This window comes from Lysinibacillus composti, assembly GCF_016908465.1.
Taxonomy (GTDB): Bacteria; Bacillota; Bacilli; order Bacillales_A; family Planococcaceae; genus Ureibacillus; species Ureibacillus composti_A.
Genome location: NZ_JAFBDY010000001.1, coordinates 288,358 through 403,700, shown reverse-complemented (window position 1 = coordinate 403,700; position 115,343 = coordinate 288,358). Strand labels below are relative to the sequence as shown.

The 115,343-nt window shown below is 34.4% G+C and carries 126 protein-coding genes, 1 pseudogene, 2 riboswitches and 1 other annotated feature (2 of these 130 only partly in view); of the genes and pseudogenes, 23 read left to right on the top strand and 104 right to left on the bottom strand.

The features are described from left to right. From xseB to JOD29_RS01920, 11 genes are all read right to left on the bottom strand, one after another. Positions 1-80 carry the 5' end (the start) of an exodeoxyribonuclease VII small subunit gene (xseB, locus tag JOD29_RS01970; protein ID WP_124761910.1) on the bottom strand. It extends 154 nt beyond the left edge of the window, so the window shows 80 of its 234 coding nt (coding positions 1-80); its start codon is at positions 78-80; the stop codon falls past the left edge of the window. A gap of 8 nt (positions 81-88) precedes the next feature. Then, positions 89-1,441 (bottom strand): exodeoxyribonuclease VII large subunit, encoded by a 1,353-nt coding sequence (xseA, locus tag JOD29_RS01965; protein ID WP_124761912.1) that lies wholly within the window; start codon positions 1,439-1,441, stop codon positions 89-91. 264 nt (positions 1,442-1,705) lie between these two features. Then, entirely contained in the window at positions 1,706-2,572 is an 867-nt protein-coding gene (gene folD / locus JOD29_RS01960) for a bifunctional methylenetetrahydrofolate dehydrogenase/methenyltetrahydrofolate cyclohydrolase FolD (RefSeq protein WP_124761914.1), read from the bottom strand. Between the two features lie 96 nt (positions 2,573-2,668). Further along, entirely contained in the window at positions 2,669-3,049 is a 381-nt protein-coding gene (gene nusB, locus JOD29_RS01955) for a transcription antitermination factor NusB (protein WP_124761916.1), read from the bottom strand. A 168-nt stretch (positions 3,050-3,217) separates the two neighbouring features. Then, positions 3,218-4,708, bottom strand: coding sequence for a glycerol kinase GlpK (glpK, locus tag JOD29_RS01950; RefSeq protein WP_124761918.1), 1,491 nt, complete (start codon positions 4,706-4,708; stop codon positions 3,218-3,220). A 160-nt stretch (positions 4,709-4,868) separates the two neighbouring features. Continuing rightward, positions 4,869-5,093 (bottom strand): small acid-soluble spore protein Tlp, encoded by a 225-nt coding sequence (gene tlp, locus JOD29_RS01945; protein WP_124761920.1) that lies wholly within the window; start codon positions 5,091-5,093, stop codon positions 4,869-4,871. Between the two features lie 152 nt (positions 5,094-5,245). Beyond that, positions 5,246-5,644, bottom strand: coding sequence for an Asp23/Gls24 family envelope stress response protein (locus tag JOD29_RS01940; protein WP_124761922.1), 399 nt, complete (start codon positions 5,642-5,644; stop codon positions 5,246-5,248). 142 nt (positions 5,645-5,786) lie between these two features. Continuing rightward, on the bottom strand, positions 5,787-6,764 hold the full coding sequence (locus tag JOD29_RS01935) for an LLM class flavin-dependent oxidoreductase (protein WP_124761924.1): 978 nt from the start codon (positions 6,762-6,764) through the stop codon (positions 5,787-5,789). Between the two features lie 183 nt (positions 6,765-6,947). After that, the gene (locus JOD29_RS01930) at positions 6,948-8,420 is read right to left on the bottom strand and encodes an efflux RND transporter periplasmic adaptor subunit (RefSeq protein WP_158610507.1); all 1,473 of its coding nucleotides are present in this window, start codon (positions 8,418-8,420) and stop codon (positions 6,948-6,950) included. Continuing rightward, positions 8,410-9,963 carry a DHA2 family efflux MFS transporter permease subunit gene (locus JOD29_RS01925; RefSeq protein WP_124761928.1) on the bottom strand — a complete coding sequence of 518 codons (1,554 nt, stop codon included), beginning with the start codon at positions 9,961-9,963 and terminating at the stop codon, positions 8,410-8,412. The genes JOD29_RS01930 and JOD29_RS01925 overlap by 11 nt, the downstream gene beginning before the upstream one ends. A 14-nt stretch (positions 9,964-9,977) precedes the next feature. Further along, positions 9,978-10,631, bottom strand: coding sequence for an HlyD family secretion protein (locus tag JOD29_RS01920; RefSeq protein ID WP_124761930.1), 654 nt, complete (start codon positions 10,629-10,631; stop codon positions 9,978-9,980). Positions 10,632-10,956: 325 nt separating this feature from the next. Here JOD29_RS01920 and JOD29_RS01915 point away from each other — a divergent pair, with 325 nt between their 5' ends. Beyond that, a complete protein-coding gene (locus JOD29_RS01915; protein ID WP_124761932.1) occupies positions 10,957-11,538 on the top strand; it encodes a TetR/AcrR family transcriptional regulator in 582 nt (193 codons plus the stop codon). 125 nt (positions 11,539-11,663) lie between these two features. Here the strand turns inward: JOD29_RS01915 and accC are convergent, their stop codons facing one another. From accC to JOD29_RS01855, 12 genes are all read right to left on the bottom strand, one after another. Continuing rightward, positions 11,664-13,037 carry an acetyl-CoA carboxylase biotin carboxylase subunit gene (gene accC, locus JOD29_RS01910; protein WP_124761934.1) on the bottom strand — a complete coding sequence of 458 codons (1,374 nt, stop codon included), beginning with the start codon at positions 13,035-13,037 and terminating at the stop codon, positions 11,664-11,666. A gap of 13 nt (positions 13,038-13,050) precedes the next feature. Continuing rightward, positions 13,051-13,563, bottom strand: a complete 513-nt coding sequence (accB, locus tag JOD29_RS01905; protein ID WP_124761936.1) for an acetyl-CoA carboxylase biotin carboxyl carrier protein — start codon at positions 13,561-13,563, stop codon at positions 13,051-13,053. A 174-nt stretch (positions 13,564-13,737) separates the two neighbouring features. Continuing rightward, entirely contained in the window at positions 13,738-14,283 is a 546-nt protein-coding gene (locus JOD29_RS01900; protein WP_124761938.1) for a SpoIIIAH-like family protein, read from the bottom strand. Then, positions 14,280-14,687: a hypothetical protein gene (locus JOD29_RS01895; RefSeq protein ID WP_124761940.1), complete on the bottom strand. Its 408-nt coding sequence runs from the start codon at positions 14,685-14,687 to the stop codon at positions 14,280-14,282. Before JOD29_RS01895 ends, JOD29_RS01900 begins: the two co-directional genes overlap by 4 nt. A gap of 205 nt (positions 14,688-14,892) precedes the next feature. Beyond that, complete coding sequence (locus tag JOD29_RS01890) at positions 14,893-15,813, bottom strand: stage III sporulation protein AE (protein ID WP_124761942.1); 921 nt, start codon at positions 15,811-15,813, stop codon at positions 14,893-14,895. Positions 15,814-15,825: 12 nt separating this feature from the next. Further along, positions 15,826-16,161: a hypothetical protein gene (locus tag JOD29_RS01885; protein ID WP_205101603.1), complete on the bottom strand. Its 336-nt coding sequence runs from the start codon at positions 16,159-16,161 to the stop codon at positions 15,826-15,828. Positions 16,162-16,210: 49 nt separating this feature from the next. After that, the gene (locus JOD29_RS01880) at positions 16,211-16,417 is read right to left on the bottom strand and encodes a SpoIIIAC/SpoIIIAD family protein (protein WP_124761946.1); all 207 of its coding nucleotides are present in this window, start codon (positions 16,415-16,417) and stop codon (positions 16,211-16,213) included. A 303-nt stretch (positions 16,418-16,720) separates the two neighbouring features. Next, positions 16,721-17,233: a DoxX family protein gene (locus JOD29_RS01875; RefSeq protein ID WP_124761948.1), complete on the bottom strand. Its 513-nt coding sequence runs from the start codon at positions 17,231-17,233 to the stop codon at positions 16,721-16,723. 331 nt (positions 17,234-17,564) lie between these two features. Next, on the bottom strand, positions 17,565-18,122 hold the full coding sequence (efp, locus tag JOD29_RS01870; RefSeq protein ID WP_124761950.1) for an elongation factor P: 558 nt from the start codon (positions 18,120-18,122) through the stop codon (positions 17,565-17,567). A gap of 13 nt (positions 18,123-18,135) precedes the next feature. Beyond that, positions 18,136-19,197 (bottom strand): M24 family metallopeptidase, encoded by a 1,062-nt coding sequence (locus JOD29_RS01865; RefSeq protein ID WP_124761952.1) that lies wholly within the window; start codon positions 19,195-19,197, stop codon positions 18,136-18,138. A gap of 14 nt (positions 19,198-19,211) precedes the next feature. Next, positions 19,212-19,640: a type II 3-dehydroquinate dehydratase gene (aroQ, locus tag JOD29_RS01860; protein WP_124761954.1), complete on the bottom strand. Its 429-nt coding sequence runs from the start codon at positions 19,638-19,640 to the stop codon at positions 19,212-19,214. Between the two features lie 35 nt (positions 19,641-19,675). Then, positions 19,676-20,134 carry a hypothetical protein gene (locus JOD29_RS01855; protein WP_124761956.1) on the bottom strand — a complete coding sequence of 153 codons (459 nt, stop codon included), beginning with the start codon at positions 20,132-20,134 and terminating at the stop codon, positions 19,676-19,678. Positions 20,135-20,266: 132 nt separating this feature from the next. Here JOD29_RS01855 and JOD29_RS01850 point away from each other — a divergent pair, with 132 nt between their 5' ends. Together JOD29_RS01850 and JOD29_RS01845 are read left to right on the top strand one after the other, a co-directional pair. After that, a complete protein-coding gene (locus tag JOD29_RS01850) occupies positions 20,267-21,202 on the top strand; it encodes a DUF1385 domain-containing protein (protein ID WP_124761958.1) in 936 nt (311 codons plus the stop codon). 150 nt (positions 21,203-21,352) lie between these two features. Next, positions 21,353-22,117 (top strand): sulfite exporter TauE/SafE family protein, encoded by a 765-nt coding sequence (locus JOD29_RS01845; protein ID WP_124761960.1) that lies wholly within the window; start codon positions 21,353-21,355, stop codon positions 22,115-22,117. 54 nt (positions 22,118-22,171) lie between these two features. Here the strand turns inward: JOD29_RS01845 and JOD29_RS01840 are convergent, their stop codons facing one another. Both JOD29_RS01840 and JOD29_RS01835 read right to left on the bottom strand, forming a co-directional pair. After that, complete coding sequence (locus JOD29_RS01840; protein WP_124761962.1) at positions 22,172-24,745, bottom strand: vitamin B12-dependent ribonucleotide reductase; 2,574 nt, start codon at positions 24,743-24,745, stop codon at positions 22,172-22,174. A gap of 273 nt (positions 24,746-25,018) precedes the next feature. Next, on the bottom strand, positions 25,019-25,852 hold the full coding sequence (locus tag JOD29_RS01835; RefSeq protein WP_124761964.1) for a lipoate--protein ligase family protein: 834 nt from the start codon (positions 25,850-25,852) through the stop codon (positions 25,019-25,021). A 106-nt stretch (positions 25,853-25,958) separates the two neighbouring features. Between JOD29_RS01835 and JOD29_RS01830 the strand changes: the two genes are divergently transcribed. Further along, a complete protein-coding gene (locus JOD29_RS01830; protein ID WP_124762669.1) occupies positions 25,959-26,342 on the top strand; it encodes a rhodanese-like domain-containing protein in 384 nt (127 codons plus the stop codon). A 462-nt stretch (positions 26,343-26,804) separates the two neighbouring features. On the opposite strand, the gene gcvPB is transcribed toward JOD29_RS01830, so the two are convergent. From gcvPB to comGA, 10 genes are all read right to left on the bottom strand, one after another. Further along, positions 26,805-28,280: an aminomethyl-transferring glycine dehydrogenase subunit GcvPB gene (gene gcvPB, locus JOD29_RS01825; protein ID WP_124761966.1), complete on the bottom strand. Its 1,476-nt coding sequence runs from the start codon at positions 28,278-28,280 to the stop codon at positions 26,805-26,807. Continuing rightward, entirely contained in the window at positions 28,273-29,619 is a 1,347-nt protein-coding gene (gene gcvPA / locus JOD29_RS01820) for an aminomethyl-transferring glycine dehydrogenase subunit GcvPA (protein WP_124761968.1), read from the bottom strand. Before gcvPA ends, gcvPB begins: the two co-directional genes overlap by 8 nt. Positions 29,620-29,640: 21 nt before the next feature. Then, positions 29,641-30,744 (bottom strand): glycine cleavage system aminomethyltransferase GcvT, encoded by a 1,104-nt coding sequence (gene gcvT / locus JOD29_RS01815; RefSeq protein WP_124761970.1) that lies wholly within the window; start codon positions 30,742-30,744, stop codon positions 29,641-29,643. A 275-nt stretch (positions 30,745-31,019) separates the two neighbouring features. Further along, positions 31,020-31,111, bottom strand: a riboswitch (glycine riboswitch). 135 nt (positions 31,112-31,246) lie between these two features. Next, on the bottom strand, positions 31,247-31,759 hold the full coding sequence (locus JOD29_RS01810; protein WP_124761972.1) for a shikimate kinase: 513 nt from the start codon (positions 31,757-31,759) through the stop codon (positions 31,247-31,249). Positions 31,760-31,956: 197 nt separating this feature from the next. Then, a complete protein-coding gene (comGF, locus tag JOD29_RS01805) occupies positions 31,957-32,391 on the bottom strand; it encodes a competence type IV pilus minor pilin ComGF (protein ID WP_124761974.1) in 435 nt (144 codons plus the stop codon). Positions 32,392-32,396: 5 nt separating this feature from the next. After that, on the bottom strand, positions 32,397-32,702 hold the full coding sequence (locus tag JOD29_RS01800; RefSeq protein WP_124761976.1) for a hypothetical protein: 306 nt from the start codon (positions 32,700-32,702) through the stop codon (positions 32,397-32,399). Beyond that, positions 32,695-33,132 carry a competence type IV pilus minor pilin ComGD gene (comGD, locus tag JOD29_RS01795; RefSeq protein ID WP_124761978.1) on the bottom strand — a complete coding sequence of 146 codons (438 nt, stop codon included), beginning with the start codon at positions 33,130-33,132 and terminating at the stop codon, positions 32,695-32,697. Before comGD ends, JOD29_RS01800 begins: the two co-directional genes overlap by 8 nt. Further along, the gene (gene comGC, locus JOD29_RS01790; RefSeq protein ID WP_124761980.1) at positions 33,125-33,478 is read right to left on the bottom strand and encodes a competence type IV pilus major pilin ComGC; all 354 of its coding nucleotides are present in this window, start codon (positions 33,476-33,478) and stop codon (positions 33,125-33,127) included. Before comGC ends, comGD begins: the two co-directional genes overlap by 8 nt. Before the next feature lie 15 nt (positions 33,479-33,493). Beyond that, complete coding sequence (gene comGB, locus JOD29_RS01785) at positions 33,494-34,564, bottom strand: competence type IV pilus assembly protein ComGB (RefSeq protein WP_124761982.1); 1,071 nt, start codon at positions 34,562-34,564, stop codon at positions 33,494-33,496. After that, positions 34,545-35,561 carry a competence type IV pilus ATPase ComGA gene (gene comGA, locus JOD29_RS01780; protein WP_124761984.1) on the bottom strand — a complete coding sequence of 339 codons (1,017 nt, stop codon included), beginning with the start codon at positions 35,559-35,561 and terminating at the stop codon, positions 34,545-34,547. The genes comGB and comGA overlap by 20 nt, the downstream gene beginning before the upstream one ends. Before the next feature lie 241 nt (positions 35,562-35,802). On the opposite strand from comGA, the gene JOD29_RS01775 reads away from it, so the two are divergent. Together JOD29_RS01775 and JOD29_RS01770 are read left to right on the top strand one after the other, a co-directional pair. After that, a complete protein-coding gene (locus JOD29_RS01775; RefSeq protein WP_124762671.1) occupies positions 35,803-36,516 on the top strand; it encodes a helix-turn-helix transcriptional regulator in 714 nt (237 codons plus the stop codon). A 112-nt stretch (positions 36,517-36,628) separates the two neighbouring features. Then, positions 36,629-36,871: a DUF2626 family protein gene (locus JOD29_RS01770; protein WP_124761986.1), complete on the top strand. Its 243-nt coding sequence runs from the start codon at positions 36,629-36,631 to the stop codon at positions 36,869-36,871. Between the two features lie 66 nt (positions 36,872-36,937). On the opposite strand, the gene JOD29_RS01765 is transcribed toward JOD29_RS01770, so the two are convergent. Beyond that, a complete protein-coding gene (locus tag JOD29_RS01765; RefSeq protein WP_124761988.1) occupies positions 36,938-37,582 on the bottom strand; it encodes an MBL fold metallo-hydrolase in 645 nt (214 codons plus the stop codon). 174 nt (positions 37,583-37,756) lie between these two features. Between JOD29_RS01765 and JOD29_RS01760 the strand changes: the two genes are divergently transcribed. Continuing rightward, entirely contained in the window at positions 37,757-37,936 is a 180-nt protein-coding gene (locus tag JOD29_RS01760) for a DUF2759 domain-containing protein (RefSeq protein WP_124761990.1), read from the top strand. 89 nt (positions 37,937-38,025) lie between these two features. Here JOD29_RS01760 and JOD29_RS01755 read toward each other — a convergent pair whose 3' ends face one another. The 4 genes from JOD29_RS01755 to rpmG form a co-directional block, all read right to left on the bottom strand. Continuing rightward, positions 38,026-39,921, bottom strand: coding sequence for an LTA synthase family protein (locus JOD29_RS01755; protein ID WP_124761992.1), 1,896 nt, complete (start codon positions 39,919-39,921; stop codon positions 38,026-38,028). A 321-nt stretch (positions 39,922-40,242) separates the two neighbouring features. Further along, a complete protein-coding gene (locus tag JOD29_RS01750) occupies positions 40,243-40,446 on the bottom strand; it encodes a YqgQ family protein (RefSeq protein ID WP_124761994.1) in 204 nt (67 codons plus the stop codon). A 13-nt stretch (positions 40,447-40,459) separates the two neighbouring features. Further along, the gene (locus JOD29_RS01745; protein ID WP_124761996.1) at positions 40,460-41,029 is read right to left on the bottom strand and encodes a 5-formyltetrahydrofolate cyclo-ligase; all 570 of its coding nucleotides are present in this window, start codon (positions 41,027-41,029) and stop codon (positions 40,460-40,462) included. A gap of 118 nt (positions 41,030-41,147) precedes the next feature. Next, on the bottom strand, positions 41,148-41,297 hold the full coding sequence (rpmG, locus tag JOD29_RS01740; RefSeq protein ID WP_124761998.1) for a 50S ribosomal protein L33: 150 nt from the start codon (positions 41,295-41,297) through the stop codon (positions 41,148-41,150). Positions 41,298-41,451: 154 nt separating this feature from the next. Between rpmG and JOD29_RS01735 the strand changes: the two genes are divergently transcribed. Both JOD29_RS01735 and JOD29_RS01730 read left to right on the top strand, forming a co-directional pair. After that, positions 41,452-41,892, top strand: coding sequence for a hypothetical protein (locus JOD29_RS01735; protein ID WP_124762000.1), 441 nt, complete (start codon positions 41,452-41,454; stop codon positions 41,890-41,892). Next, complete coding sequence (locus JOD29_RS01730) at positions 41,889-42,392, top strand: hypothetical protein (RefSeq protein WP_124762002.1); 504 nt, start codon at positions 41,889-41,891, stop codon at positions 42,390-42,392. Before JOD29_RS01735 ends, JOD29_RS01730 begins: the two co-directional genes overlap by 4 nt. A 25-nt stretch (positions 42,393-42,417) precedes the next feature. Here JOD29_RS01730 and JOD29_RS01725 read toward each other — a convergent pair whose 3' ends face one another. Beyond that, the gene (locus JOD29_RS01725) at positions 42,418-43,302 is read right to left on the bottom strand and encodes a LysR substrate-binding domain-containing protein (RefSeq protein WP_124762004.1); all 885 of its coding nucleotides are present in this window, start codon (positions 43,300-43,302) and stop codon (positions 42,418-42,420) included. A 138-nt stretch (positions 43,303-43,440) separates the two neighbouring features. Between JOD29_RS01725 and JOD29_RS01720 the strand changes: the two genes are divergently transcribed. Together JOD29_RS01720 and JOD29_RS01715 are read left to right on the top strand one after the other, a co-directional pair. Further along, the gene (locus tag JOD29_RS01720) at positions 43,441-44,658 is read left to right on the top strand and encodes an MFS transporter (protein WP_124762006.1); all 1,218 of its coding nucleotides are present in this window, start codon (positions 43,441-43,443) and stop codon (positions 44,656-44,658) included. Between the two features lie 35 nt (positions 44,659-44,693). Beyond that, positions 44,694-45,164: a glutathione peroxidase gene (locus JOD29_RS01715; RefSeq protein ID WP_124762008.1), complete on the top strand. Its 471-nt coding sequence runs from the start codon at positions 44,694-44,696 to the stop codon at positions 45,162-45,164. Between the two features lie 46 nt (positions 45,165-45,210). Here the strand turns inward: JOD29_RS01715 and JOD29_RS01710 are convergent, their stop codons facing one another. The 18 genes from JOD29_RS01710 to JOD29_RS01625 form a co-directional block, all read right to left on the bottom strand. Continuing rightward, the gene (locus tag JOD29_RS01710) at positions 45,211-45,780 is read right to left on the bottom strand and encodes an anthranilate synthase component II (RefSeq protein ID WP_124762010.1); all 570 of its coding nucleotides are present in this window, start codon (positions 45,778-45,780) and stop codon (positions 45,211-45,213) included. Next, on the bottom strand, positions 45,777-47,165 hold the full coding sequence (gene trpE / locus JOD29_RS01705; RefSeq protein ID WP_124762012.1) for an anthranilate synthase component I: 1,389 nt from the start codon (positions 47,163-47,165) through the stop codon (positions 45,777-45,779). Before trpE ends, JOD29_RS01710 begins: the two co-directional genes overlap by 4 nt. A gap of 159 nt (positions 47,166-47,324) precedes the next feature. After that, positions 47,325-47,558: a binding site (T-box leader), on the bottom strand. A gap of 140 nt (positions 47,559-47,698) precedes the next feature. Beyond that, the gene (gene phoU, locus JOD29_RS01700) at positions 47,699-48,358 is read right to left on the bottom strand and encodes a phosphate signaling complex protein PhoU (RefSeq protein WP_124762014.1); all 660 of its coding nucleotides are present in this window, start codon (positions 48,356-48,358) and stop codon (positions 47,699-47,701) included. A gap of 15 nt (positions 48,359-48,373) precedes the next feature. Further along, positions 48,374-49,225 (bottom strand): phosphate ABC transporter ATP-binding protein PstB, encoded by an 852-nt coding sequence (pstB, locus tag JOD29_RS01695; protein ID WP_420844535.1) that lies wholly within the window; start codon positions 49,223-49,225, stop codon positions 48,374-48,376. Positions 49,226-49,239: 14 nt separating this feature from the next. Next, a complete protein-coding gene (pstA, locus tag JOD29_RS01690; RefSeq protein ID WP_124762016.1) occupies positions 49,240-50,118 on the bottom strand; it encodes a phosphate ABC transporter permease PstA in 879 nt (292 codons plus the stop codon). Positions 50,119-50,120: 2 nt separating this feature from the next. Further along, the gene (gene pstC / locus JOD29_RS01685; protein WP_124762018.1) at positions 50,121-51,068 is read right to left on the bottom strand and encodes a phosphate ABC transporter permease subunit PstC; all 948 of its coding nucleotides are present in this window, start codon (positions 51,066-51,068) and stop codon (positions 50,121-50,123) included. 78 nt (positions 51,069-51,146) lie between these two features. Beyond that, entirely contained in the window at positions 51,147-52,118 is a 972-nt protein-coding gene (locus JOD29_RS01680; RefSeq protein ID WP_124762020.1) for a PstS family phosphate ABC transporter substrate-binding protein, read from the bottom strand. A 320-nt stretch (positions 52,119-52,438) separates the two neighbouring features. Continuing rightward, positions 52,439-54,649: a penicillin-binding transpeptidase domain-containing protein gene (locus tag JOD29_RS01675; RefSeq protein ID WP_420844534.1), complete on the bottom strand. Its 2,211-nt coding sequence runs from the start codon at positions 54,647-54,649 to the stop codon at positions 52,439-52,441. A 468-nt stretch (positions 54,650-55,117) separates the two neighbouring features. After that, the gene (locus tag JOD29_RS01670) at positions 55,118-56,380 is read right to left on the bottom strand and encodes a M48 family metallopeptidase (protein ID WP_124762022.1); all 1,263 of its coding nucleotides are present in this window, start codon (positions 56,378-56,380) and stop codon (positions 55,118-55,120) included. A 136-nt stretch (positions 56,381-56,516) separates the two neighbouring features. Further along, entirely contained in the window at positions 56,517-56,768 is a 252-nt protein-coding gene (locus tag JOD29_RS01665; protein ID WP_124762024.1) for a hypothetical protein, read from the bottom strand. Between the two features lie 53 nt (positions 56,769-56,821). Beyond that, positions 56,822-57,922: a 5-methyltetrahydropteroyltriglutamate--homocysteine S-methyltransferase gene (locus JOD29_RS01660; protein ID WP_124762026.1), complete on the bottom strand. Its 1,101-nt coding sequence runs from the start codon at positions 57,920-57,922 to the stop codon at positions 56,822-56,824. 126 nt (positions 57,923-58,048) lie between these two features. Further along, positions 58,049-58,216, bottom strand: a complete 168-nt coding sequence (locus JOD29_RS01655) for a hypothetical protein (protein WP_205101602.1) — start codon at positions 58,214-58,216, stop codon at positions 58,049-58,051. Positions 58,217-58,370: 154 nt separating this feature from the next. Continuing rightward, a complete protein-coding gene (locus JOD29_RS01650) occupies positions 58,371-58,994 on the bottom strand; it encodes a hypothetical protein (protein ID WP_124762028.1) in 624 nt (207 codons plus the stop codon). 94 nt (positions 58,995-59,088) lie between these two features. Next, positions 59,089-59,508 (bottom strand): pyridoxamine 5'-phosphate oxidase family protein, encoded by a 420-nt coding sequence (locus tag JOD29_RS01645; protein ID WP_124762030.1) that lies wholly within the window; start codon positions 59,506-59,508, stop codon positions 59,089-59,091. 68 nt (positions 59,509-59,576) lie between these two features. Further along, positions 59,577-60,461: a patatin-like phospholipase family protein gene (locus tag JOD29_RS01640; protein WP_124762032.1), complete on the bottom strand. Its 885-nt coding sequence runs from the start codon at positions 60,459-60,461 to the stop codon at positions 59,577-59,579. Positions 60,462-60,606: 145 nt separating this feature from the next. After that, positions 60,607-60,804: a hypothetical protein gene (locus tag JOD29_RS01635; protein WP_124762034.1), complete on the bottom strand. Its 198-nt coding sequence runs from the start codon at positions 60,802-60,804 to the stop codon at positions 60,607-60,609. 205 nt (positions 60,805-61,009) lie between these two features. Beyond that, a complete protein-coding gene (locus JOD29_RS01630; RefSeq protein ID WP_124762036.1) occupies positions 61,010-61,615 on the bottom strand; it encodes a superoxide dismutase in 606 nt (201 codons plus the stop codon). Positions 61,616-61,803: 188 nt separating this feature from the next. After that, the gene (locus JOD29_RS01625) at positions 61,804-62,283 is read right to left on the bottom strand and encodes a DUF456 domain-containing protein (RefSeq protein WP_124762038.1); all 480 of its coding nucleotides are present in this window, start codon (positions 62,281-62,283) and stop codon (positions 61,804-61,806) included. Positions 62,284-62,438: 155 nt separating this feature from the next. Between JOD29_RS01625 and JOD29_RS01620 the strand changes: the two genes are divergently transcribed. The 4 genes from JOD29_RS01620 to JOD29_RS01605 all read left to right on the top strand — a co-directional run bounded on the left by JOD29_RS01620 (position 62,439) and on the right by JOD29_RS01605 (position 65,160). Then, positions 62,439-62,948, top strand: a complete 510-nt coding sequence (locus JOD29_RS01620) for a DUF1189 family protein (protein WP_124762040.1) — start codon at positions 62,439-62,441, stop codon at positions 62,946-62,948. Positions 62,949-63,001: 53 nt separating this feature from the next. Next, positions 63,002-63,337 (top strand): hypothetical protein, encoded by a 336-nt coding sequence (locus JOD29_RS01615; RefSeq protein WP_124762042.1) that lies wholly within the window; start codon positions 63,002-63,004, stop codon positions 63,335-63,337. A gap of 114 nt (positions 63,338-63,451) precedes the next feature. Then, positions 63,452-64,558 carry a flavodoxin-dependent (E)-4-hydroxy-3-methylbut-2-enyl-diphosphate synthase gene (gene ispG, locus JOD29_RS01610; RefSeq protein WP_124762044.1) on the top strand — a complete coding sequence of 369 codons (1,107 nt, stop codon included), beginning with the start codon at positions 63,452-63,454 and terminating at the stop codon, positions 64,556-64,558. A gap of 17 nt (positions 64,559-64,575) precedes the next feature. Next, a complete protein-coding gene (locus JOD29_RS01605) occupies positions 64,576-65,160 on the top strand; it encodes a hypothetical protein (protein WP_124762046.1) in 585 nt (194 codons plus the stop codon). A gap of 43 nt (positions 65,161-65,203) precedes the next feature. On the opposite strand, the gene JOD29_RS20530 is transcribed toward JOD29_RS01605, so the two are convergent. Beyond that, the gene (locus tag JOD29_RS20530; RefSeq protein WP_275579622.1) at positions 65,204-65,332 is read right to left on the bottom strand and encodes a hypothetical protein; all 129 of its coding nucleotides are present in this window, start codon (positions 65,330-65,332) and stop codon (positions 65,204-65,206) included. A 250-nt stretch (positions 65,333-65,582) separates the two neighbouring features. Between JOD29_RS20530 and JOD29_RS01600 the strand changes: the two genes are divergently transcribed. Next, the gene (locus tag JOD29_RS01600; protein ID WP_124762048.1) at positions 65,583-65,912 is read left to right on the top strand and encodes a hypothetical protein; all 330 of its coding nucleotides are present in this window, start codon (positions 65,583-65,585) and stop codon (positions 65,910-65,912) included. A gap of 136 nt (positions 65,913-66,048) precedes the next feature. Here the strand turns inward: JOD29_RS01600 and JOD29_RS01595 are convergent, their stop codons facing one another. The 11 genes and pseudogenes from JOD29_RS01595 to JOD29_RS01545 all read right to left on the bottom strand — a co-directional run. Then, positions 66,049-66,699 (bottom strand): alpha/beta hydrolase, encoded by a 651-nt coding sequence (locus JOD29_RS01595; RefSeq protein ID WP_124762050.1) that lies wholly within the window; start codon positions 66,697-66,699, stop codon positions 66,049-66,051. Between the two features lie 86 nt (positions 66,700-66,785). Next, on the bottom strand, positions 66,786-67,325 hold the full coding sequence (locus JOD29_RS01590) for a hypothetical protein (RefSeq protein ID WP_124762052.1): 540 nt from the start codon (positions 67,323-67,325) through the stop codon (positions 66,786-66,788). A gap of 361 nt (positions 67,326-67,686) precedes the next feature. Continuing rightward, complete coding sequence (locus tag JOD29_RS01585) at positions 67,687-68,364, bottom strand: hypothetical protein (RefSeq protein WP_124762054.1); 678 nt, start codon at positions 68,362-68,364, stop codon at positions 67,687-67,689. Beyond that, positions 68,364-68,855 (bottom strand): ECF transporter S component family protein, encoded by a 492-nt coding sequence (locus JOD29_RS01580; protein WP_124762056.1) that lies wholly within the window; start codon positions 68,853-68,855, stop codon positions 68,364-68,366. The genes JOD29_RS01585 and JOD29_RS01580 overlap by 1 nt, the downstream gene beginning before the upstream one ends. Continuing rightward, positions 68,848-69,273, bottom strand: a complete 426-nt coding sequence (locus JOD29_RS01575; RefSeq protein WP_158610508.1) for a bifunctional adenosylcobinamide kinase/adenosylcobinamide-phosphate guanylyltransferase — start codon at positions 69,271-69,273, stop codon at positions 68,848-68,850. Before JOD29_RS01575 ends, JOD29_RS01580 begins: the two co-directional genes overlap by 8 nt. Then, positions 69,225-69,824 carry a histidine phosphatase family protein gene (locus tag JOD29_RS01570; RefSeq protein ID WP_124762060.1) on the bottom strand — a complete coding sequence of 200 codons (600 nt, stop codon included), beginning with the start codon at positions 69,822-69,824 and terminating at the stop codon, positions 69,225-69,227. Before JOD29_RS01570 ends, JOD29_RS01575 begins: the two co-directional genes overlap by 49 nt. Beyond that, a complete protein-coding gene (gene cobS, locus JOD29_RS01565; protein WP_124762062.1) occupies positions 69,797-70,570 on the bottom strand; it encodes an adenosylcobinamide-GDP ribazoletransferase in 774 nt (257 codons plus the stop codon). The genes JOD29_RS01570 and cobS overlap by 28 nt, the downstream gene beginning before the upstream one ends. A 41-nt stretch (positions 70,571-70,611) precedes the next feature. Further along, positions 70,612-71,178 (bottom strand): bifunctional adenosylcobinamide kinase/adenosylcobinamide-phosphate guanylyltransferase, encoded by a 567-nt coding sequence (locus tag JOD29_RS01560; RefSeq protein ID WP_240033575.1) that lies wholly within the window; start codon positions 71,176-71,178, stop codon positions 70,612-70,614. A gap of 132 nt (positions 71,179-71,310) precedes the next feature. Next, positions 71,311-71,491, bottom strand: a riboswitch (cobalamin riboswitch). 208 nt (positions 71,492-71,699) lie between these two features. Beyond that, on the bottom strand, positions 71,700-72,110 hold the full coding sequence (locus JOD29_RS01555) for a Fur family transcriptional regulator (RefSeq protein WP_124762064.1): 411 nt from the start codon (positions 72,108-72,110) through the stop codon (positions 71,700-71,702). Positions 72,111-72,115: 5 nt separating this feature from the next. Next, positions 72,116-72,967, bottom strand: coding sequence for a metal ABC transporter permease (locus JOD29_RS01550; RefSeq protein ID WP_124762066.1), 852 nt, complete (start codon positions 72,965-72,967; stop codon positions 72,116-72,118). A 15-nt stretch (positions 72,968-72,982) separates the two neighbouring features. Beyond that, a pseudogene (locus tag JOD29_RS01545) lies at positions 72,983-73,657 on the bottom strand (metal ABC transporter ATP-binding protein); the annotation flags it as partial. Between the two features lie 227 nt (positions 73,658-73,884). On the opposite strand from JOD29_RS01545, the gene JOD29_RS01540 reads away from it, so the two are divergent. Further along, on the top strand, positions 73,885-74,130 hold the full coding sequence (locus JOD29_RS01540) for a DUF2624 family protein (RefSeq protein WP_124762070.1): 246 nt from the start codon (positions 73,885-73,887) through the stop codon (positions 74,128-74,130). A gap of 52 nt (positions 74,131-74,182) precedes the next feature. On the opposite strand, the gene dacB is transcribed toward JOD29_RS01540, so the two are convergent. The 3 genes from dacB to JOD29_RS01525 form a co-directional block, all read right to left on the bottom strand. Then, entirely contained in the window at positions 74,183-75,619 is a 1,437-nt protein-coding gene (gene dacB, locus JOD29_RS01535) for a D-alanyl-D-alanine carboxypeptidase/D-alanyl-D-alanine endopeptidase (protein WP_124762072.1), read from the bottom strand. A gap of 143 nt (positions 75,620-75,762) precedes the next feature. Beyond that, complete coding sequence (locus JOD29_RS01530; RefSeq protein ID WP_124762074.1) at positions 75,763-76,647, bottom strand: deoxyribonuclease IV; 885 nt, start codon at positions 76,645-76,647, stop codon at positions 75,763-75,765. A 90-nt stretch (positions 76,648-76,737) separates the two neighbouring features. Beyond that, on the bottom strand, positions 76,738-78,036 hold the full coding sequence (locus tag JOD29_RS01525; protein WP_124762076.1) for a DEAD/DEAH box helicase: 1,299 nt from the start codon (positions 78,034-78,036) through the stop codon (positions 76,738-76,740). A 150-nt stretch (positions 78,037-78,186) separates the two neighbouring features. Here JOD29_RS01525 and vrrA point away from each other — a divergent pair, with 150 nt between their 5' ends. Next, positions 78,187-78,726 carry a VrrA/YqfQ family protein gene (vrrA, locus tag JOD29_RS01520; RefSeq protein ID WP_124762078.1) on the top strand — a complete coding sequence of 180 codons (540 nt, stop codon included), beginning with the start codon at positions 78,187-78,189 and terminating at the stop codon, positions 78,724-78,726. Between the two features lie 88 nt (positions 78,727-78,814). Continuing rightward, positions 78,815-79,783, top strand: a complete 969-nt coding sequence (locus JOD29_RS01515) for a 4-hydroxy-3-methylbut-2-enyl diphosphate reductase (RefSeq protein WP_124762080.1) — start codon at positions 78,815-78,817, stop codon at positions 79,781-79,783. Between the two features lie 37 nt (positions 79,784-79,820). Here the strand turns inward: JOD29_RS01515 and JOD29_RS01510 are convergent, their stop codons facing one another. Together JOD29_RS01510 and JOD29_RS01505 are read right to left on the bottom strand one after the other, a co-directional pair. Further along, positions 79,821-80,525, bottom strand: a complete 705-nt coding sequence (locus tag JOD29_RS01510) for a response regulator (RefSeq protein ID WP_124762082.1) — start codon at positions 80,523-80,525, stop codon at positions 79,821-79,823. 11 nt (positions 80,526-80,536) lie between these two features. Then, entirely contained in the window at positions 80,537-82,117 is a 1,581-nt protein-coding gene (locus JOD29_RS01505; RefSeq protein ID WP_124762675.1) for an ATP-binding protein, read from the bottom strand. Between the two features lie 105 nt (positions 82,118-82,222). Here JOD29_RS01505 and JOD29_RS01500 point away from each other — a divergent pair, with 105 nt between their 5' ends. Further along, the gene (locus JOD29_RS01500; protein ID WP_124762084.1) at positions 82,223-83,269 is read left to right on the top strand and encodes a DctP family TRAP transporter solute-binding subunit; all 1,047 of its coding nucleotides are present in this window, start codon (positions 82,223-82,225) and stop codon (positions 83,267-83,269) included. A 282-nt stretch (positions 83,270-83,551) separates the two neighbouring features. After that, positions 83,552-84,808 (top strand): dicarboxylate/amino acid:cation symporter, encoded by a 1,257-nt coding sequence (locus tag JOD29_RS01495; RefSeq protein WP_124762086.1) that lies wholly within the window; start codon positions 83,552-83,554, stop codon positions 84,806-84,808. A gap of 131 nt (positions 84,809-84,939) precedes the next feature. Here JOD29_RS01495 and JOD29_RS01490 read toward each other — a convergent pair whose 3' ends face one another. The 9 genes from JOD29_RS01490 to ccpN all read right to left on the bottom strand — a co-directional run bounded on the left by JOD29_RS01490 (position 84,940) and on the right by ccpN (position 94,100). Continuing rightward, the gene (locus JOD29_RS01490) at positions 84,940-86,061 is read right to left on the bottom strand and encodes a Nif3-like dinuclear metal center hexameric protein (RefSeq protein ID WP_124762088.1); all 1,122 of its coding nucleotides are present in this window, start codon (positions 86,059-86,061) and stop codon (positions 84,940-84,942) included. Further along, positions 86,058-86,756, bottom strand: a complete 699-nt coding sequence (locus JOD29_RS01485) for a tRNA (adenine(22)-N(1))-methyltransferase (RefSeq protein WP_124762090.1) — start codon at positions 86,754-86,756, stop codon at positions 86,058-86,060. Before JOD29_RS01485 ends, JOD29_RS01490 begins: the two co-directional genes overlap by 4 nt. A gap of 177 nt (positions 86,757-86,933) precedes the next feature. Then, the gene (locus tag JOD29_RS01480; protein WP_124762092.1) at positions 86,934-87,299 is read right to left on the bottom strand and encodes a c-type cytochrome; all 366 of its coding nucleotides are present in this window, start codon (positions 87,297-87,299) and stop codon (positions 86,934-86,936) included. Between the two features lie 139 nt (positions 87,300-87,438). Next, positions 87,439-88,584 (bottom strand): acyl-CoA dehydrogenase family protein, encoded by a 1,146-nt coding sequence (locus JOD29_RS01475; protein ID WP_124762094.1) that lies wholly within the window; start codon positions 88,582-88,584, stop codon positions 87,439-87,441. Positions 88,585-88,678: 94 nt separating this feature from the next. Further along, a complete protein-coding gene (locus JOD29_RS01470) occupies positions 88,679-89,236 on the bottom strand; it encodes a hypothetical protein (protein WP_124762096.1) in 558 nt (185 codons plus the stop codon). A 146-nt stretch (positions 89,237-89,382) separates the two neighbouring features. Further along, a complete protein-coding gene (rpoD, locus tag JOD29_RS01465) occupies positions 89,383-90,510 on the bottom strand; it encodes an RNA polymerase sigma factor RpoD (protein WP_124762098.1) in 1,128 nt (375 codons plus the stop codon). Positions 90,511-90,541: 31 nt separating this feature from the next. Further along, positions 90,542-92,368 carry a DNA primase gene (dnaG, locus tag JOD29_RS01460; protein WP_124762100.1) on the bottom strand — a complete coding sequence of 609 codons (1,827 nt, stop codon included), beginning with the start codon at positions 92,366-92,368 and terminating at the stop codon, positions 90,542-90,544. Between the two features lie 275 nt (positions 92,369-92,643). Further along, a complete protein-coding gene (locus JOD29_RS01455) occupies positions 92,644-93,450 on the bottom strand; it encodes a pyruvate, water dikinase regulatory protein (RefSeq protein WP_124762102.1) in 807 nt (268 codons plus the stop codon). An 11-nt stretch (positions 93,451-93,461) separates the two neighbouring features. After that, complete coding sequence (gene ccpN / locus JOD29_RS01450) at positions 93,462-94,100, bottom strand: transcriptional regulator CcpN (protein ID WP_124762104.1); 639 nt, start codon at positions 94,098-94,100, stop codon at positions 93,462-93,464. Positions 94,101-94,637: 537 nt separating this feature from the next. Here ccpN and JOD29_RS01445 point away from each other — a divergent pair. Both JOD29_RS01445 and JOD29_RS01440 read left to right on the top strand, forming a co-directional pair. Further along, the gene (locus tag JOD29_RS01445) at positions 94,638-96,026 is read left to right on the top strand and encodes a glycine--tRNA ligase (protein WP_124762106.1); all 1,389 of its coding nucleotides are present in this window, start codon (positions 94,638-94,640) and stop codon (positions 96,024-96,026) included. Between the two features lie 142 nt (positions 96,027-96,168). After that, entirely contained in the window at positions 96,169-96,663 is a 495-nt protein-coding gene (locus JOD29_RS01440; protein ID WP_124762108.1) for a hypothetical protein, read from the top strand. 119 nt (positions 96,664-96,782) lie between these two features. Here JOD29_RS01440 and recO read toward each other — a convergent pair whose 3' ends face one another. From recO to dnaK, 19 genes are all read right to left on the bottom strand, one after another. Further along, positions 96,783-97,562, bottom strand: coding sequence for a DNA repair protein RecO (gene recO / locus JOD29_RS01435; protein WP_124762110.1), 780 nt, complete (start codon positions 97,560-97,562; stop codon positions 96,783-96,785). Positions 97,563-97,664: 102 nt separating this feature from the next. Next, positions 97,665-98,579, bottom strand: coding sequence for a GTPase Era (gene era, locus JOD29_RS01430; protein WP_124762112.1), 915 nt, complete (start codon positions 98,577-98,579; stop codon positions 97,665-97,667). Further along, complete coding sequence (locus JOD29_RS01425; RefSeq protein WP_192894175.1) at positions 98,579-98,980, bottom strand: cytidine deaminase; 402 nt, start codon at positions 98,978-98,980, stop codon at positions 98,579-98,581. Before JOD29_RS01425 ends, era begins: the two co-directional genes overlap by 1 nt. 13 nt (positions 98,981-98,993) lie before the next feature. Then, complete coding sequence (locus tag JOD29_RS01420) at positions 98,994-99,347, bottom strand: diacylglycerol kinase family protein (protein ID WP_124762114.1); 354 nt, start codon at positions 99,345-99,347, stop codon at positions 98,994-98,996. Continuing rightward, a complete protein-coding gene (gene ybeY, locus JOD29_RS01415; RefSeq protein ID WP_124762116.1) occupies positions 99,334-99,822 on the bottom strand; it encodes an rRNA maturation RNase YbeY in 489 nt (162 codons plus the stop codon). Before ybeY ends, JOD29_RS01420 begins: the two co-directional genes overlap by 14 nt. Positions 99,823-99,932: 110 nt before the next feature. After that, a complete protein-coding gene (locus tag JOD29_RS01410; protein WP_124762118.1) occupies positions 99,933-102,056 on the bottom strand; it encodes an HD family phosphohydrolase in 2,124 nt (707 codons plus the stop codon). A 222-nt stretch (positions 102,057-102,278) separates the two neighbouring features. Continuing rightward, a complete protein-coding gene (locus JOD29_RS01405) occupies positions 102,279-103,235 on the bottom strand; it encodes a PhoH family protein (RefSeq protein ID WP_124762120.1) in 957 nt (318 codons plus the stop codon). Positions 103,236-103,238: 3 nt separating this feature from the next. Continuing rightward, on the bottom strand, positions 103,239-104,363 hold the full coding sequence (locus JOD29_RS01400) for a sporulation protein YqfD (RefSeq protein ID WP_124762122.1): 1,125 nt from the start codon (positions 104,361-104,363) through the stop codon (positions 103,239-103,241). Then, entirely contained in the window at positions 104,347-104,601 is a 255-nt protein-coding gene (locus JOD29_RS01395) for a hypothetical protein (RefSeq protein ID WP_124762124.1), read from the bottom strand. The genes JOD29_RS01400 and JOD29_RS01395 overlap by 17 nt, the downstream gene beginning before the upstream one ends. 104 nt (positions 104,602-104,705) lie before the next feature. Beyond that, on the bottom strand, positions 104,706-105,194 hold the full coding sequence (locus JOD29_RS01390; RefSeq protein ID WP_124762126.1) for a hypothetical protein: 489 nt from the start codon (positions 105,192-105,194) through the stop codon (positions 104,706-104,708). Between the two features lie 45 nt (positions 105,195-105,239). Then, positions 105,240-106,241 carry a flotillin-like protein FloA gene (gene floA / locus JOD29_RS01385; protein WP_124762128.1) on the bottom strand — a complete coding sequence of 334 codons (1,002 nt, stop codon included), beginning with the start codon at positions 106,239-106,241 and terminating at the stop codon, positions 105,240-105,242. Further along, a complete protein-coding gene (locus JOD29_RS01380; protein ID WP_124762130.1) occupies positions 106,238-107,572 on the bottom strand; it encodes an NfeD family protein in 1,335 nt (444 codons plus the stop codon). Before JOD29_RS01380 ends, floA begins: the two co-directional genes overlap by 4 nt. 251 nt (positions 107,573-107,823) lie before the next feature. Then, positions 107,824-107,997, bottom strand: coding sequence for a 30S ribosomal protein S21 (rpsU, locus tag JOD29_RS01375; protein ID WP_097148319.1), 174 nt, complete (start codon positions 107,995-107,997; stop codon positions 107,824-107,826). 145 nt (positions 107,998-108,142) lie between these two features. Next, on the bottom strand, positions 108,143-108,811 hold the full coding sequence (deoC, locus tag JOD29_RS01370; RefSeq protein WP_124762132.1) for a deoxyribose-phosphate aldolase: 669 nt from the start codon (positions 108,809-108,811) through the stop codon (positions 108,143-108,145). Between the two features lie 261 nt (positions 108,812-109,072). Continuing rightward, positions 109,073-110,410 carry a tRNA (N(6)-L-threonylcarbamoyladenosine(37)-C(2))-methylthiotransferase MtaB gene (mtaB, locus tag JOD29_RS01365; protein ID WP_124762134.1) on the bottom strand — a complete coding sequence of 446 codons (1,338 nt, stop codon included), beginning with the start codon at positions 110,408-110,410 and terminating at the stop codon, positions 109,073-109,075. A gap of 16 nt (positions 110,411-110,426) precedes the next feature. Then, positions 110,427-111,170, bottom strand: a complete 744-nt coding sequence (locus tag JOD29_RS01360; RefSeq protein ID WP_124762136.1) for a 16S rRNA (uracil(1498)-N(3))-methyltransferase — start codon at positions 111,168-111,170, stop codon at positions 110,427-110,429. Positions 111,171-111,303: 133 nt separating this feature from the next. Then, positions 111,304-112,248, bottom strand: a complete 945-nt coding sequence (prmA, locus tag JOD29_RS01355; protein WP_124762138.1) for a 50S ribosomal protein L11 methyltransferase — start codon at positions 112,246-112,248, stop codon at positions 111,304-111,306. A gap of 92 nt (positions 112,249-112,340) precedes the next feature. Continuing rightward, the gene (gene dnaJ, locus JOD29_RS01350; RefSeq protein ID WP_124762140.1) at positions 112,341-113,456 is read right to left on the bottom strand and encodes a molecular chaperone DnaJ; all 1,116 of its coding nucleotides are present in this window, start codon (positions 113,454-113,456) and stop codon (positions 112,341-112,343) included. Between the two features lie 445 nt (positions 113,457-113,901). Further along, positions 113,902-115,343: the 3' portion of a molecular chaperone DnaK gene (gene dnaK, locus JOD29_RS01345; protein ID WP_124762142.1), read on the bottom strand. 397 nt of this gene lie beyond the right edge of the window; the window shows 1,442 of its 1,839 coding nt (coding positions 398-1,839); its start codon lies off the right edge, out of view; its stop codon occupies positions 113,902-113,904.

Genomic DNA, 115,343 nt, shown 5'->3' with positions numbered 1-115,343 from the left:
AAAGGAACATCTCCTTGCTCAAGTTTACGTACGATTTCTTCTAATTCGGACATTGCAACTGCAAAAGTTTGTTGTGACATCTGCTACTCTACTCCCCTTTCTTTTCTACTTTCGTTTTATTAATTGTCGCACTTGCTTCACCATCATTAAAATGAATTGAAACTTCATCACCGACCGACATTTGTGAAATAGATTTAACTACTTTTTCCTCTTTATATGTTACAGTATATCCTCTGTTCATTATTGTCAGGGGATTAAGTGCCTCAAGCGTTCGGATTCTTGAAGAAAATGTGTCTTTATTACGCTGAAGTGCTGTTAAAACGGCTCTTGTTAAATTATTTGTTGTTTGATTTAACTGTTTTCCGTAATAAGTTAGAGCATTTTTAGGTGAATAAAGTTTAATTGATGCATCAAGCTTATGTAAATCGTTTGATTTTTTCATTAAATAAAGCTTGGATGCTCGCTCTATTTGCAAATCAAGTTGCACTAATTTTTCCGTAAAAGGTCGGTAAAGCCTTTCCGGTGTTGCTAATGGATATGCACTTTGAAGTTTTTTTAACCGACTACGCTCAAAGTTAATTTTGGCCGTGATCATTTGATGTAACTGCGATTTACTCATCATTATTCTTTGATATAATTCTTGCTGATTTGGAACTGCTAATTCGGCTGCAGCAGTTGGAGTTGGTGCCCTTAAATCCGCTACAAAATCTGCAATCGTTGTATCTGTTTCATGTCCCACTGCACTGATAATCGGAATACGACTTTCAAAAATTGCCCGGGCAACAATCTCTTCATTAAATGCCCACAAATCTTCAATAGATCCCCCACCGCGACCAACTATTAAAACGTCACAATCTGCTTGATGGTTTGCAATTTGAATGTTTTTAGCAATATTGGAAGCAGCTCCTTGACCTTGTACTAAAGTTGGATAGATGACAATTTCTGCAAGCGGGAATCGTCTAGAAACTGTCGTGCAAATATCTCGAATTGCTGCACCAGTAGTTGCTGTTAAAACACCCACTGTTTTCGGAAACAATGGAATCTGTTGTTTAAAATTAGGATTAAAAAGACCCTCTTGTTGCAATTTTTCTTTTAATTGATTAAAGGCTACAAAAAGTCCACCAACTCCATCAGGTTCCATTGTTTGTGCATATAGTTGATAAGCTCCTGCAGATTCATAAACATTGACGTAGCCCCGAATATAAACCATCATTCCTTCTTCAGGTTTAAATTTAAGTTTTTGGGCGTCTGCTCTAAACATTGCTGCAGTAATACGGGCACCTTCATCTTTTAAGGTAAAGTAAATATGCCCAGAACTATGTATTTTTACATTCGACAGTTCACCCTTTACAAAAACATCACGTAAATGTGGATCAGCATCGAACTTTCTTCTAATATATTTTGTTAACGCTTTTACCGTTAAATAAGAAGACGTTGTCATTTTTACATATGACTCCTTCTATTATATTTTCATGAAGTTTACAACAAACTTATTTTAACATTTCTCTCCAATACCAAGAAGAAAAAACCTTTAATGTAGGTTATTATTCAAATTTCGCACAGAAATAGTTTGAAGCTGAACATAACTTAACTAAAAAAAGGAGATATCCTATTTTCTTTGGATACCTCCACTGGATAATCAATAAACAACTAGAGGAGCAGAGCCTTATAAGAAATATGGCAATGCTCCTAAATTACTTAATTATTATTTAGCTTGAGCTTTAGTTAATGCTTTCTCTGCAGATTGTACTGTGTTAAATAGTAGCATCGTAATTGTCATAGGACCTACTCCGCCAGGGACTGGTGTTATATATGATGCAGTACCATCAACATCTGAATAGTTTACATCACCAATTAACTTATTGTTTTCATCACGATTAATACCAACATCAATAACTACTGCGCCTTCTTTTATATGTTCTTTTGTAATAAAATTAGGACGGCCAACTGCAGCAATTAGAATATCAGCCTGTTTAGTAATACTTGGTAAATCTTTTGTTTTTGAATGCGTATATGTAACAGTTGCATCTTTTTGAAGTAGTAGTTGTCCCATTGGCTTTCCAACAATATGACTGCGCCCTACAACTACCGCATGTTTGCCGGCAACTTCGATTCCTGTATATTCTAGCAGTTTCATTACACCAAAAGGAGTACAAGGTAAGAATGTCTCTTGACCCAACATCATTTTCCCTACACTTACTGGAGAGAAGCCATCCACATCTTTTTCTGGTGAAATTGTTGCTATAACTTCGTCTTCATTGATATGTTTTGGTAGAGGAAGTTGAACTAAGATACCATGGATATCTTCACGACTATTTAATGAACGGATTTGTTCTAATAATTCATTTTCAGTTACTTCAGCAGGTAACTTTATTAACTCAGAAAAAATGCCAATTGCTTCACATGATTTTTGTTTATTTCGAACATAAGTTTGTGAAGCTGGATTTTCACCAACAAGAATTACTGCTAATCCCGGAGTAATTCCTTGTTCTTTTAAATGGGTTACTCTGTGTTCAACTGATTTTCTAATTTCTTGACCAATTTCTTTTCCGTTAATAATTCCACTTGCCATGTCTTTCCTGACCCCTTCCAATAATCAGACTGCCACAAGATCGAAAAACATATGACAGTCAAAGTACATATTCTTACTCAAGTGTTTTGGATTATATTACTCTGTAAATTTTGATAGCACACCGTTTACAAACTTACTTGACTTTTCATCACCGAATGTTTTGCAAAGCTCAATTGCTTCATTTAGAACAACTCGATTTGGAGTCTCCTCCATGTAAAGTAATTCATAAAGTGCTAGTCGTAATACTGTTCTTTCAATTTTTGGTAATCGACTGAGTGACCAATTTTCAAGTTTTTCAGCAAGTACTGCATCGATTTCCTCTTTCTTTTCAATAGTACCGTTAACTAACCCCTCAAAGAATGAATCGGATTCTTCTTCGTCCAATACGTGTTCGATTGCTTCTTTGACAGTTAATTCAATGTTGTCTAATTGAAACAGTACTTGCAACGCTTTTTGGCGCGCTTCATGTCGTTTCATGTAAAAATCTCCTTCTTCAGTAGCATTGACTCCTATAATAACACATTTTAGCTATTCTCACATAACTTCAAACCAACTTTTGAAAAATAGAAATAAAATTAGCAGTTTACCCTCATGATGTAACATGAAAGCAAAATAAAACACTGGCTGTATCCAGTGTTTTATTGTTTATTTAAATGCTTGTGCTGCGTTTACAGCTTTTTTCCAACCAGCGTACAAATGATCACGTTGTTCGTTTGGCATATTAGGTTCAAATTGGCGATCCAAGTTCCAATGGGATGCAATTGAATTTTTATTTGCCCAAAAACCTACTGCAAGACCAGCTAAATAGGCAGCACCAAGCGCAGTTGTTTCATTAATTGCTGGTCTTTCTACTGGAACATTTAATAAATCTGATTGGAATTGCATTAATAGATTATTTTTTACTGCACCTCCATCAACTCGTAAAGATTTAAGTGAAATGCCAGAATCTACTTTCATAACATCTAAAACATCCTTAGTTTGATAAGCTAACGATTCGAGTGTTGCACGTATGAAATGTTCTTTAGATGTCCCTCTCGTCAGTCCAAATACAGCACCGCGCACTTCACTGTCCCAATACGGAGTTCCTAAACCAACAAAGGCAGGTACAACATAGACTCCCTCTGTACTTTTCACCTTCTCTGCATATCTTTCACTTTCATCAGAGTTTCGGAACATACGCAACCCATCTCGTAACCATTGAATGGCTGACCCTGCAACAAATATACTTCCTTCAAGAGCATATTCTACTTTGCCATCAACTCCCCAGGCAATTGTCGTTAATAGACCATTTTGTGATGGAACTGCTTTTTCGCCAGTATTCATTAACATAAAGCATCCAGTGCCATATGTATTCTTCACCATTCCCTTTTCAAAACATGCTTGGCCAAAGAGCGCTGCTTGTTGATCTCCTGCAATACCTGCAATTGGTACTTCTACACCAAAGAAGTGCTTTTTGGAAACCGTTCCATATATTTCAGAAGAAGGTCGTACTTCAGGGAGCATGGAGCTAGGAATGTCGAATATTTCGAGTAATTCTTTATCCCACTTAAGTTCATAAATATTGTATAGTAACGTTCTGGAGGCATTAGAATAGTCAGTTACATGTACCTTTCCTTCTGTTAATTTCCAAATAACCCAAGTATCTATTGTTCCAAATAATAATTCGCCATTTAATGCTTTTTCTTTTGCACCTTCAACATGATCTAAAATCCATTTCACTTTCGTGGCTGAAAAGTATGCATCGATTAAAAGACCTGTTTTTTCACGAACCAAGTCATTATATCCGTCCTTAATTAATTGTTCACACAAATCAGATGTTTGCCGTGATTGCCACACAATTGCGTTATAAATAGGTTCACCAGTATTCTTATCCCAAACAACTGTAGTTTCTCGTTGATTTGTTATTCCAATTCCTGCAATCTGTTCTGCATGAATATTCTTTTCTGATAGAACTGTAGCGATGACAGATAAAATCGAACTCCAAATTTCATTCGCATTATGCTCTACCCAACCAGCATGAGGAAAATACTGCTTAAACTCCCGTTGTGAGATATGCTCTACATGGCCATCTTTATTAAATACAATAGCACGAGAACTCGTTGTTCCTTGGTCTAATGATAATATATATTTTTTCATTAATATTCTCCCCCATCCTTCTAATCTAGGAATAAATCTGACGATATACTTGTTTAAAATTCAATATGTTCTTTCATAATTCCTACAATGCAAAGAAATTCTATTACAACAAAAAAGAGTATGCCCCAGTGGACATACTCCATTATTGCTCATGTTAATTTTAATTTTGACGTTTACTTGCTTCGTCTTTTATTTCCTCACGAAATCCGTTTAATGATTGTTTACGTTTTTCATTTTTCGCTTTAATTTTTTGACGTTCTTCTGGACCCGCTAATGCTGCTGTTTCTTCTGCAGCTTCAATGTTTTCTAAAGTGTTGTGAACCATTGCCTGTAATTTCTCGACGTTATCAGAACGATTATCTGGATTTGGACGATTTTTTGCCATAAAAAAAGCCTCCCTCACTTGAATTAAATTACGACTTTAGTTTGTTTAGCTTTGCTTTTTTTATACGTAATTATTTGAGGAAGTTCAAGATATAAACTTATAGATTAAAAAACCTCTTCCGTAACGGGAGAGGTCTAATGTTATATATTCGATTAGTCTTCGTTTGTCATTTCAAATTGAATTGCCGTAATGTGAACATTTACTTCACTCGTATCAATCGAAGTCATATTGTAGATTGCTTGGCGTATCACAGTTTGAATTTCTTTTGCGACTTTAGGAATTGAATATCCATATTTTACTGAACAATAAACTTCAATTATGATGCCGTCCTCCGTAATTGTCGCTTTAACACCTTTAGAATGAACTTTTTTACCGAACTTTTCAGCTACTCCAGAGGCAAAATTCCCTCTAGTTGCTGCTACCCCTTCAATTTCTGTCGTTGCAATACCCGCAATGACTTCAATTACTTCTGGTGCTACTTCAATTTTTCCTAACTCTTCTTTCCCGGAAGGTGTTGGTTGTACAAAAGACTTAGCTACTTTTTCAGCCATTTTATTCATCCTTTCTTTCTTCTCAAATCTGTCACTTAATAGTTGCCTTCCAAAATTAACAGATTTTACAAGGACCTTCATTTACTGATTATTATACACGATTTTACGTATACTGCCGAATAGAAGGAATAATAAATTCTACTTAACCCTTCCAAACATTAGCAAGTAATTCATAAGACTTTCTTCTTTTTTCTTGGTCATAAATCGCACTATTTACAATGATTTCGTCGACTTTTCTGTCACGGATTACTTCAACTAACTTTTGATATACCGTTTCGGGTGAACCGTAAAACGTATATTTTAATTGCTGTAATACCGTTGCCTTTTCCTGCTCATTCCATAGATTAGTCATATCTCTAGGGGGTTGTGTTTTCCCTCTTTTACCTTGAATCATTCCTAAAAACTGCTGGAAAAGTGTACTAGCTAAAAATTCTGCTTCATCATCCGTTTCTGCAACAAATGCATTAATAGCCATCATTGCATGAGGTTGATCTAACACTTTAGAAGGTTTAAAGTTCCTTCTATAGGTATTTAATGCATCATCTAATAAATCTGGTGAGAAATGGCTTGCGAATGAGTATGGCAGCCCAAGTTGTCCCGCCAATTGGGCACTATACAAACTAGAGCCTAATAGCCATAGTGGTATATTAATTCCTTTTCCTGGCACAGCTATTACAGGTCTTTCAACATCTTCAAAATATTCCCGAAGTTCATGAACTAATCGGTCGAACTCATAAGCACCTCTATCATCACGACGTAAGGCACGCGCTGTTAACATATCCGATCCAGGAGCTCGTCCTAATCCTAAATCAATTCTACCCGGGTACATTGATTCTAAGGTACCAAATTGTTCAGCAACGACTAGAGGGGCATGATTTGGTAACATAATGCCTCCAGACCCAACACGAATCTTACTAGTTGCACTAGCTAAATAACCAATTAATATAGCTGTTGCAGAACTAGCAATCCCTTGCATATTATGATGTTCCGCTACCCAATATCGGTGATAGCCAAACTTTTCAACATGTTGTATTAACGCACGACTATTTTGAAAGGAATCTGTAATATCTTTCCCTTCCAAAACTGGTGCTAAATCTAGTACAGATAATTTTGGTAACACAACGCTCTCCCCTTCCAATTTATAATACAAGTATATTACGCGATCAAAATTATCTCACGCTTTTCCCCTCCATACAAACAAACCTTCCACGGCTGATCCGTGGAAGGTTTCTTTTTGGCTCTGCTTAACTTAGCAAATGCGAAGCTTTGGTAATAACAAAACTCATTTAATAAAATAAAAGTCTTAATAAGTAATTAATGTGTCTGAAGAAAGAATTGAATTATTTTTCGTAATAATGAGATCTTCCTCACTAATACCACCTTTTACTACAACCTTTGATCCAATTTTTTCAATTGTCTCTACTTCTTTTCTTTCTGGGTGCTCCCCTATAGCAACGAATACAAACGATTTTCCTTTTTCATCCAATACAGCTGTAGCAGGAACAAGTATTTCCTCTTTTGCATCTTCATCTATAAACTGTAAATCTACAAGCATTCCTGATTTCAAAAGTAAATCTGGATTAGGAATCTCAATTTCAACCGGATACCCTTTTCCCTCCTCATCCATTGGACTAATTGTTTTTACTTTTCCTACTGTTGTTGAGTCGAAAGATAATGTTTGGGACTGAACTTGCTGACCTACATGGATATTATTAATTTCACTTGCAGGTATATAAGTTAAAACTTTGACTGTTTCTAAATCAACGATTGTTAAAACTGTACTTTGGGCTGACACTCTTTCACCAACATTTATATTTTTAGAAGCAATAATACCATTAATAGGCGAAGTTAAAACTGCATCACCTAAATTACTCTGTGCAATTTCAACTGCTACTTTTGCCTGTTCTAAAGCTTGTTGGCTTGCTTCAACCGCTGCCGAACTTTGTGAAATACTTACTAATTTTTCTGCGTTTGCATAACCCTCTTTGACTGTGTTGTAGCCCTCAGTTGTTTTTGTATAAGTTTGTTTTGCTGCTTGTAGAGATTTTTGTGCATTATCTAATGTTGCCTGAGCATTTTTACCAGCTATTTTTAAACTCTCATAACTAGATTGGGCGGATTTTAATGCTAATTCACTTTGTTCATATTCAACTTTAGAAACAAGTGATTGGTCGAATAATTTCTTCATTCGCTCAAAATTTGTTTTCGTATCATTTAGAATACTTTCAGCTTTCTCTAGTGCTACATTATTATCTTCTATAGCATTTTTTGCTTTTGTAACTGCATTTTGTGCTTGTGTAACACCATTTTCAGCCTGAATCATACTTGTTTCTGCTTGAACCATATTTCCTTTTGCTTGAACTACACCACTTTCCGATTGAACTACACCTGATTCAACACTAGCAGCTGTTGATTTCACATTTGCAGTAGCAGCAGATTCAGCAGCAACTGCTTGTTTTAAAGCGTTTTGTAAATCTTTATCATCAAGCTTTAATAAAACATCGCCTTTTTTTACTGCATCTCCTACTTCAAGTTCCATTTCTGCAACTTTCCCAGCAAATTTAGGTACGATTGTTACCTCTTCTTTAGGTTGAATTACACCTGAATAAACATTCCCTGTTGCAATAAGTTCTTTTTTTGCATGTTCTACTTCAACTGAAATAACCGCTTCGTCGTTAAAAGCTGACTGTGTGCGTGTGCTACCGCTACATCCAGTTAGTAGTAATAAGGTGCTGACAAAAAGAACTCCTATCTTAAATTCTACTTTACGATTCATTAGAATCCCCCTTCTCATTAAGCGTATCTGTAATTTGTTTCTCGGGTTTCTTTCTTCTTTTAAAAATCAAGACCAATGGAATGCATATAAATAAGGTCATAGAAGCTATATAGAACACATCCGTCATTCCTCTTGATGCTGCTTGTACTTGCATAATACTTGAGAGACTACTGTTCCAACTAGAACCATATAATAATTGGGCTTCTTGTGCTTTTTCAATTGGAATAGACCCCGAGATTTCCTGTAAATGCAGGGCTGTCCGTTGCTGCATAATTAATGTAAAAACAGCAATGCACATAGAAGATGAGATTGAACGCATTAAATTTGATAAACCTGACGCTTTCCCGACTAAATGGGGAGCAACGGCATTCATTCCCGCTGTAGAAATCGGCATCATACAAAGTCCTGTCCCTATACCACGAAGCATCAATACTGGAATCATCCAACTATGCATCGTCTCAGGCGTGATAAAAGCTAGTTTATATGTAGTTGTGGCCATCAATGTTAAACCAATAATACCTAATGGAATCGGACCTGTTTTATTGAATAACTTCCCTGCAATCGGCATTGTAACAGCCATACAAATCGCCTGTGGCATCATTAAAAGTCCAGTGTTAATAGGGCCTAATTTTTGGATATTTTGTAAGAATAGAGGTAAAATAAACATAGCTCCCATCAAACCGACCATTACGAGTGATGAAATAATATTACTGACCATAAAAGTAAAATTTTTAAAAAGCGAAAGATCAATAACAGGATTTTCTGTATTTGCCTCTACAAAGATTAAAAAGACAAGTGACCAAAAAGAAATAAAAAATAAGAATACAATTTCAAATGATCCCCAACCTTCTTTTTGCCCACTACTAAGCGCATATAAAAGTGTCCCAGCAAAAGTAGCAGCGAGGAAAAAGCCTAGCGCATCAAATGGTTTTGCCTGTTGTTTTTTTGGCTCTTTCAGTAAAACCCAAACAGCGATAAAGGCAATTGCACCGATAGGTACACAAATGATAAATAAAAATCGCCAGTTAAACCATTCAATCAAATATCCACTTAAGGTAGGGCCAATCGCAGGAGCTACCATGGCAGAAACTCCCCATAAACTTAAAGCTACAGAAATTTGATCCCGTGGCATTATTTTATAAATCACTGTCATACTTAGTGGTCCTATTACTCCCCCACCTAATCCTGTAATAATACGAGCAGCAATTAATGAGGTATCATTCCAAGCAACAGCACAAAGCACTGTTCCAATTGTAAAAACGCCTAGAGCTACAAGTAAAAACTTTTTATAACCAATTCGTTCTTCCATAAAACCTACAATAGGAACAATGACACCTGAAGCTAGCATATAACCTGTCAGAACCCATTGAATTGTAGACTGCGTTGATCCTAATTCAGTTGTCAAACTTGGTATTGCCACATTAATCAAACTGTTATTTAGTACGGCTACAAACGCACCTACAATAATGGCAACTAATGCAAGCCAACGTTCTTTAGAAGAAGAATCATGTGATGGAGCGGGAACAGCAGTAGTTGTAGACATGTGAACCCCTCCCCTTACTTAATGTGAATCTTTATAACAACATTTGTTCCTGGAATAAGCTTCATATCCGCTGGTTTTGCAATAGCAATTTCAATCGGAATTAATTGCGTTACTTTACTAAAGTTCCCACTTGTATTAATTGCAGGAACTAATGAAAAGACAGAGTTTGACCCTTCTCCAATTTTCCTTACCTTCCCAACAAGAGGAGCACCATCTAAGGCATCGACTGTAATGTCAACCTCTTGGCCAACCTTAATTTTTTGAATATCGGTTTCTTCAATATTGGCTGTCACATAAAGCTCATCCATATTCATCATGAGTGCCACTGGTGTTCCTGCAGCAACAAAATCATTTTCATTATTTAACAACTTAATAACTGTTCCATCAATAGGTGCACGAATAACAGATTTACTAATCATACTTGCATCAATATTAGCAACATCTTGTTCGGCAATTGCTTCATTCTTTGCCAAGATTTCACCTTCTTCTACAGTAAAACTAGTTACTTTACTAGAGATTTGTGCCATCACCTTATATTGCTCACCAGCAAGTCTAGCATCCTCTGTTTTAACATAATGAGTTCCTTGATAATAATAGTAATATCCGATGGTACCTCCACTAACTACGAATAGAACCAGAAGTACAACTAAGATAATCTTTTTTTTCATCTTTCCACCTCTAATTGTATAATCTTAATTACTACTTATTCATTTAATGCAGTGTCTATCTTTTGACAAATATTTCTGAATAATAAAAAGAAATCGCATGAATTGATATCATACGAAAAATTAAACACTTTAGATTGTCTAAGAAAACAATATTTAAATATAATTGTTTTAATCTACATTAAATGAATAAATTTACATTTAGTAATTATAAATTGCATAGTAGGTAGGAACAACCATTAAAATCTTGTCATCCGTTGTTTAATCAACATTTAAGTAAAATTTGTTGTATAATATCATCACAATCTTAAAATGGAGGTTCATTTTTATGAGTTCAGCGCAGCCACTTGACCGTAGAACTAAAAAGACTAAGCAACATTTGAGAAATGCACTCGCATCATTAATCCAGGAAACAGATTTCCAATCTATCACAGTTCAAGATATTACAGAACGCGCTGATATAAACCGCGCAACATTTTATTCACATTATCGTGACAAGTATGATTTTGTTGAAAAAATAGCTGAAGAGATTTTAGGAGAATTCAAAGATATTTTAAATACTGAAGGTTCAACTTCTTCCCATTTATCTTCTACATACCAATTAAATCTATCTATTTTCATGCATATAAAAAAATATAATATTTTCTATAAAACTATTTTTAGTCGAAAAGGGTCTTCAAAGTTTCTTATGCAATTATTAGATATTCTGAACGCGTCCATCGATCGAAGACGCACCCTTAAGCACACTTATGGGAATGAACGAGTAGTTCCTACAGATATTGTGAATAGCTTTATTGCTTCTGCGTATATTGGGGTTATTAAAAATTGGATAGATCATGAGATGCCTTATCCCCCTGAATATATAGCCGAAAAATTAACCTATCTTTTAGAAAGAAAAATGCAAGAGTAGTTTTTAGAAGTGCGTTATAGAGGAATTCCTTTAGAAGTAGTCATTTTACTTTGAAAAACTTAATAATTATTGGAAAAAGAAAAAGTGTAGACAAAGTCATATTCAGACTTTATCTACACTTTTAATTATTTTGCTACGATTGTTTCGTTCCCTTTAACATTTAAAATATCATTTTCTTCCAAGAATTTTGTATTAAAATCACCTGAAATAAATACTTCGTTATTCATTAATGCTTCGTGGAATGGAATTGTTGTATGAACACCTTCAATAAAGAATTCACTTAACGCACGATTCATTTTAGCAATCGCTTCTTCACGAGTATCCGCATGAACAATTAATTTAGCTACCATTGAATCATAGTAAGGCGGGATCGTATATCCAGGATATACAGCTGAATCAATACGTACACCATTTCCACCTGGAGCAATGTAGTTTGTTACTTTACCTGCTGAAGGCATAAAGTTTTTATATGCATTTTCAGCATTAATACGACATTCAATTGCCCAACCATTAATTTTAATATCAGCTTGAGTGAATGGCAATTTTTCACCTGCAGCGATTTTTAATTGTTGTTGAACAAGGTCAACACCTGTAATCAGTTCAGTTACAGGGTGCTCTACTTGAATACGTGTGTTCATTTCCATGAAATAGAACTTATCTGCTTGATAGTCATAGATAAATTCAATTGTTCCAGCACCTTCATAATTACAAGCTTGTGCTGCCTTAACAGCTGCTGCACCCATTTCTGCACGTCTCTCAGCAGAAAGCGCAGGTGATGGAGCTTCTTCAACTAGTTTTTGCATACGTCGTTGTACCGTACAATCGCGTTCACCTAAATGAACAACATTACCAAATGAATCAGCTAGTACTTGAATTTCACAGTGACGGAAGTATTCAATGAATTTTTCTAAATATACGCCAGGGTTGCCGAATGCTGCAGCTGCCTCTTTTTGCGTAATTTCAATCCCTTTGACAAGATCTTCTTCTGTACGAGCTACACGAATTCCTTTACCGCCACCGCCTGCAGTAGCTTTGATAATAACAGGGTAGCCAATTGTTGCAGCCCATTGTTTACCTGTTTCAATATCAGGAACGATACCTGTTCCCGGAACAAGAGGCACTCCAGCTTCTTCCATCGTAGAACGTGCGACGTCCTTAATACCCATAATTTTAATGGCATCAGATGATGGACCGATAAATTTAATACCTGCATTTTCACATGCTTCTGCAAATGCAGCATTTTCTGCTAGGAAGCCGTATCCTGGATGAATTCCATCGACACCTGTTTTTTGTGCTACTCCTAATACTGCCGGAAAACTTAAATATGAGTCTTTCGATAATTTAGGTCCAATACAATATGCTTCATCGGCTAATTTTACGTGAAGTGCTTCAGCATCAGCTTCCGAATAAACAGCAACAGTTTCAATACCTAGTTCTTTGCAGGCACGAATAATACGTACAGCAATTTCACCACGGTTTGCAATCAATACTTTTTTCATAGTGAGACACCCCTTACTCAGGTTTTACTAGGAATAATGGTTGACCGTATTCAACTAATTGGCCATCTTTTACTAGCACTTCAACAATTTGACCTTTAACTTCTGCTTCAATTTCATTGAATAACTTCATTGCTTCTACGATACAAACAATTGATTCATCCCCTACTGAATCTCCCACTTTTACGTAAGGAGCTGCGTCAGGTGATGGAGATTGGTAGAATGTACCCACCATTGGAGACGTAATTTTATGTAAAGACTCGTCTACATTTGTTTGAGCTGCTTTATTCTCTTCTGCTTTTGGTGCTGCTGTTACTTCAACAACTGGAGCTGGTGTTGGCGCTGCAACTGGTGCTGGTTGTTGTACAACAGGAGCTACTTGAGCCTTCGGAGCTGCTACGACTTCTGTAACAACTTCAATATTTTTCTTTAACTTAATTTTAGCACCGTCATGTTCATAAACAAACTCATCAATTGATGATGCATCTACTAATTTAATAATTTCACGTAATTCTTGTACTTTAAACAATATGGACACCCCTTTAGTTTTTTTGTTACATCTACCATTTTATAGTTTTTTATTTCATTTTAAAATACATTATTGCAAAATTAATTAAATTACGTAAAAAACAGTGCTTTCGTATGTAAAAACGAAGCACTGCGCACTTTTCTGTTATGCAACAACTTTAGATTGTAATTACAATTAATAATGGTTGGATTCAGGTTTAACCGTTACTTCACTCACATCTTCAATCTCTGATTTTACGATGTAAATGATTTCATTTGCTTGTTGCTTTGAAATTTCATCTGTTAATACTGATACTAACGCTTTATCATCCTCTACTCTCACTAAAGCATCTGAGTAACCTAGTGATTCAATTAACATTTCAAGCATTGCTTCAGAAGATTCAAGTTGAATTAATTGATTCATTTCATTAAATGCTTCATTTTTCTCTTCAGCTGTATAGTCTTCAGATGCAATTTTTTGTGTTAATTGTTCACGTAATTGGCTACGCTCATTGCTAACTTCCATTCTCATTTCTTCGAATAAATGGCTTTCAGAATATGTTGGTGTTGTACTTGCTACCTCTTCTTCTACCCCTGATAATGATGTTTCCTCTAATGTGCCATCTGTGAACACCGTTAACAGATCCACATCACGATTTGGTTCAAATACATAATACACTGAAATCACGGCAGCTAAGCTTAATAGCGTTAATAGCCATACTGTTCTTCTTTTTACTTTCATTGTTCATCTCCTTTACTCTCCATCGGTACAATCATGATTCTGTGAGTAGGCATTTGCATTACTCGACTAATTGTTTCTAAAAGCTCCTTTTTAATTGCTGGCTCAGACGCCCCTTCCGATACAACGAGCAAACCAGATACAGTAGTTCCATTACTACTTGAACGAAAGTAATCACTTAGCATGCTATCAGCGTTTGAGGTAGTAGTATTATCATAATGGAAATATACTTCAACTTGTCCAACGCCTTTTATCTGACTTAGAGTATGTTCAAGTCTACTTTCAGGATCTGTATCATTTTGCTCTAGCTTCGATTCATTTGACGTTAAAGAAATGTACGCAATGAACGCAAACACTATTACCGGAATGATTAATATTTTTTGAAATGACCATTTTTTCTTTTCCACCTCACGTTCTTTTGCGCCCCCTTTCTACAACGTTTCACAACATTGTATGATGGTATGTCCAACTCTATGCTTTAGAGATTAATAAAATCTAACAAAGTTGTAATAAAAATTAGTAATGTAGCAAGTTTGACATAAACCATTATGTCTTTTTCATCAGCAAGTAATAATAAACATTTTCCTATTATGATAATCGCTACTAGTTTGATCAAAAGGTTTTCCCCACCCCAAGCTGCATAATGACCATTAACAATAGCCAAATAAAAACAAAGGCAATTCCAAGCAATAACGCAACAGCACATAGAACTAATAGAGATTTCCCAACATCATCAATTAGCCCACTTACCGATCCGCTTGTAAATGGTTCTATAATTGCAGCTAGAAATTTAAAAGTCATTGCGTGAATTAGTAATTTACCTGCCGGATAAAACGCTGCAAGCCAAAAGGCAGTCATTGCACTAAATCCAGCGACAGTTGTTGCAGTAGATTGATATTTTTGAAAAATAGAGAATCCTTCCACAATAAGTGATCCAACAATTGGAATCGTTTGCTCAATCACTTTTTTAGCGGGAGTTGCTATCGTTCGATCAATTGTAAAAAAAGCAACTCCTGTAAATGATAAAACAGTCATCATTGCAAGTAGTGTAGCTGTAATGAGTGTCATTACTGAACCGCGAATTAAATCAGATGCCTTCGAAAAGGACATTTCTTGAATAAACCTAGTACAAAAATCAAGAATTAAAGAAACCGTTATGGCAGGTATCAAGATGTTTTTACATAAAAAAATGAGAGCTTGAAAAATAAAAAAAATGATTGGACTCCATGCTACAAAGGAAAAAACAGCATTTAAAATAACTAACAAGGATGCTAATACTGGGTAAAGAGCCATAAAGAAGTCTGAAAAGATACCTGCCAATTGCCCCATAAGTGAAAATGAATCCATGACGGTTTGTCCAAGCGTTAGCAAGAGGACAACAATAAACAGTACATCAGCCCAATTTTTAAATTTTGGTGCAAACGCTTCTATGATCAAGAAGACGATTGTATAGGTGACAATCAAGATGATAGATTGTCCAGCAATTTTTAATGGGTCTGTAAAAATAGATAATACATCGTTAATCACATTCATTGTCAAAGCCCCTTATTGAAGCTTTTGTAAAATAGAAGAAAAATTTGATAATACCTTTGCAACTTCTGCAGTCCAGTACGCTAACAGCACAATACGTATTGCAATCATAACCATCTCACCAATCGCTTCATATTCCTCTTCTTCAAAAATCTTATGAAATAAAGACCCAAGCTGATAAAAAAGAGCAGAATACACAAGTTGAGGAACGTACGGTACTGAGTGTACATACGAAAGAAGTTGCTCAATAAAAGGAATAATCATCATCGACAAAAGGAAATGGAGTAGTATGAAAAAAAAGATTACTGCTATTAGTCCATGTAGTTTGTTAATCGATTCTTTAATTAGCATTAAAACTAGAAGTAGAATTACGGCATAAAATACATATGTCATAGGTTACCTAATTCAATGTTAGCCATTGAAAGAATGTTAAGATTTCATCGAAGAATAGCCGCAAGAATCGTATAAGTTCAGCTGTCATATAGAGATATGCAATGAAAAATATAAAGAATGAAAATTCCTTTTTGCCGGTTTGTTCAAAGAAAACATGAAGTAATGCGATAATTAGCCCTACCCCTGCTACTCGCAAAACGTCTTGTAACTCCATTGCGACGCCTCCTTGTGTAACGCATTATATGAGCTTGGACAATAAAATAGACCCCTTCACTACTAAAAAAATACTAAGCTAGAAATAAATAGAGACAGGTTTCAACATTTCCGGTGCGAACCCATTTCCCCAACTACTATGTTTTGACTCTCAATAGATAAGAGATGAAAAAAATATAGAAAATAGACCTATAAATTATGAGAAATAAAAATTTCATTATCTTTAGCAGATATAAGCAAAGCCGATTCATCCTTAAAGTAGGATGAATCGGCTCTTATTAATAGTTCATTTTTAATGTTATAGTTAATGACTTACTTCCAATTTTTCTTTTCGATTTTGTTTGTACTTTTTAATAAATGGAATAACATATCGATCTAAACCAACTTTACCAGCATTCATACCTGCAGCAATGATTAGTACTGACATAATAATATCAGTTGGATTGTGAGAAATTGCTCCGGCTAGTAAAAATGAAAAATTCATTACCATCGCAAAAAATGCAGCTGCTGTTGTTAAACAGCCTAACATTAATCCTACCCCAACTAAAAACTCACCCCACGGAACCAAAACATTAAATAACTCTATATTTGGTAAGGCAACATTTTCTAAGAACTTTGTATACACATTAAATACCGGTGCACCATCTGTACCTACAACAGGATTTTTTATTGCATTACCGATAAAACCACTTGCATCAAATTGACCGCTCGTAATTTTTCCCCATCCAGCTGTAAGGAAGCTATATCCTAAATATACTCTAACTAATGTAATAATCGTTGCAGCAATTGAATTATTTTTCCACCATTTATTTAACATAATGCTCTTCCCTTCTTTGTTGTTTTGTTGTTTATTAAATATGTATATAAAATACCACATTAAAAAAGGAATGATATATTTTTGTCATTCAGTTCATATATTCGCAAAAAAGTTATGTATCTTTCTTGAAATGTTTTTTATATAGGTCTTTTTACTATAAATTTAATTATAATTTACTAATTACATACTACTCGTCAACATACAAAAATTATTATTTCTATATTTACTGAAGCGCAAAACCATGTACTATTTCAATTCAGGAACTCTAGCCTACATCTGTTTAACATAAAAAAACTTGAAGAAAATTTTCATTTCTTCAAGTTTTTTTATATTATCCACGTGATACGTATGAACCATCACTTGTATTAATAATTAATTTATCGCCTTCGTTTACGAAGAATGGAACCTGAACAACTAATCCAGTTTCAAGCGTTGCTGGTTTAGATCCACCAGAAGCAGTATCTCCTTTAATTCCTGGTTCTGTTTCTGTTACTACAAGAGTTACAGTGTTTGGTAATTCGATACCTAACATTTCACCTTGATATGACTGAATGTAAACTTCCATGTTTTCAAGAAGATATTTTAATTCATCTTCAATTTGTGCAGATGCAAGTTCTGTTTGCTCATAAGATTCCATGTCCATAAATACATGCGAATCACCTTGAGCATATAAGTATTGCATTTTACGGTTATCAATCTGGGCTTTTTCTACCTTTTCTCCTGCACGGAAAGTTTTTTCTTGAACGTTTCCATTACGTAAATTACGTAATTTCGAGCGTACAAATGCAGCTCCTTTACCTGGTTTTACGTGTTGGAAATCCATTACACGGTATAATTGGCCATCAATTAACACTGTAAGTCCTGTACGGAAGTCGTTTACTGAAATCATGGGTATTCCTCCATTATAAAATAATTAGTTCTTTTTTCGAATGAGTTAATTTTTCATTTCCTGTTTCTGTAATTACAATATCGTCTTCAATACGTACGCCACCAATTCCAGGTAAATAAATACCAGGCTCAACTGTGACAACCATGTTAGGCTGTAACAATGTATCAGAACGGAAAGATAAAGCTGGACCCTCATGCACTTCAAGGCCAATGCCATGACCAGTTGAGTGCCCAAATGCTTCTCCGTAACCTTTTGAAGTTAAATAATCACGAGCGATTGAATCTGCCTGAATCCCAGTCATACCAGGACCAACTTGTTCCACCGCTAATAATTGTGATTGCAAAACAATATCATACATTTCTTTTAATTGATCTGAAGGTTCCCCTACTGCAACTGTGCGTGTAATATCTGAAACGTATCCATTATAGAGTGCACCAAAATCAAGAGTTACTAAATCACCTTTTTCTATCACCTTATCTGTTGCCACTCCATGCGGTAATGCAGATCGCACACCACTAGCAACGATTGTGTCAAAAGAAGACGCTGTAGCCCCTTGTTTACGCATGAAAAATTCTAGTTCATTCGATACTTCAAGTTCAGTTAAACCTGGCTTAATAAAGCCAAGAATGTGAGTAAATGCATGATCGGCAATTTCACATGCAACCTTAATAATATTAATCTCTTGTTCAGTCTTAATCAAGCGAATTTTTTCAATTACCCCAGAAACCGGTATTAAATCTGCTTTTAATAAACTTTTATAAGTTTCAAACATACCGTATGTCATTGTATCTTTTTCAAAACCAATTGTTTTTATACCCATTTGTTCAGTTTGCTTTGCAACTTCTTTCGCTAAAACACCTTCTTGTTGTACAATACGGAAGTCTTTTACTTGTTTTTTTGCTTGTTCTGTATAGCGAAAGTCTGTTATGAACACTGCATCGTCCTTTGATACAATTGCAACACCAGCAGTCCCAGTAAAGTCTGTCATATATCGACGGTTAAACTCATTTGTAATTAGTAATCCGTCAATATTAAGATCGATCATCTCTTTACGCAATTTTTCTAATTTTATCATCTAATATTCCCTTCCTATTGTTCTAGAAATTTTCTTAATGCAAGTTCGTACCCAAAAGTTCCAAGGCCACTAATTTGTCCAATACATTCAGCCGCCAATAATGATTTATGACGGAAGCTCTCTCGTTTATGTATGTTAGAAATGTGCACTTCAATAACCGGCACATTTACTGCTGCAATGGCGTCTCGAAGTGCAACACTTGTATGCGTATAAGCTCCAGGATTAAAGATAATTCCGTTTATCCCTGTATCTTCTGCCTCATGGATCCAATCTATTAGTTCCCCTTCATGATTGGATTGTCGAAAATCAATAGTAGAGCTAAATTTTTCTGCTAGCACCACTAGCCTTGTTTTAATATCCTCTAATGTTTCCTTTCCATATATTTCAGGTTCACGTTTACCTAATCGATTTAAATTTGGTCCATTTAGCACAAGTAATTTCATGTAAAAAGCTCCTTATTTGCATATTTTTCCTTTCTTTATTTTATCACAGTGTCTTTATAGGGCAACTTATTTCGTTTCTCGAAGTGAGCTGCTTTGAAATGATAAGTTGCTGTTTCAAATACAAATCGAGAAGTCATAATAACGGTAACAATAAATGGAATTGATAACTTTTTAAAGGAAGATAGTTCAGCTGGTAAATCTTTTATTATCCATTCAGCTAATAGTGCAATTACACCTCCGATGACAAGTGATGTTACAAATGGTGGAACTAATGCTACATACTGCATGATTAAGTACAAAATAAAAAGAATAATAAAGAGGACAATCAGTAAAAAGAACCATCGAACTAAACCATGACTTTGCTCTAGTACCCCCCATTTCTCTGCATATCCTACTGGATTCCATTTGATAAAATGAAATAAGTTTAAAAGTTTAAGCCCAACGGCAAGAAAAATTGATGCTGCCAAACTAGTCACAAATGCTAAGTAAAACATAAAATACACCGCCTTTTTTCAAACAGTTTCACCAATAAATAATTTTCATATGCGTACCCGTAGTGCTTTTTATAAAAATTTAGTACAATAAGAACATTCCTATATTCATATTTTAAGAGAGTGGTGTAAATATTGAGCAGTCAAACACCTGTGTATGGAGGACAAGCACTTTTAGAAGGTGTCATGTTTGGGGGAAAAGACCATACCGTAGCGGCTATTCGTCGAAATGACAATTCGATAGATTATTTTTATGCAAAAAAAGAAAAAAAACCAATTTATCAAAAGCTAAAAAAGATTCCTTTTGTCCGTGGGAATATTGCTTTACTTGAATCAGCAGGTCTTGGATCGCGTCATTTACAGTTTGCAAGTGACCGTTATGAGGTAAACCCAGGAGAAGAAGAAGAGAACGAACAAGAACTTTCAAAACTACAAATGATTCTTGGTGTCGCTGTCGTTGGTATCCTATCCTTTCTATTTGGTAAATTTGTCTTTACATTAGTACCTGTATTTTTGGCAGAATTATTTTCTCCATGGGTTTCTGGAAAAACCGGACAAATCTTATTAGAAACTGGTTTTAAGTTAATATTATTGTTAATTTACCTATATTTTATATCTTTAACGCCAATTATTAAACGCGTTTTCCAATACCATGGTGCTGAACATAAAGTTATTAACTGTTATGAGGCTGGTTTGGAATTAACAGTAGAGAATGTTCAAAAACAATCCCGTTTACATTATCGTTGTGGATCTAGTTTTATTTTGTTTACGGTTATTATTGGGATGTTTGTTTATTTCTTCTTCCCAACTGATCCACTTTGGTTACGTGTTGTTATTCGAATCTTACTAATCCCTGTAGTATTAGGAATTTCATTTGAAGTATTACAAGCAACAAATGCTGTACGTGACATTCCTGTATTAAAATACTTAGGTTATCCAGGACTATGGTTACAACTGTTAACAACAAAAGAGCCACAGGATGATATGGTAGAAGTATCAATTGCATCGTTTAAAAAGTTACATGAAATTGAAAAAGACCCTATGGTAATTAGTGACATTAACCACGACTAAGTGAACTCGAGTTTAGCCTTATGCTAAACTCGAGTTTTTGTTTGTAATTTTTTCGTAAGTATATTTATATCAAAAAATCTTTTTCCTCTTATTTACATAATGCTATAAATTAGATAAGATTACCGTATTATTCGCATAGGGGATTATCAGATGGAAATTGATATTATTAAAATTATTGTATTAATCTTTTTTGGATTTGTAGGCGCTTTTATCAATGCGATTGTTGGAGGTGGGGGTCTTATTACGCTTCCAGCCCTTCTTTCGGTGGGTCTTCCCCCCTCAGCTGCCATTGCAACGAATAAACTTGCTGCGTCAATGGGAAATTTCACAAGCTCTTTAACTTTTTTAAAAGCAGGAAAAATAGATTTAAAATTAATCGGACCAATCTTGCCGCTTGTCTTTATCTTTTCAATGATTGGGGCTTGGACTGTACATCTTATGCCGCCTCAAATGTTAAAGCCTCTAGTTATTATCATGTTAATTGTCGTGTTAATTTACACTTCGTTAAAGAAAGATTGGGGTCAACTTGAAAATCGAAAAGAATTCACTTGGAAAAGAGGTATTCTATTTTTCTCTAGTCTTGTTTTACTTGGTTTTTATGATGGGTTTTTCGGGCCCGGTACTGGTTCTTTTATTATCTTTATCTTTTTAATTATGGGCTTCGATTTTTTAAAAGCAGCTGGAAATGCCAAATTATTGAACTTTATAAGTAATTTAGCTGCCTTAATTATGTTTTTAATATTAGGGGAAGTTAATTATACATACGGTTTCATTATGGGGTTATCTATGATTGCAGGTGCATTTATTGGAACAAGATTCGCCCTAAAGAAAGGCGCTACCTTTGTGCGTGTTCTATTTATAGTAATGACGATTATTTTAATTATCAAAAATATTAATGATTACTTTTCTGAATAAGTTAAAAAAAGCGGCATAATCCCTTTGATAAGGATCAGCCGCTTTTTAATTATCTTATAAGCCACATTTTAATTGTGCACCGCAACTTGTACAAGTATTACAGCCACCAAGCTCTTCTACTGTACCTTGACGACATACAGGGCATGTATTTCCTACTTCAGACCCTATTGTTACATTTGTAGATGTTAATGGCGCGATTGTTTCAACTAAAACTACAGGATGTTTTTCTTTCACTTTATCTTCTTGAAGTTCTTCAAAAGTTAATTGTTCATCATGAGAAGATTCAGCTTTTAATGTTAGGACTTGTGAATCACGGCTTCCGTCTACGTAAACCGTACCACCTTTAGCTCCACCTTTATATAAACGCTCGTACACTTTTTGAACTTGTTCAACAGTATAACCTTTCGGTGCATTTACCGTTTTTGAGATGGAAGAGTCAACCCAACGTTGAATAATACATTGAACATCAGCATGCGCTTCTGGTGTTAATTCCATTGAAGAAATAAACCAATGCGGTAAATTGTTTTCTTCTGCCGCTGGATTAGCATCTAAATACTCTTTTACGATTTCTGCTTTTACTTCAATAAATTTACCTAAGCGTCCAGAACGATAGTATACAAATGAGAAATATGGTTCAAGACCAGTTGCAACTCCAACCATCGTACCAGTAGAACCAGTTGGTGCCACAGTTAATAAATGTGAGTTACGAATACCATTTTCAAGTACTCCTTGGCGAACATGTTCAGGCATTTTTTGCATGTAACCAGTATTTATAAACGCTTCTCGTAAACGATTAGTTTCTTCTTCTGTTTCACCTTGTAAGAATGGGAAGCTTCCACGTTCCTTACCAAGTTCAATTGAAGTTTCATATGCTGTTACAGCAATTGCCTCAAACACTCGATCTACAAGCTCGTTTCCTTCTTCTGAGCCATATTCTTTTTCACAGTAAATAAGCAAGTCTGCTAATCCCATAACTCCAAGACCAACTCGACGCTCACCTAAAGCTTGTTTTTGATTTTCATCAAGGAAGTATGGTGTTGCGTTAATTACATTGTCTTGCATTCTTACACCAATACGCACTGTTTCTTTTAGTGCTTCATAATCAACTGTTTTTGTTTCTTTCATCGCAAATTGTGCTAAGTTTACAGCTGCTAAATTACAAACTGAGTATGGTGCAAGTGGTTGTTCACCGCATGGATTAGTCGCCACAACTTTTTGTCCATATGCACGAGCATTAGTCATGTCATTAGCATTATCGATGAAGAATATACCTGGCTCAGCAGCATATGTTGCACAAATATTAATTAGGTTCCAAAGCTCTTTTGCACGTATTTTACGATAAGTACGTACGCGGTAGCCCATTTTTTCCCACTCACGAACATCTCCAACTTCATGCCACTTCTCATTGTAAATGGCCATTTCTTCTGGCGTATAATTCGCTACATCTGGGAAACGAAGTTCGTATTCGTCATCATTTTCTACTGCAGCCATAAAATCTTTTGTTAACGTAACTGAAATATTGGCACCAGTTAAAAACTCGGAATTATGAACACTATACGTTCCACCATCACGTAATTTTGCTTCAGCATCTTTAATGATTGCTTCATTAAATCCGCCTAGACCTGGTATGCTTTTATAATTTACGATGCCTTGGTACATTGCTTCTTCTGATTGCGTTAAAGGCTTGAATTTAAGTTTTTCTTTAGCTAGTCTAGAAATTAGCTCGTCTTCTGTATTTTCAATTAAATAGCGTAAAATACGTGGATTTTGCATTTTAGAGATAATGAATTCCACAATATCTGGATGCCATTCTGCTAGCATAATCATTTGAGCGCCTCTTCTTGAACCACCTTGTTCAACGAGATGCGTTAATTTAGCAATATCATCTAGCCATGATACAGATCCTGATGATTTACCATTTACTCCGCGCGCTAATGTATTACGTGGTCTAAGTGTTGAACCATTTGTACCAACACCACCACCACGACTCATAATTTCCATAACTTGTTTGCGGTGATCACTGATACCTTCACGGCTATCTGGAACAAATGGCATTACATAACAGTTAAAGAATGTTACGTCAGTTTCTGAACCAGCTCCATATAAAACTCGACCAGCTGGAATAAATTTTAAGCTAACAAGCTGTTCATAAAACTTATTAAACCACTTTTGTCTATTCTCTTCTGTTGTTTCTACTGAAGCTAATCCTGTTGCATTACGTTTTGCAATTTGTTCATAAAATACTTCAAGAGGCTTTTCGATAACGTCTAAGGACCTTTCAATAACACCTGTTTCTTGTTCTTTTGGATTCTCCAATACATGTCGGTACTCTTCTTCAATTAAGATTTCTGCTTTCTTTGCAGCAAGGTTAATTGATTGAATAAACCCTAAACCACGTGCTGGAAATTTTGGGTCTTCTTTAATTGTTAATACAACAAAGTCACCTGGTTTTAGTGTTTTCTTTTCCGTATCCTTAAACGAATACCGATCGATCATTACTAGTCTAGATACACCTTGATGTGTGATGTGCATGTCTTCCGTAATCGGATGAACTTGAGGAAATTTCTCGATGTCTTTGTTTAGTTGATCTACGAGGATGGTTGCTTGTTTTTCATTTGCTAATACCATCTTCCAGCCTCCCTTTGCGAATCTATTCTATTTTTTATATTGACTCTTTCCCTAAAACGTTACAATTCAAACACAATATATAGTGTATAAGTAAAATTCGAGGTACTAGATGTTGTAAATATTATTGTCTTAGAAAAGATTACCTCATAATAAAATAGTATGCAAGGGTTGATTTTTTTTAGAGAATGTTTATAGAGTTAAAACCTAGCAAATATATGCATTTCTCATGAAGAAAAAATTTTTTCTGACAAATGAAGACGTATGTTCGCATAGTTATTTTCTAAAATTCCACTCATCAGTTAAATATTTTTTCTCTTCTAGTGACTCTACATATTGTTTTTGTTTTTCTGTTAATTCATACGGTACTAATTCTATTTCTAAGGCCTTTTCAAATCCTGCTTTAAATGCTTTAACACAATCTTCTATAGTAATATGACGGTCTGTTAAATCATTAATTGCAACAGCTTTATCCGGCAATCTTTTTTTCATTCTTTCACGAACCGCATCAGATGAGAAATTAAAAAGGGATAAAAGCTTATCTTCGTCCAAATCAAGTAATATTGCACCATGTTGTAAAATTACCCCTTTTTGGCGAGTTTGTGCGCTACCAGCAACCTTTTTCTCTTCTACTACTAACTCATACCAACTTGGGGCATCAAAACAAACAGCACTTTTTGGATTTTTTAAATCTTGCTTTTTTTCAGCTGTATCAGGAACACTAAAATAAGCATTTAAACCTAGGTTTTTGAATCCCTCTAACAGTCCTTCACTTAACACTCGGTATGCTTCCGTAACCGTTACAGGCATGTCTGGATATTCTTCTGAGACGATAATACTGTATGTTAACTCAGAATCATGAAAAACTGCTCGTCCACCAGTCGGTCTTCTTACAAATCCTAATTGTTGATCTCTAATTGCCTGTAAATTAATATCTTTTTCGGCGCGTTGGAAATAACCTATTGATAATGTAGCGGGATTCCACTCATAAAAACGAATTACTGGAGGAATCTCTCCATTACTATGAAAATCTAACAAAGCCTCATCTAATGCCATATTATAGGAAGGTCGACATGGACCTGAATTAATAAAATACCATTTAGTTTTCATAATTTCATCTCCTCACAATCTATATCATTTTAACAAACTCATTGGACTATATCCACTTTCTCTTTTATAATAAAAGATGTAGAAAGAAAGGAGAAATAACGCAGTGATCGACGTACTTTATACTATTGCAATTGTACTAGGAATCATCATCGTGTATGTTCTAGTAAATATGCTTCGCTTAAAAAAAGCAGTGACAAACTTAACACAGGAAGAATTTATTCAAGGCTACCGTAAAGCCCAATTAATTGATGTTCGTGAGGTAAAAGAGTTTGATTCAGGACATATTTTAGGTGCACGTAATGTCCCATCAACTCAATTACGTCAACGTTACAAAGAAATTCGTCCTGACTTACCAGTTTACCTTTACTGTCAAAATTCTGGTCGTAGTGCACGTGCTGCGATTTTCTTAAAGAAAAAGGGTTATAATCAACTTTACCAGCTTCAAGGTGGATTCAAATCATGGACTGGAAAGGTGAAAACTAAAGCTTAGTTATAAAATTACATTCGTCTAAGAGAAACACTAATCTTGATTCATGTAAATTTCAAATCTAATAAGCTATTCCTTTATTCATTTTGGGTAATCACCGAGTAATAGCATATTGATATAAAATCGCTTATAATTGCACCCTTTTGAAGACAAAGTTATTTAAGCGTAGAGTGTATTCCAAAGATAAACAAAATCCTTTATGGGAGTGACCTTCCTTAAAGGATTTTTTCTATTTTTACGTCATTACAACACTTATAGTAAATAACCTATTTTGACCTTTCTTACTTAATTAGATCCATTTTATATAGTAGAAACTCATATATTTTTTCATATTGACGTTTTTTGTTTGTAGAGCGGTTTAATTACCGATAATTCTCTTGCCTTCTATAAAACAGGTTATTGCTATAATATTTTGACAAAAAAATGTACCAATTGGCTAAATGCTAATTGGTACATTTTTCACTTTTATACTAATGCTTCTTCTTTTTGATAACGTAACACTGGTTGACGAGCAGCACGTGTTTCATCTAAACGACTGATAACTGTCGTATGAGGCGCTTCTTGAACGATTGAAGGATTTTCTTCAGTTTCTTTAGCAATTTGAATCAATGCATCACAGAATGCATCTAACGTTTCTTTAGACTCTGTTTCTGTTGGTTCAATCATCATACCTTCCTCAACATTTAATGGGAAGTAAATTGTAGGTGGATGATATCCGAAATCTAGTAAACGTTTTGCAATATCTAAAGTACGCACTCCTAATTTCTTCTGACGACGACCTGACAATACAAATTCATGTTTACAGTGTCTATTATATGGTAGATCGAAGTATGGTTCTAAACGACGCATCATATAGTTAGCGTTTAATACTGCATATTCTGTAACAGCTTTTAATCCATCAGGACCCATTGTACGAATATACGTATAAGCACGTACATTAATACCGAAGTTACCATAATAAGGTTTAACGCGACCAATTGATTGTGGGCGGTTATAATCGAAATGGAAAGTACCATCTTCTAATTTAACTAAAACTGGCTTTGGTAAGAATGGGATTAAATCCGCTTTTACCCCAACAGGACCTGAACCAGGACCGCCACCGCCGTGTGGGCCAGTAAATGTTTTGTGTAAGTTTAAGTGTACACAGTCAAAGCCCATATCGCCAGGACGTGCTTTACTCATAACAGCATTTAAGTTTGCGCCATCATAGTAAACTTTCCCACCTACACTATGAATAATATCAGCCATTTCTAAGATGTTTTCTTCGAATAAACCTAATGTATTAGGATTTGTAAGCATTAACGCCGCTGTATCTTCACCTACAACGCGACGTAAATCTTCTAAGTCAACTAAGCCATTTTCATTTGATTTTACAGTAATTGTCTCAAATCCAGCTACAGCAGCAGATGCAGGGTTAGTCCCGTGTGCAGAGTCTGGAACAATAACTTTATTACGATGACCTTCACCGTTTGCCTCATGGAATGCACGGATCATCATTAGAGCTGTCCATTCACCATGTGCACCAGCAGCAGGTTGTAAAGTTACTTCATCCATACCAGTAATCTCTACAAGAGAAGTTTGTAATTCATATAATAATTCCATTGCACCTTGAACAGTCGATTCATCTTGTAATGGGTGTACATTCGCAAAACCTGACATACGTGCAACGTTTTCATTGATTTTTGGATTGTATTTCATTGTACAAGACCCTAATGGATAGAAGCCAGAATCGACACCATGGTTACGTCGAGATAGTGCAGTATAGTGACGCATAATATCTAGTTCAGAAACTTCTGGAAGTTCAGCTTCATTTTCGCGAACATACCCTTCTGGTAAAAGTTCCGCTAAATCGAAATCTTGAACATCTAATTCTGGCAAGCTATAGCCAACACGACCGTCTTTAGACAATTCAAAAATAAGTGGTTGGTTTTCGTTATGCATTGTAAGCCCCCATTTCTGCAACCAATTGATCGATTTCTTCTTTTGTACGCAATTCAGTTACCGCAATTAGTGCATGGTTTTCTAATTCTGGATATACTCGGCCTAAATCAAAGCCACCAATTATACCTTTTTCAATTAATTTTTTATTTAGTTCAGTCACAGATTGATTTGTTTTAACAACGATTTCGTTAAAGTGTGCACCTTGGAATGGAACAGTAAATCCTGCTGCTTCAAAGGCATTTTTAGCATAGCGAGTTTTTACAATGTTTTGTTTCGCCATTTCTTGTACACCTTGTTTACCCAAAGCAGTCATCGCAACAGACGCTGCAAGAGCTAATAAGGCTTGGTTTGAACAAATATTTGATGTCGCTTTTTCACGACGAATATGTTGCTCACGTGCTTGTAATGTTAGTACATAACCACGACGGCCTTCTTGGTCTACTGTTTCTCCAACTAAACGACCTGGAACTTTACGCATTAACTTTGTTGTAGTTGCAAAGTAACCGCAGTAAGGACCTCCAAAGCTTTCCGGAATTCCAAAAACTTGTGCATCCCCTACAGTGATATCTGCACCTAATTTTCCAGGCGGTGTTAACACACCAAGAGCAAGTGGATTAGATGAAACAACGAATAAACCTTTTGCTTCGTGAGCAATTTCACCAATAGTTTTGATATCTTCAATTTGACCAAAGAAGTTTGGATATTGAACCATCACTGCAGCTGTTTGATCATCAATTAATCCTTTAAGAGCTTCAATATCTGTCACTCCATCTTTTGTTGGAACGTTTACAATCTCAATTGATTGACCATATGCATAAGTTGTTACAACGTCTCGATATTCTGGGTGAATGGCATCAGAAACTAAGATTTTTTTACGTCTCGTATGTCCTGCAGCAAGCATTCCAGCTTCTGCAAGTGAAGTTCCGCCATCGTACATTGATGAGTTCGCTAAATCCATTCCTGTAAGTTCGGCAATCATTGTTTGGAACTCAAAAATTGCTTGTAGCTCACCTTGAGAAATTTCCGGTTGGTAAGGTGTGTAAGCAGTGTAAAACTCTGAGCGAGAAATGACATGGTCAACAATGATTGGCTTATAATGGTTGTAAATTCCGGCACCTAAAAACGAAACATTAGACTCTGTATTTTTATTTTTAGTCGCAAGCTGAGATAGTTCTTTCAGTAGAGCAGACTCAGATTTTGCTTCCTTAATATTATATAAACCATTAAAACGAACTTTTTCTGGAATATCGGCAAAAAGTTCATCAATGCTCTCTACACCGATTGTTGAAAGCATTTCATTTTTGTCTTGTTCCGTCATCGGTAAGTAACGATGTTTCATTAAAGTAACCCTCTTTTCATTTTATTTTGAACGTTTATAGAAAGGCGTTGATACAGTGATAGCTTTAAGTCGTTTATTACGAATCTCAACTTCAACTTCAGTTCCTAGTTCAGTGTATTTTGAGTCAATTAATACCAAGCCGATGTTTCGCTTAGTTAATGGAGATTGAGTACCAGTTGTGATTTCACCAATTTGTTCTCCATCTTTAAATACTTTATAGCCATGACGTGGAATTCCTTTATCAATCATTTCAATTCCGACTATTTTTCTAGCTAATCCAGCTTCCTTCTGAGCCTTTAGTGCTTCTTTGCCAATAAAGTCGCTTTCTTTTTGTAGCTTTACAGCAAAACCTACACCAGCTTCAAGCGGAGTAATATCTTTTGATAATTCTTGACCATATAATGGGAGACATGCTTCAAATCTTAAAGTGTCACGAGCACCTAAGCCAGCTGGAACGACACCTTGTTCTTTACCAGCTTCTAAAATTTTCCCCCAAAGATCTATAATCGCGGAAGGTTCACCGTAAAGTTCAAAACCATCTTCCCCTGTGTATCCACTACGTGAAACTAATACAGCTTGTCCAGCAATTTCCACATTCTCTTGGAATTTAAAATATTTAATTTCAGATAAATTTGTTGATGTTAATGTTTGAAGAACTTGTTCTGAAAGCGGTCCTTGCAAAGCAATTTGTGCATAATCATTTGATTTATTTACAATCTCTACATCACCTTCAGCTTGCTGTTTCATCCAATCAAAGTCTTTTTCAATATTAGCTGCGTTCACACATAATAAGTAACGATCTTCGTCAAGGCGATATACTAAAAGGTCGTCAACGACACCGCCATTTTCATAGCACATTAAATTATATTGAGCTCCACCAATTGAAATTTTAGAAATGTCATTTGATAACAGTTTCTGTAAATAGCTAAGAGCATCTTTACCTTCTACAAAGATTTCCCCCATATGGGATACATCAAATAGACCAGCACTATTGCGGACTGCATCATGCTCCTCTTTTATTGAAGAAAATTGTACAGGCAACTCCCAGCCACCAAAATCAATTGTTTTGCCACCATATTTTGAATACTCATCAAATAGCGGTGTTCTTTTTAGTTCAGTCCCCATTATGATCCTCCTTAAAATTCACAGTACTAAGTTACAAATGCATAAGGGATTCAAATGTGCATAAAAAAAGACAGACGAACCCCTCATGTAATTGAGGAATTCTCTGTCCTTGTACCTGAAAGTTACACCTACTCTTAGATGAATGAAACTATTGCCTCTTTTTATAGGTACCTGAAATTAAAACAGGTCGGTCTATACGAAAGATTGGCAATGCTAATCATAGGCTTTCCCCTTTGGTGGCTGCTCTTGCAATATAACAGCGCTCTCCAGAGTTGCGTCCTGTACGAGTCTTTTTGCCTGAGAGATTCATAGTATTCCTATTTGCTCCTTCGGCGACGTTTTTAACGTTCTCTCCCCGTACAATCATCCGCTCATTGTATTCATTATTCAATGTACAATTCAATACTGTTTCTTGCCTATATCCTAACATTGAACACATATAAAAGGCAATCCTTTTTTAATTCCAAACAAAAGACGAACATTTATTAGCAGTAATCAAACATTATTCGCCTTTTAAACGATTCACTTGAAAACCAATATATTCAACGATTTGTCTGATTGTACGACCTTCAGTTAAAACTTTGATATGGCCAGAAATTCGATAAAATTTTCTTCTGTTATTGAACAGCTGTTCAAGATCTTCTCTCGTAGAACTTTGAACAATTGGTCGATTTTTGTCATTTTTTACCCTTGTATAGATATCATCAAATGTGGCGTCTAAGAAAAAAACCAATCCTGTTCTTCTCATAATTCTTCTATTTTCTTCATTCATTGCAACTCCACCACCAGTTGCAATGATGCACGCCTCATTTCGAAAATTACGTAAAAATTCAGTTTCTAATTGCCGAAAATAAGGTTCACCAAATTTTTCGAAAATTTCAGGGATCGACATTCCCTCGAGTCTAACAATTTCATGGTCCATATCATAATATGGCATTTTTAAAAAATAGCTCAACCTTCGCCCGATTGCGCTTTTTCCACACCCCATAAACCCGACTAAGTAAATTTTCCGCATGCTTCCACCTTCTTACTACCATAAGATTATCCTATTTATTACTAATTTCTTCTAGTAGGTTTATGGTAGCACGAACATTGGCGAATTCCAATGAATTATATACTTTTATTTGCGATTCAAATGAAAATATATAATAAAAAATAGTTAGCATTGTAATAAATAACAACATGATAGCAATCGGGAACATTACACCACGATTATCCTTCAGTATGTGGTACAAAAAAAGTTCTCTCCTTTTTCAGACCATTTATAAACTCCACCCTTATTTCAACAAAACCTTGTTCTAAATTAAATTCAACATTCTTCACTCCAACTAACATCGGTACATGACCTTTTCGCTCAACTTGCTTGCGTAGTACCTCATTACTTTGGTTAATTTGCACTTTATCATCTGAGTTGGCATAAGTTAATTCAATGCCTCTCCCACCTTGCTCAATTGCAATGTCAGAGATATCATCAAAATAATTCTTAAAGTCATAAGTAAACATTTCCCAACTAACATGTTCTTTCGTAAATATTGAAATATTAAGTTGGTTTATCCAACTGTAGAAAAAAACAATAAATGACATAAACATTAAGAAGGTAACTAAATGAATCAAGGCCTCTAACAATGTGAAACCACTTTGATTCAATTTGTCTATTCTCCAGGATTGATACACTTTTCCCTAACCTCATCTAAGTTAATATATTGAATGCAGATTTGTGTTCCGTCGTAATTCCAATCATACTTAACTCCCTCTATCGTTTCAGAACCAGAAAAAATAGTTGCATTCAACACTATCTTCGCAGCTTGATAACCTACCTCAGAAGCATGTAGTTCAAGTTTTTCACTATTTAATGTACTTAACATTTGATAGCTTAAAGGTATCAAGGAGATAAATACCGTGAGAAGTATGACTAATGTTAACAATGTTTCAACCAATGAAATACCTTTATCATTCAACAAATTTCATCCGACCTTTTTCAATATAAATCATTAATTCTTTTGTACCATGGGGCGTATAAAAAATGAGTTTCCCAAAACGTAGAATATCGCCAACTGATGTAAATGTGATGATTTTCAAGTTACTATATTTATTAAATGTAATACCATCTGGGAAATCTCTCTTTATGAAAGGATCTGTTGGTTGATGATAGACTCGATAATGGTTTTCCTCAAAGGAAACATAAGTAGTTTTTTTAGTTTCAATAGCATGAGATTGTATACTTTGTAAATCTAACAATAGTTGATTAATAAACAGATCTGTTTCTTGCTTCTCTGTGTATTTAAATGATAGTTGGAAAATGACAGATGAAATCATTCCCAAAATGAACAAAACAAGTAACATTTCAATTAAAGTAAAACCCGCACTACTTTTTAATTTACTAATCATTATTTTCTAACTTACCAGTTGTATCTTCTATCGGGTTACTTGAAACAGTTACATTACCAGTGTCATCAATACTAACTGGATCTCCATTAGGACAAGTAGCTTCTACATCTTTACTTAAATACCCGTCAGTCTTTAACGTTGTAATAGAATCTGGATACTTCTTTTTGTCGATTTTATAGGCCTGTACCTGTCCTTGCACCATTTTAATATAGGCATCACAGCCCTTTTCATCGATTGATGTAAAATGTTTTGATACATTAGGAACTGTAATTAAAATTAAAACAGAGATTATTAATAACACGATTAACATTTCAACTAGCGTAAATCCTTTTTCACTTTTTAACACGATTAAGTTCACCTCTTAAATAATTTCAATAAGATTGTACATGGGGAGAAGCACACTTAAATATGCTGCAATAATGCAGACTGCTATAAGGATAAAAAATAAGGGCTGAACAACTGCTACGCTTGTTTTAACGATGGATTGAAGCTTATCGTCAAGCAATTCACAATACAGTAACAATTCCCTCCCAAGATAGCCACTTTTTTCGCCATGTTTAATAAACTCCTCAAACTTTGGAAAGAAGCACGACAAAATTAACGCAGCGTTTGACAAAGAATCACCATATATAATTCGCTTTTCAAGTTTGCTCATAATGTAGGACAGATGTAGATTTAATTGTTGTTGTTTAAGAATTTGAAGTGCTTGCTGTAATGAAAAACCGCTAACGATTAAATTTCCTAAAGATCGTCCAATAGTTCTCGTTAAGTGCAATCTATAAAAGTAATTGACAATGGGAATTTTTAATAATAATGCAGACTGTGCCTCGATGGATTGTTTTTTTAATCCATAGACGGAAAGTAAAACACAGAAAATTACCAGCATACCAAATATGAGGATGAAGTCTGGTAAATGTAGAAAGAGATTTGAGATCCAAAGACTTGAGGATACATGATTTGTGGTCCTTGAATTAATGATATTTTCAAGATTTGGGAGAAAAAATGTACGAAATGCAAGAAAGATCCCAAAAATAAATATAAGCAATACTATAGGATAAATTAAAAGTTTCCCCAATTTATTCCGCATCATTTCATTGAATTCCATTTGAATTGCTACATTTTTCAATGCTAACGGTATCCCTCCACTATCTTCTGCAATTTTAATTGCAACCAAATAATGTTTGGGGATAGAAAAGCTTTGTAAAATATCGATTATCTGGCCACCTCCTCGAAATTTTTCATCAACATGATTTTTCCAATAGTCAACATCGTCTACATGGTAAGGTAATAGCATTTGAATTGAATCTGAAAACGTATATCCTTCTTGAAGTAATATGCTTAGGCGTCTCAGTAACGAGGATAGGTGATTTATTTTTTTTACCTTTTTTCTATAAAAAAGAAATGATCTAATATTAAGAAGTTGTTGATACATGGCTTTTATTCACCCCAACTGCCTGCACTTGGAACTGCAAAGTTTCTTGTAATGGAAGTTTGTACTCCTGTCCTCCCATCGCAGTTGCTAATGCTTCATATAAATAAAGATCACTCAATATCTCATAAATCGCTTTTCTTTCTTCAGATTGCCCAACTTCAATTAAGCATTGTGCGGCAATGCCAATAAGTGCTTGTCTAATTTCTTCAATTGAAATACCTAAGTCCATTAATCGATATAGACAGTTCACAGAATCTTTAGCATGTATTGTTGATAACACTAAGTGGCCAGTTAATGCAGCCTCAATTGCTATATTTGCAGTTTCCCTATCGCGAATTTCCCCTATCATAATAACGTCAGGGGAGTGACGTAAAATCGCTCTTAGTCCAGCAGCATAAGTGATACCTGCTCTTTCGTTTACTTGTATTTGAAGCAGATGAGATTGACTACTTTCCACAGGATCCTCTAATGAAATTACATGTCTAGCCAGTGTTTCACTACAATAATTGACTAATGAATACAACGAGGTAGTTTTACCTGAACCTGTCGCACCACAAAATAATAAAAGCCCCTGACGACTATGGACAAGATTCAATAATTTTTCAGCTTTTTTAGGATGATAACATAAGGAAGAAATTGGATATGAGGAATTTTGAAGCATTAACCGAATGACAAGACTTTCTCTCTGGAAAACTGAAGGTAGAGTTGAAACACGAAATGCATATATTTTTTGCAAAAATTCCTTATGAAAAGAACCACTTTGAGGTTTTCGTTTTTCGCCGATATCTAATGAAGATAAAAATTTAAAGAAACTGATCATACGATCTCCAATCTCAAAGGGAAGATCACCCGCTGGAAATAACTTTCCATACTTTCTAAAATGGATTAGAAACTTTTCTTTCGTAGGAACAAGATGCAAGTCTGACGCACCAAAGTGCAAAGCCTTCAGTAATAATTGTTCGCTTTTACTTTCCACTACTGATTCGATTTCCATCATTCATCACCTCATTTTTAAATTACGTGACCGCAAATCGTAACTAAGGAAAGTATAAGATGATAAATTGGATAAGAAAACCTTATCCTTCATATTTTTTATTTGGGCGCCTTAAAGATATCGAAACACAAAATTTCATCTTAATTGATAAATATTTTCATTCATACCTACCATTTCTCACTAAGAAAAGATAAAATAAAATTACAAGTTCTGTAATATTAAACCAATTAGGAGGTGGAATTTGTTGATACATCCATTAAAGGTGACAAGCACTTTGGCAGATAAGACTCGCTATCAGATTTACGAATACATGTTACAACAAAAGAAATATTTTACAGTTCAAGATATAGCTACACAATTTGACATTCACCCAAATGTTTCTAGACTTCATTTAACAAAGCTGTCAGAAATCAATTTAATTACAGCGGATTATGTCAAAACTGGTAAGGGAGGTCGCCCTGGACGAGTTTATAAGGCATCAGAGGAAGGAATTGTTCTAAGTTTTCCTAAACGAGACGAAGGGCATTTACTGAAGTGGACGTTACAAATAATTAAGGATTACGGTTCAGAAGCATTAGAAAAAGCGAAAGCAATTAGTTATCAAGATGGTTTTGAAAATGTAAAAGAAACTTTCATCAAAGAAAAAATAACGAAAAATAGCTTAGACTTTAATAATAAATTAAATATATTAGCAAATGCTTCTTCGATGATAGGATATTTCCCTCAAATTAGTGAAACAGATCAAGGAAAGAAAATTATCTTTACAATCTATAATTGTCCATTCAGAAACCAAATTCAAGAATATAATGAAATTGTCTGTGCTTTACATGAGGCATATTTACAAGGTCAAATAGACGCTTTATTCTCTGAAAACGAACTACTCCAAACAGAAAGCATGGTTCATGATTGTGAGCTTTGTCAGTATAAAATTCTCATTCAAGAACCATCATTACTATAGCTACCAATTGTTTGTCACAAATAATATGAGAAGTAGCAGTTTACATTATTATTGGAAATCATTTATAATAGTAATGATATTATGCGTCGCATGGCAAAAGGAGGGAATCTTCATGGGCAATATGTATAAAGTTATGGCTTTCTGGACAGGTATTTTTGCCGTTATGTTCTACCTTGGTGATATGTACGAGGTTTCGCTATTATTCGTTGGTAATTCTGTATTATTCCTTTTATTAGGCTTATTAAACCTTTCAGAACGTATGTACATGTACATTTTCGGTGCGTATTTAACAGTTTTCTTTGCAGGATTTACGTACTATACTACCTTCATTCACGTACCAGGTGGAGGCCACTAATAAAAAACATCGACTGATTAGCAGTCGATGTTTTTTTATGAATGCATTTACAACACATTTACAAATTTAAAAACCATGTAAAAATGGGTTCATTTCCATTTCTACTCCAGGTGTTGTATAGTCACCGTGTCCTGGATAAATAATTGTATCTTCAGGAAGAATTAATAACTTTTCATGAATAGATTTTAAGAGCACTTCCATTGAACCACCAATTAAATCCGTTCTTCCTATACTTCCTTCAAACAAAGTATCACCTACAATAGCAAAACCATCATTTTCAAAAATATAAGACACACTACCAGGTGAATGTCCAGGTGTAAAAACTGCTTTGAAAATAAAATCTTTAATTTCAAATATTTGTTCGTTTCGTATGATATGTTCTTTTTCAGGCAATCCTACAATGTAGTTGGGCAGTTCCGCATATTTTGCAGATCCATTTTTCGATGGGTCTGAAAGCCAACTAACTTCTTTTTCATGGACAAATAATGGTAAATTAAACGTTTTTCTTATATCGTCAACTGCACCAATATGATCAAAATGTGTGTGCGTTAAGAAAATTGCTAGAGGATTTAAATTACTTTTTCTTACTTCTTTTATTATTCGCTCTGATTCTTCCCCTGGATCGAATATAAGACATTCCTTTTGCTTATTACTAACGATATAACAGTTGGTTTGAACTGGTCCTAAACTTAGAGATTTTACATTCAACAACTTTATCACCTCAGGGAATATTATACATGGAAGTAGTTAAAATAAAAATTATAAATGTCCGTTCTATTAAAATGCAAGAATTTTCCTCGACAAAAGAAGTTAGGTGCTTTAAAATAAAGAAGGAATATTGTTTACGACATTCATTTTTCTAATGTCGAAAGGAGTGTTTTTTTAATGAACTTATTAATGGTTATTTTTGCTTTGATAGCAATCCTTTCAGTTGTTAGTGTATTCCGTTCTATTAAAGAAAAAAATATTCTTTCTTTAATTTTTGGTGTTGCAGCCGCTGCTATTTTCGGTTGGTTCGTCATCATGACTGTTTTAAATCAAGGTTATCCACCAAAATTACACTAATTAGCTTGAAAAAACGAGGGGCTTTTACCCCTCGTTTTTTCTATTTATCATAATAAAAAGACGTAGCGAGAAGGCTACGTCTTTTATATTTATTCTAATGATTCATGTTTTAAATTACCTGTTTCTTCATCATAGAAACGCAATAAATCTCCATTTATGATTTTATCAGAATATTCTAGTTCGACTGATGCACGCTCAATATAAGGTTGACATGCCTCAATACCAATTTCTTCTCCTGTATCACGGTCATAACATACTTCACTCGCATACACGTACTGATCTGTTATAAATCGACCATCACGGAAAATAACAAAGTCTTCATGTTCTTCGGAGAACAAATCCGCACCTAATTGCATATCGTTCGATGTATCAATACCTAGCAGATGTAAGATAGTCGGTCTTAAATCAATTTGACCCGCTGTTTTATCTATTACTTCACCATCTCCTGAACCAGGTACATGGATAAATAATGGCACTGACTGAAGTAATGCACTGTCATAAGGTGTAATCTCTTCCTTATTTAAGTACATTGACATCGCCTTATTATGGTTTTCTGAAATACCGTAATGATCACCGTACATTACAATAATTGAATTATCATATAGGCCTTTTTCCTTCAGTTCGTCAAAGAATACTTTTATCGATTCATCTAAATAACGAACTGTTTGGAAGTATCTGTTTAATGTACCCGAATTCGAATTATATTCAGGAATCATAATATCTTCTTCATCTAAATAAAACGGATAATGATTTGTTAGCGTAATCATTCTAGAATAAAACGGTTGTGGCATTTCAGTCATTAAATCAACAGATTGCTCAAAGAACGGAATATCTTTCAAACCCCAGTTAACTGAATTTTCATCTGTGACTTGGTACGAGTCAAGATCATAGAATTTATCAATATTTAAGGATTTATAAATCATATCACGATTCCAAAACGATTTATTATTAGAGTGCATGACATTAGAAAAATAACCATTGTTACCTAAACTCTCTGCCATTGAATTATAGGTATTTCCACCGTGGGTAAAAAATACTGCCCCACGTCCTAATCCAAATAAAGAGTTCTCAACTAAAAATTCAGCATCAGACGTCTTTCCTAGCCCTGTTTGATGGTAGAAGTCACTAAAATAATAAGTGTCTTTATCGCTAGTTAAAGAATTTAAGAATGGAGTTACCACTTCCCCATTCATTTCATTATTGATTACGAAATTTTGTAAAGATTCTAATTGAACAAGAATAATATTTCGTCCTGCATATTTACCAAACATTTCTTCATTTACAGCTGCTTGATTGGCTTGAACATAGTTATCTACTTCTACAAGTTCACTACCATCAGCCAATGCGCGTTGAGCAGATGATTTTGATTGGATATATATATCATATAAATGATAATTATATGTCCCAATATTTTTCACTAATAGTTCTCGGTCAAAACTACGTGTTAATAATTGTGGACGTTCACTTTCTGCTAATCCTAAGTTCAAGAATAATACCGCAAGAGAGAGTACAAAATAAGCACGGCGTACTTGTTTACGGACTTCCATTTTCCCTTCATATTTTGGCATAAACTTCATTACTACTAGTAATAAGATAATGTCAACAAAATAGAGAATATCTGTCCAATTGATAATTTCACTAATCGAAGTACCTAATTCACCAAAATTACTTGTTTGGAACAAAACAGGTAAAGTTATAAAGTCATTATAGAAACGATAAAACCCAACGTTAGCAAAAAGTACAATTGATAACAAAGTACTAACCGTAATAATATAACGATTTCTCGCTTTTGACGTTTTTAAGAATAACGATAAACCATAAATAAAAAGTAAAAAACTAAGAGGATTGATTAGTAAAATCAATTCCTGCATTGGATTTTCGATTTTCATATCAAAACTTGTATGGTATACAATCGCTGTTTTAATCCATGTAGCAATAATTGCTAGAGCTAAAATCGAATGTTTAGGCCATTTAACTGATTTCATTCCTAACATCCTCCTAAGATTACAAAAATTAACGTAGAATAACTAATTTACAAATTTTTTACAAAACTTAAAACAAAATATATCTTAATCTTTTTTACAAAAATATGCAAGGAAAACATAAACAGCTTTACAATTAATAGGAATGTTAAAATTATTTCCCTAACAATCTTAAAATCTTCTATATAATATTTACGACTTATTTACAAATAGGTTCCCAAAATAAAACAGCGGAAAAAATTCCACTGTATGCCTTAGTTTACATTAAGTTTTAAAGTCGAAAGTAATGTATACTATAACAACTTATTATTATCAAATCAATAATCAATTTTTACCAGATTTAATTTTTGTTGCTTCTTGGCGTATTAATAATAACGCCATTTGATAATCCTTTGTATCCATTACTCTCGCCTTATAAAGTTCTCTTATTTCATCTTCCATTAATATTAGATCACCTATTCGATCTCTTGTGTAGATGTATGTACCATACTGTTTCAATAAATCATATATATCCTTCATCGATTTCATATGAACTCCCCTTTCAATTTCTCAGGCAATCAATGCGATCTTGTTCTGTAATTATAATATCTACAGGTATATCATGTGCTTCTTTTGGAACTTGATGAGTCAATTGCACTGTAAAAGCAAGAGAAATTAAAGTGCCATCGTAGTTTTTTAAATAACGATCATAGTATCCTCCGCCGTAGCCAATACGAAATCCTCTAAAATCATATACAATTCCAGGTACGATTATTACATCAATTTCAAGTCGATCGACCATTTGTGTTAATTCGATAATTGGCTCCTTTAAGTCCATGTACACTGTTTCTAATTGCTCAAAACTTGTAATTGCATAAAAAGTCATAGATCGATCTGATGGATTACATTTAGGAACAACCACCTTTTTACCTAGACCCCATAGTTCTTCTATAACACTTAGTGTATCTACCTCAGGGTATTTAGATATGGTAAGAGCAATTGTTTTCGCTTCTTTAATAGACTTTTCTCTTAATAGACGTTTTTTTATATTTTCAGAGAAATCTCGATGTTGCTCAATTGTTATTTCGGTTAAAGTGGTATTTACTTTTTTACGCATTTCTTTTTTGTTCATTCAGCATCACCTTAAGATTTATTGGAATCTGGAATAAATAATTAATTATGAATATGTATATTTTAGCCGAAAATATGTAAAAAGCCAAAACCACAAGTGGTTTTGGCAATAATGAGCATTATTTTGTTTCACGGTGAAGAGTGACTTTCTTCTCGCGAGAGCAATATTTTTTGAATTCAAGACGCTCAGGATTGTTACGTTTGTTCTTTTTAGAAATGTAGTTACGTTCGCCACAATCTGTGCAAGCTAAAGTAATGTTTACGCGCATTATTAACCCTCCCACTCTATATTAAAAATTGTATTAATTGAGCATGATTTATACGACTAAATCATTATAACATAAACTCAGAAAAAATCTAGCATGATTTATAATTTGATTATGTTAAAATAATTAATAATGCCAAACTAATGGAGGACAACACGTGGACTTATCGATCATCATAATGCTCGTTGGCATCTTTTGTATTATTGGGTCATTTTTCTTAAAGGATCCGGCAAAAAAAGTTGAAAAGGATTTAGAGGAATTATCAATAGGTATTTATCAAGAAACTAATGCACTTAAGAGAAGATTAAAGGTTGTAGAAGAAGAATTGTTACTTGACGCAAACTTTAAAATAGATACTTCAAAAACTACAACAAATCCTAAAAATTCTTTCGACTCATATAAACAACCGACAGCTTCTACTAAACACCCAATTAACTATTCAGGTTCGAATACTTCAAAACCGGTAAATGAAATTTTAGTAAGACAAGTCATTGAATTAAACAAACAAGGCTATCCGATTGTTGAGATCAGTAAAATGTCAACTTTATCAGTAGAACAGATTCATACTATACTAAGCGGTGAAGGAGGAAAAAGATGAAACGCTCTTCCTTACGCGCTTTCGGTATTGCTTGTTTTATCATCGGATTGCTTTATGCCTTAAGTGAACAATGGAATATTCCATTCATTTCACAAGAAAAAAACACGAATTCAATAAAATATGAAGAACAAATTGCTCAGCTTGAACAAAAACTTATCGAAGCCAATAAACAGATTACTCAATTAAAAGAACAATCAACTAAAAAGGAAAATCTACAAACCTCTGCCCCTTTTACTGAAAAAGACCATGAAATTGAGGGTAGTACTAGCACAAAAAATGGCGTTGTTTACGGTACACTTTATATTTATTCTGGATTAAAACCAGCTGATGTTGCACAGAAATTAAAAGATATGGGCATTGTTTCAAATAGTGTTCAAATGGAGCTGTTCTTAGCACAACCGGAATATGCAAAAACAATACAAAAAGGACAGTTTGAATTAAATTCCACAATGACTGTTGAGGAAATTGCAAAGATTATTACTGGAGATTCAAATAAGTAGGTTGGAATAAATATAGCTTTCCAACCTACTCTTCTTTTTTAAAATAAGAGCGAACATACGATGCAAATTGCCTTGTTACAGCACTCATAAATCGATTAGTTTTATAAGCGACCCCTATTTGTCGTTTGCAATCATTTGCATCAACTTGAAGAATCTTCAAATTATATTGCTCAATACCTTTAATTAACGGAATGAGCGATACGCCTAAACCACTTTCTACTAGACTTGCAACCGTATGAATTTCCTCACCTTCAAAGGCAACATTTAATTGAAAACCCTCTCGTCTATATAACTCATCAACTGTTTGACGCAAAGAATTCCCTTTTTTTATTGAGATAAATGGAAGTTCTGCGAATTCGGATAGTTTTACCCTATCTTTATTAGCTAATGGATGCTGACTTGGTACAATTAAAAATAACTCTTCATCCCAAAGCCTCTCCCATACCACATCATTGTTTGTATCTAGTGAAGAAATTAAGCATAGATCAAGCTCACCTTGTTCGAGCTTTTTCATTAACTCACTTGAGTTACTTTGTGATAACTGAAATTTCATTTTAGGATATACTTTCTTCACATCTGTCATTAACGAAGGTATCACTTCAAGGCCTAGCGTATGCATAAAACCAATTGACACTTCCCCTTGACCAGGCGCCACAAGATTTAGTAAGTCTTCTTTCGCTCGATCGTATTCTTGCAAAATAAATTCAGTACGCTCCAAAAAAAATTTCCCGTAACGATTTAATTTAATCGACCGTCCATTTCTGTCAAATAGTTCTACACCAAGGGACTCTTCTAATAATGAAATCGATTTACTTAATGCTGGTTGAGTTATATGTAGATCAGCAGCAGCACGAGACATATTTTCGTACTTAGCAACTGCTCTAAAATAATGAAGCGCAATAAAATCCATTTCGACGGCTCCTTATAACTTTTATTTATATATCAGATAAAAACAATGAATTATCTTTATGTAGTTATTCTTATTATAATGAATTGAAATGGGATGTTCAAAAAAATGTCAAAATTAATTTAAAAAGAGGCGAGCAGTATGACCTACTTACAAAAGGGCACAAAACAGTTTACTTTGGCTAATTTAGCATTGTTTGCTGCAGGATTCATTACTTTTGCAAATCTATATATTACGCAACCACTGTTTCCACAGTTTTCAAAAGAATTTCATGTGTCACCAACTGTTGCTAGTCTTTCATTATCGGTTGCAACAGTCGTATTGTCATTTAGTTTAATTTTATTTGGTTCCTTATCAGAGGCTTGGGGACGAAAAAAGTTAATGACGATTTCCATTTTTGCAGCTTCTATTCTAACAATTGCTCTAGCTTTCTCACCCTCATTTGAAATCTTAATTCTTTTAAGAATTGTTCAAGGATTTGTATTTGCTGGCGTTCCAGCAATTGCTATGGCTTATTTAGGGGAAGAAGTTGACCCGGCAAGCTTAGGTGCTGCAATGGGCCTTTATATAAGTGGTAACTCTGTCGGTGGACTTGCAGGGCGAATTATTATGGGGACGGTTACCGACTTATATAATTGGCAAATTGGGATGATTTTTTTAGGATTATTAAGTTTAGTAATTTGTGCTTACTTTGTTTGGGCGTTACCGGCTTCAAAACACTTCACGCCTAGACCATTACAATTCAAATCACTATCAAAATCTTTATTTTCTCATCTAAAAGACCCCGGATTAGTTTGCTTATTTGGTATAGCCTTTACACTTATGGGTGGCTTTGTAACGTTGTATAACTACATAAGTTATAAATTACTAGCCCATCCATATAATTTAAGTGCAACCATTGTAGGATGGATTTTTATAGTCTATTTAGTTGGAACATTTAGCTCAGCTTGGTTTGGTAGTCTTTCAGATAAATTCGGTCGACAAAAGGTATTATTAATAGGGATTATTATTATGTTTTCAGGTGCATTACTTACATTACCTGTTCACCTTTTCATAAAAATATTAGGTATTGTCGTCTTTACTTTTGGATTTTTTGGTGCTCACTCAATAGCAAGTGGTTGGGTTAGTCGAAGAGCAAAAAGAGATAAAGCACAGGCTTCCTCACTTTATTTATTCGCCTACTATTTTGGTTCTAGTGTTGGTGGAACAACCGGTGGTATCTTCTGGTCACATTGGGGCTGGAATGGAATTATAGCTTTTATCAGTTGTTTAATTATGACAGCCTTCATCCTTACTGTTACAATCATGTTGAATGATCGAAAAGTTGAATCAAGCGTAGAGAATCATTACCAATATTAGGTTTTAAGTTAAACTTGAAAAAAACGAGGGATTAGATGAGTTTATATGATATTACAGTAACCGATACAAACGGTGAACAATATTCGCTAGAACGGTATAAGGGTAAAGTAATGCTGATTGTGAACACTGCTACGAAATGTGGCTTTACTCCTCAATTTGAAGAACTTGAAGAACTATATAAAAAATATCAAAAAGAGGATTTTGTGGTGTTAGGTTTCCCTTCTAACCAATTCAAACAAGAACTAAGCTCCGGTAAAGAAGCAGAAGAAGCATGTCGATTATCATATGGAGTTTCCTTCCCTATGCATGACTTAGTTAAAGTAAATGGGAATGAGGCACATGAACTCTTTAAATATCTCACTGAGGAATCAAAAGGGATTCTCGGAAAGAATGTTAAATGGAACTTTACGAAGTTTTTAGTCGATCAAGAAGGAAATGTCGTAAAACGGTTTGCTCCAACTGATAAACCATCAAAGTTTGAAAATGAAATAAAAGAATATCTTTAACGAACAACGCCCTAAAAGACTTAGCTTTTAGGGCGTTTGATTTTATCTAAATTTTTTCTAAAAAGGTTCCAACCATCTTTATACCTGTTTCTGTACCAATGGATTCTGGGTGGAATTGTAAACCATAAACTGGATATTGTTTATGTTGAATTGCCATTATTTCTTGATCATCTGTAGAAGTAGCTATAATTTCAAAATCCTCATGCAATGTTGCTGGCTCAATCACTAATGAATGGTAGCGCATTACCGCTATTTCTTCTGTTAAGGAATTAAATAATCCTTCCCTCTTATATGTTAAGTATGACAATTTCCCATGCATTATATTTTCTGCTCTAACAATATTACCTCCGAAAGCTGCACCGATTGACTGATGACCCAAACAAATACCTAGTATCGGAAATTCAGAATAAAGTTGTCTTACTACATCAACCGTGATCCCCGCATCTTCAGGAGTCCCTGGCCCTGGTGAAAGGACAATTGCTTCTGGATTTAATTCTCGAATCTCTTCTATTGTAATAGCATCATTTCGAACCACTCGAACATTTTTACCTAAACTTGAGATTTGTTGATAGAGATTATATGTGAATGAATCATAATTATCAATAAGTAAAATCATCGGTGCACCTCCAACAATGCTTTTGCTTTATTAAGGGTTTCTTCATATTCAGACTGAGCATTAGAATCGTAAACAATTCCTGCACCAGCTTGCACATGGGCTTTTTCATCTTTCACAATCATTGTACGAATTGCTAAAGCTAAATCTAAATTCCCATTTAATGAAAGATAACCGATCGCACCTGCATAAACTCCACGTTTCCTTTGTTCTAGTTCATTAATAATTTGCATAGCACGAATTTTCGGTGCCCCTGATACTGTCCCAGCAGGTAAACAAGAGGTTAACACGTCAAGGACATGTACATCATCATTTAACTCACCAATTACTTCTGAAACTATATGCATTACATATTTATACCTTTCAATTGTCATATATTTACTTACTTTAACTGACCCAATTTTACTCACCCGACCAATATCGTTACGGCCTAGGTCGACTAGCATTCGATGTTCTGCTATTTCTTTCTCATCATGTAGTAGTAACTGTTCCGTTTGTTCATCCTCTTCCTTCGTTTTCCCTCGAGGTTTGGTACCTGCAATTGGATTCGTTGTAATAATTCGATCCTGGACCTTTACTAAACTTTCTGGAGAAGTACCTAAAATTGTATATTGATCAAATTCTAAGTAAAACATATATGGGGAAGGATTAGATGTTCTAAGTTTTCGATATAATGCAAATGGGTCACCATTGAAGGCAGCTGAGAATCTTTGTGATAAAACAACCTGGAATATGTCTCCACGCTCAATATGATTTTTTGCAGTTTCAACCATTTCAATAAAGTCTTCTTTTCTAATGGTTGGCTCAAACTTAACAGAAATCGCTTGTTCCTCTTTAAATGTAACACCTTGTTTTATTTCATCAATAAGTCGTCCAATTGACTGTTCCATTTCTTTTTCTGATTTACCTGATTGGAAAAGATCTACGGACGCTATTGTTACAGTTTGAAGCAAATGATCAAAGACAATAAATGTATCATAAAAATAAACATGTACATCTGGCATGTTTAAATCATCTTGCAGTACCTCACCAATTTTTTCATTATAAAAAGCAGTATCGTATCCAAAATAGCCAATCGCCCCTCCAAAAAATGAAAAAGGATACTGAACATTTTGGATTGGAAGCATTTCACGAAGTTTTTGCAAAACCGATCCTGATTCTCTAATTAATTCCTCTTCATTGTAATTGTAGTAGTAATAATCATGATTTCCCTTTAATTGTGCGATTGGATTCACAGCGATAAAAGAGTATCGTCCACTTTCTTCATGTTTTGCAGAGGATTCAAATAAAACTTTATGCTTCCCCTTCAAACTTTGAAACACAGAAATTGGTGTCATCATATCGCCTTGTAACTCACGAATGATATAATTTTTCACTTCAACAGTCATGCTCAACTCTCTCCTTCTCTACTCTACTAAACTTACACCGTTTTTCAATGTATCCAGTTAATACCTGTGAGATTGATTCAAAACAATTGCGAATCATCACAACAATTTCAATCTTTTATGGATTAACATTCTACAAAAATGCAAAAAAGGCTTTCCATCACAAAGGACGGAAAAGCCGTGGTGCCACCTTCATTGACTAATTTATTGCGTTCTAAATTGAATACATAAATTAGTCCTCTCAACTGTTGTAACGTAACAAATTCGCTAATACCTACTACTATTTCAGCACTAGAAGCTAGAAACCCATTCATATTATGTCATGCACCAGCTTACACCAACCGCTAGTTCTCTTAGCCATCCCATAATACTACTCTTTTTCATCATTGCTTTATTATTTAGCTAACCCTATTTTATTATAAATTTTGCCACTATTCAAATGTAATTATGGAAAATTAAAAAAAATCAGATAAACCGAGAATTTTCAAATAAAAAGAAGCCGACTCACTACACTAAGTCAGCTCTATAAAATAGATTTAATTATTAAGGTCGAATCGTTGACCCTTTTTTAAATAGAATAGATATTCAGCAATATTTGTTGCTAAATCAGCACAACGCTCAATAAAGCGACAAATAAATGCTAAATTTGTTATTTGCGAAATATTTTCAGGTCGAACACTACTTAACTTCATTAATTGCGTAATCATACTTCCGTACATTTCATCAATTTGATCATCAAAATCAGCTACTTCTTTTGCTTTTGTTGTGTTTTCTTCCACAAAAGCTTCCACAACTTGATTTAACATTGCAGAAGTTTTTAAGAACATATCCTCAATTAACTCAACTGAAGTAATAAATTGCGAATCACCAATACGAATCGTTTCTTTTGCAATATTTACTGCATAATCACCAACACGTTCCATATCAGATGCTGCTTTTAGTAAAACAACTAATCGTCGTAAGTCCTTTGCAACTGGTTGTTGTCTTGTCATAATTAAAATTACTCGATCATTTATTAGTTCTTCTAAGTGATTTATTTCAGTATCTTTATTAATAATTTCACGTGCTAATTTTAAATCTTTATTAATGAACGATTTAAATGTAAGATCTAGTTGACTTATACTCAATTTACAAAGTTTTATTAATTCATTTTGAACATCCTCAATATCATGTTCATAACGACCACGAACTCCCATGTCCTTCCTTCCTCCTTAACCGAATCGACCTGAAATATAATCCTCTGTTCTTTGATCTGTTGGAGTCGAGAATATTTTATCAGTATGATCAAATTCAACTACTTCACCATTTAAGAAGAATGCTGTTTTGTCAGAAATACGAGCTGCTTGTTGCATATTGTGTGTAACGATAATAATGGAATATTTATGTTTTATTTCTTGAACAAGTTCTTCTACTTTTAAAGTCGAAATTGGGTCAAGTGCAGATGTTGGCTCATCCATTAAAATAACATCTGGCTCAATTGCAAGACAACGAGCAATACAAATACGTTGTTGTTGACCACCGGATAATCCATATGCATTTTGGTTCAGACGATCTTTTACTTCATCCCAAATCGCAGCACCGCGCAATGATTTTTCTACGATTTCATCTAGAACTCTTTTATTTTTAATTCCATGGATTCTTGGTCCATATGCAATATTATCATAAATTGATTTAGGAAATGGATTAGGTTTTTGGAAGACCATCCCCACTTTTGTACGTAGTTCTTCAACTTCATAATTACCTTCAAAAATATTACGTCCACGGTAACTAATTTCACCATTTGTTTTTACGATAGGAACAAGCTCAACCATTCGATTTAGAGCTTTAATATATGTGGATTTCCCACATCCAGATGGTCCGATAATAGCAGTAACTTCATTTTCTTTGATGTCTAAATTAATATCTTTTAATGCATGATGATCTCCATACCAAAGATCGAAATTCTTTGATTGGAATACAGTATCTTTCGTTGTGATAATCTTTGTAGATGTTTCTTCACCTACATTTTCAGACGACTTTAAAGTTAACTTTTCAGTATCATTTTTAATCATTGTTTGTACCAACCTTTACACTTCCTTTAATATCGTTTTTGAAATTTATTGCGAATAAAGATTGCAATTGAATTCATTACCACAAGCAATATCATTAAAACAATAATTCCGGCTGAAGAAACATATAAAAATTCTTCTTGAGGACGTTTTGCCCAATCATATATTTGCATTGGTAATGCGGTAAATTCACTTAGTAATCCTTCTGGTAAGAATTGTAGAATAACCGGAATACCAATAACAACTAACGGTGCTGTCTCTCCGATTGCACGGGATAACGCTAAAATACTACCTGTTAAAATACCTGGGATTGCAGCTGGTAAAACCACACGCGTAATTGTTTGCCATTTAGTTGCTCCCATTCCATAAGAAGCTTCACGTTGTTCATTTGGTACCGCACGAATGGCTTCTTGTGCTGCAACGATAATTACAGGTAGAATTAATAAACTCATTGTAAAACCTGCAGCCAAGACACTTTTCCCTAATCCTAACATTCGAACAAAAATTGTTAACCCAAGTAAACCAAATACAATTGATGGTACACCTGCAAGGTTAGAAATATTCGTACGAATAAAATCATTAAATTTGTTCTGTTTTGCATACTCCTCTAAATAAATTGCTGTACCTACACCTAATATAATGGATACAGGTGCAACAACTGCCATTAACCAAAGTGAACCGATTAAAGCAGCTTTAATACCTGCTTTTTCAGGGAAGCGTGATGCAAAATTTGTTAAGAAATCTATATTTAAATATCCGGAGCCTTGTGAAACGATTCGCACCAATAAAACAACTAAACAAAGCAATGCAAAAAGTGTAGCGATTAGGAATAACGATTTCCAAAGTTTGTTGAACTTTAAACGAGACTTCATACGCTTCATAACAACAGTTTCATCAATGTACTTCATCGTTAATACTCCTCTCTGAAACGTTTTGAAATATAGTGTGCTAATAGGTTCATAATTAATGTGAATATAAATAGTGTGAACCCAACAGCATAAATTGAGTAGTAAATTGTTGTACCATAACCAGCATCACCAGATGAAACTTGAACGATATACGCTGTCATGGTTTGGATAGAACCTGTTACATCTAAATTAAACGTTGGCGTTGCACCACCTGCAAGGGATACAATCATAGTCTCACCAATTGCACGTGATATCGCTAAAACAATAGATGAAATAATACCCGAAATTGCAGCTGGAAGAACTACTTTTAATGCTACTTCAAGTTTTGTTGCTCCTAATCCAAGAGCAGCTTCACGTATAGAATTTGGAACAGAGCTCATTGCATCTTCAGATAACGATGCGATCATTGGGATAATCATAATCCCTACTACAATACCTGGGCTAAGTGCGTTGAATATTTTCAGTGACGGTATCAATTGTTGCAGAATTGGTGTAACAAATGTTAGAGCGAAGAAACCATAAACAATTGTAGGAACACCTGCTAACACCTCTAATATAGGTTTAATTACACGGCGTGCTTTATCTGATGCATATTCACTTAAATAAATTGCAGCTGCTATACCTAATGGTACAGCTACGATTATTGCGATGACTGTAACTTTTAAAGTACCTAAAATTAATGGTAGTACACCGAATGTAGGATTATTTCCTGAGAATGGAAACCATTCTGTTCCGAATAAGTAATCTGTAATTGATACTCTCTGAAAAAATTCAAAGGTCTCGAATACAAGTGTAAAAAGGATCCCAAAAGTTGTTAATACAGATACAACGGCAGTAAATAACAATAGTAATGGCATCACTTTTTCAAGAACTTTTTTACCTTGCTTGTTTCGAGACTTCGCAATCAAATCTTGAACTGATTGCTCTTTCCCTAATCCTTGAGAAGCCATAATGTAAATCTCCCTTCAATATACGTGAGAAAATGTGTGGGCTAGGTTTTACCCACACATTATAAAAATCTAGTAAAATTATTTTAAGCCTTCTAAAGTTGATAAACCTGTTTCATAATCAACATCTTGTAATTTAACATAACCAACAGCTTCAGCCATTGCACCAGCGTTTTCTAATGTATATTTCATGAAATCATAGAAAGCTTCGTTTTCTTTTACTGCATCATTTTTTGCATATACGAATAATGGACGTGAAAGTGGTGTGTATTCTCCAGATTCAATTGTTTCGTTATTCGGTTCCACTCCATTAACTGATACAGCTTGTAATTTGTCTGTGTTTTCTAGATAGTAAGCAAAACCGAAGAATCCGATTGCATTTTTATCTCCAGCAACACCTTGTACTAATACGTTATCATCTTCAGATAAAGTAGCGTTTTTGACTAAGTCAGCTCCATCTAGAATTACTTCATCAAAATAATCATAAGTACCTGAGTCAGTACCTGGTGAGTAGAATACGATTTCTTCTGCAGGCCAAGATGGGTCAATATCAGACCATTTTTTAGTTGTGCCATCTTCAATCCAAAGTGCTTTTAATTGATCAACTGTTAAATCTTGAGCCCAATTGTTTTCTGGGTTAATAACAACTGTTAAACCATCATTTGCAATTTTGAATTCTGTATATTCAATACCAGCTTCTTCTAAAGCAGCTTTTTCTTCATCTTTAATTGGACGTGATGCGTTTGAGAAATCAGTTTCACCTGCGATGAATTTTTCAAAACCACCGCCTGTACCTGAAACCCCTACCGATACTTTAACGTCAGGTTGTACTCCGCTGTATTCTTCTACTATTGCTTCTGTAATTGGGGCAACTGTTGATGAACCGTCACCAGATACTGTCCCTGTTAATTGCGCATCACCTTGATCTGCAGTTTCACCAGTAGTTTGTTCATTAGTTGCAGGTTCTTCTTCAGCTGTGTTAGAACCACAAGCTCCTAATAATAATGCTGAGCCTAACGCGGCTGTCATTGTTAAGTACTTCCACTTTTTCATCTCTTATTTCCTCCATCAATTTCATAGTAAGTTTGTCTTACAGGTTTCACTATAAAGGTGTATTGTTGATGTTATATAAACGAATTGTAAAGAGATTGTAAATCAATGTCGAAAAGTAGAATAAATTTTCAATTATTCGTTAATACTTTAATTTTGAACATTAAGCAAAACTATATAAATGCTAGAATTAATTTTTAATAACCTATTTCCCATACTTAAATTTTCCCTTAAAGCGTAAACAATAGAATTATTAATACCTACAATCAATAAATAGAAAAAGACCCAATAGTATGCAATTGCAATCTATTGAGTCTTTTTTATTATTTTACTGTTTGTTCAACCGTATTTTCATCAATTTTCTCATCTGTTGTTGGTGGAAGGATCTTTTGTTCCACCGAGCTTTCGGATACTCCGTTTTCAGCATATTTCTTTTTTAATTTAAAATAAACATCCAATATTTCACGCGCAATTTCATTATTTTGCGGTTGATAAATATCATAGTTTGTTGTTACCCATGGAATAAATACAGCGTATGCAACCTCTGGATTTTCAAAAGGAGCAAACCCAACATGAGTTAAATTGATTGTAGTAGTTCCATACTCCTCACGAAGCGGACCGTAATAAACCACTTCCGCAGTACCTGTTTTACCCGCTGCAGTGTATGGAGCATTTCCAAATTGTGTACGAGCAGAACCCTGGTTTCCAATATAAACTTGACGAAGTCCTTTTTTCACTTGATCAATTTCATCTTGACTATTAGAAATTCGATTCAAAATCTTTGGCGTTACTTCTTCCACAACTGGACCTAAAGTTTCACCATCTTCAGAAGGTTTTCGAATTTCTTTTAATAGTCTAGGTTGAACACGATATCCATTGTTTGCAATTGTTGAAATATATTGAGCAAGTTGCATCGGAGTATACGTATCGAATTGTCCTATAGCAAAGTTCAATATTTTACCAGGGTTATCAAGAATCCCTTGGTAACCTGAGAATTCACTAGGCAAATCTATACCAGTATTAACACCAAGTCCAAACTGTGCATATCCATTGCGCATTCTTTGGAGCGTATCATCTTTTAACTTTAGCCCCATATTGTATTGATATCTCGAACCACCAAGCATCATAGCCACTTGGAACATATATGAGTTCGATGAACGTTCGAGTGCTGTGACATCATTCATCGGAATTGCACCACTTCGGTTAAATATAGAACTTTTTGCGTCTGTACCTGCAAGTTTAATAGGCTGGTCAATTAAAGTAGTTCCTGGCTGAATGACTCCTTGAGAGTAACCCATTAACAATGTTGCAGCTTTAATTGTTGACCCTACTTCATATGCTGTAGTAAATGTTCCATATGAATAATCAACAACATATTGTTTACCTGTCTCAGGATCTTTCTCAATCTTTTTCCCCACAACCGCTAGCAATTCTCCTGTTCTTGGATTCATCATGACATAGAAGGCACGATCCAAGAGTTTTGAACTGCCATACTCATTCTTAAGCTCGAGTAATTTTTCTTCAACGATTCTTTCAGCTTCAGCTTGTAGTTCAGTATCGATTGTTGTAACTAAATCTTTCCCAGGTTCACCTTCATAAGTTGTTACGGTATCAACAACTGCACCTTGTCTATTCGTAATATTTTTTACTACTGATTTTTGTCCCTGTAATAGCTCTTCATATTGAGCTTCAAAATAACTTTCCCCTACTCGATCATTCCTTGAATAGTCACGTGCTAAATAAAAATCAAGCTTTGATTTTGGAATCCCTTTACTAGGGACAGTTGTTCTACCTAAAATAGAAAGGGACGATAATTTTACACGCTTCCAGTCTGTCGTAGTATTGACTCCTGGCAAATCGGATAACCGCTCAGAAACACGTGCAAATTCAGCAGCCGTTACATCCTCACTTTTAATAATTTGCGGTGACAAACTATAGCCTGATACCATTTCACGGTATATTGCCAAAACTTCTAAATCGAAATTAGTTAATTCAGCTAACTCCTCTTCTGTAATTCGTTCTCTCACCAAGCGATCAATTTCTTTTTGAACTTCTTTTTCATCTTCAATCGTTGCTCGTAAGTTGGTTTCTTCTTTTTCCGAAACTTTATCGTATGCAGCTTCTTTATTTTTTAAGATCCAAAAATCTAGTTTATCACGATATGTGACCCGTTTAGTTGGCTGCTCTATTAACATCGCCAATTGTTCCGCAATATCGAGCATTTCTTCGGTTGTTGTTGATTGCATCTTTGTATATGTAATGGCATTCTCGGGCTCATTATCAACTAACACACGACCATAGCGATCATAAATTCTACCTCTTGGTACACTCGTATTAACTGCAACTTCTTCCGTGCGTTCTAATGCTCGTACATAATTTTCCCCATTTACAATTTGCAAATATCCTAGTCGGAATATTAATGCAGAAAATAGTATAAAGATTGAAAAGAAAAGGACGTTCATACGAAAAGATAAGCTTGCTCGATACTTTGCTTTCACACTAGATGCACGATTCAATTTTTGCTTATTTCTCACTGTAATCCCCCTTTCTAATTAAACTTATTTTGAACTATATAATGAAACACATGCATTCTAGTATATCATTTCCTTAGTTAATAAAAAAGAACATAGACAAAGGCAAGGAAACTACATGTTCTGTAACGGTAAAAAGCGTAAAAGGTTCCTATTCTTTCAACTATCAAATTATGTTGATTGTTAATGTCCCTTCAGAAGACACAACCATATTCTCTAGCGTAAGAGTTCACATTCAGTTCCATGTCCAAAGTAAAAATTTGATATTTTTTAGTTAGCATGTTAGCTTTTCACAAATACATTAATTCCAAACAGTAATATTAAACTTACCAGAAACTCCGCATTCGATGCAATACTACATAAAAAGGCCACAATACTATAGTAAGCAGAAATTTTATTAGCAGGTATTTTTTAACTTAATGGTAAATTACGTAATAAAGAGGTGCCTCAATTAATAGAGACACCCCTTTTTTATTTTTCTTCCATATACTCAGCTACATTATTAATACGCTCAAGCATCGGTGGATGTGTATATCTAAACCATTTTACAAGCGTTGGTGGATTTACCTCACTTAACCCTGCTTTCGTTAACTTTTGGAAACCGCTAACTGCTGCTTCTGGGTCTTGTACTAATTCCATTGCGAATTCGTCTGCTCTTTGTTCCTGATATCTAGAAACGAAATTTGAAATAGGACTTGATAAAAATAATAATATTGACGATAAAAGTAAGATCAGTGGTAAAGAATGAATGCTTTTTACATCCTTAATTTTTAGGACATGCCCAAACCTATTAATAATCCAAGGCATCATTTTTGAAATTAACCAAAGTCCTACCAACATCATCAGAACATATCCAGCTATCCCTATATAAATGTGCTTTTCAACATAATGCCCCATTTCATGACCCATAATATATAGTATTTCTTCTTCGTTTAATCGGTTTAATGTCGTATCCCATAAGACAATCCTCGAATTACTTCCGACTCCCGTCACATAGGCATTTAGAGCATTTGTTTTTTCGGCCATATTTACTTCATAGACATGATCTGATGGAATATTGGCTTGCTCTGCAAGTTCTAGAATTTTAGTTTCTAATTCTTTATTTGTTAGTGGATAAAACTCATTATATAACGGATCGATGACAACAGGTTGGATAAACATGATGAATATTGAGAACGGTATTGTTAATAACCATGCTGGAATCCACCACTTCTTAGGACTCTTATTAATTAGCCAGTATAAAACCGTTACAACTAATACCGTAATGACAAAGTTCACCCAAAAGTCTATTACGTTATCCCTCATCCAAGATGAAAATGATTGTGTACTGATTCCATAACTTTTACTTAAATTGTATCGATAATAATCTAATGGGAAAAACACCACGAAAGTTAGAATCAAAAGTAAAAATAAATAGATAGCATTTTTTACAACCTTCCATTTCATATCGAAATCTGACCATTTTTCAATTAGTAAAGATGCGCCTGAAATGAGAACAAAGAAATACATTAGCCATTCGAAAGGTGTCGCTACAAAAAATAAGAAGTTCCTAATTTTCGCATAATCTTCACTTAATAGCAGTTCTTTTTTTGTCATGAACGTTGCTGGATCTGCTACAGTTCCTTGTAATGCAGCTGGTATTCCACCGTCATTTCCATAAAAAATGTAAAAATACATTGCTAATGCATATAAACCGAATAATAACAGGACCGCTATTCCCCATTTTTTAACCACAACATCCCACCTCAATAAAAACCTTTTTATAACAGTGTAATCAAAAATGGACAAGATAGAACCATTTTTACTACAGTATTCTAACACTTAAATTAAAAGAGGAGACTGTGTTTTATTGTCCCCCCTGTCATAATTGTTATAATAGGTTTTTTTGTTCTAAATATTGTTTAAACTTTTGTGGATTATCTAAGCGAATTGCAACTTGTTTATATGTTTTTTCATCCCCATTAACAATGTTTGTTTCCTTATTTTTAAGGATACCATCTGAAAAACCTTCTAAATCTCGTGCAACAAAATTAAGTGTATCCTTGCCATGTTTTCGCTTTAGAATTTGTGCACCTAACACAGCATCCTTGAATAACTCCCAGTAAAAATCAGTTCTTTTCATTAAACCTAATGATTAGACTCATTTTTCATCAAATTGGAGTAGGTTAAGTTAAATTATTCCCAAACCTCTTCTGCAATCTCTTTAATTAGAGATAGTTTTTGCCACTGGTTGTCTTCCTCTAGAATATTACCATCTTCAGTAGAAGAGAAACCACATTGTGGACTTAAGCAAAGTTGATCCAGCGATACATACTGTGCAGCTTCGTGAATACGTGTTTTAATTGATTCTTTATCCTCTAACTTTCCAAATTTAGAAGTAACTAAACCAAGTACTACCTTTAAATCTGGACGATTTACATATTTCAATGGTTCGAAGCTACCAGAGCGTTCATCATCAAACTCTAAGAATAAACCATCAACATTAAGACCACCAAAAATAACTTTTGCTGCAAAATCATAACCACCACTAGAATGGAAAGTTGATTTATAGTTTCCTCGGCAAATGTGCATTGTTATAGTCATATCTGCTGGTTTATTTTTAATTGACTCATTGATCACATACTGTAATGTATCCATGAATTTTTGAGGATCTTTACCTTCAGAAACAAGTTTAGCACGAGTTTCATCAGAGAATAAACTAGCCCAGGCCGTATCATCTAATTGTAGGTAACGGCACCCTAAATCATAAAATGCTTGAATTCCCTTTTGATAAGCTATAATTGTATCTTCAATTAGTTCTTCTTCTGTTGCATAAATTTCAGTATTTTTATCAGCACGTGCATGTAGCATATTGGGACTTGGGATCGTAAATTTTACTGTAGATTCGCCAGCATGTTCTTTTACAAATTTAAAATGATCTAAAAATGGATGATGGCCAAAGTCAATTTTTCCAACAACCCGAATACCTTCTTTACGAGTCTCTAAGTTATGGAAATTTAAGCCATGATCTTTTTCATAGTATTCCATCCCTTCAAGTCCACCTAAGAAATCAAAGTGCCACCAGCTCCGACGAAATTCACCATCCGTAATTGATAAAACACCGATTTCTTTTTGTTTTTCAATTAAACGAATAATTTCTTCGTCTTCTACTTTTTTCAATTCAGCATATGTAATTTCGTTCTTTTGAAATTTTGAACGAGCTTCTTTTAACACTTGTGGTCGTAAGAAACTTCCTACATGGTCATAACGAAAAGGTGCCTTAATTGTTTTTGTCATCTACTCTACTCCCTTTTAAAAGTAATCCAAGAATAGTATTCTTGTATAACTTATTTTTACCTACTATACAAATTAATATATCACATATTTGAAAAAGAAGAGTAATCCCAACTTTTACTACGATTTTTAGTTTTTACTTCCTCTAATTGTTTTTAATACTTGTTGTGAAAGGATTGACAACATAATTCCTAAAAGATACATAAAAATAAAGACAAGTGGGAAAGTTTTGACCCCTTCAACTATGATATTGTCTTCTGTTAGAGTTCCTAAAGAAACAAATGGACGTAACCCCATAATATAGACTAGAAATACACTCCCTACTATTTCCCCTGTGGTGGAATGTATTCCTATTCGTTAATAATAATATAAAAAAAGAATTCGATCACTTTCTTAAGTTGAAAGAAATCGAATCCTTTATTTACCATACATAAACAGTGACATTACTTTGCTACTTCAATAAGTAAGGTATTTTTTCTTTTGGAATATCCAAACCTAATTCCTTTAACTGACTTTGAGCCTTAATTAGCAGTTGATCTACCTTTTCCTTAGTATCGGTATCCAAATCAGCAAACGGGTCCTTTTTGTCATGATGATGTTTAGGGAATGAGACGCCCAATTCTTTTAATTTGGCTTCCGCATCCTCTTTTGTTAGGGATCCATTTTTAATTTGATTTAGTATTTGTTTTACTTTTTCCTTCGTTTCATCATCCAATTTTGCAAGCATGTCATCACGATGATGATCAGGTAATTCTACTCCTAGCTCCTTTAATTGGGCATCTGCCTCTTCTTCTGTAATCTTGCCATCTTTCATTTGTTCCATAATTTCTTTTACTTTTTGTTTTGCATCATCATCTAATTTGTCAAACTTCGCATGATGTTTAGGCAGTTCTACATTTAAATCTGTTAAATCTTTCTTTAAATTATTTAAAACTTCGTCGACTTTTTCTTTAGTTTCTGGGTCTAGATTTTCATATTCTTCCTTAAATTGATGAGCCAATGTTTCATTAAACGTTGCTCCTATTCCAAAAATAAGGGTTACTGATAAAAACAATGCAAATAATATCTTCTTCAAAGATGTTTCACTCCTATGTTTATTCAAGTATTCTTTTTGAATTGATGTTGTTCGATAGCTAAAGGAAAAGTGTGCATGAAGATGATTAAGCTTATTAAAAATTAATTATTTTCGGGTCTTCCCCTTTTGTATTCATTAAACGCATTTGAGTAGGTGTTACTTTTAAAATGACCATTTTCGGATCGTCCGGACCATTAAACCAAAATTTCAATGCTTTATTCCAAACTTTTTCTTTCATTCCGTCATTTTGTGAAACTTCAACCTTTCCTTCTATCTCTAAAAATGAATCACCAAACCCTTTTCCATCGTAACCGATTAGAATATGTGTATTAGGGTTTTGTTGTAATTCCTCCACTTTATGGGTATCATTACTAGTTACTGTATACAAAGTAAAGTTATCGTTAAAAAAAGTCATATAACGTGAGTGGGGTTTATTCCCCTGGATTGTTGCCATTGTCCCAACCATATTATCATCTAATATTTTTGCAGCTATTTCTAAGTCTGTTTTTGCCATAAATTGTATCCTCCCTTGATTTTTTCATTTTATTATTTGAGAGTTGCAATTCATTTATGCTAATTAACTTAAAAAACTGGTCTCCATGTATTTAAAAATTTTTCAGTCTTTTTTCTACCAATATCAATTAGTAATTCTTTCGTTTCTTGGTCAATATCAAATTTTGTTGTGGAATAATCTTCAACAGGTATAAAAATAATATTTTTCTCATGCTTCCTAGATATATATCGCTCATCATGAGCAATTCTCATTGCAGTAAACAGTGCTTCAAATAAATTTAGGCCATTTTTAAATTGTTGAGGGGGTAGTTGTTCCCGTGGTTGACTTAGTTTCAATCCTAAAAGTGGACGTTCTTTCATTCCATTATCAAATATCCACATAGGGAAATTACTTAAAATCCCTCCGTCGACAAAGAGATATTCGCCCTTTTTATTTTTTAAAATAACTGGTTCAAAGAAAAATGGTAAACCACAACTCATTCTTAATGCACGAGCAACTGAAAACGTCTTCCAGTCAATACCGTAATAGCCTAAATCATCTGGTAGCACAATCATGCGTCCACTCGATAAATCCGATGTTACAAGTTTTAATTTTCCCTTTGGTAAATCATCAAAAGTATAAATTCCTTTACTGGCTAACTGTTGATAAAACCAATTTTCTAATGCATCACCTTTATATAATCCAAATTTAAAATATAAATTTATCCATTTAGTAAATGGTAGTGAAAATGCCTTTTTTGGGGTGTCTAAGAGGGATTTAAGATTTAATTCATCCAATGCTCTTTCAACTTCTTTAACGGTATAGCCCGCTGCAATAAATGCTGCAACAATAGCTCCTGCACTTGTTCCCGCTACTCGTTTAAATTGATAATTTTTTTCTTCTAATACTTGATAGGCACCAATAAAGGCGAAAGCTTTTATTCCACCACCAGAGAACACACCATCTATTTCCAAATACCTCTCCCCTTTATTTATCCATCATTACAATTTAAGAATAAAGGGGAAAAAATAGAACTAATGTCGAAAAGGACATCTCATCTTGAGATGCCCTTTATGTCATTTAAAGTACAGACCAGCCATTAGGATAATTTACTAATCATTAACCATTTAAATTTGTATGATTACTCTTATTCGTTTGTCTTCCATTATCATTGTCTTGCTTACCGTGATTATTGTTTTGATTTCGCTTTTTTGCTTGTTCATTTTCACCTATGATGTCAAAATCATCCGGACTCAGATCAAAACCGTATCCATATTCTTCACGATCCTGTCCATTTCCCTTTTTTTTGTTTTTCACAATAGATCACCTCCATAGAATATAATTTGTACATTCTTACTGTTTTTATGTGTCGGTTCATATTTCTAATTGAAAACCCTTAATATGTATTTTGAATGTTTTCTTTTCATGAAAAAAAGACAAAATCCTACTATTGGATTTTGCCTTTTCATATAAATTATTGTGCCTATTTTTATGATTTCGACGCTGTAATTTACTAAATTAATTATTTAGCAGCAGCGTATTTTTCAGCTACAACATCCCAGTTTACTACGTTCCAGAATGCAGAAATGTAGTCAGGGCGACGGTTTTGATAGTTTAAGTAGTAAGCGTGTTCCCAAACGTCTAAACCTAAGATTGGTGTTTTACCTTCCATGATTGGAGAGTCTTGGTTTGGTGTTGATGTAACCGCTAGTTCGCCACCTTCTACTACTAACCAAGCCCAACCTGAACCGAAGCGGCCTGCAGCAGCTTTTGCAAATTCATCTTTGAAAGAATCTAAGCTACCGAATTTTGCTTCGATTGCAGAAGCTAATTCACCCGTAGGAGCAGTAGCACCACCTGGAGCTAAAATTTCCCAGAATAATGTATGGTTTGCATGACCGCCACCATTGTTACGTACTGCAGTTTGTTTATCAGCAGGAAGTGCTTCGATATTTGCAATAAGTTCATTTAGATCTTTGCTAGCAAATTCAGTTCCTTCTACTGCTGCGTTTAAGTTTGTTACATAAGTGTTATGGTGTTTCGTATGGTGAATCTCCATAGTTTTTGCATCGATATTTGGTTCTAATGCATCATAAGCGTAAGATAATTGTGGTAATTCAAATGCCATTGTGAATATCCTCCCTAAACATAAGTAATATTGATTACAATACTAGGTTATCAAACTTGGGTATTTCATTCAATCATTTAGCTCCAAGTAAAAGTTAATTCAGCCTTTAGGCGGAAAAAATGGTGAGATTTAACTATAATAACAATTTAGTAGAATCCCCGTTTTGAAAAGTAATCAACAAGTAATTATTATATGGCAATGATGAAAATAATAATCATCACAGCTTGTATAATTCCTTTTGTAATTACAGAAGTTAAAAAACCGATTAACGACCCAACTCCAGCTCTAATAGCTTGTTTTAATTCTACCTTCGTTACAAGAACCTCACCAATAACTGCTCCTACGAATGGTCCTATTAAAATTCCTGCAATCGGGATAATAAAAGGCCCTACTAGTAACCCAATTGTACTACCCCACATGCCTGCTTTGGAGCCACCAAACTTCTTAACCCCTACTAAATTGGCAACGGAATCTGCTGCAAAAAGCAGAATAACAAATAAAATTTCAATAGTCCAAAACCACCAACTAAGCTCTGCAAAAGAGAAAAATAAGCCATATACAATAAATCCAATTAAAATAAATAAAACTGACGGAATAATCGGATAAACAAGCCCAACAAATGCAATGATAAAACTTGCAATTATTAATATCCATGCAATAAGTTCCAAATTTTCATCTCCTATTCATGACGATTCAATTTTCATACGGAAAAACATTATAATAAGTTTCAACCTTTTTAGAATTCTCCCAAATCTATAATTTATTTAATGCACTATGACTTTGTTTATTATTTCATGGTAAACTATTGTGTGGAGGAGAAAATATGGTAAAACATTCTCAATTATTTATTGATAGTTTAATTCACCCTAAAAAATTAGCTGCTTATCGCTTATTAACAATAGGAAAAGTTATACAATACGTTTTTTTACTAGTGTCAATTATGGCAATCTTTTCATTTAGTCAGTTTGTTTTAGGCGTATCTAAAGAAGAATCTAATTTTATTGGCTTAACTGATTACGTGAAAAATATACAGTGGCTATTATACCCATTTGCACTAATTTTACAGTTTTTAGTATCCACAATTGTTCTTTTTACACAGATTAGTATTTATGCATTTGCAAGTTTAGTTATCTTAAAAATAATGAATAGACGCGGTGAGTATCGTCATATATGGCGAACATCAGCGTTAGCAATTACATGGGCAACTCTATTAACCATTCTTTTTTCATTTACTCCAATTTCTCAAATGCTAGCAAGTTTAATAGGAATAGTAATAACTCTCACTCTATTAACTTTAGCAATTTCAAAATACCCAAAAAAACTTAAAAAATAGTATGCATGAATCCCTCTTGACTTCATATAGTGGAAGAAAGGAGGGTTATTTATATGCGTTTTCTACTATTTACAATTCTATTTTTTCTAGTAGCAACTGTCATTAAAATAGATTTAACTGAAGGTACAGTTCCACTTGCTGCATTTTCGATCGAGCAAAAACAATGTGAGGATCAATATTCGCTTCAAAAAGTAACAGTTCAAACAACTCAGGGAGATACCGTTCAAAGCTTATTAGCTATATATCCATCAGAAGTTGATATATCATTTCCTGAAAGATTATCCTATTTTTATAAATTAAATCCGCATTTACAAAATCAATCAATTGTTCCAGGTGAATATATCGAAATACCAATGTTTAAAAAGTCTAGTGAAATATGTTCCAATTAAAAAGTTAGTGTATATCCTTGTCATTTACTTTCATACACTGATAAAATGATAAGGATGAAGGTACATAACTGCATAGGAGAATATACTTAAGTACCTAAAAAGGAGAGAATCTTCATGAGTGAAATTATTCACCGTACCAAAACACGTCCTGTGCGTGTTGGAAATTTAACAATTGGTGGTAGTAATGAACTATTCATCCAAAGTATGTGTACAACAAAAACACATGATGTAGAAGCTACTGTAGCTGAAATATTACGATTAGAAGAAGCTGGTTGTCAGATTGTACGTGTAGCCGTTCCAGACGAACGTGCAGCAAATGCTATTGCTGATATAAAAAAACGTATCCATATTCCCCTTGTGGCGGATATTCATTTTGATTATAAGTTAGCTTTAAAGGCTATTGAAAACGGAATTGATAAAGTACGAATCAACCCAGGAAATATAGGTCGACGTGAGAAAGTTGAAGCAGTTGTAAATGCAGCTAAAGCTAAAGGTATACCAATTCGAATTGGTGTTAATGCAGGATCACTTGAACGCCATATTCTTGAAAAGTATGGATACCCTACTGCAGATGGTATGGTTGAGTCAGCACTTCACCATATCAAAATTTTAGAAGACCTAGATTTCCATGACATTATAGTATCTATGAAGGCGTCTGATGTTAACTTAGCAATTGAAGCTTACGAAAAAGCAGCACAAGCATTCGATTATCCGTTACATTTAGGAATTACAGAATCTGGTACACTCTTTGCAGGTACAGTTAAATCTGCTGCTGGTCTTGGGGCAATTTTATCAAGAGGAATAGGAAATACATTACGTATTTCTTTATCTGCAGATCCAGTAGAAGAAATTAAAGTGGCGCGTGAACTTCTTAAATCTTTCGGACTTGCTTCTAACATGGCAACATTAATATCTTGCCCAACTTGTGGCCGAATTGAAATCGACTTGATTTCAATTGCAAATGAAGTAGAAGAATACATTTCAAAATTAAATGTTCCTTTAAAAGTTGCAGTTTTAGGCTGTGCAGTAAATGGGCCGGGTGAAGCACGAGAAGCTGATATTGGGATCGCTGGTGCACGTGGAGAAGGGCTTCTATTTATGAAAGGTAAAACAGTTCGTAAAGTTCCTGAAGAAACAATGGTAGAAGAATTGAAAAAAGAAATTGATAAATTAGCAGCTGAAATGGCTGAAGAACGTGCAGCGGCTGAATCAAATATATAAGCTAGGTGGTCTTGCCATTGACAAAAACGAAGCCTCGATTCGGTATTGATATTGACGGAACAGTAACATGTCCAGATACCCTAATACCTCATATTAATAAGCAATATAATACAAACATCGTATTAGATGATGTTATTGAATATGATTTTTTAAGTGCTTTTCCTCATCCGGTTGATCGTAATGAATTTAATAGATGGTTTAAGGAAAACGAAGGATATATGTATTCCGTAAGCTCTATTGCTAAAGATGCTCAAGTAATATTAAAAAAATGGCATCCATTATATGAACTATACTATATTTCTGCACGTGGTTTAAATGTTTTTGAAATTACAAAACAATGGTTTGAACAAAATGATGTTCCCTATGACCATATTGAGTTAATAGGTAGCCATGATAAGCTTAGAATTGCTAGAGAACACAAGGTCCAGGTGTTTTTTGAAGATAAGCATGACAATGCAGTAATGCTAGCAGAAGAATTACAAATACCAGTCATATTATTTGATACACCTTATAATCGAAAGGCAATTCCAACGAATGTCATACGAGTAAACAATTGGGTCGAAGCAGATTCTTGGATTAATAAAAACTTCTCATTAACATAAACAAAGGGAACTAGTGATTTACTAGTTCCCTTTGTTATTTCTCTTAAATTTCCCAAATTCCTTCAATATAACGTTTTACAAAAGTCTCAAATGTAATTCCATAATCGTCATAATAGTTATGATAAACAAAATAAACCCCTAGCTTTTCCAGAAGTACATCATCAATTAGCATAATCCCTTCCCTTCAGTGTTTATCTTTACGTAATTAATATTTACTTCATAATCACAATGTTTATAATTTTGTTTTAAAACATTCACAGTAAGTTTGGGGACTTTCCCATTTCCTTCATTATGATAAAAATAATAATATAAACGGGAGAATTTCTAATGTGAGTTATTATACTAAACGAAACTTGCTTCGTTTTTAAAATGGTTCCTATTCGGTTGTAAACATCAACTAACAGATTTGCAGGAGGCTGTCTATGGAATTGCTAAGCTGCAGACAGAGTAGACAAAACTACATGGCGGTTTTACATTCTTTTCGCGGGAAAGAAATCAATCATAAAGGTCTGAATTTTACTATTAATACTTTATTTACAACTATTCTACGTGATATTCAGTGGGATTATGAAGAAAAGGATAATATACAAGTTTTAACAACAAAAGGCAGTTTGAAAGATTTTCCTTTTGAATATGACAATTTTTCAGAGGAAGTAATAGAGAATTTAGGAACTTTTAGGAACAATGGTCAAGTCTTCATAAAGCTAATCATAGTAAATGTGATAATACTCGCTGAGAAGACAATGATTTAAGTTAATGTTGGATAATGGACTCCTTATCTGAAAAAAGTGTGCATTCCCGCTTCAATCCATTTATGATTATTACATCTCTTTGAATAATAAGAAAAACAACCTCTTTACACTACTTTTTTAGAGGTTGCTTTTGGAATTAATGTTTTGTTTCTGCAAGATTTTCTGCAATAAAGGCAATTAAATCACGCAAATTATCAGGAGACACTCCGTGACCATCAGGATAAACCTTATATGTAACATTTGCGCCTAGATCTGTGAAGTACTGTTTGCTAATTTCACTCCACTGGACCGGATAATCATAATCATATTCCCCGTGGGAAATAAAAATATTACACTTATTTAAGTTTGATGTATTATATTCTTCCTTCACAAATGCAGGTAAAAACCCACTTAATGCAGCTACTCCCTTAATAGTCCTACCTAGAGTTACTAACAATGTTTGTGCTACCACTGCGCCTTGATTAAAACCAATTACATAAATTTGATTAATATCTAATTCGAATTCTTCTATCGCTTCTAAAATAAATGAGTTTGTGAAATTTATCACTTTGTCAAATACTTCTCTTGTTGGCTTACCTTCCTCTTCGAAAGTATAAAAAGCAAATCCAGGTCGATGTGTTATAGGACCTCTTAAACTAAAGATATGACATTGACCTTTAAATTCCTCAACTAATTGTAATAAGTCATCTTCGTTACTTCCTAATCCATGTAATAAAAAAATAGCAGGCTTTTTTTCATTTAAATTTTCCGTTGGTGGGATATGTTTATAATTGTATGGTGATTTCATTTTTATTTTTTTCCTTCCTTTACTAATTGATTGTGTAATAGCTTAGAACTGACTTGTTTGATTTTTCATTATCTCACAAAGGAAAGTTAATTTATATTTAATTGGTTTACGATTTTAAAGACTTGATCATAAATTAGTTTATCAATAAACTTGATTAATTCTTCTCCAACATCATGAAGTAAATCCTGCGATTGTTGATCCAATGCAAATAATGTTATGACATCTATTCGTAAAGAATTCTCGATTGAAGCAAATGCATAATCATATGATATTTTTTGGTTCGATTTAGCCTGAGATTTAAACTTATTTAATAATTCATTCATTCTTAAGGATAGATTTTCACGAATTTTCATTTGTTCTAATAGTAATTCATTTTGAATTGTTTGTATTTTAGTCATCTTACCATTACCAAAATTTTGGAGGAAAATTTCCACCCAAGCTTTTTTATTTTCAATGAAATACTCGATATTAAGTAACATCTTCGCAAAAAACTCCTCTTCTGTAGGAGTAGAATTTTTCTTCATATCAATCGCATTTTGGATTTGTGTTTGAAATTTATGAAGGTCAATATTATTTGTTAAACGGTTTAATGATTGTTCAATATAGTTTTTCGTTTGCGGATTCAATACTCACACTTCCTTAAGTTTTCTATTGTCTCTTTTCGGAATAGGTTAATAATTACTTTTAAAATCTGCAGTTATAAGGATACTGTTATTATTAAAATTATAAACAAATAAGTACCGTCAATTAGTTAAATTATAAAATTCGAATTATGTATTTGTTATTGAAGATCGACAATATGTAATATACAACTTTGTAGTTAAATTATTATAATAACCTATTACTACAAAAATTTTCTAAGATATTTGATCATGGATAGGAGTAAAAATATTTATAATGTTTTTTTACATAATCGGCTGTAGAGTTAATGAATTCTCTGTACAGCCGTCCTACTTTTATTGATCTATACTTACTTACAAAGATTAGTTAGCTTAAAAGCTTTATCTGATGAATTGGTGTTGAAATTTTTTCTTTGAATAACTCAATTTGATCTTTATCAACTCCGACAATCACTGCAGTTGAAGGACCGCTTGTCTTGTCGAGTGGTATATCACATTGAATCGATGATCTCGGAAATAGTCTAGCACACTCAGCACTAATACCTTTTGAACCAACTGGCCAAATTTTTTTGATTACATTCATGCGTATTAATAATAAAAGCTCATTTAATTTGGCAACATTTTGCGGTTGTTCAACTACTTCTATTCCGACTAATGGTAATCCAATGACATACCACTGACAGTTTTCTTCATTCATTTCAAACGTTTTTTTCCCAATCATCATTAAACTTAATCCTGATTGTAAAGACTGAAAATTTGATTCCGTAGATCCTTTTAAAGGTGGTATTTTCTCACCGATTTCTTCAAAGACCTTCGATATCCCTTTTTCATAATCTGCCCAAGCTTCCTCTCCAGTAAAGTTTGATAAAAATAAATTTACTGGATGAGCCCCCGCGCACCACTGTTCTAATAAGCCAACCCGAGCTGTATAGTAAGCAGTCAGTTCATTTGAGGCTTTCACAAAATCTTGAGCTTTTTCACCAATACATCCTGCATTATCAATAGTGACGACCAAATTTTGATCAAATTTTATTGCGTTTCTCATTAATTCATTACCTCTTTATGGTTAAACACTTTACTAAGTATAGGCATAACAATCATAACGACCATTACATTAATGATTGTAGCAATTAATAAACTTGGAAGTGCTGCAAAATAAAATGCTGGCGACATGATAAAATAAAATGGGAACGGTAAAATAATAGCGTTTGTAATAACTAAAAACACCCATTTTATTATGGAGAATCCTTTTCTATGTAATACATTAAAAATATAAACCATTATGAACATTTCAATGGCAATCATTATGTGAAATGGACCAAACGGAAAACCCGAAGTGAAAGAAGTAGCAAGATGTCCCAAGCCCCCCACAATTCCTGAAAAAGCTGGTGGTAAAAATAATACACTTAAAAATGCTGGAGCTGAATCTAATGCAGCAGTCGTTATAAACCCTGGAACTTTAATAAAACTTCCAATAACACAAATGGCAACTGTTAGTGCTGTTAATGTTATTATTCTAAGTTTACTTTTATTCATAATCCCACTTCTCCCCTTTAATATATTGTGGTATACCATACCAAACACGAACAATTTCACTACTTTCAGAAAACAATCTTTGGTATAATCTCCCACAAGCATCTCTTAATTTTCTTTCATTTTTCTCTAATGGAACAATTCCTCGGCCTATATCAGTACAAATGCATATTAAATTTGTTTGCACGTCGAGTTCCTTTAGTTCATCAAATATCTGTTTCGCAATATCATCTTCATCTAAATTATCAGATTTTATAATAACGTTTTCCAAGCTTCCTATGATCACAATGTCATCTTTTGTAAATGACGCTTTTGGGATTTCCCCCTCATATTGATACACGTTTTTTTGATTACGATGTCGAAGGGTTTTAGCTACGAAATTTCTTTTACCATTATAGGCTCCACCGATAACGATTCGCATCTTTGTCCTCCTTTTAAATTCAAAACATTTGTCCATGTTAATGTATGCACTTCTCTATGATTCACTAAAATTTGCTGAAAACTCTCATCGTTAGGACCAAAAATGGACCTTAGTAAGCGAACGACACCTCCGTGAACCACAAACGTATATTCACCAGGTTGAGTTACTATTCGAAAAAATGTATTTAAAATTCTTTCTCGAAAACTTTCAAAAGATTCTCCATTAGGCGGAGTTAAGTCCATAGGTGAATCAATCCAATTTCGATAATGAATATGATCCTTTAACTGATTATAAGTTTTCATTTCAAAATCGCCAAAGTCTAGTTCTCTCAATCCTCTATTCCCTTCATAATCAACATCCGGAAAGTAAAGCTTTGCAGTTTGTTCACATCTAACCAAATCACTGCCATAAACCTTATTAGGTTGTATGGGGAGTATGAATTGATTGTGATTATCTATAATCGGTTCATCAGTCCAACCTAAATACCTTCTCTCAATGTTAGCTTGTGTTTTTTCATGCCGAATTAAATGAAGAACAACAGAATTCCCCATAAAACAAGTTCAGTCCCTTCGTATAGTGCACCTAGTAAATCTCCTGTCATACCACCAAAATTTTTTATTGACCATCTTTTAAAAAGATTAACAAAAAGAATCATAAAGACGATTAAAATAATTAGGTGAAAACTCCCTATATAGTAAGTAATAACAAAATAGAATAAAGTATAAAAAACTAAAAATTGCCATACTTTTCTTGGATTGACTTGGGCCTTGAAATAAGCAGCTAAACCTTTTTCTTTTACGTTTTTTGTTGTTAAAAAGTATAGTAATAATGCCAACCTACTCAAAAATGGAATGGCAATAAAATAAATTAGATGGTATCCATTCGAATTCTGTAACACCTCATAAATAAATGCAGTTTTTAATATGATTAGTACAACTAAACTAATTGCTCCGAAGGCTCCTACACGGGAATCTTCTAAGATTTCTAATCTTCGTTTTTGATCTTGATAAGAAAAATATGCATCTCCCATATCAATCCATCCATCTAAGTGAAGCCCACCGGTCATAATAATACTTGCGACAACTAGAATGACAGCTAGTAGTATAGTAGAAAACTGAAAAAATTGTTCATTTAGGAAGATGATAAATGAAAGAATTCCCCCCATCAACAAGCTTATAATTGGTAATGCAGTATACATTGCTGTTACAGTTTTTTGATTCATTTCATACTGCCTATGTATAGGGAGCGAGGTAAAAAACTGACATGCTAATAACATTCCTGTTATATAATTCTTCAAAATCAACCCACCTTAATCTAACAGCTTGAGTATTCAAATAACTACTTCCACTGCCTATTTAAACTATAATCCATTTCATATGCTTCGTCACACTGGTCTACAATCCATTGATGTAATTCTCCTAAAATTCGTCTATATAAATTCGTTTCAATATAAGTCCCACAAGGTTCATCTAGAACTTCATTTGATACTATTATGACGATGACACCATTTTCCCTCCAAGTTAATAAACGCCTTTTGAAAATAGCTAAGTGATGGTTGATTTCTTGAAATCGTTTCGTTTCAGTAAGCATTTCTGTTTTAAATAAAATATTTGAAAGCCAGGTAGTAATACAATCCCATAAAATGATGTGACTGTTTGAAAATGTGAGGTTATTTGGTATTGTATTAATAACTTCAATTGTTTCCCATTTAACTTCTGAATGCTCTCTATCCTTTTGATGACGTTCAATACGTTTCTTCATTTCTTGATCAAATGCAACACCAGATGCGATATATATTAAATGTCTTTTTTCCAATTGTTTGAATAGACTCTTAGCATAATTCTCTGCAAAGGCACTTTTTCCACTTCGTACTCCACCAGTAATAAATATTATTTTACGATCCACGTAAATCCCTCACAAAATTTATTGATAAAAAAAACCACCCTAAATGGATGGCAGTAATAATAGATTATTTTTTTGTTAAAGGCTTCAATCTACTCAATATTGCCGTACTTTCTCTTTAGTTCCGAAGAGAATCATTACGTTCAGAAAAAGATAGGTCTCCTGGCTTGTGCTTATGAATTTAAAAAGAAAGCCTTCCTATTTTGTAATAGTGGCAGATTCTCATAATTTAGCACATACAGTTGCGGACACAGCTTCGGTTTCTAACCGAATTCCCAATTAAGCTAACTTTAGTCCTGGCACATAAGTTAATAATGTTAAAAACGTGTATTACACGATTATTTCATTTACAAACTACTTCATTACCAAAGACATTAATAACAACGACACAAAGTATACGTGCCACAGTTACAGAATGCATCTTTTTCCTGCAAACATATTCACTTATTAGAAATTTATCATACTATTTTAATTAAATGTACATATACATCCTATTCATAGAAATTTGTTGCTGAAATAACCCATTATTTGCATCTCGAGCATTTTCCGTACACTTCAAATTTGTGTGATTCAACTAAGAAATCCGGCAGATTTTCAGTTAGAAATTCCATAGGGCAAATCGGTAATTCTTTTACCTTACCACAATCCATACAAATAAGATGATGATGGTGATGGTTTGATTCACATTGCATGCGGAAATTTCTTTCACCATTTAATTCTGTTTCCTCTAATATACCAAGTTCTACAAATGTTGAAAGATTACGATAGATCGTATCAAAGCTCATTCCAGGAAAATCCTTCTTTAAAATAGTTAACAGGTCACGAGCTGTTAAATATTTATCTGTTTCTTCAAACATATTTAATATTAGCTCACGTTTATCTGTTTTTTTATAACCGTTTTCTTTTAATATCTCCCAAGCTCGTATAATATTCACTGAAATTAGCCCCTTTCAACTTTTATTTTAAGAACTAGTTTTTTTATAATAATAACTAAGAATAATATAATAATTGAAGTCACAACGATTGTTCCACCAGGTGCTAAATTTAAATAAAATGCACTTACTAACCCAATGATTACGGATGCTTCACCAAATAGAATTGAAAATAATATTGTTTGCTTAAAGCTTTTTGAAAGTCTCATAGCAGCTGCTACGGGTAAAGTAATCATTGACGAGACTAGTAGAATTCCAACAATACGCATACTCGCCGCAATTACTAATGCAACAACTAACATAAACAGTAGATGAATTTTTCTAGCGGGTAAACCAGATGCTTTTGCATACTCTTCGTCAAATGATAGTACAAACATCTCTTTAAAAAACATAAACAAAAATACGATGACGATAATTGCAATCAGTATAATTACCCATAAATCTTGTTTAGATACAGCTGAAACCGAACCGAAAAGATAACTCATTAAATCTGTACTAAAACCACTTGCAAGAGAAATGAATATTGCACTAAGCCCAATTCCACCAGACATAATTATAGGAATAGCCAAATCCTCATAATGCTTATAAAGCGAACGTAAACGCTCAATTAACACAGAACCACCAACAGATGCAATAATCCCAAAATAAATAGGATTTAAATATGCAAGAGTTGTGACTGTTTGACTTAAATATAAGCTTCCTGCAATCCCTGCAAGTGTTACATGTGATAACGCATCAGCAATTAAGGACATTCGTCTAACAACAATAAATACACCTAGGAGAGGTGCAATAACGCCTATAATCATCCCTGAGAGAAAGGCGTTTTGTAAAAATTCATAATTAAGTATTGCTTCAATCATATTGCCTTCTCCTCTTTAATGAACTTTACGAACCGCATGACCATATAAAGCATCAATTTGATCCTGTGAAATTGTATCAAATTCTTCTTTATAGCCATGGAAATGTATAGTTTGATTTAAACAAGCCACATGACTAATTCGATTTGATACTGTATCTACATCATGTGTTACTAAAATAATTGTCTGATTTTGTTCCCTGTTTAATCTTGCTAACATATCATAAAATGATTGAACATTTTCATGATCAATCCCAACAGTTGGTTCATCTAAAATTAATACTTTTGGTTCGGCTATTAATGCTCGAGCAATAAACACGCGTTGTTGTTGACCACCAGAAAGCTGACCAATATTTCGTTTAGCAAGATTTTCGAGACCTACCGCCTTTAGAACCTCTTCTGCTTTTTTACTAGCATCTTTTGGTATTTGTTTGAAAAAGCCTAATTTCTTAACTAATCCACTTTTTACTACTTCTTCAACAGTAGCAGGGAAAGCTGAGTTAAAAGCATTAGATTTTTGAGAAACATATCCAATCAATTCTCGATCACGAAATTGGTTAGAGGCTAGGCCAAAAAGTTTTATTTCTCCGGCAGTAGGTTTTTCTAATCCTAAAATTAATTTTAGAAGTGTTGACTTACCTGAACCATTTGGGCCAATAATCGCTAGAAAGTCACCTTCATCTACTTTAAAAGAAATATTATTCAATGCATGAGTATTTTCATATTGAAAAGATACATTTTTCAATTCAATTAATGGTTTGCTCATTTTTCTCTCTTCTTTCTAATTCATAATCATTACGATTTACAACTTGTAAGTATAGTGGAATGTTTAAAAATTGTAAAGGTAAAAGAAGTACCTTCTGCTTTAAATGCCATTATTTAATCCGTAAGCCTTTAATTCTTTAATGTAAATAAGAAAGGATGAGGGTCCTGAGACAAATTGAACTTTTTGAACAGTTTTTAACGAAGTCCGATAAAGAAATTATTAAATTTGCAAGAGAGTATGGAGTTGAATTAACAAAAGAAGAGGTACGGCAATTAAGACCAATTGCGCAAAATGCTTCAGTTACTTGGTTAATTACGGGGATTCCAAATTACGTATTTAAAGAAGTAGAAAGAATTGTTGGAACGAAAAAGTTCAAACAGTTACTTACTTTTCTACCATAATTAAAAATGAGTGACTCAAATTGAAAATACCTGATTTGAGTCACTCTATTTATTAATATAATGAAATTATTTTTTTAACAACCGTATCAATTTGATTAATTTTAACACTTGGTTGATATTGCGTCATAATCGTGAAAGCATACATACGACCACTTTTTCCAGTTACATATCCTGATAGTGTATATACTCCTGTAATCGATCCGGTTTTAGCTACCACACGATTCTTATAAGACGGTGCTGTAAAGCGATTTTTTAATGATCCACCAACTAATCTACTACGTTCTCCACCTATTGGCAAACTAGATTTAAATAATTTATAATTCGGTTCTTGTCTAACTTTTAGTAGAAGTAGGGATAATTCATTTGCACTTACCTTATTTTTATGTGACATACCTGAACCGTCTTCAAAACTCCACTCATCCATATGAAGCCCAATTGAATCTCCATATGTTTTTAATACCTTTAACCCATTCTCTGTTGAACCTTCACCATGTACTTCTCGCCCCATTGTTTTGACAAGAATATCAGCAATACTATTGTTGCTTAGTTTCATAAATGGATTCATTATTGTTTTTAAAGGGATTGATTGTTTTGTATAAATTAATTTTGCATCACTTGGCACTGCTTTTCTAGTCAAGCTGGCCGTTTTTGAAAACTTTATTCCAGTTCCTTCAATTGTTGTTTTTAATGCTTGTAGTGTATTTATCGTTGGATCATACAGAGTTACCCATTCTCGACTTGTGCTTCCTAATGGGATATTTCCTGTAATGATAATTTCATTCGTTCGATATTTACGTTCGATTTTAATTGTATTTTTTTGTCCGCGATTAACCGTCTTAGATTTGTTAATTATACGCATACCACTAGTATTAGGTTCCGCAATATAGTTGGCAGCTTTTCCAATTGTAGTCGGTTTGACATTTACGATCATTGTTCCCGCATCGTAATCATCATTAGGGGACATCGTTAAAGCTGTTATTCTCGGAGCATAATAATAGCTTTCATCTTCTGGATAGATTCCTGGTGTTAGTTGTGAACCAACGAATGCATAATCATCCCCATACACATTTCCTGTAATCGTTCTGATTCCATTTCGCTTAAGTGCAACTGCAAATGTTAAAAAGTTTTCTTTTTGAAGAGTAGGGTCACCCCCACCCTTTATGTAAAGATCACCTTGTAACACATTGTTTTCAATATTTCCATCTACATAAACTTCAGTTTTAAAACGATAATTAGGGCCTAACACATCTAGTGCAGTTGCTGCTGTTAACAACTTTAATGTCGATGCAGGTTTGACACCAAAATCACCGTTATATTCATACAGAACGTTTCCGGTTTGTAATGATCTTAATGAAACACTTATGTTTTTAGTACCTAAGTTAGATTTAACAGTTTGGTCTAAACTCGATGCAGCCGAAACTTCGCTAACAACAAATAAATTACTTAGTACTAAAATGATTGCAATTATGTATATTGAAAATTTCTTCATAACTACCTCCTTAGTATTAATTCTACTATACAAATTAGTAAAAAATGAAACCTATTAATTTATATTATATTTTTTATATGTTAAGTATAGTGAAAAAGACAAGCAAAAATGCACTCAAGTATTCACTCAAGTGCATTTTTAATTTAGCGTAATGCGTCAATAACGTCAGGATTATATTCACCTGTACGTAGCATTGCTATTTCATATTTATATGGTGCTTTTTTATTTTTCGCATCGGAACCTACCCAAGGTGTCTCTAAAATTTTAGGTACATCTTTAAGCGCTTCATGATGAACGATTCGGTGAATTGGCTCGAACCCAATATAACCAAAACCAATATTTTCATGACGGTCTTTTGAAGCGCCGCGTTCATTTTTACTATCATTTATGTGAACCACTTTAATACGGTTAATACCAATAATTTTATCGAACTGTTCTAACACACCGTCGAAATCATTTATAATATCGTAACCAGCATCATGAGTATGACATGTATCAAAACATACAGACAAGCGTTCATTATTTGTAACACCGTCAAAAATTTGGGCTAGCTCCTCAAAGGACCTACCGATTTCTGAACCTTTGCCGGCCATTGTTTCTAGCGCAATTTGAACTGGATGATCTGTCGCGAGTACTTCATTTAAACCTTCGATTATTTTAGCAATACCTGCATCCGCTCCGGCACCAACATGAGAACCAGGATGAAGTACTATTTGAGTTGCTCCCAATGCAGCAGTGCGTTCGATTTCTTTTTGTAGAAAATCAACACCTAGTGCAAAAACTTCAGGCTTAGTAGTATTTGCTATATTAATAATGTAAGGAGCATGAACCACAATATTTGAAAGCCCATGTTCTTTCATATGAGCAAGCCCAGCTTCTATATTTAGATCTTCAATTGCTTTTCTACGTGTATTTTGAGGTGCTCCTGTATAAATCATAAACGTTGAAGCACCGTATGACGCTGCTTCCTCACTAGAAGCTAAAAGCATTTTTTTGCCACTCATTGAAACATGTGAACCAATTAGCATTCTTTAAGTTCCCCCTTCTTTTTTTCTGATTATCTTAGTACTGAGAAAGGTTATTTCTTGCAATTATTGCTGAACGAACACACAAAGCTATTATTTCGTACGATTGCGTTTTCTACGTTCTTTCTTTTTGATTTTATCCATTTCCCATTTCATCGCACGTTTATAGCCAGGTTTTACTTTTTTCGGCTTACGTACTTTTGCTTTGGCAATTGTATCTATTTCATTTTCTTGTTTCACACGATTTTTACGTGCATGGCGTTCTTTTAACTCAGTCCACTCGCCTTTTTTTACGTCTTTTTGTACAAATGGGATACCCATTTTTTCTACTCTAACTAATGCATCTTCATCTTCAGGTTCAAATAACGTAATGGCCGTTCCTTTATTTCCTGCACGGGCAGTTCGGCCGACACGGTGAATAAAGAACTCTAGATCTTCTGGAATTTCGTAGTTAATAACATGGGAAATACCTTGAATATCAATTCCACGAGCTGCTAAATCTGTAGCAACGATATATTGAAATTCTAGATCACGAATTTGCTTCATCATCTTTTTACGATCACGAGGTGATAAATCACCATGAATTTGCCCAGCACGAATACCTTCTTCTGCTAAAAAGCTCGCAACTGATTCTGCATTTTTACGTGTATTACAGAAGATCACCGCTAAGTAAGGGTTGATCCCTTCAATAACATCTAGTAAACGACGATTACGCGATTTAGAACGGACTGGGACTAATATGAATTCGATTCCTTCAGCTACTGGTCGTTTATCATTCATTTTAATATGGACAGGTGATTCCATATATTTCTTTAAAAAAGGCTGTAATTTCTCAGGAATTGTAGCTGAGAACACATACATCTCAAGGTTTTCCGGCATACTTGATGCAAAACCGTCAATTTCTTCAATAAAGCCCATATCAAATGCTAAATCTGCTTCATCTACTACTAAGATTTGTGCTGTATGAACAAGAAGTGCATTTTCTTTAACTAAATCACGAATACGTCCAGGTGTACCTACTACAATTTGTGGTTGAGTTTTTAACTTATCAATCATTCTTTGCTTGTCAGTTCCACCAATTAATAATTTCGTTTGAATATTCGTTTCTTCTATTAATTGATTTAATGCATCGTAAATTTGCTGAGCAAGCTCTCTTGTTGGTGAAGTAATCACCGCTTGTACTTCATCTTTTTCTTCATTAATTCGCTGAACTATTGGCAATAGGAAACTATGTGTTTTTCCTGTACCTGTATGTGCCTGTCCAATCGCACTTTTCCCTCTTAAAATCAATGGAATCATTTCTTTTTGGATGGGAGTTGGTTCAACAAAACCAAGTTCCTCTATAGCTTTCCTTAAAAATGGCTTAAAATCATAATCCGCATACTTCGACATATTTCGTTCCTCCTGACATGGTACATATTGTACCATGTTTCAAAAATTTAGTTGACCTTTTTACTTCGTACATTTAATAGACCATCTGCATATGATAGCTTTTAGAACAACCTACGTCAATTGTATTGAAATAATAGAAAGGAGATCTTTATGCGACCACATCAATTTAATCATAATTTTCCACATGGGCAGCATTTTAATCATTTTCCAAATCAAATGCCAAACTTTGGATATGCACCAAGACAACACCCACCAATGATGCCACCAAATTTCCAAGGTCCGCCTAATTTTCATGGCCCTAATTTTCAAGGTCCTAATTTCCAAGGCCCCAATATACCTAAAGCCCCCGGTGTAGGAGCAGGAGCTGCAACTGCGGCAGCTGCAGCAGGTGGACCAAAACTTGAATCTTTTATGAACACAGCAAATAAATTTTTAGCAACTGCTCAAAGTTTCCAACCACTAATCCAGCAAGCATCGCCTATGTTTAGAAACTTACCTGCTATATGGAAATTATATAAAGGCTTTCAATCTATCCCTTCAACATCCAATGAAGAAGAAAATCCATACAGACCTGAGTCTTCTTCATTTGAAGAAACAAGACCTAGAAAAACTGAAGCAGCACCTTCTAAACCAATTAAATCAACACGACCTTCTACCCCAAAAATTTTCCAACCTCCCTATGACTTCTAATCAGTTATAATAATTTTGTAGGATATTTTGTATTAACCGTTCTCCTCCGTTATAATAATTTTATGGACCAACAGAAGGAGTTGACATGATGCAAGTTATTAAAATTAATCCACGAGGTTATTGCTATGGTGTAGTAGATGCAATGGTCATCGCGCGTAATGCCTCATTAGATAAAACATTACCAAGACCTATATATATTTTGGGTATGATTGTTCATAATAAACACGTTACAGACGCATTTGAAAAAGAAGGAATTATTACATTAGACGGTGCAAATCGTAATGAAATTATAGAAAAAGTGGATCAGGGAACGGTTATTTTTACTGCCCATGGTGTTTCTCCAGAAATTAGAGAAATTGCAAAAAGAAAGGGACTTGTGGCCATTGATGCAACCTGTCCTGATGTTACAGTGACACATGATTTAATACGTGAAAAATCCGCGCATGGTTACGATATTATTTATATCGGTAAAAAAGGACATCCTGAACCAGAAGGTGCCATCGGTGTTGCCCCTGGACATGTGCATCTAGTACAAAACATAGAGGACGTAGAAAAACTAGATTTAAATAATGATAAATTATTAGTAACAAACCAAACGACAATGAGTCAGTGGGATGTAAAACATTTAATGGACTTATTAAAAGAAAAATTCCCTCATATCGAAGTTCATAGCGAGATTTGCTTGGCAACTCAAGTACGTCAAGAAGCCGTTGCAAATCAAGCCGGTCAAGCTGACTTATTAATCGTTGTAGGTGACCCAAAATCAAATAACTCTAATCGCTTAACACAAGTGTCCGAGGAAATTGCAAATACACCTTCATATCGTATTGCAGATTTATCGGAACTAAAAATTGAATGGCTAAATGGTATTGAAAAAGTTGCAGTAACTGCAGGTGCTTCTACTCCTACACCAATTGTTAAAGAAGTGATTTCGTTCTTAGATCAATTTGATGCAAATGATCCAACAACACATAAAATTAACCGTTCTGTTACACTGGATAAAATCTTACCAAAAATTAAAGAACCTAAACCGGTAGAGAAAATATTACCATACTAAAAAGGCTGTAGCACTTTTGCTACAGCTCTTCTTAATTTTAAATAAAGTATTGATTTATTGGCCTTCCTACTCCACCATAATGTACATCCACTTTAATTAAATCATGTTTTTCTAAAAAGTCTAAATATCTTCTAGCGGTTACACGAGCAACTCCAATCCCAACAGCTACATCATCAGCAGAGGCACCTTCTTCCGAATCACTTATATAATTTAACACTTTATGTAATGTGTTTCGATTAAAACCTTTAGGTAATTCTGTTGGTAACTTTTGTTCACTTTGAGCTGACTCTATAGTTTCTGAGTTCCGATAATTGTGTATCATTTCATCTAATTCTTCTTGTGTCAGATCATTAGATTTTAATGTTTTCATTTTAAATTCATAATAATTTAATAAGGTTTGTTGCATCCTTTCAAAAGTAAATGGTTTCATGATGTAATCAAAAACGCCAAGATGTAATATTTGCTGGATGGTTTGCATATCATTTGCAGCGGTTACAGTTATCACATCAACTGTGATATTTTCACTTCGGATTTTTCTTAGTGTTAATAATCCATCTTGTTCTGGCATAAAAATATCCATCAATACTAAATCTGGTTTTACCTCTTTGATTTTACTAAACCCTTCTATCCCATTTTTGGCTGTTGCAATAACTTGAAATCCCTGAACTTTTTCAATAAATTGACTATTAACTTGCCGTACCATTGGGTCATCTTCTACTAGTAGCACTTTGATTGTTTGCAACTTTCTCACCCCTAGATTTCAAATGTAATAATAAATGTAGTACCTTTATTAGGCTCACTTAATACTTCTATATTGCCATTCCCTTTATTAACAATTTCTTCAATTAAAAAAAGGCCAATTCCCCTATTTTCATTCGCTTTAGTAGAAAAACCATTTTCAAAAATACGATTTTTTACATCATCAGTCATACCTAAGCCATTATCACTAACCATAATGGCTAAAATTCCATCTTGGTCATCAATCGATATTGTAATCTCTTTATAATCCTGCTCAATATTTGATAATGCGTCAAATGCGTTTTCAATTAAATTACCGAAAATGATCACGAAATCGTGATGGTCTAATTTTGCAGGGAATTTTGTTAATTTACTTTCCTCATCAATTAATACTTCAATTCCAAGTTCTTTCCCTCTACTGATTTTACTTAGTAATAATCCAGATATATTTTCATTATAAATTCGTTCATTTAAAAATTTCGTTACATGATCATGTTGATACTTAACTTGCGATACATAATCTATAGCCTGTTCAAAATGTCCTAAATGCAGTAATCCGGCAATTGTATGAAGTTTATTTTTATATTCATGCGTATGGACTCTAAGTGCTTGTACAAAGGCTTTTACTCCTGTTAACTCTTCTGCCAGTTGCTTAAATGCAGTTAAATCTTTAAATACCGCAACAGCACCAACCCTTTTCCCATCCACTAAAATAGGAATACGATTACTCATTATACTATGTTGATTTACATAAAGTTCTTGATTATATACAGGTTTGCCGGTAAAAAATATTTCTGGTAATCTAGTATCAGGTATAACATCATAAATACTCTTCCCTATATATTTCGTTGGGTCATCATCACCAACCCCTAAAATTTCACTTGCTTTCTGATTAAAAATTGTAATATTTAATTTACTATCTACAGCAATGATTCCTTCATGCATCGCATTAAATGTTTCCGTTCGTTCAACATACATTTTAGAAATTTCATGCGGCTCTAGTCCAAACATTTGCTTTTTAATGTGACGCCCTAATGTATGAGCACCCCAAACGCTAAATAAAATCGATATAATTACCGTTATTAGTATTTCAGTTTTAAAGTCTTTAAATAATAATGATAATGTTGGCAAACCAAACCCGACTACGACGACTCCTATTTGAGTATTTTCTTCATTCATAATGGGCACAATTGCTCGAATCATTGGCCCCTTGGTACCTTCAGCTTTTGAAATATAGTAATGTTCTGCAAAAGCTGCATTTAAATCAGCTGACTCACTCTTCGTCCCTATTGTATTTTTAAAAGGATGGGAGTACTTCACACGATCCATATTCATTACAACAATATATTCAGCTTTATTAATGTATCTAATTTCTTCGACAAGGTCATTAGTAATTTTGGAAGCCTTTTGAAAATCTTCTTCTTGTAATTGTGTTTTTATTTCAGGAAATTGACTAACCGTTCGAGCAACGAGCATTGCTCTTTGCCCAATATCCTTTTCCTGTTCTTCTAATAAATTTCCAATAACAAAAGTTCCCGCTACTAAGAAAGAAAAGGCAATAATGAAAAACGTTAATAACATTATTTTGCCATTCATTGATAATTTACGCTTCGTCACTTTGTGCCTCCTAAAACCTTTTGTACAATCTACTTTCTAATATATAATGAATTTAACTATATTAAGTAAACAGTGGTGAATAGATTGAAATACTTTTTAACTGGTTCATTTCTTACAATCATAATATTAATTGGGATTTTCGGCTATCGTCAAAGTATTTTTTCAAATGAAACACTCCCCTATGATGACGAACAAAAAGATTTAAATCGTCAAATTACAATCCATTTTAGTCATGTTGTAGCCGAAAACACCCCAAAAGGTATGGCAGCTGAAAAATTTGCTCAACTAGTCGAGCAAAAAAGTAATGGGCGAGTGATCGTACAAGTCTATCCTAACGGTATGCTGTACAATGATGAAACAGAGTTTGAAGCGTTACAAGATGGGGAAATCCAAATGATTGCTCCTACTAACTCAAAAATGACTAGCCTTTTACCTGATTGGCAGATACTAGATCTCCCTTACATAATTGAAACACAGGACCAACTAAAAAATGTACTGCATGGGGACCTAAGTCAACAACTGTTAGCTGAATTAAAATCAATAAATGTAAAGGGGTTAACTTTTTGGAGTAATGGCTTTAAGCAAATTGCCGCGAGTTCATCACCAATTATCGAAGTTGACCAATTTCAAAATAAACGAATTCGAATGATGCCTAGTGATATTTTAGAAAAGCAATTTACATTATTAGGTGCAGAGCCTGTAAGTATTTCATTTAGTGATGTTTTTTATGAACTTCAAAATAATATTGTTGATGCACAGGAAAACACAATCTCTAATATATATTCTAAACAGTTTCATACAATGGAGAACAATATTACTTTATCGAATCATGGAATTCTTTGTTATGCCGTAATGATTAATGAACAATTTTGGAATGATTTAGATCCAGAAGTGCAAAAAATTATAGTTGATTCCTTAGACGAAATGAAAGATTGGCAACATGATTTTGCCATTGAGTTAAACAAAAATGACTTAAAGTACCTTTCAGAATATGAAAATGTAACATTGTATGAGCTTGATGAAACAAACAAGAAAGAATGGAAGGAAAAATTAGAACCACTATATGATTACTATTCTTCTAATGTTAATGAAGAATACTTTACTGAACTTTTACAAGAAGTTAATAAATAAACTAAAATTATTAAATTGAACAAAATGAACAAAAAAGTGCTAACAATATTTATATGTTAGCCTTTTTTATTTTGTACTATAACAAAGTATCTTCTCGATATAACAGTCGTATAACAGCTGAAATAGTATTATATCAATATTTCTCTTTTTATTTCGATAAATTGAACAAAATGAACGATAAAACCATTAAAAACAAAACCCCTTTTTCAGAAAATTATAAGTTAATATAAATCTAGTGAAAGCGATTCCAAAGCTTCATATTTTATAGGGGGATGAGAGAAAATGAAATTAGCTAAAAACCTTACTTTTCAAGTGATTACAGCTATCATATTAGGTATTATCGTTGGGGCGATTTGGCCAGAATTTGGTGCTAGTTTAAAAATATTAGCGGACTTATTCATTAAATTAATTAAAATGTTGATTGCACCAATTATCTTCTTAACCGTAGCAATCGGAATCGGTGCAATGGGGGATATGAAGAAAGTTGGTAAAATCGGTGGTAAAGCATTACTTTATTTCGAAATAGTTTCCACTATCGCATTAGCAATAGGAATTGCCGTTGCGTTAATTGTTAACGCAGGGGATGGCTTTGATACTTCAGCAGCTAATAATGCAGATGTATCTCAGTACACAACTGCAGCTGCAGAAAAAGACTTTAGTATTGGTGGTTTTGTCGCAGAAATTATTCCTGCTAACTTTGTAGGAGCATTAGCCAATGGAGAATTATTACCGACATTATTTGCTGCAGTTTTATTCGGTTTAGCAGCAGCAGCACTTGGTGAAAAAGCAAAACCAGTTATTTCATTCTTTGAAATCGTATCAGAGATTTTCTTTAAAATTGTAGGTATGGTTATGCGCTTCTCTCCAATTGGAGCATTCGGTGCAATGGCGTACACAATTGGTAACTTTGGAATGGGATCATTAAAAAGCTTAGGATTATTAATGGCTGCTATTTACCTTACAATGTTCATATTTATCGTCTTTGTCCTTGGGGCAATTGCTAAATTCTATGGTATTAATATCTTTAAATTTATTTCTTACATTAAACAAGAAATTTTCTTAGTAGTTGGTACATCATCATCAGAGTCTGCATTACCATCACTAATGAAAAAATTAGAAAGAATGGGTTGCTCTAAATCAACAGTCGGTTTAGTAGTCCCAACTGGTTATTCATTCAACCTAGACGGAACTGCAATTTATTTATCAATGGCGGCTCTATTTATTGCTCAAGCTTATGGTGTAGACCTTTCTTGGATTCAAATTATAACACTTCTAGGTATTCTAATGATTACATCAAAAGGAGCTGCGGGTGTTACAGGATCTGGTTTCATCGTATTAGCTGCAACATTAGCGGCATTCCCAATGATTCCTGTTGAGGGTATCTTCTTATTAATTGGTGTTGACCGATTCATGTCAGAAGCTCGTGCTGTTACGAATATCATCGGAAATGGTCTAGCAGCAGTTGTTATTTCTAAATCAGAAAAAGAGTTTGACGAAGCACAATACGAAGAATTAAAAGTAGCTCGTTCACATTCTTAATATAGAACAAAAAAAGAACAGTTTATCCTATTCGGAAAAACTGTTCTTTTTTATTGTTTACACTTAAATATATAAGACATTTGAAAGACTGAGAAACCTTTTCTTTCAGTTACAGGACAAAATGGTTAACTTTAAATAAAGGTAAATGGCTCTGTATTCACTTTTGATTCAATAAATTGTACAGATAGTTTTTTTTGCGAACAAAGTTCCATCATTTTTTGCGTAACACCTTTTATCATTACTTTTTCTACATGATGTCCAGGATCAACAATATTTAGCCCGATACTCTGTGCATCTTGGGCTACGTGAAAATACATATCTCCTGTTACAAATACATCAGCACCGGATCGTTTTGCAACATGTATATATTTATTTCCATCCCCACCAACGACGGCCACTTTTTTCACTTTTGCATTTTTATCTCCGACAACTCTCACAGTTGGGACGTCCAATTGCTTTTTAACATACTTTGCAAACTGTTCTAATGTCATTGGCTCATTAAGTGTCCCTACACGTCCTAGGCCCATTTGATCGGTTTCTACAGCTAATGTATATAAATCATAAGCAGGTTCTTCATAAGGATGTACATTTAACATCGCTTTTAATACTTTATTTTTTATTGAAGGTGGGAAGACAACTTCAATTTTCTCTTCATCTGTCACTTCAATTTCACCAATTTCACCAATAAATGGATCTGCGCCCTCTAACGGTCTAAAGCGCCCCTTCCCATCTGTTGAGAAGCTACAAGAATCATAATCCCCAATAGCTCCCGCGCCTATTTTCGATAGTTCAAGACGTAAGCGATCTGCATGGGAGTCTGGTACAAATACGGCTAATTTCATTAAATTTTCACTATATGTTTGCTCTAGGATTTGCCTGTTTTCTAATTGTAATGCATCAGCTAATAAATCATTTACCCCACCGTTAGCTACATCTAAATTAGTATGAGCTGCATACACAGCAACGTCATGTTTAATTAGTTTCTCATACAATTTACCTGCAGGTGTATCAGTACGTAAGTTTGAGAGTTTTCGGAAGATTGGTGGGTGGTGTGCAATAATTAATTGACAGCCATTTCGAATTGCCTCATCTGCAACCTCTTCATTGACATCAAGTGTTACCAACACCTTTGTTACTTCTTTATTTAATGTCCCAATAGCTAATCCAATCGGATCATTTTCCATACAAGCCAATTTTTTGGGTGACCAGCTTTCAAATAATTGAATCACTTCTTGTCCGTTTGCCGTCTTCACGCTTTTAATGCCTCCTTAACTAAAGAGATTAGATGATGTAATTCTTCGCGCTTTGCAATAATTTCTGGGCTTGGTTCTGCTTTTTCAATAGAGTTTAACACTCGCTCCCAATTCTCTATTTCTTTTTTCCACTTTTCGATAAATACATCCGATTTCTTTGCTAAAAGAAATTTACCTAATAAAACCTCCTCTTCCGTTAAAGTCATGTTTCCTCTTTGTAGAACAAGGACTTCATATATTTTTCCATCTTCATCTAATATTTCTTCATCAAGGATTGCCCAACCTTTTTCTAGTGCCCATTCTCGTATCACCTTCGCATGGATATTTGGTTGTAATATAAGTCTCGTCACTGATTTTAAGGCACCTTTTCCATTTTCTAGAATTGATACAATTAGTGGTCCGCCCATTCCCGCGATTGTAATCGTATCAACATGATCACTTTCTTGAACTGCCGCTAACCCATCTGCCAGTCGCACAGTAATTTTATCCGATAAATTTTCAGCCCTCACTTGCCGAACTGCTGAATCATATGGTCCCTTTACAACTTCGCCAGCAATCGCTTTGTTAATGATCCCCTTATGAATTAAATAACAAGGTAGGTATGCATGATCACTGCCAATATCCGCTACTACGGCTCCAGTTGGAACAAATGATGCCACCATTTCTAATCGTTTTGAAAGTTTTTGTGCATTCATTTTTTTATAAACCGCCTTTTTCTATATTTGCCGCTTCTATTATATTAGAAAAACACGAATCATCGCTACTATACAACAATTCGATGTGTGTTTTCTTTTGCGGATTCCCAAAACTTTTTGATCCTATCCGCGAAAAAAATAAATCCTTAGCCTAAAGACTAAGGATTTCGTAATAAATTATTTTAATGTTGAAATATAATCAGCAATCGCTTGAGCCTCTTCTGGTGTTTTCAAACCAGGAGTCATTGGTGTACCTTCAATACCATTTGTTAAGACATCCACGATATGTGCAGGATCTTGGCCAATAAGTTTTGGTCCCATACCACCAGTTAAATCACCGCCGTGACAGCCGATACATGCGCTTACCAATTCTTCACCGCTTGCTCCACCTTCTGCAGTTGCGCCGCCCTCTTCAGTTGCAGCTTCATCTCCATGAGCAGCGATTTCCTCTTTGTTACCAACACCTTCTAATGACAGGAAGAAAATAAGTCCGATACCGAATGCCATAATTAGGATATAAGGAATGATTGGATTGTTCTTCATATGTTACCCTCCCTTTTTTTATCATTTTTGCTTCTATTTAGTATAGAATCTGTTACCATACATTATTGTACTGCATTATTTCAAAAACGAAAAGACCTAAACGGTAACTTTTACAACTATTGTCACAATTGCAACATCTTTACTGATTATTAAGAATATGCCTTGCAATCACCATTTTTTGTATTTCTGATGTGCCTTCACCTATTTCTAATAATTTTGCATCTCTTAAGTATCTTTCCACTTCATACTCTCTCATATACCCATAACCACCATGAATTTGTATCGCTTCATCAGTAATTTCCATTGCTATCTCTGAGGCATAATATTTTGCGATTGCAGCTTCTTTCCCAAAAGCTCTTCCCTGATCTTTTAACCAGGCAGCTTTATAAACCATATTTCTAGCGAGTTCAATTTTCACCGCCATGTCAGCAAGTTTAAATTGAGTTACTTGGAATTCTGCCAACGTTTTCCCAAATTGTTTACGTTGCTTTGAATATTGAAGTGCTTTGTCAAATGCTGCTTGTGCAATTCCAACGGCCATGGCAGCTATCCCTATTCTTCCCCCATCTAATGTAATTAAAAACTGTTTAAAACCATTTCCACGTTTCCCAAGTAGATTTTTTTCAGAAACTGACACATCTTCAAATATTAATTCTGTTGTGTTCGAAGCATTTAATCCCATTTTGTCTGTTATTTCATTAATCGTAAAACCTTTAGAATCGGTTGGAACAATAATCGCACTAATCTCTTTTTTGTCAGCGTTTTGAGCAGTTATTGCGGTAATAGCAATATGCTTTGCATAACTCGCATTTGTTATAAAAACTTTTGAACCGTTGATTAGAAATTCTCCATCTTTTAAAGCAGCTTTTGTCTGAGTGCCTCCCGCATCTGACCCTGCATTCGATTCTGTCAAACCAAATGCACCAAAAGACTCCCCTGTACAAATTGGTACTAAATATTTTTCTTTTTGATCATTTGTTCCAAATAAATGAATAGGTGCTCCCCCTAAGGAGATATGGGCAGAATAAGTAATTCCAGTGGAAGCACAGGCACGACTTAACTCTTCAGTAACAATGGCGAAACTAATCGTATCCGCTCCAGCCCCTCCAAATTTCTCTGGAAAAGGTAACCCCATAATTCCCATATCCGCAAGTTGTTTAAACACTTTTATGGGGAAAGTTTTATTTCGATCTCTTTCAATTGCTTCGGGTGCAACGACTTCATCTGCAAACTCTTTTATCATTTTTAACAGCATTTTTTGTTCTTCTGTCAAATCGAAATTCATTATGAACACCCCTTTTATTTGTTATAGGCTTTTTGAATATAGCGTCAATAAAAAAAGCAATATCCCCTTTTAAGAGATATTGCTATTTTATTGATTAAGCAATCAATTTATATCCAATTAATACAATAAGACCTAAAGCTCCTGAAACCGTAAAATAAAGTAACTTTAATTTTAGACCGGATAACAGCCATAAAAGACAATTTGCAATTAATAATGCGTACAAAACCCATTCTTTTTGTTCAAAATAAGTTAAGCTTATTTTTACAGAAAGTCCAAAGATAAGTAGTGCGGCAGCAACTTGAAATAATGGAGCTAACAAATTTTTTTCCCTTGCTACTTTAAATGCAATAATAATAAAAGCTATTGATAATAATCCTATGAACAGAATCATTACTTCTGTTGCTTGGGCAGTCATAAAAAGTATTGCAAGTAAAGTTATTGAAACGAGTAAAACAAAAAAGTAAATAATGACCATGCGACGTTTCTCTTTTGATTTCACAGCTTTTTTATGACTCACCTCTTCTTCTAGCCCGTCATCATTTCCTTCTGTGTATAGTGTCATTAAAAAATCACAATATTGTTCTGGTAAAAGTTTACTTTGTTTCCAAAACAATATTTCATTTAGAATAATTTTCTTTCTTGCATTTGACATATGGTAATCTCCAAAACTGCATAATTATGTATATATTAATAGTTTAGCTTACTTTTTATATTGCATCTATAAAAATTACTAGATTCTTTTCATTTATAATTAATAATACGTAAAAAGACACCCAAAAAAGGATGTCTTTTTTATCATTATTCTAAGAAATCTTTAAGACGTTTACTACGTGATGGGTGTCTAAGTTTTCTTAATGCTTTTGCTTCGATTTGACGAATACGTTCGCGTGTAACTCCGAACACTTTCCCAACTTCTTCTAAAGTTCTTGTACGACCGTCATCTAAACCAAAACGAAGTCGAAGAACATTTTCTTCTCGATCCGTTAAAGTATCTAAAACATCTTCAAGCTGCTCTTTTAGCAATTCATATGCTGCATGATCAGAAGGAGATTGTGCCTCATGGTCCTCGATGAAATCACCTAAGTGGGAATCATCTTCCTCACCAATTGGCGTTTCTAAAGAAACCGGTTCCTGAGCAATTTTTAATATTTCACGAACTTTTTCAGGAGTTAAATCCATTTCTTCACCAATTTCTTCAGGTGATGGTTCACGCCCAAGATCTTGAAGTAATTGTCTTTGAACACGAATTAATTTATTAATCGTTTCAACCATGTGTACTGGAATACGAATCGTACGAGCTTGGTCTGCTATTGCACGAGTAATCGCTTGGCGAATCCACCAAGTTGCATAAGTAGAAAATTTAAACCCTTTTCGGTAATCAAATTTTTCAACTGCTTTAATTAATCCCATATTACCTTCTTGAATTAAATCTAAAAATAGCATTCCACGACCAACATATCGTTTCGCAATCGATACTACAAGACGTAAGTTAGCTTCTGCCAATCGTTTACGTGCTTCTTCATCCCCTTGTTCAATACGTTCTGCCAATCGAATCTCTTCTTCTGCAGAAAGCAAATCAACACGACCAATTTCTTTCAAGTACATTCTTACAGGGTCATTAATTTTAACGCCAGGAGGAACACTTAGGTCATTTAAATCAAATTCTTCTTCACTTGCCTCTTGTTTCGACAAGACTTCTTCTTCAAATTCTTCTTTACCGTTAACTTCGATTCCGAAGCTTTTTTCTATATCTTCTGCAAAATGGAAAACTTCCTCATTCTCCATTTCGTATGGTGCAAGTTTAGAAGAAATTTCTTGCATTGTAATTTCATTATCTTTTTTCGCTTTTTGTTGAAGAAGTGCTTTTACCTCTTCTACTGTTTGTCCGTTTACAACTTCTTTTGAATTCTCTGACTTGTCCGCCATAAACCTTCCTCCTTCTAACAACCGATTCGGGTTAAATCGCTGATAATGATTTCCTTAGGTTAATGATTTCTCTAGCGATTTCTAGTGCGCGTTTATGCTCATGCATTTTTTCCGCTTCCTGTGAATCATGCAGTAATTTAGTTATTTCTACTTCAATACGATGTTTTCGTAATTGTCTTAAGCTATCTGAAATTTCAGCTTCAACATGGTCAGGATCTTGCTCGACAAGAGCTGCCTCCATCACAATTTTTCGTAACTCTGAATCATCTAGAACTTCTAAAAATCTTTGGTAATCTGCTGATACATGCTCTTCATAAAAGCCTATTAGGCGAACAAATACAGCTATATATTCATCCCTAGCAAAAGGTTGAGGCTCATCACTATTGATAATCCTTTCAACCACTTCTGCATTTCGAAGCATATGTGATAGTAACAATCTTTCCGCTCTTTCTGTTGCATTTAGTGGTTTCTTTGGCTGAACATCAATTTTTGAGGGTTGGAGATTTGTTTGTTCAAATCGTTTATTACTTTTTACATCATCTGCCTCTAATTTTCGATATTGGGCATAAATAGCATCTTCAGAAATATTTGTTTCACTTGATAGTTGTTTAATATATAAATCACGCTCTATAGGTGAGGATCTACCAACAAGTTGCTCAAGCACTTCTTGAATGTATTGCAAAATATCATTTTCAAATTGGAAATTTTTATTTTTCCTCGCGTGCATCATCATGAAAGCAATATAGGCATGTGGTTTTTCTATTACTTGATTAACAAAAGATTCTGTTCCATACTTACGTATATAATCATCCGGATCTAATTTTTCAGGCAATAGAGCAATTTCAACATTTAATTTTTCGGCATGTAACATATCTGCAGCACGTTTCGCAGCTTCCCAACCAGCATGATCACCGTCATAACATAAAATAATTTTATCAACTAAGCGCTTAAGCTTTGTGACATGCTGAGTTGTTAGAGAGGTCCCCATAGTTGCAACCGCATTGTAGACGCCTGCTTGATTTGCAGCGAGTACATCAATAAATCCTTCCATTAATATGACTTGACGATTTTTACGTATGGAAGTTCTTGCTTTATCCAAGTTAAATAGAACTTGGCTTTTATGAAATATAGGTGTTTCTGGGCTATTTAAATATTTTGCATCATTTTCAGATGGATTGATGATACGTCCCGAAAATCCGATAATTTTCCCATTATCATTTCGAATCGGAAACATAATCCTTCCTCTAAATCGATCAAAATAAGTATGGTCACTTTCCTTCTGAATGATAAGCCCACATTCAGCCATATCTTCTAAATCGAAGCCTTTTTTTTCTAAGAGAATCGAAAGAGTGTCCCAAGCTGGTAGAGACCAACCTATACCATTCGTTTCGATATGCTCCTTTGTAAATCCTCTTTTTAGAAGATAATTTAACGCTTCCTCACCATCCTCTGTATTCATTAGCAAATGGTGATACATTTGCGCTGCAAATTCGTGTGCTTCAATCATTTTTTCTTCTCTTGATGAATATTGAGAAGTGTTTTTAGCCATACTATCATTTTGGATATCTAAATGCATACCAGCGCGAGAACCCAGTTTGATTACCGCATCAGGAAACGTAATATTTTCAATATCCATCACAAATGTAATGACATTACCACCTGCTCCACATCCAAAGCAATGGAAGATTTGTTTGTCTTGAGACACAGAAAATGAAGGTGTATTTTCACCATGGAATGGACATAATCCAAACCAGTTACGCCCTTTTTTCGTTAACTGCATATATTCGCCGATTACATCGACGATTTCTGATTGTGAACGAATTTGCTCAATTAACTGTTCTGGAATTTTACTACTCATAAAAATCACCAACTTAAATTGCTAATAACACAATTCGATATTAATTTGAAAAATCCTTTATTTTACGACAAAATAATTGATTTAGTCCTAACTAATTCGTTAAGTTTATTTTTACCACAATTTTTTATTATAAAACAATTATTTGATAATTTCCACTAATTTTATGAAAAAACATAAAAAAACCACCTTCTTAATGGACTACACCTCCAATAGTAAGATTATTTCTATTGATTCGGAGTGCAGTTTAATATTAAAAAGGTGGTCTTTAATTATCTTTATTGTTCAATTTGGTCCAAAATAACATTTGCTGTTTCTTCCACAGCACGATTTGTAACATCAATTACTGAACAACCAATTTTATTTACCACTTTATAAAAATGATTAATTTCTTGTTCAATGCGTGTTTGTTTTGCATACATCGCATCATCATTTAAGCCTAATGCAATTAATCTCTCCTTACGAATTATATTAAGCTTTTCCGGAGAAATGACTAAACCAAAACATTTTTTTGGATTTACCAAGTATAATTCTTCAGGCGGCTCTACTTCCGGGACTAATGGCACATTCGCAACTTTTAAACGTTTATGTGCTAAATACTGGGATAGAGGAGTTTTCGATGTTCTAGATACACCAATTAATACAACATCCGCTAGTAACAAGCCTCTTGGATCACGACCGTCATCATATTTAACAGCAAACTCAATTGCTTCAATTTTTCTAAAATAATCATCATCAAGTTTATGAACTAAACCAGGTTCTTGAAGAGGTTTTTCACCAGTGTGTTTCTCAATTAAACCAATCATAGGCCCTAATAAATCGAAACTTGCAACTTGGTGTTCTTTACATAGTTCAATCATTAAGTCGCGTTTACTTCGTTCAACTAATGTAAAGACAATTAAAGCATCTTGCATACTAGCAAGTTCTACTATGTTTTCAATATGCTCATCATTTTGAATATGTGGAAACTTCCGAATAATGGTATCTTCAAAGTCTGGTCTAAATTGTGTTGCAGCTGCCTTAACAACTTGTTCACCAGTCTCACCAACGGAATCTGAAACTACAAGTATTTTTAATGTTTTCAATTTACTACCCCTTATAAGTCATGAGTATCAGCTAAAGAAATAAATGCCTTTGTAATATTCGTTTTTGTTAAACGACCTATAATTTCTATTCCTTCTTCTTTTTCATTAATAACAGGTAAAGAATCGACTTGGCGCTCAATCAATTTTTTGGCTGCTAATATAAGAGAATCATTTTTTTTGCAATAAACAATATTTGGCATTCTAGTCATTATAATATGTACAGGAATTTTCGTTAAATCCTGAGAACCTATACTTGTTCGTAATAAATCTTTTCTTGAAAGAACACCTTGTAAAAAACCGTGATCATCAACAACAAAAAGTGTACCAACATCTTCTAAAAACATATGACAAATTGCATCATATACAGTCATATTCTCTGCCACAACTACAGGTACTGATTGAAAATCCTTCACCTTTAAATTCATCATGGATTCAGTGACTGTAGCCATTGTTTTTTTACCTGAGTAGAAATAGCCAACACGCGGCCTTGCATCTAAGAAGCCAGCCATTGTTAGTATGGCTAAATCAGGTCTTAATGTTGCACGAGTCAAATTTAGCCGCTCAGCAATTTGCTCGCCTGTGATTGGTCCATTTTCTTTCACAATTTGTAAAATAGTGTCCTGACGCTTATTGAGTTCTATTGGACTCACCCGCCTCAATTAATGTTATACTGATTACTAAATTATTATATACTATTTTCATTATATTTGCTAAGAAATGAGTTGCATGCTAAAATATTGACACAGTTGTCTTCTATTAATAATATTAATTAACAACTTAAAATATTTTTAGGCAATGATTGGGATAAAAATATCTTTTCACCTCAGCGAGTAGGGATTGGTGTAAGCCTACAAAGAAAAGAGAAACGGCACCCTTGAGCCAACTTTTTAAAAGAGGATTGTTTGAATTCAGCTAGCATTTAAAAGAATGTGAGCGCTTGACTTCTCAATAGAGAAGGTTGAAAAGAAAGCGTTTGTCATTAAAGGAACGAGGAGCGATTCAACCGGAGTGAACCTAACGTTCATGAGGATTGAATCGAGACGAGTGACGCAGAATGCTAGCGCTTGACTTCAACCGAACAATCAAGCGGGGTGGAACCGCGGGTGTAAACTACGCACTCGTCCCCGGGCAAACAAAAATGCCCGGAGACGGGTGCTTTTCTATTTTTTATATAGGAGGAAATAAACATGACAGAAAAATCTATGGAAACAATCGTAAGTCTTGCAAAACAACGTGGTTTTGTCTTCCCTGGTTCAGATATCTACGGAGGATTAGCTAACACTTGGGATTATGGTCCACTTGGTGTTGAACTTAAAAATAATGTAAAAAAAGCTTGGTGGCAAAAATTTGTTCAAGAATCTCAATACAATGTTGGACTTGATGCTGCAATCTTAATGAATCCTCGTGCATGGGTAGCTTCAGGACACGTTGGTAATTTCAACGATCCTATGATTGACTGTAAAGCATGTAAAGCACGCCACCGCGCTGATAAACTTATTGAGGAAGCTTCTCTAGAAAAAACAGGGAAAGAAATTATTGTCGATGGTATGAGCTTCGATCAAATGAAAGCAAAAATGGAAGAATTAGAAGTTGTATGTCCTGAATGTGGTAAAAATGACTTCACAGATATTCGCCAATTTAACCTAATGTTCAAGACATTCCAAGGTGTAACAGAAAGTTCTACAAATGAAATCTATTTACGCCCTGAAACAGCGCAAGGTATTTTTGTTAACTTCAAAAATGTTCAACGTTCAATGCGTAAACGCACACCATTTGGTATTGCTCAAATCGGTAAATCATTCCGTAATGAAATTACTCCTGGTAACTTTACATTCCGTACACGTGAATTCGAACAAATGGAACTTGAATTCTTCTGTAAGCCAGGTGAGGATCTTGAGTGGCACGCATATTGGAAAGAATTCTGTAAAAATTGGTTACTAAACCTTGGCATGAAGGAAGAAAGCATGCGTCTTCGTGACCATGAACAAGATGAATTATCTCACTATTCGAATGCAACAACTGATATCGAATTCCGCTTCCCATTTGGTTGGGGCGAACTTTGGGGTGTTGCTGACCGTACAGATTTTGACTTAAAACAACATATGGAACATTCAGGTGAAGATTTCACTTATATTGACCCAATTTCAAATGAACGATATGTACCTTATTGTATCGAACCATCATTAGGTGCAGACCGTGTGACATTAGCATTCCTTTGCGATGCTTATGACGAAGAAGAACTTGAAGGTGGAGATGTTCGTACAGTTTTACGCTTCCACCCTGCCCTTGCACCATTCAAGGCTGCTGTTTTACCACTATCTAAAAAATTAGCAGATGAAGCTGGTCAAGTTTGGGATGATTTACGTAAGGCATTTCCTGTCGATTACGATGAATCACAATCCATTGGTAAACGTTATCGTCGTCAAGACGAAATTGGTACACCATTCTGTATAACTTATGACTTTGACTCTAAAGAAGACGGACAAGTAACAGTACGTCACCGCGATTCTATGGATCAAGTTCGTATGCCTATTACAGAAGTTAAATCGTATATCGAAAAGCATTTACAATTTTAATTCAAACATAAAAGAGGGCTGTCTAGTAAAAACTCTAGACAACCCTCTTTTTTATTACAAAACTCCCATTCTTAATGAATAATTTTTCCCATTTTGGCATAATATTGGTAGTGGGGAATATCACGTTTAAGGGGGATTAATAATGTTCTTTCAAGTATCTTCAAAACAAATGGTCGTTCCAAAAGAGCAAGAGGTTACAAAAGATTTATACGATCAACTCCAGTTCATTGTTACCACATTACTTCAAAGAGAGATCCCATCAGGTAACGCAATGCACCAAATTCTTTTTAAAGCGAATATTCAACTTGAAGAATTACGCCAATCCACCGCTTATCATCGCAAACATATTTCAATGAATAATAAAATCGGAATTTTTCACAAAGAGGCATATGAATTAACTCTTAAACAATTAAATCAACTTCAATTAATCATAGATTCATATATAAGCTTGAACAATGAAGATGATCGCAAACGTTTGAATCGTCGGTTATCTTTAGTGGACAACCAAATTAATGAATTATACTTACAAGTAAATGAATTCACAAAAGTAAAAACTAAAACAATTCGGGATATAGAAGAGAAGTTTTGGAAAGCTGTAAAAGAAGACTTATTTCCTTTGTTAGCAGAAATAAGATAATTTATACATCTTGTGAATGAAAGTGACCGATTCAAATACTTATAATCGGTCATTTTTTTATATAATTTATTAAACTTTCCTTTAAAAAATACCAACTCAAATATGGTGGTTGCATTTTTTTATTCACTCTGATTTGGTTGTTTTCTAAATTGGAGTTCAGGTGTTCTTTCTAATTGTTCAATAAATGTGCGTGATTTTAAACGCATACCTGTTTGTTCCTCATAGATTGTTGTCACAATTTTTTTTATAAATTGTTTTGTCTCCCGTTTTAAATCTAGTTTTCCCACTTGCTCAATTGGTACACTGTGAAACATTCGAATTAGTTGAAGTTGCTTTGGTGTTAAACGAATAATATAAGGATCTAAATGAAAACAACGATGACATAGAAACCCGCCTTGTGAGAAAGAATACGCAAACTCCCCATCTACTGATCCACAAGAAGCACATGCATGGAGAATCGGTTGAATACCTGCATAAGGAAGTAGCTTCCAATCTACAAACAAAGTAATTGCTTCTGGGTCGTATCCCTCTTCAATTGCATGTAAAGATTGTTGTAAAACCTCAAATGCAAAAGGCTCAGGTCGCCCTTCCTCAATTAATCTATCAATTAATTCAACTATATAACTTGCATAAGCCGTAGCAATTATATCCGTCTGTATAGTTCGCATTGAATCTAAATGTTCGCCCTGTTGGAGTGTTCCCATTCCCGTAGTTCTTTGTATCATATAGACCCCATGCATAAATGTTTGAGTTATACCAGCTAATCGACTTGTTGGTTTTTTAGCGCCTCGAGCCATTGCTGCTACCTTTCCAGCCTCTCTTGTCATTAATGTTACGATTTTATTAGATTCACCATAGGATTTTGTTTTTAAAACGATTCCTTCCCATTTGTTGAGCATAGCTGGCACTTCCTTTTAAATTTAACTATTGCTTATATAGAAAAAGAACACCTACAAAATGTTGTAGGTATTCTTTTAGCCCTAATCAATCTCTTAATTAAATTAATATTCGTCTTCTCGATAGCCAAAGTCACGTAAATGTGTTGATTTATTACGCCAATCCTTTTGTACTTTTACCCAAAGTTCTAAATAGACTTTAGAGCCTAAAAGCAATTCAATGTCTTTTCTTGCTAAAGAACCAACTTCTTTTAATAATGCGCCTCGTTTCCCAATGACTATACCCTTTTGAGAATCTCTTTCAACCATGATTGTTGCCTGTACACGAATCATATTTTCATTTTCATCATCTCGTTTAATACGGTCAATGACTACAGCTATTGAATGAGGAATTTCTTCACGTGTTAAATGAAGTACTTTTTCACGAATAAGCTCTGAAATAATGAATCGTTCAGGGTGGTCTGTCACTTGGTCAGCAGGATAATATTGTGGGCCTTGTGGTAAGTATTTTTCAATGACTTCCAATAAATTATCAACATTGTTCCCTTGAAGCGCTGAGATAGGAATAATTTCAGCAAAATTATATTTCGACTTGTATGAGTCAATAATTCCAACAATCTCATCTGGATGGATTTGATCAATTTTATTTACAACTAAAAATACTGGAGTTTGAGTCCCTTCAAGTAATTCTAAGATAAACTCGTCTCCCTTACCAAGTCCTTGTTCAGCATTTACCATAAACATAATTACATCGACTTCTCGTAAAGTATTTTTTGATACTTTAATCATAAATTCGCCTAGTTTATGTTTTGGTTTATGAATTCCAGGTGTATCAATAAAAATCATTTGGCTTTGTTCTCTTGTTAGAACACCTTGAATTTTATTGCGTGTTGTTTGAGGTTTATCAGACATGATAGCAATTTTTTGCCCAATTACTCGATTAAGAAATGTAGATTTACCTACGTTTGGTCGTCCGATAATAGATATAAAACCTGATTTATAATTACTGTTTTCTTGCATTATTTTAAATCCTCCGGAGAAAAGGCGAATGGTAACAACTCGCCTACAGTTGTTTCTTGAACAGCACCTTTTAAATTTGTTAAATATACAGGCATTGTTGGGTCACAAAATTCAGCCATGACTTGTCTGCAAGCACCACATGGAGCACAAGGTCCATCTGTATCAGCTACTATAGCAATTGCTTTAAACTTTTTAACCCCTTCAGAAACAGCTTTAAAGAAAGCAGTTCGTTCTGCACAGTTTGTCATACTATAGCCCGCATTTTCAATATTGCAACCACGATAAACTGAACCATCTTCTGCTAACAGTGCAGCGCCCACTTGAAAATTAGAATATGGAACATACGCTTTTTCACGAGCAATTTTAGATTGTTCAATTAATGAATTCTTATCTATAGACATGGAAAAATCCTCCCTAAATAAACCATTTTGGAATAAAAATTAGTAATCCGATTATAACACTTGCTAGTGCAAATACAAGTACTGCACCAGCTGCAGCATCCTTTGCTCTTTTTGCTAATGGATGGATATCGGGCGATGCTAAATCAACCACATTCTCAATTGCTGTATTAATTAATTCAGCACCAATAACAATAGAGATGATTAATATTAGTACTAGCCATTCGACTTGGTTTAACCCTGTCCATAAGCCTGCAATAATGACAATAATAGCACTTAGAAAATGGATGCGCATATTTTGTTGTTCGAATGACATAACAATTCCATAAAATGCAAAACCGAATGATTTAATGAACTTACGAACGTTCATTAAAATCACGACCTAGGCCAAAAGATGATAATATTTCATCTTGCTTACCAAACATCGTTTTTTCGTCTTCCGGTGTCATATGGTCGTAACCTAATAAGTGTAAAAAGCCATGGACTGCTAAAAAGCCAAGTTCACGTTCAAAAGAGTGACCATATTCTACAGCTTGCTCTTTCGTTCGATCAGTTGAGATAATGATGTCACCTAAAACACGTGGAATCCCTTCACCAACTATTTCTACTTCACCTTCACCTAATTCTTCTAAGGCAAAAGATATAACATCGGTTGGTTGATCTTTGTCTCGGTACTGCTTGTTAATTTCATGAATAGCTTCATTCGTAACGAATGTAACAGAAACTTCGCTACCATCCTCAATCTTTTCTACTTCAGACGCATGTTGTAGTAGTTTTTCAACTAATTCCAAATGCTCTTCTTTTACTTCATTTGTTTCATCTAAAAAATCAATTACTAAGGCCATTCTTTTCCTCCAACTCACATAGTAGTCCTTCTGATTAAAACATACTTTTACTCAGATGGTGGTTTCTATATCTTGCGTTCTTATTTTATGATAACCGTTTAAAAAAGAAGTTAGCCTTCTTTTGGATACTCAATTCGCGAATGGAAAATACCATTTAACGTTTCGCATAATACTTCTTCAATAATTTTCAATTCTTTTATTGATACATCACAATCATCAAATTGATTTTCTTGTAAACGCCCTTTAATAATTGAATGCACTAATTCTTGAATTTTCTCGGGATTCGGTTGTTTCATTGAACGAACAGCAGCTTCTACACTATCTGCTATGTTCACTACCGCCGCCTCTTTTGTTTGAGGTTTTGGACCAGGGTATGTGAAATCATTTTCATTGACTTCTTGCCCTTCCTCTTTTGCTTTAAAAAAGAAGTATTTTAACTTACCTGTACCATGATGCTGCAAAGCAATATCAATAATTTCTTGCGGCATTTTGTGTTTCCTTAGAAGATCTGCTCCATCTGTCGTATGGGCAATAATAATTTCTGCACTTCTTTCAGGAGGTAAGGAATCATGAGGGTTAATACCCGACACTTGATTTTCAATGAAGAAAGCTGGCCTACGGGTTTTACCTACATCATGATAATAACAACCTACACGAGCTAATAAACCATCTGCCCCAATCGCTTCACATGCTGCTTCAGCCAAATTAGCAACCATTACACTATGATGATAAGTACCAGGTGTTTCCGTTAATATTTTTTTCAGTAATGGATGATTAGGATTCGTTAATTCAATAAGTCTCATTGTCGACAATAGCCCAAAGGCTGATTCAAAAAATGGTAACAAGCCCATTGTTAAAGCACCTGATAATAATGCAGAAACAATTCCAGCTATAGCATAAAACATTAGCTCGACAAGGCCATAGTTTGTTTGTGACATTAACAAATAACAAGTAATAAATAATAAATTAGTTGCAGAGACAATCCCCACGACATGGAGTAAATGGGCATTTGTTTCTATCTTACGTACAAAGAATAGACTAGATAATCCACCAAATAAAATATAAAGCGCTATATCCATTTGTAAAACTGCAGAATACCCCTCTTGGAAAATGACTCCTGCAGAAGTAGCTGTTAATACGGTAACTAGTATTGCTGCTTTTTCAGTAGCTAACAACCTAACTAGCATTGTTGCTAATGCGGTTGGAAATAGAAAAGAGACTGCTACATCGAACTCTGTCGTAACGAGACTCATTAACTTCATTAAAATAACTGACAGTGAATAAACAATCGTAGATAATAACACTGAATTTACTTTTTTTGAAGTTTCTATTTTCTCACGATCAAAATAAATGAATAAAAATGCCATTTGGATAAAAATTAACATCATTAATCCAACAACAGGTTTAAGGGAGGTATTGTTATTTAATAATCCAAGAAACTCTAACTGACGATAGACTTCACGATCAATTAATTCACCCTCTTGGACAATGATTTGCCCTTGAAGAATTCTTGTTGGCTCAACTGCTTCACGAGCTTGCTGTTTTAACTCTTCTGTTTGATTTTCATCTAATAGTTCTGTTTCTGAAATTGCAGCCCTACCTATAACTATTAGTGCACTTAGTAATGCTTCTTCCACTTGAAGCTGTTGCCTAATTTTACTTTCTATTTCATTTCGTTGATAAGTAATTTGCTCATATCTAATTGGCTCACTAAGTGTTGTTCCCACTAATTTCGAGAGAGTTTTACTTGCAGAAACAATATTTTCCTCATTTGATGTTAACAACATTTGTAGATGATAATTTGTTAATGATAATTGAGATTGACTGTCTGTAATATCTTTTAATCTTTTTCTTAGTTCTTCAATTTGCTCTTCAATGGGTGGTTTACTATTTTTGTCTAGAGTCTTATATTCCGATCTCAAATCTATCACGATATCTAAAATACTAGTGACGAGCGCCGATCTATGCTCTGCTATATCTTTACTGAATACGTATACGGGTTCAACCGCTTGCTCTGCACTATCCCTCTCCTGTTCAGTCTTTTCTGTATCTTCTAACGTCTTCGCCGAGCGAATCGTCTCCGGAGCTAATTGAAAAGGTTGTATATCATATGTAATTCCCCGAACATTCCCGACCATCATAAAGAATTGTAAAAGTCCTGTTATGAAAAGTACTATGACCAAAAAAGTACGAAAACTTATTAAATTCATAATTTTGTTTAAGTGCCTATCCATTCTGCACCCCCAAGATAGCATATATACTAGTTTACCAATTTATTAATAGTTTTTCATGATTTGTTATGTATTCTTTTAATAAAATTCGTAATAATTTTATGTAATGATTTTTACAAGCCATTTACAGACAATTTGACGTTCATTTACATTCAAATTATAAAAATAAAAAAAGTTGTCTCAAAGGTACGTCCTGAGACAACTTTTATCTGATGTTCCATACAATTATAATTCTTGGTCTGTGTATGATTTAATAATTTTTGAAACCAACGGATGACGTACAATGTCACCAGCCTCTAAGATTTGGAAGTGAATATCTTTTACATATTTTAAAGTCCGTTCAGCAATGATTAAACCAGATTCCGTATTTTTAGGTAAGTCAATTTGGGTTTTATCCCCAGTGATCACCATTTTTGAACCAAACCCTAAACGAGTTAAAAACATCTTCATTTGCATATGCGTAGTATTTTGCGCCTCGTCAAGAATTACAAAGGCATCATCTAATGTACGTCCGCGCATATATGCTAATGGTGCGATTTCAATTGTCCCTCTCTCGATTAAACGACCCGTTTGTTCTGCACCATATATATCATGCAAAGCGTCATAAAGTGGACGTAAATATGGATCGACTTTTTCTTTTAAATCCCCAGGTAAAAAACCTAATGATTCACCCGCTTCAACTGCTGGTCGAGTTAAAATGATTCGTTTTACATGTCCATTTTTTAATGCCTGTGTGGCCATTACAACAGCTATATAAGTTTTCCCTGTTCCAGCTGGTCCAATTCCAAATACAAGGTCATTATGGCGAATTGCTCTTATGTACTCGCGCTGACCAATTGTTTTTGCTCGAATCGGTTTCCCTTTAGAAGTGCGTGCGATTTCCTCATCATATAGCTCTGCAAAATATTCAATTGTACCTTTATTCAACATTTCGATTGCAGTCGATACATCACGTAAATCGATATTAATTCCTTTACGAATTACTTTTATTAGCTCTTTTAATAGGACTGTTACCTGTTGTTTTTGCTGACCGTCTCCTGCAATTTGTATAACTTCACCACGAGTAATAATTTGAACTTTAAATGTTTCTTCAATTAATTTTAAATTGGCATCTGACATTCCAAGTAGCATGACAGCTTCATTCGGGTTTTCAACTTGTAATTCTGATAGTTGTTCTGACATAGATCAATCTCCTTGGTCTATAGGATATTCTTTCGCGATGTTTTCATTTACCAAAAATAGGACTTTCCCTTTTACTTTATCATCATCGAAAGTAACGTGCAAAATGTTTTCCTTCTTTATAATTGTTTTGGGCGGTAAGGATTTTAATATTTTTTCGTGCAATAGAGGCAAAATGAACGATTCCATGTCTTTTTCGGTTATTTCTTCCGTAACCGTATTGAACTTTTGAGTCTTTTTGATTTCGATATAATTTGAGAGCCACTTTGGTAAATTGACTTTTTGAAACGATTGTCCCTGCTCCTTTTCATCACTTATTTTGAAATCAATTTCCCACTGTTTTTCACTAGTTGAAACAAATTCCACTTTCTTCGGAATTGTAAATTCAGTTTCTAACCAATAATCCGCATAAACTTCACCAGAAGCTCCAATTGCTACGGATTTGTCACCAACAGTAATAACCCCTGATACAAGTGTATCCCCTTCATATACAGTAGTATTCGGAAACACGCGACGTTCACCGCTAGAAATTTCAAAATGTGTAATGACACCACTTTTTGCTGCTACTAAATGATGCAATTTTTCACTTTTTTGATCTTTGATATTAGTAATAGGAGCTAGTTGCGGCACGATCGTCATGCTACTACCCTTTTTAAAAATATGAACCCAAGATAAATGTCTCATGTCCTCCATAATAGATTGTCTAATCTCAAAGTCAGATTCTATATTCTTTTTAAGAATCGGACTGTCTAAAGATAACTTTTCATCTATTAACTTTTCTACAGCCACCCGCATTTCTGGTGTGTCGGCTTGAACATTTACATCCCAAATAAATTGCGAAGAAATGATTGGGATTGAAATTAATAATAATAACCCAATTGCGGTCCACGCATCCGGTTGAAATATTCTCGACTTCTGTAAATAACGAATTTTAACTTTTAAATGAAATTTACTTCTGACATTACGTACAATCTTTACATCTTTGCGGGCAATTTCGAATCGTACTTCTTTTTCTAGATGTTTTAAATTCTTTATTTTTACTTTCCTTGCATGTAGAAGTTGTATAAAATCATGAACTTTATTATCTTTTGAAACTCTGATTTCAACAGGGCGGTTATCGAATTTTTTCATGTTGATCCACCTGACGTTTCATTTCTACATCTGTAAGTTCTTCTACACGAATGATTATCTCTTCATCCTTTAGTACGTCGATATGTACTCGCTTTGCCTTAATTACAATTAAGAATTTTTCATAAATCAATGTACAATGTTGCTCAGAAGCTTCTAGAAACGTATAATTTCCAATCATTTTAAATTGTCTACATTTATTAATTTCTATAATCGGCTCATATTGGAACAGCTTTTTCACAAAAAATGCCCCCTTTCCGCAAATTATATGCTTGAAGAAAGGGGGACATGTATAATAGAGACGAAATTGATGTTTACATTTGGAAAAAATGATTTTATTACACTTTATCTTTTAGCTTTTGGAGGTCCTATTATTTCCGACGCAATAATTGCTTGGACCAATGCCTTTTTATTCGTCGGAATAAAACTCCCTATTTCACCAGATTGGATAAAATCTCTTTGAGTATTATTCTCTCTTTCTGCAGGTAAAACTTTGCTCTGAGTTCGATTCATATCTAATGAAGGCCTGCTTGTTGTACTATTTTTTATTGGGGAAGTTTTAATGTGATCCTCTTTTACTTCCTCAATTTTACGCAGAGCTTTCTTTGTTGATTGATCTTTGTTACTTAATTGTTGAAATACTTCATTTGCAAAATCTTCGAGAGATTTAGATTTATGTTTTTGTGGTGCCTCACTTCTTCTTGGAGGAGCACTAAAATCTCGCTTGTTTTGTTGATTACTAAACGGTGGCATTCCCCTTGGTTCTTTCTTCTTTTTACCAGAAAGCAAAGAACTTATAATGAAAACAATCACCATCATAATGATTCCTTCCATTTGGAATATACACTCCCTTCTACAGGTGAGTTAACTACTAATATGTTATCTATTTTTAGGTGTATCTGGTTTATCAGTTGAAACTTTTGCAATAGAATCTCGCATAGATGTATCTGCTTGAATATTTTTATAATTCATATAATCCATAATTCCGAAATTCCCCGAACGTAATGCCTCGGCCATTGCCATCGGTACTTCAGCCTCTGCCTCAACAACTTTAGCTTTCATTTCTTGAACTTTTGCAACCATTTCTTGTTCATTTGCAACAGCCATAGCTCGACGTTCTTCCGCCTTTGCTTGTGCAATATTTTTATCTGCTTGTGCTTGCTCTATTTGCAATTCTGCCCCGATATTTTTACCAACATCTACGTCCGCAATATCAATTGATAAAATTTCAAATGCAGTACCTGAATCTAAACCTTTTGATAATACTGTTTGGGATATTAAATCTGGATTTTCTAATACTTTAGAGTGACTTATTGAAGAACCAATTGTTGATACAATCCCTTCACCAACACGAGCAATTATTGTATCTTCACCAGCACCCCCAACCAGACGATCTAAGTTGGCACGTACAGTAATTCGAGCCTTCGCTTTAACTTCAATACCGTTAATCGCAACACCTGCAATAAAAGGCGTTTCAATTACTTTTGGATTTACGGACATTTGAACTGCCTCTAGTACATCACGTCCCGCTAAGTCAATCGCTGCACAACGTTCAAAAGATAATTCAATATTTGCACGTTGAGCGGCAATTAGAGCATTTACTACACGGTCTACATTACCTCCAGCTAAGTAATGTGACTCTAATTGATTAATTGTTACATCTAACCCTGCTTTGTGTGCCTTAATAAGTGGATTTACGATACGTGCTGGAATAACTCTACGTAAGCGCATACCAACTAATGTGAAAATACTAACTCTAACTCCCGCTGCCAATGCACTAATCCATAATGCAATGGGTACAAATGTTAAAAACACTGAAATAATAATAATGGCTACTACAATTCCTATAATTAACGTAATAGCTGCTGCATCAATAATCATTCTTGTTCCTCCTGTTCGATTTTCATTTCTCTCACAACAATGCGAGAACCTTCCACTTCAATGATTTCAACTTTCTTATTTGAACCAATATAACTCCCTTCGGATACTACATCGATTCTTTCCTTATCAACTTGAATTGTACCAGCAGGGCGTAACGGTGTTAAGGTTACACCAGTTTTCCCTAAAAGCTCAATTCGGTTAATATTCGAAACATAACCTTCTTCAGTAGTTGTGGCATCCCTAAGAATCAGTTTATTAAAAAGATGTAAATTTTTCCCGAAGAATTTCATTAATACCACCATTCCTATAATTGCAATAGCTACTGCAATTAAAATTGAATATGCCATGTGAACCACACTCGCTCCTGAAAATAATAAACTTATTACAACAAGTGCACCACCAATAAAGCCAACGATTCCGCCAGGTACAAATAATTCCGCAATAAGGAGAATGAAACCAATAATAAACATAATAATTGTTTCATAACCAGCAAAACCTGCAATTGTATGCCCAAAGAAGAATAATGACAGTGCAAACAAACCTGTTAGCCCTGGTAAACCAAAACCTGGAGAAAATAGTTCCACCATCAAACCAATACTTGCAATTGTTAAAAGAAGAGTTACGACAATGGGATTAGTAATAAACCTTGCAAGTTTTTCTGAAAACGTTAATTCCATATGAACAATTTCACTATTAGATAAGTTTGCAAGTTCTAACACTTCATCTAAATCTTCAGCTGTTCCTTCTGAATATCTTACCTTTACGGCTTCATCTGCAGATAACGTAAGTAATTCTCCAGTCTGTGCCCTATATTCAGGTAGGTCCATTTTTATATCAGCCATCGCTAGAGCGTATTTGGGATCCCTATCTGAAATTTCTGCAGCAGCCTTCATTGCTGCCAGCCAGGCGCTATTCGCTTTTGTATTTGCAGCATTCCCCTTCCCATCGATAATAGCAGCCGCTCCAATTGTCCCACTTGGAACCATATATATTTCATCTGCATGTAATGCTAAAAATGCTCCCGCTGAATGCGCTTTTGAATTAATAAAAGCAATTGTTCTAATTGGTGTTTGATCCATAAGCTTTGCTATGTCATAAGCCGCGCCAACGAAGCCGCCAGGTGTATGTATTTCTAAAATAATAGCTTTTGCTCCCTGTTTCATTGCCTCATCGAAAGAACGCTTTAAAAACACTTCTAAGCCCTTTTCAACTTCATTCTCAATTGGAACAGTAAATACTTTGTCACTTGCCTCTGCAGTGATGCTCGATGTCCAAAGCGAAAAAGTAAATAGTATTAAAAAAAGTAAAGTAATGGGTCTTAATTTTTTCACCCTATCCCTCCCTTCTATTTAATTTTGAACTTAATTTATTTACGTAAATACTTAAAATTAGTTTCAATATATTTTATTTTAATTTTATTTTTTCGTATGATAAATTTCATAATGCGTATATTAAACATGTAATTCCCAAAAAATGCAAAATACCCTAGTATTTGTAAAAACAAACACTAGGGTATATGAATTTCAAGTTGTTTTAGTGAATCATCAAATTGCGTGTTATGAACGTAGGGATTTTTAGGAAATTAATACTTACGTTTACGTGCAGCTTCTGATTTCTTTTTGCGTTTTACGCTAGGTTTTTCATAAAATTCGCGTTTTCTAACTTCTTGAATTGTACCACTTTTAGATACAGTACGTTTGAAGCGGCGAAGAGCATCTTCAAGCGATTCGTTTTTTCTAACGACAGTTTTTGACATCTCTTTTTCCCTCCCTCCGAACACACATCAATACAACATTAACGGGAAGTTAACGTGTACTTAAAGATTATATCGCAAAGCCCAGATTCAGTCAACACAAACTATTAAATCTAAATAAATTTATTTTTAAATATTTATGGAAAAATTAATAGTTTGAATCTGAAGTTAATCCATTGATAATGGCAACACCAGAACTTGCACCAATTCTAGTCGCTCCAGCTTCGATCATCTTTTGCATATCTTGTAAATTTCGTACTCCACCAGAAGCTTTTACGCCTACTGTTGGTCCAACTGTTTTTCTCATTAATGCTACATCTTGTGCTGTAGCACCACCCGTTGAAAAACCTGTTGACGTTTTTACAAAATCAGCACCAGACTCGACAGAAAGTTCACATGCTTTTACTTTTTCTTCATCAGATAGCAAACATGTTTCAATAATTACTTTTACAAGGGTACCATTTGCTGCATCTACGACCTGTTTGATATCATCACGAACTAGATCGAATTCTTGATTTTTTAAGGCACCGATATTAATTACCATGTCAATTTCTTCTGCACCATTTTCAATAGCATTTTTTGTTTCAAATGCTTTTACTTCTGATGTAGATGCACCTAATGGAAATCCAATAACTGTGCATACTTTAACTTTTGAATCCTTTAATAGTTCTGCGCTATATTTCACCCATGTCGGATTTACACAAACTGATGCAAATTCAAATTCACTGGCTTCACTACATAATTTTTCAATTTGATTTCTTGTTGCATCAGCCTTTAATAACGTATGGTCAATCATTGAAGCATACTCTTTTGTCATGTATAAATTGCTCCTTCATTTTTATAATACAAGTTGTCCGTACCTCTTAATCATACCATTAAAGATTGTTATATGGAAATTTCAGATAATTATTTTAATACACTATTTAACCTTTACCTACTTTAACTGATACGTTATATATAACCTGTGTGGAATTTATATGGACAATTCTTATATATATCAGGCTAAAATGTCTTATTTGTCCTATAAAACAAAAATCGACAAAATTTCTGGTTAGAGAAACTTTGTCGATTATTATGTTTAAAGCTGTTCTTGTTCTTCTAAAACCCGAACAAATTGACCTTCATTATGTGGGTATCCAGCTTTTAAAATTTTGACTTTAATTAATTTACCTATCATATCTTCAGTACCTTCAAAAACGACACGTAAATAATTATCAGTATATCCAACAAATAAATTGTCTTGTTCGGAATCTTTGATATGTTCTTCCGGAATAATTTCTAAAACTTCCCCTTCAAAGCGAGAAGCATATTCTTTTGCTAATTGATCATTTAATGTTAACAAACGATGTACTCTCTCATTTTTAATTTCTTCATCGATTTGGTCTTCCATTCTAGCTGCCGGAGTACCAGTACGTTTTGAGAATGGGAATACATGAAGCTCTGCAAATTTATGATCAGCAATAAAATTATATGTTTCCATAAACTCTTCTTCTGTTTCACCTGGGAATCCAACGATTACATCGGATGTAATTGCTAAATCTGGTAACGCTTCATTTAATCGAAGTAATCTCTCTGCGAAAAATTCCATTGTGTATTTGCGACGCATACGTTTTAATACAGTATTAGACCCAGATTGAATCGGAATGTGTAAGTGACGTACAACAATTTTTGATTCTCGCAATACTTCAATGACTTCGTCTGTTAATTGAGATGCTTCAATTGAAGAAATTCGAAGACGTTTAAGCCCCTTTACATTCGCTTCAAGATCTCGAAGCAATTGAGCCAAGTTATAATCTTTAAAATCTTGTCCGTAACCACCAGTATGAATACCAGTTAGAACAATTTCAAGATACCCTGCATCTACTAAAGCTTGTGCTTGTTTAATTACCTCTTGAGGATCACGTGAACGCATAAGACCACGTGCCCATGGAATAATACAAAAAGTACAGAAGTTATTACAACCTTCTTGAATTTTCAGTGAAGCACGTGTACGATCTGTAAAATTAGGTACATCTAATTCTTCGTACACACGATTTTTCATAATGTTTCGCACAGCATTAATTGGTTGTCTTTCTGTTTTGTATTGTTCAATATACCCAAGCATTTTTTGTCTATCTTGAGTACCTACTACAATATCAACACCTGGGATTGCCATAATTTCTGCAGGAGATGTTTGAGCATAACAACCAGTTACACAAATTACTGCATCAGGATTTTGACGAACTGCACGACGAATTACCTGACGAGATTTTTTATCGCCCGTGTTTGTAACTGTACATGTATTAACGACATAAACGTCTGCCTGATGTTCAAAATCAGTACGTTCATATCCTTGTTCTTTAAAAAGCTGCCATATTGCTTCAGTTTCGTAATGGTTTACTTTACAGCCTAAAGTATGAAAAGCCACCGTTGACAAGGCTAGTACACCTCTTTCATTCAAATTCATATGAAATGGCAGAAAGCGCATATAATGGCGCTGTTTCTGCACGTAATATACGAGGACCAAGTGACATCGTCTCCGCCCCAGCTTCAAGTAAGCGATCGGCTTCTTTACGTGAAATGCCACCTTCAGGACCAAATATTAATAAAATAGACTTCGATTCATTATCATACACTTTTTTTAGTTTATCCGCAAACCTTGTGCGAATTTCCTGCTTGGCATCTTCTTCATCTGCAAGAAATACCGCATCATATTTGGGGATAATTGACAGTATTTCTTGGAAGGAAATTGGTGTATGAATGGCAGGAATATGTGTACGATGGGATTGTTCTGCTGCTTCTTGAGCAATTTTTTGGAGTCTTTCCGTCTTCTTTTCTCCCTTTTTTTCATCCCATTTCACAATAGAACGTTCTGCGGAAAATGGAATTAGTGCATGCATCCCAAGTTCTGTTCCTTTTTGGCTAATTAATTCCAACTTATCACCTTTTGGAAGGCCACAAGCAACATCTACTTTGATTGGCATTTCAGGAGATGGTATTATATCGCCAGTCTGTTTTACATATACTTCTTGACCTACTGAAATTATTTTGCATTTGAATGCAATTCCATTGTGAACAGCAACAATATTTTCTCCTTCTTCCATGCGCATTACCTTTGAAATATGACGGGCATTTTCACCAGTAATCATTACTTCTTTATTTTCATTAAATGGCTCACGAACAAAGTAGCGTTGCATGGCACACCTCCAGATCATTAATTATTAGTGAAGATTAAAGTATAGGTTCTTTTACTGAATGAAGATATATATACGAAGGAGTTGACCCTGTATTATACAAAGGGACAACTCCTCGAATATATGAAATACCTTCTTAATTTTGCGGCTTACGAGCAATAATCGCTACCCAATCTTCCATTAACAATACTTCTTCAATGATAAATCCTGATTTTTCGAGCGCTGTTTTAACATCTTCTTTTTTCAATGCAATAATACCTGAAGTAACATACAATCCACCAGGTTTTACAATTGAATAAGCATCATCTGTGAAGCTTAAAATAATTTCAGCTAAAAGGTTAGCAACAACGACATCAGCTTCTTCTTTAACTGTATCTAATAAATTCCCATGAAATACTTCAACTTGCTCGTCAACTTTGTTAAGTTCAATATTTTCACGGGCAGACTTAACCGCTACTTCATCTAAATCTAACGCATGTACTTTACCTGCACCAAGCATTGCTGCTCCGATAGAAAGTACACCTGAACCAGTTCCAACATCAATTACTGTATCACCTTGCTGGATTACTTTTTCAAGGGCTTGCAAACACATAACTGTTGTTGGATGTGTTCCAGTTCCAAATGCCATTCCAGGATCTAGTTCAATGATTAATTCATCTGTACTAACAGGGGTATAATTCTCCCATGTTGGTACAATTGTAAAGCGCTCAGATATTTTCACAGGGTGGTAATATTTTTTCCATGCCGTCGCCCAGTCTTCTTCGTTCACTTCAGTAGTTGTAAGACTATTTTCTCCAATGTTAATATCAAAGTTCACAAGATTTGTGATTGCAAGATTAATTTCTTCAACAGTTTCAGCTAAAAAACTTGATGCAGGTAAATATGCTTTCACCACAACTCCAGTATTGGGATAATCATGTGGATCTAAGCTATAAATTTCACCAAATTGATTAACACGTTCTTTATTAATTTCTGTTGAGTCTTCAATTACAACACCACTTGCACCTGCATCATGTAAGATATTAGATACAGCTTCGACCGCTTCGTTTGTTGTTAATATTGAAATTTCCGTCCATTTCACTTGCAATCAGCTCCTCTTTTGTTCTAAGCAAAAATGCTAATAATTAACTGCTAAAGTTACCAACGGGGCTTGAAAACTCCTTTTGTCCTCCGTTATTCTCCTTTAAAAGTTTTTTTAATTTTATCAAATAATGAACTTCCTTGTTCTTCTGGAATATCGCCACTTATTTCAGCGAAATCACGTAATAATTGTTTTTGTTTTTCTGTTAGCTTTGTTGGTGTAACAACTCTCACAATCACATATTGATGGCCTTGACCATAGCCATGAACATTTTTAACACCTTTGTCTTTTAAACGGAACTGAGCTCCTGATTGTGTTCCCGCTGGAATTTTCAATTTCACTTTACCATGGATGGTAGGTACCTCAATTTCATCACCTAACGCTGCTTGTGGGAATGTTAATTTCAATTCATAGTAAATGTCATCTCCGTCACGCTCAAATTCTTTATGTGCACGTACGTTGAAGACAATATATAAATCACCAGGAGGTCCACCATTAATACCGGCTTCACCTTGGCCAGAAACACGAAGTTGTTGACCATCGTCAACACCAGCAGGAATAGTAACTTTAATTTTCTTACGTTTTTGAACAGTACCTGAACCATGGCAAGTAGTACATTTTTCAATGATAATTTTCCCTGTTCCTTGGCAAGTACTACATGCACGACGGTTTACCATACGGCCAAATGGCGTATCAACTGTTTGATTAATTTGTCCCGACCCTTTACATGTCTCACAAGTTTTTGGATTTGTACCTGGTTTTGCCCCAGAACCATTACATGTCTCACAAGATTCTTCAGAAGGAATTTCTATTTCAGTTTGTTTTCCAAATACGGCATCTTCAAATGAAATATTCATGCGGTATTGTAAATCATCGCCTTTTCGTGGCGCGTTAGGATCTGAGCGACGCGCTCCTCCTCCAAAGAAAGAACTAAATATATCTTCAAAACCACCAAAACCACCACCAAAGCCGCCTCCAAATCCTTGGTTGGGACCTTCATGGCCGAATTGATCATATTGCGAACGTTTTGTATCATCACTTAACACTTCATATGCTTCAGCGATTTCTTTAAATTTCTCATCTGCACCCGGTTCCTTATTAATATCTGGGTGATATTGTTTAGATAGTTTGCGATATGCTTTTTTAATTTCATCTTGGCTTGCGGTTTTACTAACGCCAAGCACTTCATAATAATCGCGTTTACTCATTGCTCACACTCCGCTCTGTTTACATAACGTTTATTGTATCATTTTATATAAGGTTTGCACTACAAAAGATAATGCTTAATTTGGATAAGTTGTGTCAGACATTTGTTTAATTGCTTATGTGTTTTATTTTACATTGAAAAAGTCAAAGACGAGAAACAGTCTTTGACTTTTCAAACTTGTAGAACAATTACTGTAATCTACACATTTTTTAGATTGGATTACGATTTTCAGATGTTATATAGCCTGAAAAAGCGTTTAGAACGACTCGATATCGGTCAGTCAGCCGTTGCTTGCATGTGATGTTCTTAGGCTGACTTCCCTTGGTGTCTAAGCTCCGAACGCCAGCTCCTCTACAACTTCAGAACTGCCTTCAAGGACAAAAAGCGTCCTTTTGTCGGTTCCTCCAGTTGTTGTCGGAGCTAACGGGCGTTCTCCGCTTTTCTAATTACTTTTCGTCTTTTACTTCTTCAAAGTCAGCATCTACTACACCGTCATCTTTTTTACCAGCTTCTGCTCCTGGTTCAGCTCCACCTTGAGCTGCTTGAGCTGCAGCTGCTGCTTGTTCGTATACTTTCATTACTAATGGTTGTAATACACCTTCTAATTTTTCTTTAGAAGTTTTAATTCCTTCGATTTCACCAGCTTCTAATGCTTTTTTCAATTCTTCTTTTGCATCCTCAACTGATTTTTTCTCGTCTTCAGTGATTTGCTCACCTAAATCCGAAATTGTTTTATCTACTTGGAATACTAATTGATCTGCTTCGTTACGTAACTCAGCCTCTTCTTTACGTTTTGCATCGGCTTCAGCGTTTGCCTCAGCATCTTTAACCATACGTTCAATCTCTTCGTCAGACAAGCCTGAATCAGATTGAATTACGATTGTTTGCTCTTTTTGTGTTCCTAAGTCTTTTGCTTTTACAGAAACAATACCGTTCTTATCGATATCGAAAGTTACTTCAATTTGTGGTACACCACGTGGTGCTGGTGGAATATCCGTTAATTGGAAACGACCTAAAGTTTTATTATCTGCAGCCATTGGACGTTCACCTTGAAGAACATGAATATCTACTGCTGGTTGGTTATCAGCTGCAGTTGAGAAAGTTTGTGATTTTGAAGTTGGAATAGTTGTATTACGTTCGATTAACTTCGTGAATACACCACCCATTGTCTCAATACCAAGTGAAAGTGGAGTTACGTCAAGTAAAACGATATCCTTAATGTCACCAGTTAATACTCCACCTTGTACTGCAGCACCCATTGCTACAACTTCATCAGGGTTAACACCTTTATGTGGTTCATGACCTGTTTCTTTTTTTACTGCTTCTTGAACAGCAGGAATACGAGTTGAACCACCAACAAGTATTACTTTATCAAGTTCTGATGCTGATAAACCAGCGTCTTTTAGCGCTTGACGAGTTGGAATAACAGTACGTTCAACTAAATCATGTGTAATCTCATCAAATTTTGCACGAGATAAGTTTAGTTCTAAGTGAAGTGGACCATCATTTCCAGCAGTGATAAATGGTAATGAAATTTGCGTAGAAGTTACGCCTGATAAATCCTTTTTCGCTTTTTCTGCAGCATCTTTTAATCGTTGCATAGCCATTTTATCTTTTGATAAATCGATGCCGTTTTCTTTTTTAAATTCTTCAACTAGGTAGTTAATAACTGCTTCATCGAAGTTATCTCCACCAAGTTTGTTATCACCAGCTGTAGCTAGTACTTCGAATACACCATCACCTAATTCTAGAATCGATACGTCAAACGTACCACCACCAAGGTCAAATACAAGGATTTTTTGATCTTGATCAGTTTTATCAAGACCATAAGCAAGTGCAGCCGCTGTAGGTTCGTTAATAATACGTTCAACTTCTAGACCAGCAATTT

Bases quoted from the DNA above. Each gene is read 5' to 3' on its own strand.
- JOD29_RS01880 (WP_124761946.1), bottom strand. From the start codon at position 16,417: ATGGAGTTACAAGACGTTTTGCGAGTAGCAGGGGTAGGGCTAATTATC.
- xseA (WP_124761912.1), bottom strand. From the start codon at position 1,441: ATGACAACGTCTTCTTATTTAACGGTAAAAGCGTTAACAAAATATATT.
- JOD29_RS01665 (WP_124762024.1), bottom strand. From the start codon at position 56,768: ATGAAAAGAACTGATTTTTACTGGGAGTTATTCAAGGATGCTGTGTTA.
- JOD29_RS01760 (WP_124761990.1), top strand. From the start codon at position 37,757: ATGAACTTATTAATGGTTATTTTTGCTTTGATAGCAATCCTTTCAGTT.
- JOD29_RS01770 (WP_124761986.1), top strand. From the start codon at position 36,629: ATGGGCAATATGTATAAAGTTATGGCTTTCTGGACAGGTATTTTTGCC.
- JOD29_RS01845 (WP_124761960.1), top strand. From the start codon at position 21,353: ATGGAAATTGATATTATTAAAATTATTGTATTAATCTTTTTTGGATTT.
- vrrA (WP_124762078.1), top strand. From the start codon at position 78,187: ATGCGACCACATCAATTTAATCATAATTTTCCACATGGGCAGCATTTT.
- pstC (WP_124762018.1), bottom strand. From the start codon at position 51,068: ATGGCTTCTCAAGGATTAGGGAAAGAGCAATCAGTTCAAGATTTGATT.
- JOD29_RS01865 (WP_124761952.1), bottom strand. From the start codon at position 19,197: ATGATAAAATTAGAAAAATTGCGTAAAGAGATGATCGATCTTAATATT.
- JOD29_RS01745 (WP_124761996.1), bottom strand. From the start codon at position 41,029: ATGAACAAAAAAGAAATGCGTAAAAAAGTAAATACCACTTTAACCGAA.
- JOD29_RS01710 (WP_124762010.1), bottom strand. From the start codon at position 45,780: ATGATTTTACTTATTGATAATTATGATTCATTCACATATAATCTCTAT.
- phoU (WP_124762014.1), bottom strand. From the start codon at position 48,358: ATGGGAGTTCGTGGTCGTTATGAACATGATATTGAGGATGTTCAAAAT.
- JOD29_RS01390 (WP_124762126.1), bottom strand. From the start codon at position 105,194: ATGGAAGGAATCATTATGATGGTGATTGTTTTCATTATAAGTTCTTTG.
- folD (WP_124761914.1), bottom strand. From the start codon at position 2,572: ATGGCAAGTGGAATTATTAACGGAAAAGAAATTGGTCAAGAAATTAGA.
- dnaG (WP_124762100.1), bottom strand. From the start codon at position 92,368: ATGAGTAGTAAAATTCCAGAACAGTTAATTGAGCAAATTCGTTCACAA.
- accC (WP_124761934.1), bottom strand. From the start codon at position 13,037: ATGAAAAAAGTATTGATTGCAAACCGTGGTGAAATTGCTGTACGTATT.
- floA (WP_124762128.1), bottom strand. From the start codon at position 106,241: ATGATTATTGATGCAGCAGCTATTACGTTAATTATAGGAATTGTAGTA.
- JOD29_RS01940 (WP_124761922.1), bottom strand. From the start codon at position 5,644: ATGGCTGAAAAAGTAGCTAAGTCTTTTGTACAACCAACACCTTCCGGG.
- JOD29_RS01575 (WP_158610508.1), bottom strand. From the start codon at position 69,273: ATGCGAATCGTTATCGGTGGAGCCTATAATGGTAAAAGAAATTTCGTA.
- JOD29_RS01580 (WP_124762056.1), bottom strand. From the start codon at position 68,855: ATGAATAAAAGTAAACTTAGAATAATAACATTAACAGCACTAACAGTT.
- JOD29_RS01480 (WP_124762092.1), bottom strand. From the start codon at position 87,299: ATGAAGAACAATCCAATCATTCCTTATATCCTAATTATGGCATTCGGT.
- JOD29_RS01595 (WP_124762050.1), bottom strand. From the start codon at position 66,699: ATGAAATCACCATACAATTATAAACATATCCCACCAACGGAAAATTTA.
- JOD29_RS01915 (WP_124761932.1), top strand. From the start codon at position 10,957: ATGAGTTCAGCGCAGCCACTTGACCGTAGAACTAAAAAGACTAAGCAA.
- JOD29_RS01750 (WP_124761994.1), bottom strand. From the start codon at position 40,446: ATGAAATCGATGAAGGATATATATGATTTATTGAAACAGTATGGTACA.
- JOD29_RS01715 (WP_124762008.1), top strand. From the start codon at position 44,694: ATGAGTTTATATGATATTACAGTAACCGATACAAACGGTGAACAATAT.
- rpmG (WP_124761998.1), bottom strand. From the start codon at position 41,297: ATGCGCGTAAACATTACTTTAGCTTGCACAGATTGTGGCGAACGTAAC.
- rpoD (WP_124762098.1), bottom strand. From the start codon at position 90,510: ATGGCGGACAAGTCAGAGAATTCAAAAGAAGTTGTAAACGGACAAACA.
- JOD29_RS01360 (WP_124762136.1), bottom strand. From the start codon at position 111,170: ATGCAACGCTACTTTGTTCGTGAGCCATTTAATGAAAATAAAGAAGTA.
- JOD29_RS01600 (WP_124762048.1), top strand. From the start codon at position 65,583: ATGGAATTGCTAAGCTGCAGACAGAGTAGACAAAACTACATGGCGGTT.
- JOD29_RS01930 (WP_158610507.1), bottom strand. From the start codon at position 8,420: ATGAATCGTAAAGTAGAATTTAAGATAGGAGTTCTTTTTGTCAGCACC.
- era (WP_124762112.1), bottom strand. From the start codon at position 98,579: ATGCAAGAAAACAGTAATTATAAATCAGGTTTTATATCTATTATCGGA.
- comGA (WP_124761984.1), bottom strand. From the start codon at position 35,561: ATGATGGAAATCGAATCAGTAGTGGAAAGTAAAAGCGAACAATTATTA.
- ispG (WP_124762044.1), top strand. From the start codon at position 63,452: ATGAGTGAAATTATTCACCGTACCAAAACACGTCCTGTGCGTGTTGGA.
- JOD29_RS01410 (WP_124762118.1), bottom strand. From the start codon at position 102,056: ATGGATAGGCACTTAAACAAAATTATGAATTTAATAAGTTTTCGTACT.
- JOD29_RS01585 (WP_124762054.1), bottom strand. From the start codon at position 68,364: ATGAGAAACGCAATAAAATTTGATCAAAATTTGGTCGTCACTATTGAT.
- pstA (WP_124762016.1), bottom strand. From the start codon at position 50,118: ATGAAGTACATTGATGAAACTGTTGTTATGAAGCGTATGAAGTCTCGT.
- recO (WP_124762110.1), bottom strand. From the start codon at position 97,562: ATGCTCAACAAATGGGAAGGAATCGTTTTAAAAACAAAATCCTATGGT.
- JOD29_RS01515 (WP_124762080.1), top strand. From the start codon at position 78,815: ATGCAAGTTATTAAAATTAATCCACGAGGTTATTGCTATGGTGTAGTA.
- comGB (WP_124761982.1), bottom strand. From the start codon at position 34,564: ATGTATCAACAACTTCTTAATATTAGATCATTTCTTTTTTATAGAAAA.
- JOD29_RS01730 (WP_124762002.1), top strand. From the start codon at position 41,889: ATGAAACGCTCTTCCTTACGCGCTTTCGGTATTGCTTGTTTTATCATC.
- JOD29_RS01475 (WP_124762094.1), bottom strand. From the start codon at position 88,584: ATGAATTTCGATTTGACAGAAGAACAAAAAATGCTGTTAAAAATGATA.
- JOD29_RS01420 (WP_124762114.1), bottom strand. From the start codon at position 99,347: ATGAACGTTCGTAAGTTCATTAAATCATTCGGTTTTGCATTTTATGGA.
- JOD29_RS01855 (WP_124761956.1), bottom strand. From the start codon at position 20,134: ATGTTTTACTTAGCATTTGTGACTAGTTTGGCAGCATCAATTTTTCTT.
- JOD29_RS01645 (WP_124762030.1), bottom strand. From the start codon at position 59,508: ATGGCAAAAACAGACTTAGAAATAGCTGCAAAAATATTAGATGATAAT.
- JOD29_RS01900 (WP_124761938.1), bottom strand. From the start codon at position 14,283: ATGAAAGTAAAAAGAAGAACAGTATGGCTATTAACGCTATTAAGCTTA.
- JOD29_RS01470 (WP_124762096.1), bottom strand. From the start codon at position 89,236: ATGTCAAATGCAAGAAAGAAAATTATTCTAAATGAAATATTGTTTTGG.
- JOD29_RS01810 (WP_124761972.1), bottom strand. From the start codon at position 31,759: ATGCGGAAAATTTACTTAGTCGGGTTTATGGGGTGTGGAAAAAGCGCA.
- JOD29_RS01445 (WP_124762106.1), top strand. From the start codon at position 94,638: ATGACAGAAAAATCTATGGAAACAATCGTAAGTCTTGCAAAACAACGT.
- JOD29_RS01755 (WP_124761992.1), bottom strand. From the start codon at position 39,921: ATGAAATCAGTTAAATGGCCTAAACATTCGATTTTAGCTCTAGCAATT.
- JOD29_RS01615 (WP_124762042.1), top strand. From the start codon at position 63,002: ATGCGTTTTCTACTATTTACAATTCTATTTTTTCTAGTAGCAACTGTC.
- JOD29_RS01440 (WP_124762108.1), top strand. From the start codon at position 96,169: ATGTTCTTTCAAGTATCTTCAAAACAAATGGTCGTTCCAAAAGAGCAA.
- JOD29_RS01835 (WP_124761964.1), bottom strand. From the start codon at position 25,852: ATGAAAACTAAATGGTATTTTATTAATTCAGGTCCATGTCGACCTTCC.
- JOD29_RS01840 (WP_124761962.1), bottom strand. From the start codon at position 24,745: ATGGTATTAGCAAATGAAAAACAAGCAACCATCCTCGTAGATCAACTA.
- JOD29_RS01660 (WP_124762026.1), bottom strand. From the start codon at position 57,922: ATGACAAAAACAATTAAGGCACCTTTTCGTTATGACCATGTAGGAAGT.
- JOD29_RS01725 (WP_124762004.1), bottom strand. From the start codon at position 43,302: ATGGATTTTATTGCGCTTCATTATTTTAGAGCAGTTGCTAAGTACGAA.
- JOD29_RS01630 (WP_124762036.1), bottom strand. From the start codon at position 61,615: ATGGCATTTGAATTACCACAATTATCTTACGCTTATGATGCATTAGAA.
- ybeY (WP_124762116.1), bottom strand. From the start codon at position 99,822: ATGGCCTTAGTAATTGATTTTTTAGATGAAACAAATGAAGTAAAAGAA.
- trpE (WP_124762012.1), bottom strand. From the start codon at position 47,165: ATGACTGTTGAAGTGAAAAATTATATCATTCGTGAGTTACAAGGCGAT.
- JOD29_RS01620 (WP_124762040.1), top strand. From the start codon at position 62,439: ATGGTAAAACATTCTCAATTATTTATTGATAGTTTAATTCACCCTAAA.
- JOD29_RS01875 (WP_124761948.1), bottom strand. From the start codon at position 17,233: ATGTTAAATAAATGGTGGAAAAATAATTCAATTGCTGCAACGATTATT.
- glpK (WP_124761918.1), bottom strand. From the start codon at position 4,708: ATGAAAAAATATATATTATCATTAGACCAAGGAACAACGAGTTCTCGT.
- gcvPB (WP_124761966.1), bottom strand. From the start codon at position 28,280: ATGCATAACGAAAACCAACCACTTATTTTTGAATTGTCTAAAGACGGT.
- JOD29_RS01925 (WP_124761928.1), bottom strand. From the start codon at position 9,963: ATGTCTACAACTACTGCTGTTCCCGCTCCATCACATGATTCTTCTTCT.
- JOD29_RS01425 (WP_192894175.1), bottom strand. From the start codon at position 98,980: ATGTCTATAGATAAGAATTCATTAATTGAACAATCTAAAATTGCTCGT.
- JOD29_RS01485 (WP_124762090.1), bottom strand. From the start codon at position 86,756: ATGAATGCACAAAAACTTTCAAAACGATTAGAAATGGTGGCATCATTT.
- gcvPA (WP_124761968.1), bottom strand. From the start codon at position 29,619: ATGAAACATCGTTACTTACCGATGACGGAACAAGACAAAAATGAAATG.
- JOD29_RS20530 (WP_275579622.1), bottom strand. From the start codon at position 65,332: ATGCTAATTGATGATGTACTTCTGGAAAAGCTAGGGGTTTATTTTGTT.
- aroQ (WP_124761954.1), bottom strand. From the start codon at position 19,640: ATGAAATTACTTGTGCTAAATGGACCAAATTTAAATCGATTAGGTAAA.
- dnaJ (WP_124762140.1), bottom strand. From the start codon at position 113,456: ATGAGTAAACGCGATTATTATGAAGTGCTTGGCGTTAGTAAAACCGCA.
- JOD29_RS01885 (WP_205101603.1), bottom strand. From the start codon at position 16,161: ATGCTAATTAAAGAATCGATTAACAAACTACATGGACTAATAGCAGTA.
- JOD29_RS01890 (WP_124761942.1), bottom strand. From the start codon at position 15,813: ATGAATGTGATTAACGATGTATTATCTATTTTTACAGACCCATTAAAA.
- JOD29_RS01505 (WP_124762675.1), bottom strand. From the start codon at position 82,117: ATGAATGGCAAAATAATGTTATTAACGTTTTTCATTATTGCCTTTTCT.
- JOD29_RS01920 (WP_124761930.1), bottom strand. From the start codon at position 10,631: ATGAAAAAAAAGATTATCTTAGTTGTACTTCTGGTTCTATTCGTAGTT.
- JOD29_RS01540 (WP_124762070.1), top strand. From the start codon at position 73,885: ATGAGGGTCCTGAGACAAATTGAACTTTTTGAACAGTTTTTAACGAAG.
- rpsU (WP_097148319.1), bottom strand. From the start codon at position 107,997: ATGTCAAAAACTGTCGTTAGAAAAAACGAATCGCTTGAAGATGCTCTT.
- JOD29_RS01655 (WP_205101602.1), bottom strand. From the start codon at position 58,216: ATGGGGTTACGTCCATTTGTTTCTTTAGGAACTCTAACAGAAGACAAT.
- JOD29_RS01530 (WP_124762074.1), bottom strand. From the start codon at position 76,647: ATGCTAATTGGTTCACATGTTTCAATGAGTGGCAAAAAAATGCTTTTA.
- JOD29_RS01680 (WP_124762020.1), bottom strand. From the start codon at position 52,118: ATGAAAAAGTGGAAGTACTTAACAATGACAGCCGCGTTAGGCTCAGCA.
- JOD29_RS01570 (WP_124762060.1), bottom strand. From the start codon at position 69,824: ATGGGGAATTCTGTTGTTCTTCATTTAATTCGGCATGAAAAAACACAA.
- deoC (WP_124762132.1), bottom strand. From the start codon at position 108,811: ATGACAAAAGAGTATGCTTCAATGATTGACCATACGTTATTAAAGGCT.
- dacB (WP_124762072.1), bottom strand. From the start codon at position 75,619: ATGAAGAAATTTTCAATATACATAATTGCAATCATTTTAGTACTAAGT.
- tlp (WP_124761920.1), bottom strand. From the start codon at position 5,093: ATGGCAAAAAATCGTCCAAATCCAGATAATCGTTCTGATAACGTCGAG.
- JOD29_RS01405 (WP_124762120.1), bottom strand. From the start codon at position 103,235: ATGTCAGAACAACTATCAGAATTACAAGTTGAAAACCCGAATGAAGCT.
- gcvT (WP_124761970.1), bottom strand. From the start codon at position 30,744: ATGGGGACTGAACTAAAAAGAACACCGCTATTTGATGAGTATTCAAAA.
- JOD29_RS01550 (WP_124762066.1), bottom strand. From the start codon at position 72,967: ATGATTGAAGCAATACTTAATTATGAATTTTTACAAAACGCCTTTCTC.
- comGD (WP_124761978.1), bottom strand. From the start codon at position 33,132: ATGATTAGTAAATTAAAAAGTAGTGCGGGTTTTACTTTAATTGAAATG.
- JOD29_RS01525 (WP_124762076.1), bottom strand. From the start codon at position 78,036: ATGTCGAAGTATGCGGATTATGATTTTAAGCCATTTTTAAGGAAAGCT.
- nusB (WP_124761916.1), bottom strand. From the start codon at position 3,049: ATGAAACGACATGAAGCGCGCCAAAAAGCGTTGCAAGTACTGTTTCAA.
- JOD29_RS01400 (WP_124762122.1), bottom strand. From the start codon at position 104,363: ATGAAAAAATTCGATAACCGCCCTGTTGAAATCAGAGTTTCAAAAGAT.
- efp (WP_124761950.1), bottom strand. From the start codon at position 18,122: ATGATTTCAGTAAACGACTTCCGTACAGGACTTACAGTGTTAATTGAT.
- JOD29_RS01720 (WP_124762006.1), top strand. From the start codon at position 43,441: ATGACCTACTTACAAAAGGGCACAAAACAGTTTACTTTGGCTAATTTA.
- JOD29_RS01495 (WP_124762086.1), top strand. From the start codon at position 83,552: ATGAAATTAGCTAAAAACCTTACTTTTCAAGTGATTACAGCTATCATA.